A 111,801-nucleotide genomic window follows, 5' to 3' on the forward strand; every position below is an offset into this window, starting at 1 on the left:
CTCTCCTCTCCGAACCGGACGTGCACCTTTCAGCGCATCCGGCTCTCCGCTTAAACGCTGGCGAAGGCCATAGCAACTTCGGGAAAGCGAGAGGTCCAGGTGTTTCTGGACTCTGTCCTCAGGTAGGGATTACCCTCTGCAAGAGGCCAACGGAATCGCTTTTTCCCGTGACGGACGAGTCGGTACAGGATGGCGCCACTGAATAGCCCCTGTTTGGTTTTGCCATACAGCACCCAAGTCTTACTTTGACCTGAAGCCGGGGCTTTGAACCAATGACGCATCAGCGGTTTGAGGCGGGAGCGATATTTGCGGCCCAGCCAATGGGCCAGTTTCCAGAACACGACACCATCGATGTAGCTGAAGACTTTCGCTTTGTAATCGACGAACTGGTAGAACGCCGCCCAGCCTTTCAGCTTTCGGTTGATGGATTCGACCATGTCGATTTTGCTTTCACTATAATTGCCTGACAGCTTGGCGGTTAAAGATGCTGCAAAGTTACGTGCCTTATCCCGGGGGATTGTCGTCACCACCCGCATGTCGCCATAGCGGCTCCGCTTGCGGATGATGCGATGCCCCAGGAACACGAAGCCGTCATTCACATGGGTAATCTTGGTCTTATCCATGTTCAGTGTCAGCTTGAGAGTTCCTTCCAGCATCTCCCGGCATTCTTCTCTAATCGCCTCTGCCTGGGCTTTGGTGCCCTTGACGATAACCACAAAGTCATCGGCATAGCGGCAGTAGGCGACGGCTGGCTTCCATTGTCGGTTCTCTCGGATGGCTGAGCTTCGACCGATTCGGATACTGTGGTTCCAGTACCATCGATCCTTTCGGGCCTTTTTGCCGAGGTAGCGCCTATTCAGGTACTGATCGAACTCATGCAACATGATATTCGATAGCAGTGGCGATATAACACCGCCCTGAGGTACGCCCTCACTTGCTGCCCGGAAAAGACCTGCATCAATATGACCGGCTTTTATGAATCGCCAGAGAAGGTTCAGGAACCGTCGGTCCCTGATTCTGCGACGTACAGCTTTCATCAGAAGCCGGTGATGCACGGTATCAAAGTAGCTGGACAGATCCCCTTCAATGACCCAGCGTCCGCGCGTTTCCTTATTGTCCGTCAGTTGCAGTTTCACTGTACGGATCGCGTGATGAACGCTCCGCTCCGGTCGGAACCCGTAGGAGAGCGTATGGAAGTCGCTCTCCCACATGGGCTCCATCGCCATTAACATGGCCCGTTGAACGATGCGGTCGCGTAGGGTCGGGATACCCAGTGGTCGTTGCTTGCCGTTGGCCTTTGGGATATACACCCTTCGGGCCGGTAACGGCTGGTAAACATCGGAGAGTAAATCACTCCTGATCTGTTGAAGAATAGCCGGCAGCCTGTCCTGCACAGTCAGCTTGATCTCTCCGTCTATCCCGGGCGTGTTTGCCCCTTTGGAAGACAGAGTGACCCGAGCCGCTTCTGCGAGCCAGTCAGGCTGTGCTATCAGGCGCAACAACCTGTCCACCCGGCGGGTGGGGTCGGTTGTTGTCCAGGTCGCTAGCTTGCGTTGCATTTCGCTGATTATCAAAGGTCTTCACCTTGTTTGGTCAGGTAGTTTGCTTGGCAAACACGTTTAAACTGCTCCCCTTCGCCATGTAATGGGCTTTCCCCATCGCGGACTACTACGGGAGCTCCGCCAGTCAACTTGGCATCGGGGTCATGCCCCCTTGGCATCCAATATTGACCTTCCCCGGTTTACCTATCTGGACTCCAGCATGCTGAGGAGGCTGCCCATCGCACTCTTTACCCTTGCTTGCCGCAAGTTGACAGGAAGCAGCAGTCCAATCTGTGATGGATACTGCTGAACCGAAGCCCGAGCTACCAATTTGGACTTCTTCGTTTGGCAGCGCCTATGCGTCATGCTGCCCAACCTTCCCGTACGGCTTATCAGGTCACGTAAGCCGTGGTGACATTTCAACCCACAGAGGCGGATGAATGGGTTCATGTTCTTCAGCCTTTCAGTACTCAGCCTTGAGGATCATCTTGGCTTAGTGACCTCGCCTCAATCCCCGTTGTCAGCGGGTTACATCACCCTGCGGGCATACCGCAGGTCACTGCCGCTCAGGCTCACCACCCTCACAGTGGGTGGGATTGATTGGTTACTTCCTCCTGAATTACCGGTTCAATATTCCAGATAGACTCGTGGTCCATTTGAGCTTCCATGCTCGCCCTGGACTCCGGGCACACGGTAACCTTCATCGCTCCGCTTGCCGGGAAGATGACCGAGTTCACCATTCGCAGACTTCACTGACTGCGTACAGATGTAAGCTTAAATGTTAAAAGATGCAAATCCGTTCTTTCTGACTCCCCGTACATGCATTGACGCATGATTCAAGGACTGAATTTGTGCAGGTTCGAACCACTCAAATCCTGGTAAACAACCTCTACAAGTGGGGAGTTGAAACAATGAATACAAAATACGCTTTACCGATGGTTTTGGCGGGCAGTGTTATGCTGTCCGGGTGTTGGCTTGATGACGATGATAACGACTCAGCAGATGCTGCAACGCAAACTATTCTGGAAATCGCCGTTGAAAATGAAAACACGACGATCCTTGAAGAGGCCGTTCTTGCAGCAGACCCGACTATCGCTGAACTACTTGGTGGAGATGACGAGTTAACCGTGTTCGCGCCGACAGACGCTGCCTTTCAAGCTCTGTTAGATGACTTGGGTATCACGGCTGAAGAGTTGTTGGCCAACACAGCGTTATTAAACGCGGTTCTGCCTTACCACGTGCTCGCAACGTCAGTAGGTGAAGTGAAGGCAGACTCTGCTATTAGCGTCGCTCAAAACGCTCCTGCAGAAAGTCTCGTTCCAACAGTGAACGGTAAAGACGTCGCGCTTTCAATTTCTGAGGAAAGTGGTGAAAACGTATTATACGTAAACACCTCTCGAGTAACGGTAACTGATGTCGATGCGACTAATGGTGTTATTCACCTAATCGACAAAGTACTTCTTCCCCCACCGAGCGATCTCAGTGATACAGATTCAACGATTGCGGAGATCGTAACGGCGCTCGCAAACGCTGAACAAGATGCTGAGTTCACAATTCTGCTAGATGCACTCCTAGAAGCAAGCGGAAGAATGGGCGCTACCGATCTGGTCGCTGCAGCCTCGGACCCGGATGCGGCCTTGACTGTGTTCGCGCCAACAGATGCCGCCTTTGCAACGTTGTTAGCTGATCAGGGTCTTACGGCAGAGCAATTGCTTGCCAGCCCAGATCTGCCAGGCATTCTCGAGCAACATATTCTCGGAACAACGATAGACTCTCTCACGGCATACGCTTCGAATGGCGGTACGGTAGCGAACCTGGCTGGCACCACTTTGAACGTTGATATACAAAACAACGCTCTGGTTATCGAGGGCAGCAACGTCACCGAAGCCCAAGTTGAGGCGTCCAACGGCGTGATTCATGTGATCGACAAAGTGATTTTTGCAGTCGACTAGTAGTCGAAGCATTGTTTCGTTGCTCAAAGCATGACTGCTGGGCCGGCTGTTTCAGCCGGCTTTTTTATTGAATACTGGTATCAGAAGTGCCGGAAGATGCATGTGAAATCGCAGTCCCGGTCGGCGGCCGGAAATGCAGCGAATACAGAATCCGGTCCAGCACGGCCTGGCCATTCCAGGCCGGATCATTATTGACCATGCCTACGACGGCCCAGGTGGTGTTATTTGAGTCGCGGGTGAATCCGGCGATCGACCTTACGTTTTCCAGATAACCCGTCTTTATGCGCCCTTCGCCGTCCATGCCGGTATTGCGCAGGCGGCGTGCCATGGTTCCATCCATCGCAATAATGGGCATGGAGGCCATCAGGTCTGCCGAGTAAGAGCTGTTCCAGGCATGTTGCAGGATCTGTGCGCCCTGGCGGGCGGTAATGCGGCCGTGTCGGGTGAGACCGGCGCCGTTGTCGATCACCATGCCGGCGGTGTTAATGCCTTTGTCTTCGAGCCAGTCATAGATCACACGAATGCCGGCAACCCGGTCATCGTTCTCATCTTCCAGGCGGTTCTCGGCGCCAATGGTGAGCAGCAGCTGGCGCGCCATGACGTTGCTGCTCCACTTGTTGATGTCTCTCACCATGGTTACCAGGTCTGGCGAGGTGGTTTTCATCACCAGCCGTGCATCTTCCGGCGTGACTCCGTTCAGATCGCCGCCCGAGACCACGACCCCGAGGTCTGCCAGCAAGGAACGGATCAACGAGGCGCTGTACTGCTCATGGGGCAGCAGCGACAGGTAGGTGGTGCTCCGGCAGCCCTGGGGCAGCTCGCCGGTTACCCGCACAGTCACCCGATGGTCTTCATGAATTATGGGCTCCCATTCGAAGTTTCGTCGCGACGGGCAGGGGCCCTCGGCGGTGGCAACCACGCGGTTGTCGATGACCACTTCGCCCAGGGAAGGCGTGCTCCAGGCCTGGGTGCCGCGCTCGTCGGCGCGCACCTGGAAGTGCATCAGGTTCAGATTGGTCAGGTAGGCGGAAGGTTCTACCAGGAAGGGCGCGTGGGGGTTATCGCCGTTGTCTTCGAACGCAGGAAAACCACCGTCTACCTGAAAGTAGGTGCCATCAAGAATCAGGTCGCCCTCAATTCTGGTAATTCCCATGCTGCGAAGCTCACCCAGTGTGGTCCAGAGGCGTTCAATAGTGAGCTTGGGATCGCCTCCGAAGCGGACGTAGAGATTACCCTTGAGAGTGTCGCCGACCATGACACCGTCGGTCAGGAAATCGGTATCCCAATGGTGGTTGGGCCCGAGAACCTCCAGCGCCGCAAAGGTTGTCACCAGCTTCATGATGGAACCGGGGCTCATCAGCGCATCGGCATTGATGTACTGATTGATGCCGGGCCCATTCAGCGGAATGGCGGCCATGCTCATGGCGTCTTCATTTTGGAGGGACTTGAGCGCGTAATCCTGAAGCTGGTTCGTCCAGAGGCGATTTCCCGAGAAACCGGAATTATCGTCTTCGGCGACCACAACGGACGGGGTGGTAATCACGGCAAGGGCCGTGAGGGATGCCAAAAGAGACCGTCTGAATCCAGAACCTGTTTTTTCTCTACTTTCAGAACGCCGCATACCCGGGGCTACCATGATCGCTATCCAGTGAGTTCCTATAGTCCAACAATAGCCCATCCTGCCGGTTTGTACTATGCAGAAAAGCTCTACATGACGTTAAAAAATGGCAGTAGTGTCGTTGTTTGTATTGAACTTTTGTGACGCGATGTAAGTGCCCTTGCGAATCATGGAGTTAGGTGGATAAAAATTAACCTTCGGGTTGTCAATGACTTTTCTATCGGATTTATGGGTGCTTTTTCCGGCGTTTGAGTCATGGAACTCGCGGCCAAAAAGGCGTTTCCTGATGAATGTGTAACCAAGTGTTCCGAAAACAATAAAAGGAGGACACCATGATTGGTATTCCACTGGGTCTTTTGACCGCCAATGGCGTGGAATGGGTATTCCATAAACACGTTCTTCATGAGCTGGGCCGGAACCGGGCAAGTTTCTGGTCGTTTCACTGGCACGATCATCACCGAAATGTCCGGCGAAATGGCTTCCTGGATGACGACTATCGCAGACCGCCCCTGACCTGGAATGCCCAAACCAAGGAGGTGGCTGCCCTCGTTGCGGGGGCTGCAGCAGTCACCCCGCTGCTGCCATTCGCACCCTTTTTTGTGGGTACTCTCTACTACAGCGCCTGGAATTACTACCGGGTACATAAGCGCTCACATCTGGACCCGGAATGGGCGAGAAAGAACTTGCCCTGGCACTATGATCATCATATGGGACCCAACCCCAATGCCAACTGGTGCGTGACCAAACCCTGGTTTGATCACATCATGGGTACCCGGGAGCCAATGGAAAATCGTCAGATTGCGTGATAATGGCGTGGTCTCCAAAAAAAGGTTTGTTTATGTCGAATATGCTTTCTCATAACGTCCACGTGCTGGGCTCGGTCGCCACATCGTCGCTCACTGCCTGGCGTGGTTGCCTGGTGGTAAAAAATGTTCCCCAGCCGGAAAAGCCGATCGTGCTCTATGACATGGAAGGCTGTCCGTACTGCCGTCGCGTTCGTGAAGCCCTGACTGCCCTTAATCTGGATGTGGAAATCCGGCCCTGCCCGAAGGGCGGGTCGGTTTTCCGGGCCCAGGCGGAAGCGCTGGGAGGCCGCCAACAGTTCCCTTTGCTGGCGGACCAGAACACGGGCACGGTCATGTACGAATCCGAGGAGATCATCGAGTATCTGTTCCGGCAATATGCCGGCCGGTCGGTACCGTCCTACTATCGTGGTCGGGTCTGGCAGCCGGTCCTGGGCTCTGTAGCCTCGGTAACCAGCGCCATGCGGGGGCTGAGGGTCAGCCAGGGCAAGCGGCCGGAGCAGCCGTTGCACCTCTGGAGTTTCGAGGGGAGCCCGTTTTCACGTTTGGTGCGTGAGCGGCTGTGCGAGCTGGAAATTCCGTATACCTTGCACAACCTCGGGAAGGAGCACTGGACAGAGATCGGGCCAGCGAAGCAGCGCATCAAGCCGGGGCCTTATACGCCGATTCCCGGTGGCAAGCGGGATGCGTTTTTCCAGGTGCACAAGCGGGTTCAGGTGCCCTATCTTGAAGACCCCAATACCGGGGAAGGCCTGTTCGAGTCTGCCCGTATTCTGAAATATCTTGATGCCCACTACGGGAACTGAGTTGTTGGTAAGACTGTCAGCCATGTAGCTGCCGCCCGGGTGGGTCATCCCTTCTCCAGACACGCCGTAAATACTTCCATGTAGGCTCGGTCGGGCCATCCGTGGCCCTCCACGGTCTGGAGAAGGGATGACCCACCCGCGCTGTTTGAGCATCATGCTATTCGCACTGAAATTTCTGTCAGTGGGGGCGCTATGGCGAATCAGATTACTCGAAGGAAGTTCCTGATCAGTTCCGGCCTCGCCGGAATTGCTCTCAAAGCCCCGATGCTGTTCGCAAACACATCGGGAAGCACTGCATTATCTCCCACCATGCGCCGGATTCCCGGCACAGACGAATCCATCCCTGCAATCGGTATGGGCACCTGGATCACCTTCAACGTTGGTGGTGACGAACAATTAATCACCCAGCGCACTGAGGTTTTGAAAACCTTTTTCGAGCTCGGCGGCACGGTGGTCGATGGCTCGCCGATGTATGGCAGCGCTGCAGATGTAATGGGCGAGGCGCTGAACGCTCTGGACGGCCACGACCGGATTTTTGCAGCTACCAAGATCTGGACCGGCGATGAATCAGCAACCCGGGCGGAGGCGGCGCGTTCGAGCAGGCGTTGGGGCGTTGACCGGTTCGATTTGTTGCAGGTGCACAATCTGTTGGGGTGGCAGGGGCATCTTGAAACGCTCAAGCAGATGAGGGCGAACGGTGAGGTTCGGTATATCGGCATCACCACATCCCATGGTCGCCGGCATCGGGAATTCGCGCAGATTATGGAGCGGGAGCCTCTGGATTTTGTGCAGCTGACCTACAACGTTCTGGACCGGGAGGTTGAGGACCGGCTGCTGCCATTGGCCCAGGAGCGCGGAATCGGGGTGATCGTCAATCGTCCATTCCAGGGCGGTTCGCTGTTTCGGCGATTCCAGTCGGAGCCACTGCCCGATTGGGCCGGGGAGGCCGGTGTTGGCAACTGGGCGGAGTTTTTCCTCAAGTACATTATTTCCCACCCGGCGGTGACCTGTGCCATTCCGGCGACCAGTAAGGTCGAGCACATGAAGGAAAACATGGGGGCGATGTACGGTACATTGCCTGATGCCAGCCAGCGCCAGCGGATGGCGGGTTACGTGAGGTCGCTGTGAGTGGGGCTGATTGGCTGAGCTACTCGCTACAGGATTTTGTGATGTTCGGGCCGCAGGTGTTTCTGCGGCTGTTTGTCCGGATCAACCAGGATCTATGGCCCTGGCAGTTGCTGGCGGTAGTGATCGCTATTTTTATACCGGTGCTGATCTCCAGACAGAACAGGGCGGCACGGCGTTTGGCCGTCGGCCTGATGTCGCTTGCCTGGATAGTCAGCGGTTACGGGTTTCTGGTGGGCTATTTCGGCCCCATTAACTGGCCGGCGGCGTGGTTTGGGTGGGCCTTCGTGGCCCAGGGCGCGTTGCTTGCGGCTGCCGTGTTTTCAGGCGGCGTTCATGACAGCAGGCTAGCGATCGGAAGACTTGCCGTACTCTGGCTGCTTGCTGTCTGTGTCTTGCCCTGGTTGGCAATGGCTGATTCCGGCCAGTGGGAGGCCGTCGGATTGTTTGGCGTAGCACCCGGCACCACCGCAGCTGCCGGCGCGCTCGCTCTGGCACTCGTGACCAGGACCTGGCGCTGGGTCTACCTGCCGCTGCTGGTGTTGTGGAGTCTGTTCAGTGCCGCCCTCTTATGGGTGCTTCAGACCTGGTGGTTGCTTGTCGCCCCGGTGACTACGCTCTTGCTGGTTGGAGCCGGGTTCTGGCTCAGTCCCACGACGGCGCAAAGTCCGGATTAGCGATGCGTTCGTTACGGTCCAGTTCGTCAATCGCGTGGATTTCCTCCTCGCTCAATTCAACCTCCAGCGCCTCCAGGTTAGCCTTCTGGTGGCCGGGCCGTGTTGAGGAGGGGATCGGCACAACGCCTCTCGATGCCACCCAGGCAATAGCCACCTGGGCCGGCGTCAGGTTTCTCTCAGCGGCAATGCGCTGCAGAGTTTCGTCCTCCATCACCTTTCCGACTGCCAGCGGCATATAGCCGGTCACGGTAATGCCAAGCTTCCTGGAATGGTCCACCACCTTGCGGTTGGCCAGGAACGGATGCACTTCTACCTGGTTGGTGAAGATGGGCGTGTCGCCAAGTATGGCTTTTGCCTCATCCATCTGGGCACAGGTAAAGTTCGAAATGCCGATGTGTTCTGCCAGACCCTCGCGCTGGGCATCCCTCAAGGCACCCAGATACTCCTTCATGGGCACTTCGTCACCGGGCGATGGCCAGTGGATCAGCGCCAGATCCACATGGTCGGTTTTGAGCCGTGCGAGGCTGTCATGGAGGCTGTTGATCAGGTCACTCGCGTGCAGCTGGTCGTGCCAGATTTTGGTGGTCAGGAAAATTTCCCGGCGCGGAATACCACTGGAGGTAATGCCATCACCAACTTCAGCTTCGTTTCCATACATCTGGGCAGTATCGATATGGCGGTAGCCCAGGGACAGGGCGCTCTTGACGGCATCACGGGCGTCGTTGCCCTTGAGCCGGAACGTTCCCATGCCGATCTTCGGAAGTGCGCTGAATGACATAATGTCCTCCTTAGCGAGTAGTGTGTTCTTAAAGTGGTGCCGGCAGACTGGTTCTTCAAGTGGTCGCCGGGTATCATCGCGCCTGAATCAACCTCTGAGCCGAACCAGTGAGGCCCGCACCATGTACACCGGTCGTTGCCTGTGTGGCGATATCTGTTTTGAATACGATGGCCCTATCGGCCCGGTTGCCCTGTGCCACTGCAGCCAGTGCCGGCGCGCCCACGGTAGCGCGTTCTCGGCCAGCGCGCCGGTGCAGAAGGTGAGGTTCCGGTTCGTAACCGGCGAAGACAGGATTACCGAGTTCGAATCGCGTCCCGGCAAGTACCGGGGCTTCTGCAGCCGTTGCGGCAGCCAGCTTTACAGCCGTGTTGACGCCATCCCCGGCATACTGCGTCTGCGGGTTGGCTGTATCAACGAACCCCTGGGCAAGGGGCCGGCCCAACATGTGTTTGTGGGCTCAAAATCCGACTGGTTCGATATTACCGACGAGCTGCCACAGTTCGAAAAGACTGAACGAACCAACGATCCTCACTGAAGCGGTACCATCCGATAGACCTTGCCCCTTGGTGAATCTGTCAGTAACCACAGGGCGCCGTCAGGGCCCATGCGTACGTCACGAATACGCTCGCCGAGATCGGTCAGCAGATCTTCCTCTTCTGTCACTTTGCCATCCTGAATGCGCAGGCGAACCAGCTTGCGCATTTTGAGTGCTCCCACGAACAGATCCCCCTGCCATTCCGGGAACAGGTCACCGGTATAAAACGCCATGCCAGATGGCGCAATGGACGGATCCCAGTAATGAAGTGGCTGGGCCATGCCTTCCTTTTCGGTCTCGTCAGTGATGGGCAGGCCAGAATAGTCGATGCCGAAGGTAATTGTCGGCCATCCGTAATCGGTTCCTGCCCGGATGATGTTGATTTCGTCGCCACCTCGGGGACCATGTTCGTGGCTCCATATTTCGCCCGTTTCCGGGTGGATCGTCATGCCCTGGATATTGCGGTTACCGGTTGTATAGAAGGTATCGTTAACGCCGCTGGTGTCGAGGAAAGGATTGCCGGGCGCGGGACCGCCGTCAGTCGTAATTCGGTGAACGCCACCGGCATCATCACCATTGTCCTGGGCCCGGTCCATCTCGCCGCGGTCTCCAACGGAGATGTAAAGATTGCCTTCCCGATCAAATTCCATCCGACCTGCAAAGTGCCTGCTGGTGTTCGAGCGGGGTAGCGCTTCAAAGATGACGTCAACGCCGGTAAGGCGCTCTCTGTCCAGTCGGGCGCGTGCCACGCGGGTGGTCATGCCGTCCCGGTTTCGATGGGCATAGCTCAGGAACAGAATCTGATTCTGTTCGAAATCCGGGTGCAGAATCACGTCCAGCAGCCCGCCCTGGCCGGATACCACGAGCTCTGGTAGCCCGCTGATAGGGGTGCTCAACAGCGCACCGTTACGGATCATTCGCAGCTGTCCTTCCCGCTCCGTCACCAGCATGGAGCCATCCGGCAGGAACGCCAGGCTCCAGGGATGCTCGAGGCCTTGTGCAATGGTCTCGAGCCGGAAATCGGTTTTGTCGGAGGAAAAGGTCGGGTTTGCCATGCTGGTAACGGCAACCAGCATTAAACTTCCTGTCAGTACAAGGTGTTTGAGTATACCCATTGGAGCCTCCGTTCCTACCGGTGCCGTGTGAACATTGAGAGTAGCAGTTAAAGCGGGCTTCGCCGAAGCGTGTCCCATTACCCAGAGTATAGGGCTTCCTTTGGATTACAGATCAGTGGCCTTCTATTGAAAATAATAATGATTCGCAATAAAGTAAGGGCCACTGGCTTCACCTCAAACGGGAGAAAAAGGAATGGCACCCGAACAGGAAATGATCGAAGGGTTGAAACTGGCGGCAGTGGCCGGTGTGCTTATTGGCCTGGCTGCCATCGGCCTGGTGTTGTCGTCCGCTCTTGGGGCATGAGAGCGGCGAATCGTTCCTTGCGATGTACGCCACAGGTACCGCAGTAACCGCCCTCCGGCAGCAGGTATTTCAGGCAACACCCCTTTCGCTGGGGGATTGCCGTGGCCTGCTCACCGAACACCGCAGGAATCCAGTCAATAAACTGGTTTGCATCGTTTTGAAATTGCTCCAGCCAGCCTTGCGCCAATTGGCAAAGCGCTTGCGGTTCGACCCGGTTCCACACGGCTGAAAACGGCGCCCCCAGTCCAAGACCTGTACTGCTCCAGTAGGCGCCCGGGCTGACTCCCAACTGGCGCCGGAAGACAGGGTACCACTCAGCTGTCAGAGCTCCTGCTGACCTGACAAACGTTTCTTCATTAACACCCTCGCCACCCGGCAGCTGAAACCAACGGGATACGGTTTGTTTCGGATGGTCGGCCGGAGCCAGGAATATTCGTTTGGCGTCCGGTAAAGGCGCGTGGCCGTCGCGGAACAGCCTCAGGGTCAGCGGCGCAATCACGCTGAGCGCCAGATCCTGCTGAAGCACAGAAACAAACGCGCGCACGGCCCGGGGCCCGGCGTTGTCAGGGTATTCGATGCCAACCTGGCTGAGCAGTAGCGACGGTTGCTCCAGGCACTGGGCCAGAGAAAAGAGGCCGCTTCGCGCACCAGCTTGCGTTTGGAGAGCCTCGGCAAGAACTGTTTCACCATCCAGCCCTGACTGACTCAGCAGACGGTAGTATTCCCGACCCCGGGGACCGACTCCCGGGTTACGCTCAGGCTCTGCCATGGCGACTCAGCCCCCAGAGGAAATACAGGCCACCGACCAGAGCTGCCAGAAGTCCCGCCGGAAGCTGGTTGGGGTAAACCACAATCCTGGACAGGTAGTCTGCCATGCCGAGCAGAAGACCGCCGGCAAGGGCAGCAACAACGAGCTGCCGCCCAACGGTCTGCTGGCCCAGAACACGGGCCAGGTGGGGTGCAATAAGGCCCACAAAACTCAGTGGGCCGATCACGACCGTCGCCGAAGCGGTCAGCAGCGCTGCCAACAGAAGCAACATCAGACGGACTTTCGTCACCGGCAAGCCCAATGAACTGGCCGATGTTTCTCCCAGGGGAAGAATGCTCAGGGGCCGGATAATCACCAGGAGGCCGGCCGAAATCAGCACAATGAGTGCCAAAAGCCCCAGGGCTTCGACTTCTGAAACCAGCCAGGTGGACCCGTACATCCAGTTGAGAAGCTGCGAGGCGACCGTGCCACCGGAAGCCATGACCAGGCGAAGGCCCGCGTCCATGAACACGTATAACGCGAGCCCGCCAAGCAGGAGCTGGTTGCCGGCAAACCGGTGCTTGCGGGCAAGCATGATCAGCAAACCCAGGGCAGCCGCAGCGCCCAGGGTAGCTGCGCCCAGCTGTCCTGCGCGGCCAATATCGGCACCGAACAGAACGATCAAGACCATGACCACCGCCGCGCCGCCGCTGATGCCGAGCATTTCCGGGCTGGCCATGGGATTGCCGGTCATACGCTGGATCAGTGTGCCCGCAAGGCCGAGGGCCAAGCCGGCAAGAATGGCGGCCAGTAATCTGGGGCCGCGCCAGACCCACGCCTCGTGCCACTGGGCGGTCGGAGTCCAGCTCCATTCGTCCAGTCCCGGAGACCACCCCATGGAGATTACGATGGTGGCCAGCAGAAGAGCCGCTATGACCCCAGCAGTCAGGAAAATAGAGCGCCTCTTTGGCAGGAAACCGGCGGGGCTGTCATCCTGCCCTGGCATATGATGGGTGTTCTTCAAACCCTGCAGGGCCAGCAGGATAATCGGCCCGCCGATCAGGGCGGTGGTCGTGCCGGTTGGCACCAGCGATCCGTCGCCCCAGGTGGATGCCCAATGGGCGAGGGTATCTGCCAGCAACAGCAGACCCGCGCCCAGGAGACTGCTCCAGATCAGGCGCTCAGAGAGGGTGCGAGCGCCCAGGAGCCTTGCCAGCACCGGTGCCGCAAGACCGATAAAGGCCACGACACCGACCCGGCTGACGACGGTAGCACTCATCAGGACCACCAGAAATAGCGCCAGCACCCGAATCAGACCGACCTTGGCACCGAGGGACCGGGCGGAGGTTTGCCCCAGTTGCATGACCTGCAGCGGGCGCATCAACAGGACCATGAATACGCCCAGCACCAGCACCCGGGGCCAGAGTTCCATAAACGGTTGCCAGTTGTTCTGGACCAGCGAACCCGCGCCCCAGATAAACAGGTTCCCCAGCCATTCGCCTTTGAGTAACAAGAACGCCATGTTTACGGCGCCCAGGAAAAAGGTGACAACAAGCCCGGCCAGTATCACGGTGACCGGTGAAAAGCCCAGGCGCCAGGTGAGCGCGATGACCAGCCCGATGGCCAGTAGCCCGCCGGAAACCGCCACAAGGTCTGGACTGAAGGCGAGCAGGCCGGGAAAGAACATGGTCGCCACCGTTATACCGAACTGGCCGCCTGCCTCCACGCCCAGGGTTGTGGGGGAGGCGAGAGGGTTACCAAGGATCTGTTGGGTAACCGCGCCGGCGAGACCAAGACCAAAGCCAATGAGGACCGCAATGGCGACCCGGGGGGCCCAGCTGTAATGGGCCAGTACCGAAGCGTAATCGCTGCCCTCAAACGTCCAGAAGGCGGCGATGAGAGCGCCCGGGTTGAGCTGACCAAGCCAGGGTGCCGCGCTCGCGAGAAATGCGCCACACCAGATCAGTGCTGCCGCCGCAGGTAGCCTTGCTGGCAAGGAAGGTTTTGCGACCGGGTGGTTGGCGGTTTCAGCGTACATTGTCTGATCCTCCTGCCAGCAGGCCTTCGGCAAGTAGTGTCGCCAGTCGCTTGACCGGGAATACCCCGCCAAACGGCCAGACCGGATCAATCTGGTACACCTGATTGCGTTGAACCGGTGGCAGATAAGTCCAGAAAGGGCTGTTGGCCAGGGTGTCAGACAACCCGGGCAGGGTCGGAGAAATCACCACAATCCGGCTGTCCTGATAGGGCGCAATTGCTTCAAGCCCGACGACCGAGAACCCCCAGTAATTCCCGGTATGCGGCCAGGCGTTCTCAAGGCCAAGGGCGTCCAGGGCACTCTGGAAAAGGCCGTTGGGTGCGTATACGCGAACGTGGCGGTCGTCCAGAAAGTTTACGAGTGCTACCGGTCGTTCGGTGAGGCCGGCATTTTCAAGACGACGGCGTTGGGTCTGAAGCGTCTGGTCAATGTCGTTAAGAACTGACTTTGCGCGTTCCTCCCGGTTCAGCATCTCACCGAGAGTTGTAAGCATACCGCTGGCCTTTTCGAACGGTCGGGAGCCCTGCTTGTAAACGCTGACAACATAGGTGGGCGCAATGCGCTCTAACAGGTTGGATGCGGGCGCCATCTCGGAGCTGGTGACGATCAAATCCGGTTTGAGCTCGGCAATGGCTTCCAGACTTGGCGCGACGCGGGTGCCGATGTTGGCGACTCCCTCTGGCAGTTCTGGTTCCCTGACCCAGACGTTATAGCCATCCCGATCGGCAACGCCGATGGGCGTGACACCGAGTAACAAAAGCGCCTCGGTGGCGGCCCAGTTGAGAGCGATCACGCGTTCCGGAGTCTTGTTCAGGGTCAGGGTGCCCTGTTCGTGGTGCCAGCTTGCAGCGCCGGCAAAGACCGGCAGCAGACTCAGCAGCAGCGCCGCGCCGTATCGCCAGCAGCGTTCAGACCTAGTGAACATAGGAGACCCACTGTCCGGGCGCGCGCTCCATCACGCCCATGGGCACGCCATATATGGATTCCAGGGTGCCGGAATCCATGATGTCCCGGGGGCTGCCATCGGCAACCAGTTGCCCGGATTTCAGAGCGACCAGACGGTCGCAGAACCGGGCCGCCAGATCCACGTCGTGCAGCACCACGATAACCGTAAGATCCCGCTGCTCGGCGAGACGATGCACCAGACGCAGGGTTTCCACCTGATGTTTCACATCCAGGGCGGATATGGGCTCATCCAGCAGCAGGCATCGTGTTTGCTGGGCCAGCAGCATGGCAATCCACGCGCGCTGGCGTTCACCACCGGAGAGCGTGTCGACAGAGCGATGCTGGAACTGGCCGAGTCCGGTGTCCTCAATGGCCCGGGTGATCAGCCGGTGGTCTTCCTCGTTATAGCGTCCCAGCGGTCCGCGCCAGGGGTAGCGCCCCAGGGCAACCAGCTCGCGAACCGTCAAACCGTCGGTTCCCGGCGGATGCTGGGGCAGGTAGCCCACATTGCGGGCAAATTCCCGTGCACCCGTGTTCCGGAAGGATTTGCCCAGAAGCCGGACATTGCCGGTTGAGGGTGCAAGCTGGCGGGCAAGCACCTTGAGCAGAGTGGACTTGCCGGAGCCGTTGTGCCCGAGCAGGGCTGTTACCTCACCCTCACCGAAACCGAGGTTCAGGTTCTGAAGTATGGTGGTGTCGCCAATGCGGACATCAAGATTGGAAACGTCGAAGAAAACAGGCATGCAGGCTCCCGAAATGCTGAGGGCCTGCAGAATAATTTAAATGCGAATCACTATCAATATATATTGCGTTAAATGGCTGCCTGTATTTGCCCGGTCTGCACACGCCATTGGTTGGCGTAAGCGCCGTCCTGGTCGAGCAGCTCCCGATGGGTTCCCTGTTCCAGCACTTTGCCGCCTTCGATGACCGCGATGGAGTCAGCATCAACGATGGTGGAGAGCCGATGGGCAATCATGATCACGGTCCGGTTATGTCCGATACGCTTCAGTGACCGCTGGATGGCGGCTTCTGTTTCGTTGTCCACCGCGCTGGTGGCTTCATCAAGCACCAGTATCGGCGGATTTTTCAGCAGTGCACGGGCGAGGGACAGTCGCTGGCGCTGTCCCCCGGACAGACGAACGCCCCGTTCACCCACCGGTGTGTTCAGGCCGTCGGGCAGCGCTTCAATAAACGACCAGGCTTCCGCGGTTTTCGCTGCATCTATGATCTCGGTATCGGAGGCCGCCGGATTTCCATAGGCAAGGTTTTCCCGAATGGTGCCCTCGAACAGGTAAACATCCTGACTCACCAGCCCAATTGCGCCGCGCAGGGATTGCAGGCTGAGATCCCGAATGGGTTGTCCATCGATTCGGATTTGGCCGTTGCTCGGATCGTAGAACCGCAGCAACAACTTGATGAGAGTGGATTTGCCGGAACCGGTTGCGCCGACCAGCGCAAGGGTATTGCCAGCTGGTACGGTCAGGCTGATATCCCGGATTCCTGCGCCGCTGGAGGGATAGTGAAAGCTTACTTTGTCCAGCTCAACATCGCCTTTCACCGGCTCTGCCAGTGCCTTGCCACCCTCGTCACGCACGTGCACGGGCTCGGCCAGAAGATCCAGAATCCGACGGGTGCTGGCCATGGCCCGTTCGAACAAATCAATCACTTCGGCAAGCCCGGTCAGGGGCCACAGCAAGCGCTGGGTAAGAAAGACCAGAACGCCATAGGCACCCACGTTCAGGTTTCCTTCAAGGGCCATCATGCCCCCCACCGTGAAGGTGGCCAGGAAGCCGGCCAGAATGGCCATCCGGATCACCGGAATAAACGCAGAGCTGATGCGGATGGCCCGGCGGTTGGCCTCCACGTAGGCTTCGCTGCTTTCTTTCAGACGCTTTGCCTCTCGCTGTTCAGCGGTAAAGCTCTTGATGGTGGCGATGCCGCCCAGATTGTTGGCCAGCCGGCTGGACAGGTCACCCACTTTTTCACGAACGTCGGCGTAGAGCGGCCCCGCTTTGCGCTGGAAGTAGAAGGCGCCCCAGATAATCAGGGGAATGGGGGTGAATGCGAGCAGGGCAATGAGCGGCGAGAGCACGAAGAATACGGCGCCGACGGCGACCACGGTTACCAGCACCTGAATCATGGCGTTGGCGCCGCCGTCGAGGAAGCGCTCGAGCTGGTTCACGTCGTCGTTCATGGTGGCCACCAGCTGGCCGGAGCTGCGGGCCTCGAAGAAGCTCATGTCGAGGCGCTGGGCATGTTCGTAGGCATCCTGCCGGAGGTCCGACTGCAAACGCTGGGCGAGGTTGCGCCACAGGATCTGGAACAGGTATTCGAACAGGGATTCGCCGGCCCAGATGAAAAAGGTGAGTACGGCCAGAATGGTGATTTGCTCCTGGGCCGTTTCAAAGCCGAGGCCAGCCACAAAGCTCTCTTCCTGGTTGACGACCACATCAATGGCGACACCGATCAGGATTTCCGGGGCAATATCAAAGAGTTTGTTGATGATCGAGCAGGTGGTGGCAGCGATGATCTGTCGGCGATATCCCCGGGCGTATCTCAGCAGGCGGGCCAGCGCAGCAAAGCTGCTGGTGGTTTGGTGGCTGTGTGAGGACATACTCCGCTTCTCTCCCTTGAATCAGGCAGGCCCGCGTTGAGCCTGAAAATAATAAGGCGGGAAGGGTAGCGGATCTGCCCGGGTTTTAAAATAGAATCATTATCAACTGCGTTTGTTTCTTTGCAGCCAGCGGTCAAGCTTGTCGGCAAATTCCTTGCGGTCGGTCTGGCTGAAGGGGGCAGGGCCGCCGGTGACCTGGCCGGCATTGCGCATTTCTTCCATAAAGTTGCGCATGGCCAGGCGCTGGCGAATATTCTCTTTGGTGAAGGCCTGGCCGCGGGGATTGAATACGTCGGCGCCTTTTTCAATGGCTTCGGCGGCCAGGGGTATGTCCTGCGTGATCACGAGATCGCCTTCGTGCATCTGGTCCATGATTTCGTTGTCGGCCACATCAAAGCCCTGGGGGACCTGTCGGCGCTTGATGTAAGGGCTCGGTGGCAGGGTGATGGCGTGGTTGGCGATGAAGGTGGTGTCGATTTGCCAGCGGGTGGCGGCGCGGCAGAGGATTTCCCGGATTGGAACGGGGCAGGCGTCGGCGTCGACCCAGATTGGCATGATGGTTCCTTCTGTTTGCGTGGTTCTGTGCAGAGTTTACCTTTTGTTGATATGAGCCTGATAGATATTGCTCGCGTATCTCTTGCAAGGCTGCGGACATTGGTGCTGGAGGCATTGGGAGCCCCCTTCCAAAAACCGCTACGAGCACGTCCATGTGCGCTTGTTTCAGGCCATCCTTGGCCTTCAACATTTTTGGAAGGGCTCTCCCAATGCCTCAATCGGACATCGTCAGTTCATCCGCGCATTGCACAGCTGCATAGGATTTTTTTCAGGAGGTAACAATTATGCTTGCCAGATCTATCCTAACCGCATTTCTGGCGGTCGCCATGTGTTTCAGCGTTTCCGCCGCCGATAACAACGAAGAAGCCTGGGAGGCTCTGAGAGACGGACGGGCTGTTCTGATGCTTCGCCATGCCTTGGCCCCGGGGACCGGAGATCCTGGCAACTTTGATATCAACGATTGCAGCACCCAGCGGAATCTGAACGACGTCGGTCGTGAGCAGGCGCGGGCGTGGAAGCCGTTTCTGGCGGACCATGGTATTACGGACGCGCGGGTGTTCAGCAGTCAGTGGTGCCGTTGCATGGATACCGCAACCGGGATGGACATGGGGAAGGTAACGGAGTGGCCGTCGCTGAATTCTTTCTTTCGCAACCGTGGCGATGGTCCGGCGCAGACGCGGCAGACGATTGCTCTGGTGAATGAGTTGGAGGACGGGGCACCGGTGATCATGGTGTCGCATCAGGTGAACATTACGGGCCTGACCGGGATTTTCCCTTCGTCGAACGAGGGCGCGATTATCGCCCTGCCTCTTTCGGAAGATCCGACGGTGCTGGCGAGGGTCTCGCCCGGGCGTTGATGGTATAATCCTGCGCCCATTCAATTAACAGGAAATGATAATGTCGCAGCTTCCGCCATGCCCGCAGTGCAGTTCCGAGTACACCTATGAGGACGGCGTTCAACTGGTTTGTCGCGAATGCGGGCATGAGTGGTCTGAGGCGGAGGCTGCGGCGGCTGACGCCGCGAAGATGATTCGCGACGCCAACGGCAATGAGCTTCAGGATGGTGATACGGTTACGGTCATTAAGGATCTGAAGGTAAAGGGCTCCAGTTCCGTGGTTAAAGTTGGCACCAAGGTGAAGAATATCCGCCTGGTAGACGGCGATCATGATATCGACTGCAAGATCGACGGTATTGGTGCCATGAAACTGAAATCGGAGTTCGTCAAGAAAGCCTGACGACTACCCTGCTGTTGCACTCTGGATCTGTTGTTCCAGTTCCCTGGCAAGACCCGGGTCGAGCTGGAGGGCGCTGGCGAGTTGATCCAGCCAGGCCCGCTCCATGGGGTTCTGTTCGTCGATCATGACCGCACTGACGATGTAGATTTCCCGGCTGGCCTGGGGTGAGTCGGCATTGCGTGCCAGGGCAGTGGCGTCCAGAGGGGCGTCGAACTGCTGCTGAATCCAGGCGTGAAGTTCGTCATCTGGCCCCAGTTTTTCAATCTCCTGGGTAAGCAGCGCGCGTTCGTTGGCGTCTATGTGGCCGTCAGCGCGGGCTGCCATGATCATGGCCTGGAGTATTTCAAGTCCCCGTTGTTCCTGCGCCTGGCCCTGCAGTTGCTCCAGTGGCTGGCCCTGCTGTGCCAATGCCGGTTTCGCCGGGCTCTGACTGTTGGTCTGATAGTTCTGATAGGCTTTCCAGGCCAGGACACCCACGCCTGCCAGGGCACCGTATTTGAGGGCTTTGCCGCCCATCTTTCGGCCGCGCTTGGAACCCAGCATCATGCCGAGGGCTCCGCCGCCCAGCAGGCTCTTTACGTCGATGCCTGAACCGGATCCCTGGCTGCCCTTGAGTTGACTGCCAAGGCTGTTCATCATTTTGTTGACGTCCATGCCACTACCCTGGGACTGGCCACCCTGAGCCTGCTTCATTACCTGGTTCAGTACAGACATCACGTTCATAAACACACTCCTTTAAGATCGACTGCCGTTCAGCTTTTCAGAATAGTACACCCGATACCCTGATCGGTGATGGACGCGGAATTACTCTGTTGTCACGAATCGACGCATTTAGTTCCATGGGAATTAACAGCCTACAAATTAGCGGTAAATAGTAATGCGCTTTTCAGGCTCTCCCGTATACTGACGCAAAGCCGTTGTTCAACCTCCCGAATTTCTGGAACTGCTTTTGGCAATTCTCAAACGCAATCTTTGGACACTCTTCGCTCTTATCCTCCTCGGTGGTGTGTTGCTCCTCAGTGTCGTTCTGTTCTTTCGTTGGCAGGGCCTTATTTCGGACGAGAAGCTTTACCAGACCGCCCGTGTCGAGCTGGTTGCTCAGTCTGTCGACAGTATCCTGCGAACCCAGGAGCTGGTTCTCGATGTAATTGGCCGCGAGTTGCTCAATCAGGACAACCTCCTGTCAGGCAGTCGACAGATCCCCTTGCTCGACAGCATCCTCGCCGCCAACCCCATGCTCGTGGGCTTTGGGTTGGCCAGGCCGGACGGCACGCTGGTTCGTGTCAGCACCAACCTCGATCTGTCGACTCTTCCAAATCTGAGAACCGATCCCGAGACCCGTGGCAGTTTCCTGGGAGCACTGTCTTCCGATGCGATGGTCGTGGGCCGGACCTATTTCGTAGACGCCCTGGGCGCGTGGGTTATACCGATCCGAAAAGCGATACGTTCCCCGAGTGGGGAAGTCGTTGCAGTCATGACAGCCGGCATGCGGCTTGATGGCAGTGGTTCGGTTTTCGGCAAGACACTGCATGACGGCGACTCTGACACCGTAATGTTGTTCCGGGAAACCGATGGCTATGTTCAGTTCATGTCGGCTGACGGCATTGGCCCGCAACAGTATTCGCAAATCCGGGTGCCGATGGACCAGAGGGAGATAAATCGGGCAGCGTTTGAAAAGGAGCTCGGCAAGAGCGTAGAGGAGGTCATGCAGGGCAGTGATTCAGTGGTTATCCGAACCCGACGCCAGGGTGAGGATTATCTGACGGCTGCTGTCTTCAACGCCCGTTACCAGTTGTGGTCCATCTCGGAAACCCGGTTCGCTCCGCTTTACCGGGAATTTCTCCAATCCCTGTTGCAGTATCTGCTGACTTTCCTGGTTTTCGGGATTGTTTTCTACAAGGGGTTCCGGATTATCGACAACGCCGAGAAGAAGCGGCGTCTGGAGCTTTCTTACCTCTCACGGCACGATGATTTGACCGGGCTGTTGAATCGCAATGGGCTGCTGGACCGCCTCGACAACCTGGTTCCGGATAGAAAACCGTTCTGCCTCATTGTGATCAACATTGATAACTTTAAAGGCATCAATGACCGGTTTGGGCTGGAGACCGGCGATGAAACCCTTCTGGAATTCGGTCGTCGGCTCGCCGAACTGGTTGAAAGCCGGGACGATCTTGCCCGGCTCGGTGGCGACGAGTACGCCATTGTGACCCCGAACACCAATCTCGACGATGTTGAAAAAGCCTGTGTGTCGCTGGCCGGCAACCTGTCCCGCACCTTCGAGGTGGGCCGACTGAGGTTGCAGGTAACGGCGAGTATTGGTGTGGCCTGCTTTCCGAATGACGGAGATTCCCTCAGCAAGCTGATTCGAAGTGCCCATCTTGCGCTGTACGAGGCGAAACAGAGCCGGAACGACGTCTGCATTTACCGCAGCGAGATGGAAATGGCCTATCTTCGCAGGCTGTCGGTCGAGCAGCGTCTCAGGTATGGCCTGGCATCGGGCTCACTGTACATGGTCTACCAGCCTCAGGTAGATCAGACCGGAAAAGCGGTCGGGCTGGAAGCGCTTGTTCGCTGGCAGGATGAGGAACTCGGCTTTGTTTCGCCCGCGGAATTTGTCGAGGTCGCTGAAAAAAGCGGGCTGATGGTTCCACTCGGGCGCTTTGTGCTTGAAACCAGTATCCGTGAATACAGCCTGTTTCGTAACGAGGTCGGCGGTTCCGTGGACCTGTCTATCAACATCTCTGTTATCCAGTTTCGCCAGCCAGACTTTGTTGAAACAGTGCTTGAGGTTCTGGCAATGCACCGTGTGTCGCCTGGAGAGCTGGTTCTTGAGATCACCGAGAGCCTGTTCATGAGTGACTTTGAGAGAGTGCTGAAAACGATCGAACGATTGCGAGAGAAAGGGATACGGATCTCGATGGACGATTTCGGAACGGGTTACTCCTCGCTCAGTCTTTTGCGTAAGCTGCCGCTTGACGAGTTGAAAATCGACAAGAGCTTTGTCGACACCATTCTGGAAGACGAAAAAGCCGCGAACATGATCCGGAGTATTATTGCCATTGCCCGGAGCCATAACATGGAGCTGGTTGCCGAGGGTGTTGAAGAGGAGGCCCAGGCCAGCGCCCTGGTCGAGATGGGCTGTCGACGTTTTCAGGGTTATTACTTCAGTCGTCCGGAGACCCTGGACAGACTGAAAGCGAACCCGGCTCTCGCCATCGGGCATTGACCCGGTCTGCGACCATTCGTCGCACTGAAAAGCTTGGATCCGGGACCTACCCTTTCTATCCTTTGGTTTTGAACCATCGACAAGGAACACTGGACATGAAGTATTGCCTGAGCGTGTTTGTGCTGGCACTGGCCCTGGTTGCCCCGACAGCATTTGCCCATGATTACAGCCATGGCCCGGTCACGGTCGATCATCCCTGGAGTCGGCCTACACCGCCTGGCACGCCCATGGGCGTGGGTTACATGAGTATCTCCAACAGCGGCAGCAGTGATATCACCCTGGTTGGGGCCGCAACCCCGAGGGCAGGTAACGTATCGATCCATGAGACCAGCATGCACGATGGTGTAATGCGAATGGCACCGGTCAAGGGCGGGCTCGCCATACCGGCAGGTACCACCGTGGAGTTGAAGCCCCACAGCTTTCACCTGATGCTGGAGAAACTGAAAAGTCCGTTGCGCGAGGGTGAGAGCATTCCATTGACCTTGACTTTTGAGGGTGCCGACGAAATGCAGGTTGAGCTGAATGTCGAGTCGCTGGATGGCGAGATGATGAAAAGCGAGAGCGTGGATCACTCGGGCAAAAGTATGGACCACAGCGGACACTGATCGAACGTGCCCAGGGCAGTCTTTGCGGCTGCCCCCAAACCTACCACTCTCTGTCTTCGGCGCTCTCCTCGGCCTCGATCTCCGCCTTCCGGGCCTGGATTTTCTTCATCTTTTCATCGGAGATTTTCATGCTGTGGGCATTGTCACGCAGTATCATCAGGCTGCCCACGATCAAGGCAAGGGCAACAACTATGAATATCCATCCTATGGCTGGCATGTAAACCTCCACCAACTGATCCGCTTTCCTACATAGTGGACCACGCATTGATTTGCCACAACTGTCATGCATCCTCCCAGAAAGCCGTTGGATCGAGCCGGTAATACCCTTGCAGGGCCTTGTAGACCTCGGGCTGTTCTCGCTTGAGATGGCGCGGCTGCTGGAAAAATGCCTCGGTCAGCACTGCGAAAAATTCTGCCGGTTCGGTAGCGCCGTACGGATCAAGCCAGGATCTATGGTGGTGCCGGAGGGAATGCCTGAGGTCTTCGTAGGCCGTCGTCATGGAACTTTGCCAGTGCCGGGCCTGCTCTCCACTCAGCGGCGGTGCCCCGTCTGCGGTGCCGTCCAGGTAGTCCAGCTGGTGTGCAAACTCATGGAGCATGACGTTATGGCCGCTGTGCGGGTTCCGGGCGGCCTCCTGACATTCTCGCCAGGCCAGCACCACCTGGCCCCTGCTTGAGGCCTCGCCGGCCCGTATTTCATTACTTTCGCTGACAATCATGCCATCGCTTTCAATGTCTCTGACGTGATAGGCATCGGGATAGACCAGAATGCTGCTTACCTCGTCAAAATCTGAATAGGGGCGGGCAAGAATCAGCAAACAAGCGTGGCCGGCAATGGTCACTCTCACCGCGTCGTCCACCTCAAAGCCGTCACAGCCATAGAATTCTTTCTCGGAGAGAAAAAGCTGGACCCGTTGCTCCAAGGTTTGCTTGAGGGCTTCAGGAAGCCGTCGGTAAAGCGGAACGTTCGCATCAAGATGCTCGCGCCAGGATGTTGGAAAGGGGGCTCTCAGTTCCCGTTCCCTCCGCCAGGCGCGGTAGAAGAAGAGGTAGAATACGGTTGCCGCGATCAGGGTCACTGCGAAGACTGCGAAAACAAGTGCTGCTGACATGCTGCTCCCGGCGACCATTGATTGAATTACCCCGTATCTTACAGAAAAATTGGATCTGCACGCAGTCAGGGCCCGTATTGCTGGTTGTTCTACAGTGCAGGGGATGTGAAGCTGCATGAACCGTATTGATCGTTGAGGAGGCTGATATGTCCGATGATTCCACTGTTGTAATCACCGGGGCAAACCGGGGCATTGGTCTGGAGCTCGCCCGGCTCTATGCAGGCCGCGGCTGCTCGGTGATCGGCGTGTGCCGGGAGGCCTCGCCGGAGCTGGAAGAGGTTGCGGCGAGGATCATCGACAGTGTCGACGTGACGACCAATGAGGGTGTGGCAAGGCTCGTGGCCGGTCTTGAGGGCCAGTCCATTGATCTGCTGATCAACAATGCCGGTCTGCTGCAGGACGAGAAACTGGGCAGTATCGATTTTGATTCCATTCGTACGCAGATGGAAATCAACGCCTACGCTCCACTGAAAATTGCTGAAGCCCTGTTTGAAAAAATCCCCTCCGGAGGCAAAATCGCCAACATCACCAGCCGCATGGGCTCTATCGCCGACAACGACTCTGGCGGCCGCTATGGGTACCGTGCTTCAAAGGCGGCGTTGAATGCCTTTGGCAAGTCCCTCGCGATGGATCTGAAACCGAGGGGTATCGCGGTGGCCCAGCTGCACCCGGGTTATGTTCAGACCCGAATGGTGAATTTTGGTGGGTTGATTACTCCGGAAGAATCGGCAAAAGGCCTGGCAGAGCGGATTGATGGCCTCACCTTGGAGAATACCGGGTCGTTCTGGCACAGCAACGGCGACGAGCTGCCGTGGTGATCCTGAAAACATTTTCATTTGTTTGCATTGGAGTGAGGCAGGATTCTGTTTTAACGAGTACTCTTGTTACCTAAAAAGGAATTCTGCTGTCTATGAAAAGTGCGAGTGCTCCAATGAATTATGAGCCTGAGCGGGAGCGCAGGCCCCAGTTCTGGCGTTTGGCCATGCGATGTGCCCAGATCGCCGGAACTGTAGATGTCATCTTTTTCTTTCTTTTTCATGCATTGGGTTCGCCGGTTCTGGCATGGATCAACGTGGTTAGCGTGGCCATGTATGCCGGCGCCTACTACGCACTCAAATACCATAAAAACAAGATTGCGGTCGTACTGATCTGGGCGGAAGTGCTCGGACACGCCGGCCTCGGTACCGTTCTCATCGGCTGGGAGAGCGGTTTCCATTACTACCTTCTGATGTTCATACCGGCGATCTGCGTTTCCGCGTCCCGAAGATGGGCGGTTTATGCGCTACTCACTCTCTGGGGATACTACGTCGCGCTCGATGCCTTGATGTGGTACATCGAACCGTTGCAGCCAATCCCGCAGACAGCCCTGAACATAGTCCATCTGTTCAATCTGAGCGTGGTCTTTGCAATGTTCAGTTACCTGGCTTCCTATTACCTCAGCATGGTTGTTTCGGCACAGCGCAAGCTTCGCGAAATGGCAACAACGGACTCATTAACCGGGCTTTTCAATCGCCGTCATATGACCTACCTGGCTGAAAAAGAGGTATCGCGGTTCCGGCGCAGCGGACACCCGGTCGGTTTCCTCCTGCTGGATGTCGATCATTTCAAGTCGATTAATGACGCCTTCGGACATGAAGCCGGTGACAGGGTACTCGGCTGTGTTGCCGATGTGATCCGGGAAGAGTTAAGGGCTCAGGATCTGATAGGTCGATGGGGTGGTGAGGAGTTTCTGGTCATTCTTCCGGATACGAATGCTGATAAAGCGCAAGCAAGCGCGGAGCGGATACGAAAGGCGTTTTTGGCAAGAGACTGGCGCGCAGTTATCGGCGGTGATATCGATGTTACGATCAGCATCGGGGTAAGTGAGCTGCGAACTGGCGAAGACCTGAGTGCCGCGGTCAGCAGGGCTGATGAAGCTCTTTACCGCGGTAAAACGGGCGGCCGTAACCGGGTAGAACTGGAAACCATCTGAAGCCAAAGCAAGGGGTAGGTTTATGAGTCTGGCAATTGCACTGCATGTTCTGTCCGCGGTTATCTGGGTTGGCGGTATGTTCTTCGCCTACATGGCGATGCGTCCGGCCGTGGTTGAGGTGGTAGAGGCCTCCCAGCGTGGCCATCTTTGGTCGAAGACGCTTGAATGGTTCTTCCGCTGGGTCTGGCTCGCGGTTGTGCTGCTCCTGGTTACCGGCTACTGGATGATTTTCAGTGTGTTTGGCGGAATGGCCGGTGCTGGCTGGCACATTCATGCCATGCAGACGCTCGGGCTGGTGATGATGCTGCTCTACTTTCACGTGTATTTTGCGCCTTTCCGACGGCTCAAGCAGGCGGTTGCAGACAAGGATCCGCAGGCTGGTGGTGTTCAGGTGGGAAAGATTCGCCGTCTGGTCGGTATCAATCTGATTCTCGGCCTGATTGTGGTCGCCATAGGGTCTGGCGGTCGGTACCTGTAAGGCTGAGCGATCGGGGACCGATACCATGTCTGATATTCGAAAGAGAGCCATTGCAGGCCTGAAAGCCGGCGATTCGTTTACCCTGGTGCGTACGTTCACCGAGGATGAGACTCTGTCCTTTGGCGAAATCAGCCGAGATCAGAATCCGGTTCACTACAGCGATGAGTTTGCCCAGGCCAAGAACCTGCAGGGAAAGATCTGCCATGGCTTGCTGGTTGGCGGGATGATCACGGAAGTGGGTGGGCAGATTGGCTGGCTGGCGTCCGGGATGAATTTTCGCTTCCGCCGGCCAGTGTATTTCGGGGATACCGTCACCTGTGTATTCACCATCACCGAAGTCGATGCAAGGAATAGGGCCAGGGCCGAAGCGGTGCTCTCGAATCAGCATGGTGAGCCGGTTATCGAAGCCACGTTAACGGGTGTTCTACCCGGGCCGAAGGAACAGCAGTTGATGTCAGCAATGATCAGCGAAGAGAGAACCACGTCTGCCGGCTGACCAGCACCGGCTAAGGCGTCAGTCCTCCTCGGCGTCCCTCATCCGTTCCTGTCGCTCCCACTCTTCCTCTTTTGCCGCATCGATGATTTCCATCAGTTCGTCGACGTTGGCAGCGGTGTCATCGTGCTGGAAGCAGCCCGTGAGCTTGCTGTCCGGGTGCAGGTCGCCTGACTCGTAGAGCGCCCAGATCTCCTTGCCATAATCGGTGTTCAGCAGTTCCGGCGCGAAGCGTCCGAAATAGCGGCGCATATTGTCGACGTCGCGCTCCAACATGCGTTCCGCGTTGTTATTGCCGGACGCATTGACGGCCTGGGGAAGATCAATAATGACAGGACCGCGGGCATCGACCAGCACGTTGAATTCCGACAGATCCCCATGGATCAGACCGGCGCTCAACATACGGACAACCTCTCGGATGACCTGGCCGTGGAAGTCGCGGGCCTGTTCCGGGGACAGGGTGACATCATCCAGCCTGGGCGCGGCCTTGCCATCTTCATCCGCCACCAGCTCCATCAGCAGTACACCGTCCACGAAGCCCAGAGGTTCGGGAACCCGGACACCGGCGGCGGCAAGCCGGTAGAGGGCATCCACCTCGGCGTTGAGCCAGGCATCTTCCTGTTCCTTCTGGCCGTACTTTGTCTTCTTGCTCATGGCCCGGGCTCGACGACTGTTCCGGACCTTTCGTCCTTCCTGGTATTCCACCGCCTGCTTGAAACTCCGCTTTGTCGCTTCCTTGAAGACCTTGGCACAGCGCGTCTGGTCTCCGCAGCGCACAACATAAACCTGGGCTTCCTTGCCGCTCATGAGCTGGTAGAGCACTTCGTCCACCATGCCGTCATCGACAAGTGGTTGTAATCTTTTTGGTACTTTCATAAAACCTTTCAGGCTGACAGTGAGTCGGGCAGCCACGTTCGTTGATCTGGAACAAGGCCGGATTCGGGCAGGGCAGGGACAATGACTGCTACGGAGCATAGCTTACATGAAAATCTTTTTCCTGATCCTGTTGATTCTGGTGGTTGCAGTCACCGTCGCCCTCTGGTTTTGGCGTCAGTCTGACCACACCGCAGACCGGGCTGTCATTACCGGATTGGCAACGCTGCAGCCGGCTGCCCCGGAGCGCTTTGATCTTGCTCTTCTTGAGGGTTTGCCGGAGCCAGCCCAGCGGTATTTCCGTTACACCATTCAGCCTGGTACCCCGCTCTATACCGTGGCCCGTATCTCTATGAACGGAAAATTCGGTATGGGCAATCGGGAGTCGCCCGACTACGTGCACATGCAGGCCACCCAGGTGCTGGCCATGCCGGAAGGGTTTATCTGGAAAATGAGCGCCCACAGAGGCCTGCTCGGGATTTCCGGCTCGGACACTGACCAGTGGACGCGGTTCTGGCTGATGGGCCTATTCCCTGTTGCCCGGGCGGGTGGTGATGCGGATCATGCCCGTTCGGCATTCGGCCGTTATGTGGCAGAGGCGGTTTTCTGGACGCCGGCTGCCCTGCTGCCGGGGCCCGGCGTTTCCTGGAAGCTGGTCGATATAAACACGGCCAGGGTGGTTGTTCGTCATGAGGGCATGGAACAGGCAGTGGATGTTGTCGTTGCCGGCGACGGCCGGCCGCTCCAGGTGAGTTTTGACCGGTGGACCAATGCGAATGCGGAAAAAGTCCATCGCTTGCAGCCCTTTGGCGGCTACCTGTCAGAGTTTCGGGAGTTCGAAGGCTTTGTATTGCCGACCCAGGTGGAAGCCGGGAACTTCTTTGCCACGGAGGATTACTTTCCCTTTTTCATTGCCAGGGTAACGGGAATTGAATTTCCAAAGCATGACGCAACAGGGCATCCGGAATAGTGTCTCGGATGCCCTGTTATCTTTACCGAACGACTAAAACCGAAATATCGCTGTGTTTAACGATATTGGCGCCGTTCGAATGGAGAATGTGTAGCCGGTCGCCAATCCCCGGCGGATGTGAAGCCATCACTACCAGATCTGTCCCGGTTGTTTTGATCGCCTCAAGCAACTTGTCTTCAAGCTCCACGGCGGTATCAGCAGATTCAATCACCATGCTGTCGGTATTGATCCCGTGGGATTTTCCCTGCTCCTCCGCAAACACCCTCAGTTTCTCTGCGAGTTCTTTCGGGTTGTGCGCGGCCGCTCCCGGGGTGCTGTTGGTGACGGTGACGTAGCACAGGGTGGCGTTGTAATGCTTGGCAATATCAATGGAGGTATTGAGCGCCTTCACCATTTTATCGGTATGGGCGAGGTCGACCGGAACGAGGATCTTGCTGTACATAAGAGTTCTCCTTTTCCGCATGCGATACAGACTTGGGTCTGTTGTCCTGAATTCAGATTGGCAGTGCCCTGTTGGGTATGTCAAAAAAAGCCCGGTGAAGTTCACCGGGCTTTTGCGGTTGGAGAGGCCGGATTCGTTTTACAACAGGTTGTACAGGAAAACCACGGCGATACCGGCGGGCGTCAGATACCGGAGTACGAACATGAATGCCTTATAGCTGCTTCCTTGCAGACCAATATCGGCCGGCAGACCCTCACGTTTCATCGCCCATCCGGCAAACAGCGCAATGGCGAGTCCGCCGAGAGGCATCATCAGGTTGGAGACGAGGAAGTCGAGCAGGTCGAAGACCGTCTTGCCCTCGAAGAACGGAATAAAGCCAAGCGGGTGCACACTTTCCCAGACGTTGAAGGACAACACGGTACCGATACCGATAAACCAGATGGCGAGCCCGCCACCAATGGCGCTTTTCGCTCGACTCACGCCTTTGTGTTCTTCCAGCCATTCGACTACCGGTTCCAGCATGGAAATGGCCGAGGTGATGGCTGCTACCAGTAGCAGGGCGAAGAAAATGGTGCCGAACAGCGCACCACCACTCATCTGGCCAAAGGCCAGTGGCAGGGTCACGAAGATCAGGCCGGGCCCTGCCCCTGGCTCAAGGCCATTGGCAAATACCAGGGGAAAGATGGCCAGCCCCGCGAGAAGCGCAACGCTGGTGTCCACGACGGCAATGGTCATGGCGGTCCGCGCAATGTTTACGGTTTTTGGCAGGTAGGAGCCATAGGCCATCAGAACACCAATACCGATACTGAGCGTAAAGGCGGCGTGCCCCAGGGCAGTCAGAACCCCCGCCGTTGTCAGTTTGCTGAAATCCGGCGAGAACATGAAACTCACGGCCCGGCCAAAGCTGCCGCTGTTCATGGCATAGATCACCATGGCAACCAACAGCACGAACAACAGAGGCATCAGCATATTCACAGCTTTCTCAAGCCCCGAGCGAATGCCCCTGCCAACGATGAACACCACAATCACCATGAACACCGAGTGCCACATCAGCAGTTCCCAGGGGTTGGCAAGGAGCCCGCCGAACTGGCCGCCGATGGCTTCGGTATCTGCTCCGGTAAACAGCCCGGTTGCGGCCTTGCCGATATAGACCAGGGCCCAGCCGCCAATCACGGCGTAAAAAGAAAGCACCAGGAAGGATGCAATTACCCCGTTCCAGCCGATGGCTCTCCAGCCCCTGGCTGTGCCTTCACTTTTGGTCAGGGTGCGCATGGTGGCCACAGGGCTCTGACCGCCGCGCCGACCAATCATGGTTTCGGCAATCAGTACCGGCACGCCGATCAGGAAGATACAGGCCAGGTAGATCAGAACGAAGGCGCCGCCGCCGTTCTCGCCAGTAATGTACGGAAACTTCCAGATGTTCCCGAGGCCAACGGCTGAACCAGCCGCAGCCAGGATAAAGGCCATCCGTGAGGACCAGAGGTTATTGGCCTGCTGGTGTGGTTGGGTACTCTCACTCATTCTTCTCTCCGGCTAATTGTTTTTGTCGGATTGATTGGTTGTTGTCGAAAAAGTATTTACTTGCCGAGCACCTCGCGCAGGGCGGAAGCGACTTGTGGCAAGACGTGGTCGTTCAAACCGGCAACGTTTACGCGGCTGCTTTCCAGCATGTAGATGCCGTGTTCCTTCCGTAACCGGCCCACCTGCTCCGGACTGATTCCGAGGAACGAGAACATGCCTCGCTGACGGGCGATGAATTCGAAGTCGCCGAACGATGAAAGCGCGCCGGCAAAAGCGTGGCGCAGATGCAGGATGCGCTCACACATACCGTTTAGCTCCTGTTGCCACTGGGCTCGCAGGTCGTCATCGCCAAGGATGGTCTCCACTATTGAGGCGCCGTGGGCCGGTGGCATTGAGTAATGCGACCGGATGACGCTCAGCAGCTGGCTTGTGGCGGCGGCATTCACGGTTGCGGTTTCCGAAACCAGGGCGAGGGCGCCGGTGCGCTCCCGGTAGAGGCCAAAGTTCTTGGAGCACGAGGCTGCGATCAGCATTTCAGGTACCGCACTGGCCAGGTGCCTCAGACCAGCTGCATCCGCGTCCAGGCCTTCGCCAAGGCCCTGATAGGCCATGTCCACGAAGGGCAGCAGGCCTTTGCGCTGGATCAGGCTGGTCACTTCCTGCCACTGGGCTAGGCTCAGGTCCGCGCCCGAGGGGTTGTGGCAGCACCCGTGCAGCAACACCACGTCGCCCGCATCCGCCCGTTCCAGGGTTTCCAGCATGGCGCCGAAGTCTACCTGCAGGGTCTCTGGATTGAGGTACGGATATTCGCGAATAGTCAGGCCGGCGCCACCGAGCAACGGCAAGTGGTTGGCCCAGGTGGGCGTGCTGACCCAGACTTTTGTATCGGCTTTGCACAGACGCAGAAACTCGGCCGCCATACGCAGGGCGCCGCAGCCGCCCGGTGTCTGGATGACCGATACGCGACCGTCGCGGACCAGTGGGCTGTTGCTGCCCAGGATCAGCTCCGCCATGGCGCTGTTGAAGCCGGTGGAACCGGCAGGGCCCACGTAGCTCTTGGTGGTTTCGCCCTCAAGAAGGCGACGCTCGGCTTCATGCACGGCGGCCATGATAGGCGTATTGCCGGCGTCATCCTTATAGACACCGATGCCCAGATCCACTTTGTCCGGTCGATCGTCTTCACGGAAGGTCTGCATCAACTGCAGGATCGGATCCTGGGGCAGGGGCTGGAGTGCTTCAAACATGATTGGCCTCCTCGTTAGCCTGTTGGGTGCGAATCAACGTCGGGCGACCGGTATCCAGCGCCTTGATCAGTTGCGTCTGCTTTTCACGAATGCTTTCTGCCGCTTGCTCCCGCACAGGGCCGTACCCGCGGACATCGGCAGGCAACTCGGCAAGCTGCAGGAGGGTTTCGTAGTTGCTGGCGTTGAGCTCACGACCGATCCGGTCTACCAGGCTCTGATAATCCTTCAGCATGGCCCGATCCAGCTTGCGGTCGGCGGAATAGCGGAACGGATCGATTGCGGTTCCGCGCAGGCCGCGAAGTTTCGCCAGCAGCCGGAAGGCCCGGAACATCCAGGGGCCGAACCGGCGTTTTTTCGGGCGGCCCTGGGCATCGGTCTCGCCGCTGAGCAGGGGCGGGGCCAGATGGAAGTGGACTTTGAAGTCACCCTCGAAGGTTTCATTCACCTCTTTCATGAAGTCGGTTTCGGCAAACAGTCGCGCGACTTCGTATTCGTCCTTGTAGGCCATGAACCGGTACAGCTGCTGGGCTACTGCACGAGTCAGCAGCAGGTTGGTTTCACCGAGGGACTCCTCAGCCTTCCGGACCCCTGCAACTGCGTCCCGGTATTGGTCGGCCCAACGCTGGTTCTGGTAATTGACCAGGTGCTTATGCCGGGTATTGATGAGTTCGTCCAGGGTTGGTTCGGGTTTGACCTCAACCACCTGGGCATTACTGTCATCCAGCAGATCCGTGACTGCGCTCGGATCCACGGCCGCCAGCCGTCCCCAGCCGAAGGCTTCCTTGTTCCGGTCGATGGCGACGCCGTTCAGCTCAATCGCCTTCATCAAAGCCGCCTCGGACAGGGGCAGCAGGCCTTTCTGCCAGGCAAAACCGAGCATCATCACGTTGGAGAATACGGTATCGCCCATCAGCTTTTCGGCGATGCCATTGGCGTCCAGCTGATCAAAGTGATCCTCGCCCACGGCGTTCTTCAGTAGCCCAAGGCGCTTGTCGGCCTTCATATCGGCGTCGCGGAAGAGCACATAGTCGGCAGTAGGCAGTTCCGCTTCGTTGGCAACGATCCGGGTGTGGTTTGGCCGGAGAACGCTCAGGGCCTTCTGGGAAGACGCTACGACCAGATCGCAGGCGATGACCGCATCGGCCTGGCCATTGCTGATCCGTACCTGATGGAGCTTGTCCGGAGACGGTGCCATACGAACGTAGCTCAGCACCGTGCCGCCTTTCTGGGCGAAGCCCATGAAATCCAGTACAGAGGCGCCGCGCGACTCCAGGTGGGCCGCCATGGTGATCAGTTGGCCAACCGTCACCACGCCCGTACCGCCAACGCCGCCCACCAGCAGATCATAGGAGCCGGTCATTTCCGGCAATTTGGGAGCTGGAATATCAGCCAGCTTGCGGGTGAGTACGGAGCCGGTGTCAACGCCGCGGGATTTGCGCAGCTGGCCGCCTTCGATGGTCACGAAGCTTGGGCAGAAACCGTTAACGCAGGAAAAGTCCTTGTTGCAGGATGACTGGTCGATCTTCCGCTTGCGTCCCAGCTCCGTCTTGCGGGGAACCACCGAGAGGCAGTTGGACTGCACCGAGCAGTCGCCACAGCCTTCACACACGTGATGGTTGATAAAGGCCCGCTTGGCCGGATCCGGGAACTGCTTGCGCTTGCGACGGCGGCGTTTCTCGGCGGCACAGGTCTGGTCGTAGATCAGTACGGTACAGCCGGGGATATCACGCAATTCCCGCTGCACCTGGTCGAGCTCGGACCGATCGTGGAAGGTGACGTCCTTGGGAAACAGGTCATGATGGCCATCGTATTTCTCGGGCTCGTCGCTGAGAACAACAACCCGATTGACCCCTTCTGCGGCCATTTGCTGGGCAATCCTGTCGACGGTGATCTGCCCGTCGACGGGCTGACCGCCGGTCATGGCGACGGCGTCATTGAACAGAATCTTGTAGGTAATATTGATGCCGGCAGCTACCGCCTGACGGATAGCCATGGAACCGGAGTGGAAATACGTGCCTTCACCCAGGTTCTGGAACACGTGGGGGTTGCCGGTGTAGCGGCTCTTGCCAATCCAGTTGACGCCTTCGCCACCCATCTGGATGAGGGATTCGGTGTTCCGGCCCATCCAGGACGCCATGAAGTGACAGCCAATGCCGGCCAGGGCCTTGCTCCCCTCCGGGACCTTGGTGGAGGTGTTGTGTGGGCAGCCCGAGCAGAAATAGGGCATACGCTTGACGCCGCCCGGATCCTGGGCGTTGGTCATGGCACTGATTTCAGCCATGCGCTCGCTGAAGTCCACCTCGAAGAAGCGACCAAGACGGGCTGCGAGGAAGCCGGCAACCAGTTTGGGGCTCAATTCGCCAACGTACGGGATCAGCGGGCGGCCCAGCTCATCCTGTTTGCCGATAATCAGAACCTCGCCGGGACGGTCCGGCTCGGACATGTACTCCTTGATCTGGCTCTCGATAATGCCGCGCTTTTCCTCGATCACGAGGACTTCTTCCTTGCCGTGCACGAAGTCCAGGATGCCGCGGCGCTCCAGGGGCCAGACCATGCCCACCTTGTAGATATCCAGACCCATGTCCCGGGCCTTGTCTTCGTCAATACCGAGCAGATCGAGGGCTTCCAGCAGGTCAAGGTGCCCCTTGCCGGTGGTGACAATACCAAAGCGGGCTTCCTTATTGTCGAACAGGCACCGGTCAATGCGGTTGGCCCGGGCAAAGGCCTGAACGGCCGCGAGCTTGTGTTCGATGCGGGTTTCCAGCTGGGGGCCGGGCAGATCCGGCCAGCGGTAATGAAGGCCGCTTTCCGGCGCGGTGAAATCGTCCGGAGTGACAAAATCCGGTGCTGGCGGAATTTCCACAGAAGCCGCGCTTTCCACGGTTTCCGAGATGGCCTTGAAGCCGACCCAGCAGCCACTGTAGCGGGAAAGGGCATAACCCCAGAGACCGAATTCCAGGTATTCCGCGATGTTGGCCGGGTTGATGGTGGGCATGAAGAAGCTCATGAACGCCACATCGGACTGGTGGGGCATGGACGATGACACGCAGCCATGGTCGTCGCCCGCCACCACCAGCACACCGCCATGGGGGGAGGATCCGTAAGTGGTGCCATGTTTCAGGGCGTCGCCGGCTCGGTCCACGCCCGGGCCCTTGCCATACCAGAGGCCGAATACGCCCTCTACCTGACGGTCTTCATCGGTTTCTACCTGCTGGGTACCCAGCATGATCGTCGCGGCAAGATCCTCGTTGATGGCGGGAACAAAATCGATCCGGTTCTCGTCCAGCAGGTCTTTCGCCTGCCAGAGTGCCTGGTCGACCGCACCGAGGGGGGAACCACGGTAGCCACTGACCAGGCCGGCGGTATTCAGGCCTTGCTTGCGATCCAGGGCAGCCTGCATCAACGGAATTCGGACCAGGGCCTGTGTGCCGGTCAGGAACACCCGACCGGATTCCCGCAGGTAGCGGTCTTCGAGTTTGTAATCGTCGAGTTGTGGGGTATCGGCGGACATGGCGCCCTCCTTTTTGTCGATTTTATGACCAAAATTCTAGAGGTAAGTCCGCAAAAGGTGCTTGCTTATTGGAAGGAGGTTTTCAGGATTTGCGAAAGAATGTTTGATAAAAGACAATAAAGAGAAAGAACCTTTGATAAAAATCAGGTGTTACCAAATGAAACAGGTGGAGCTGGACAAGCTGGATCGGAAAATTCTATCAGCACTGCAGCAGGATGGGCGCATCAGTAACCAGTTACTGGCCGAACAGGTGGGTTTGTCACCGGCTGCTTGCTGGCGCCGGGTGCGCACACTTGAGGAAAGCGGTGTGATTCAGGGATACAGCGCAAGAGTGGATCCGGAACGCATTGGTCAGGGGCTGTGCGTGCTCGTCAATCTGTCACTGCAGCGGCACAACATCGACAGCACGGCGGAGATTGAGCAGCAGGTGAGCAGTTATCCGGAGGTGCTTCAGTGCTTTGCGGTGACCGGTAATGCCGATTTCGTGCTCAGGGTAATCGTGCCGGATATGGCCAGTTACGACAGGTTCCTGAACGAAAAAATCTTTACCCTGCAGGGCATTGCCCAGGTGAATTCGAACTTTGCGTTGCGGGAGATAAAAAATACCGAGACGATCCCGGTGGAAGGTATTCTGTAGTTTCGGCAGGTAGCAACAACGAAAAAAGGCAGCCGAAGCTGCCTTTTTCTGAACGTGTCGTCTGTTATTTACAGAGCGACAACGTTTTCCGCCTGAGGACCTTTCTGGCCCTGGGTAACGGTGAACTCGACCTGCTGGCCTTCAGCCAGAGTCTTGAAACCGCCGCCCTGAATAGCGCTGTAGTGAACAAAAACGTCCGGGCCGCTTTCGCGAGTGATAAAGCCAAAACCTTTTGCTTCGTTGAAAAACTTAACGTTGCCGGTAACTGTAGACATAGTATTCTTCCTGATTTCAATCATTTAATGTGCCGTCACGTCATCTTATTGATGGCTGATCGGCGGTATGCGGAAACAAAAAACTGGCGTGATCAAAAACAGGACGTGCTACTTATTACAGCTGAGCGGTCTTATTGATGAAATGCTTTGCTAAATCTTTCCAACGAGGCCCACTGTACTCCTGCCAGGGGGAAAAGCAAAGCTATTTCTTGTAGGCATAAACCGGGGTAGTGGAATTCACGGTTCCAAGGCTGTCCAGCCTGCGCGGCTTGGCAATGGCGAAGCCCTGGGCGTAGTCCACCTGGATCTCTTTCAGGGTGTCCATGATTTCCATGTCTTCCACATATTCGGCGATGGTCTGAAGATCCAGAAAATGACAGAGCTCGTTGATCGACCTCACCATGGCGTAGTTCGTGAGGTTGGTCGCCATGTCCTTTACAAATATGCCGTCAATTTTCACGAAGTCCACTGGCAGTTTCTGGAGGTACGCATAGGAAGACAGGCCGGTGCCGAAATCATCCAGTGCGAACCGGCAGTTCAGCCGCTTCATCTCGCGCATGAAATCCGAGGCAAAATGGAGGTTGGCGACGGCAGAGGTCTCGGTTACTTCAAAGCAGAGCTTGTGGGCCAGCTCCGGATTCGCCCTGAGATTGGATTCCAGGCCGAGCATGAAGCTGTCATCGCTCAACGACGAGCCTGACAGGTTAACGTTCAGAGTGGCAATCCTGGCGAGCGCCTCGGGATTATTACGCATCCATGTCAGCACCTCGGAAATGACCCACAAATCAACCCGCGTACTGCGTTTGAATTGTTCGGCCGCCTCGATATAGCCCTGGGGCGAGATCTCCTTACCAGCACTGTCTTTCAGGCCGAGCAAGAGTTCATACATCGTGCCTTCGCCGTCTTCCGGTTCAAGGGCAACGATGGGCTGGGCCCGAAGGTAGAGGCTGCCATCACGGATGGTCCGGTCTATTTCGGTGACCCATTGGGGGGTGCCGAGCCGGGACTGGTCCCGGTTTTCCCTGGCCAGTTCAATCCGGTTCCCGCCCAGCTTCTTGGCTGCTTTAAGCGAGAGGCTCGCAAGATTGAGAAGGTCGCCAGGTGACTGTCCCGCCCCGGTTACCGGCCGGATACTGATGCTGACGGTTGCCCGATATTCCGCCTGCCCATGCCGGAACACATGTTGCTCGAAGTTGCGCCGCAGGGACTCTGCAAAATCCAGGCAGTCTTCTGTACTGATGTTATTGATGAGCACCGCAAACTCATTGCCGCTGATCCGGCCAACGTGGGACTCCGCGAATCGGGATTCGCTCTGCTTACGGAGTGTGTCGGCGACATGCCTCAACAGGGCGTCGCCGGCGTCCGCGCCATAGGAGGCGTTGATGACACTGAACTCGTCTATATCCAGAACCATCAGGGCGGCGGCATGGTCTTCAGCAGATGACGGCAGGATGCTGATCAGCTGAGAAACCTGTTTCTCGAAGTCATGGCGGTGCATACACCCCGTCAGGGCATCGTGGGTTGCCTGAAAATTGAGCTTCCGGTAAACATCTTCAACGATGCTGAACAGGCTTTGGTCGAGGAATGGGACGTCTCCGCTCTCAACCAGCCAGGCTTTGTCTTCAGCGAGTTTCTGCACAAACTCGGGAAATCCGTAACTGACCTCGCTCATGCCTTTGGGCGAAAGAAAAACAAACCTGAGTGAATCCTCGCTGCCCCACACCAGCCGCAACCGGCGGGTCTCGCCGGTATCCAGACGAACCTCAACCCAGTCGCCTACGGAAATCTCCTTTGCCCTTGAGGCCCAACGACTGTCTTCAAGCTCCGGTGGCAGCGGGGCTGGCGCTTCATCGGCGTCACCGTACTCATCAACCCATGTGGTTTCTGCTTCCCCGTTGCCCTAGAGAATTCCGGATAGCTCGTCAATAACCGGCCTTACGCGCGAGACTTCCCCGGCGGTCTTCAGCTCCCGCTCGATGAACTGCAGCATGACGCTGCTCTCCAGCTCCCGTTCAAATGCCAGCTCTTCGGAGGTGTCGGCAGGCGAAAGCCAGGCCTGGAGCTGTGCAACCACATCAAACAGTTCCTCACAATGCCGGCTTTCCGGACCTTCTCTCAGCATGGTCAGGACGATCAACTGCTCCCAGCCCGCCTGAAGAATGCGGATCAGAATCTTCGGAACCTGTCTGTTGCTCAAGAGCGAGTTCAGCCTCTGCCTTGCCTCCTTGCGGGTAAGGCGCAGGCGCTCCTTGCCCTCCAGGGTTTTTGCCAGCCGTTCCGAGTTGCGGAGAAACGATTGGTCCTGACGCTCGACAAGCTGTTTCAGGCGTTCACCCAGGCTTCCCATCAGGTCCGGATCCGATACCTCGATCTCTGTCAGCTCCTCGACGATATCGGCAACCGTTGCTTCCAGCTTCTTGCTTGAGGCTCTCTCGGCAAGACAGATGTGCATCAGGTTATTGATGATATCCCGGGCCGGGTGGTCGCCGGCATTCAGAAAATCCGGTGTTTCAACCAGCGTTTCGAATACGGGTAGTCGAAGCTTTTGCAGTTGGTGGCGAAGCGAGCCCGAGAGTTCATCGTGGGTTTTCAGAGGCTCGAACAGTCGGTCCACCAGATTGGCCTTCTCAACGGCCGTGTGATCCAGGGAACTGGCAAGGTCGGAGTCCGAGTTGGCCAGTTCCCGAAGCAGTCCCGCCATATCGGGCTCGTCGCCGTGCAACCGGTCCAGCAGTTCCCGGCGCCGGGAGCGGAGGTTTTCCGAAAGCCTTGGATTGGGCTCCTCCCAGTCAGAAACTTCAGACGAGGGGTTTGACTCCAGGGCCATCAATTGAAAAAGGGAACGACCGACCGAAGGCGACCCGGACGCCTCGGGCCTGGCGTGATTGGTTTCCGGAGTTTCTTCGGATGAGTCTTCTGTGGCTGCCGTCGCTGAACCCGCGTCGTCCGTTGCGTGCTCCCGATCGCGGAGTGACCAGTTTGCGGGCAGCTCGGTGATATCTATGGCCTCAAGACCAGCTCGTCGGCAGTCATTGATCAGGGACCGGATGGCCGCGGGCCAGACCCGGACCAGAGCATTTTCCCAGGCGCGATAGATGGTCAGGCGGTGCTCCCGCGCAATGCCCAGATGATCGACCATATACTGCAGGCAGACGCACAGGGCCCGAGGCGTCAGAGGATTGTTGTCATCGTTGACGTCCTGTCGGAAAATCTGGTTGAGAAACTGGTTGAGCAGGAAGTTGGCCCCGGTATTTGCTTTGTTTACGCGGGTAGCGATGGCCTGCAGGTCCAGCCAGTCCTCGAACTCGTGCTGTTGCAGCAGGTGCAACTCCTTGTTGCCGGCCCGGGACTCGGCGGCGGGCTCAAGGGTTGCCTGATTGGCCTGGAACTGGGCCTGGAAATCCTGGAGCATTCGTTGCTGGCGACTCTGGAAAATGAAGCGCATGTCCTTGAGCCGGGTAATCTCACGCAGCTCTGCAGCCTCTTCCAGGTCGGCTTCAATGCCCTCGAAGGTGCCTTCCATAAATTCCGGAAGCAACTGTTCCAGAAGCCGACGGCAATGCTGGTGGTAGAGCTGTTTCAGTGAAGGATCCGGAGTCGCGGCTTCGGGCCGATTCGTTCCAGTGTGCTGTAACAAACGCTCAATGTCGTTGCTGAGTTCCTCGGTGTTCCCCGCTATGTCCAGCGAAATGCCGCTACTGCGGCCAACCTGAACCGTGCCTCTGTAATGGATATGCTGTTTTTCATGGTCATTATCGAGGAAAACATGAAGATCGGTCTGTGCAGCGGCAGACGATGACAGCTGGTCGAGTACCGCGGGCGACGAAAAGTGCTTCAGGGTGAGGCGCAGCCCTTCTTTACCCAGAGCCACGCTGTCAATGACACAGCCACAGGGAATGAGGCCGGGCGCGACGACAACCGCATCCTTGCTGAGTCTGGAGTGTTTTGCGTTGAGCCGGGTCATTGACCGCCTTCCTGAGCAGTGAAAAATGAATCGTTGTTCAATTTATTGTGGGTTCAGTTTAATTTGAACTTCAGCAAACGCAAAGTGAATCTATAAAAGCGACACATATAAGCCTGGGCGGCTCGTTTAATCCACGCCTGTATTATAGACGCTCGATGGGCTTCAGCATCAGATCCCTGTTGAGCTCATAACAGGCAAAATCCTTTGCCAGATAAAGGTTTCCCCGATAAATACTTTTGGCTTCGGATTCGATTTCACCGATGTGCGGATAGGCATCCGGGTTGAACTGGTAACGGGAACTGAAGTGGGTAAGGACGAGATTGGGAACGCCTGCGGCCTCGGCGAAGCGGGCTACCTGGGCAGCGGAGCTGTGTTGCGGCCAGGGTCCGACCCGGTCAGAGACTTCCTGGGTGTAGGTCGCTTCGTGGATGACCACCTGAACACCCGTGCACGCTGCCAGAAGCAGGTCGGGCTGGTCGTTGTCGCCGGCTACGATAACCTTGCGAGGTTTTCTGGCAATTCGGGTGTAATCATCACAACGGGCGAGGCGCCCATCTTCCAGTACCACGTCGTCGCCCTGTTGCAGGCGGCCCCAGGCGGGACCGGCCTCAATACCATCCGCTTCGAGCCTGTCCCGGACCAGCTGGCGTTCCAGATTCTTTTCCGTGAACACAAAGGCCCTGCAGGAGACACGATGGGACAGGGGGACTGCAGTTACCGACAGGGAGTCGTCTTCCCAGTGGAAGTTCTCTGCTTCGGAATCGACAAATCTCAATTCAAAACTCAGGCTGGAGTCACTATTAACGATGGCGGCCTCTATGAAGGTTTTTACCGGTCTTGGCGCAACAAGGTACAAAGGAGCGGTGCGGCCGAGCATGGAGGCGCTGGTCAGCAGTCCCGGCAGCCCGAACGTATGGTCGCCATGGATGTGGGTGATAAATATGGCCTGCAATTGCATCACGGAATGATGGGTTCTCAGCAACTGGTGCTGGGTGCCTTCACCGCAGTCAATCAGGTACCAGTGTTTTGGTCCGCCGTGGCTCAGCGCCAGACCGGTTACGTTGCGCGATTTTGTCGGCGTTCCGGCTGACGTGCCGAGGAAGGTGAATTCCATACCAGGCCTTTTCGGGTTAACGTGTCGTGTCTCTGTTCGCCATAATACGAAGGTAGCAGAATTGACGATACATTAGCCGGGGCGACCGCTAATGAGCCGGTTAGCGACATTTATATAAGGAGTGCTGTCTTGTCTGAGTTGTCCAGTTACGAGAGTTTTTCGATTGAGGTTAAAGACCACATCGCCCACGTTCAGTTCAGTCGTCCGGAGGCCCTGAACACCATGAACAAGGCGTTCTGGCTCGAGTTGCCCCGGTGCATGCAGGATATTGAGGCCAACACCGATGCCCGCGTTATCGTCATTTCCTCCACCGGCAAACACTTCTCTGCGGGCATGGATCTGGGTGTATTCAGTGATCCCAAAGCCGTGCCCATGAACGGTGACCCCGGGCGCATGGCGGAAAACCTTCGCAGGGTTGTGCTGCAGTTGCAGGATACTCTCACCTCTCTGGAAAAAATCCGGCTTCCCGTGCTGGCAGCCATCCACGGTGGCTGTATCGGTGGCGCGCTGGATCTGGTGTGTGCCGCCGATAGCCGTTATTGCACGGAAGATGCCTACTTCACCATCAAGGAAACCGAGCTGGGCATGACCGCCGACGTCGGCACGCTCCAGCGCCTGCCCAAACTGATGCCCGAGGGCGTGGTTCGTGAATTGGCCTACACCGGCCGAAAATTCTCCGCCACTGAAGCGCAGAATCTGGGCTTCGTGAACGCCGTTTACGCCGACCAGGAATCCATGCTGGCAGGCGTTATGGCCATTGCCGGCCAGATTGCGGCGAACTCTCCTCTGGCCGTCACTGGCTGCAAGGAAATGCTCAATTACAGTCGCGACCACAGTGTGGAAGACAGCCTCAAGTATATGGCCACCTGGCAGGCCGGCATGTTCCGCCCGACGGACATGATGAAATCGTTCCAGGCCAAAGCCCAGAAGCAGGCGCCAAAATACGATGCGCTGTTTCCAGTGAAGCCCTTGTTCGACCAGTAAATGGCGTTGGGTAAACGACGAAACTCGGGTATGTCCTCCAATGCCGCTCTGTTATTCCAGGGCGCCATTGGCGTTATCGGATTAGTGGCGATACTGCTATTCGGAATTCCGGTGCTGCATGTTGGGCCAGGCCTGTGGCCCAGCATCTTCCTGGGGGCGGTTGGAGCCGCTCTTACCTACGCCGTTTTGCTGTTGCTTACGCGGGTGCCCGGCTTGTTCCCGGAAAACCTTGAGCGGCAGATGCAAGGTTTGTATGACTTTGCCTCCAGCTACTCCCCGGCTGTACTCATTCTGCTATCCCTCCTGGCCGGAGTCGGTGAGGAACTGTTATTCCGGGGCGCAATCCAGGGCTGGCTGATCACAAAGACGGACCCTGTAACGGCCGTGCTTGCGGCATCGGTGTTGTTCGGGCTGGTGCACTACGTTTCATTTACCTATTTTCTGGTGGCTACCGGCCTTGGCATGGTTCTGGGGGCGGCCTACCTGTTATCCGAAAGCCTTGCTCTGGTCATGGTCTGGCACGCCCTTTACGACATGATTGCCCTGTTTTGTCTGCTCCGGTTTCCGCGCTGGTTTGGTGTCCGGGTCGTGAATTCCGGCGCAAACAGGCCTCACGAATAGTCGACATCTTCCCGGCCGGCACTCTTGCGGGCCTCAAAGCTGGCCAGCTCGACATTGATGGCATTGGTTGAGATCTGGATTTCGTACAGCGAGTACAGCAGCGAGAAAGACAGCAGTACCAGGCTGGCGCCAAACGCGATCACCCCTGGCAGATCGGCACCCAGGAAAAGCAGGAACATGGAAACCGTACACAGGAAGAAACTGAGTACGCCGAACGCCTGCATGCGTTTGGTCAGCACAATCCGTTTGCGCAGCATGCCGATCTGTCGGGCAATCAGGGCGTGGTCTTCCTCGGTGTCCATCTGCTTGAGTTGGCGGATCAGCTGCGCCAACACCAGAAACCGGTTGGTGAAGGCCAGCAACAGCAGTGAAATCGCCGGGAAGAGCAGGGCAGGCGTTGTCAGGTCCAATCTGTTGTCCTTATGGTGAAGGTGTGTGGGCTATGGTCTACCAGCTCCCGGAGCGCAGCCGCTGGATCGTTTTAACCGGCCGATTGTAAATGTACACCCAGGCAGACCCGTGGCGAGTGTCCATGGTCTGGCGGATATACAGGCTGCTTTGCGGGCGTTCAGGAAAGAAGTCTTCCAGTTCGTCCAGTGTTTTCAGCATCGTATCGGTAACCGCATAGACTTCCACGCGGACGCCCGGGGAAGGTTCCTCTATGGCACCCGGGTAGGGGCCCAGGTGATACAGGCTCAGTTCGGGCATCCAGTCTGTCCCGACAAAACGGGCGCCTCGCAGAATATGGCTGTTGTTCCGGCCACGTTTCAACGTGCCGTAAACCGCCACAAGGTGCTTCATTCTGATCGTTGCTCCCCCTGTTTACATGTTTGGATTCAACGTGGCCGCAGACCGCAAGGCGTTGGTCAGGCGGTCCATCACGCCGCCGCCATGGCGCCAGAAGTGCCAGTATAGCTGCACTTCCAGGGTTTGTTCAGGCGCGATGCTCACCAGGCGCTCGGCAGATATTTCCGGGCGGGCCTGCATTTCCGGAATCATGCCATACCCCATGCCGGCCAGCGCCAGTTTCACAAAACCTTCCGAGGATGGGCAAAGGTGGTGAGGGAAGGTGCCGTGATACCCGCACTGGGCCAGGAACCGGTGTTGCAGCTGGTCATTCGGCCCGAAAACAATGGCCGGGGCATTCTTCAGGCTGGTTTCGCTCAGGCCTTTCCCGAAGTATCGGTGCACATAGTCCGGAGTTGCCAGTGGCATGTAGGTCATGGTGCCAATGGGCACGCAGCGGGCACCGGCAACAGGCTGGGGGCTACTGCACAGGCAGGCAGCCACATCCCCTTCGCGCATCCTGCGAAGGCCAATGTCCTGGTCCTCGACCACAAGATCCAGCAGCAGGGTCTCCTCCGCGCAGAAGTTGCCTACCGCGGCCGCCCACCAGGTGGCGAGGCTGTCGGCATTCAGCGCGATGCGCAGTCTCGCTGTGGGTTCCGAGAGTGCCGGGATGGACTTGGTCAGGTCGCGCTCCAGCAATTGCACCTGCTGAACGTGGTTGAGCAGACGCTGTCCGGCCGGTGTGGCCTTGAGTGCCGGGCTTCGCACCAGAACCGGCTGTCCGAGCCGGATTTCAAGGGTGCGAATTCGCTGCGAAATGGCCGACTGGCTCAGCCCGAGCGCCAGGCCGGCACGTTCGAATCCTCCGCACTCAATGACCGTCGCCAGGGCTTCAAGCAATTTGTAGTCAATCATAAGTAAAACTGATGCAGCATTATGAGTATGAATTTCAAGTATAGCTGGGAAGCGGTAACCTTGCGCCATTCATTAAGGAGAGATTCACGTGCTTGAGAGTTACCTGACCGGTCTGATTGTGTGTGGCGGCATTATCGTGGCGATTGGTGCGCAGAACGCCTACCTGCTGAGCCAGGCAATACGCCGGGAACATCATTGGTGGTCAGCCGGGTTGTGCATAGTGGCCGATATCACCCTGTTTACCCTGGGCATGTTCGGCATCAGTGCTGCCCTGATGGCCATGCCAGAGGCCCTGGAGATTCTCCGGTGGCTGGGTGTGGCCTTCCTTGGCTGGCTTGCGATTCAGTCCTTCGTTCGCGCCAGCCGCGGCAGAGCGGTTCTTGAAGCGGGTGAGGTAACCAAACGAAGCCTCAAAGCCGTGGTGTTCACGACCCTGGCAGTCACTCTGCTCAACCCTCAGGTTTATCTGGATACGCTGCTGTTGATTCCTGCCATCGGAGCCCAGCAAGAGGACGCGACCACCTTTGTGGCCGGTGCGAGCAGTGCCTCGATTCTCTGGTTCGGCCTGCTTGCCTGGGGCGGCTCGGCGCTGGCGTCCATTCTCTCCCGGCCGCTGGCCTGGCGGATTATTGATGGTGTCATTGGAATCATGATGGCCGCTATCGCCCTGCATCTCACGTTCAGTGGTCTTTAATATTCAAACGATCGTATGAATTTCTTGCATCGGCGCGCGTCGGGTTGGAAGATAGCGTGCTACTGAATTTGCAGTCATTTATACCATCGAGGATGTTTGATGAACGCCACTCTACGTCGCTGGCTTGCCAGTGCCGGGGCCATGCGCCGTGTTCTTTCCACGTTTGCTCCCTATATCGGTGCTGGAATCCGGGTGACCCACATTGCTGAGGATTTCAGCTCGGCCCGGGTGGAGATGGGCCAGCACTGGTACAACACCAATTACGTGGGCACGCACTTTGGCGGTTCGCTCTACAGCATGGTTGATCCCATGTACATGCTGCTGCTGATGCGACGGCTGGGCAATGAATACATCGTGTGGGATAAATCGGCGAGTATTGATTTTATCCGTCCCGGCAAGGGCAAGGTGATGGCACGCTTTGAATTGACCGATGAGCGTGTTGAAGAGATCCGCGCCGCAACGGCAAACGGAGACAAAATGCTGCCAGAGTGGGACGTGGATATTGTTGATGAATCCGGTGAGCTCGTCGCGCGCGTCCTCAAAGTACTAAAGTACTCTATGTGCGCCGGAAAAAGCGTTGAAGCGGGCTATTCAGCTTGGCTCAGTCAAAGCGTCTCGCTTCGGTCAGGCGGCCTTTCCAGTAGTAGCCGCTGATCGAGGACTGGATTACGCCGGCCGATGTTGATGCGTGGATAAAGCGGTCCCCGCCCATATAGATACCGGCGTGTTGTTCCTTTCCGCCAATCCGGAAGAACACCACATCGCCCGGTCGAATCTCGCCGGGATGAACCACGTCACCACTGGCAAGCATTTGGGTCGTTGTCCTGGGCAATTGTTTGCCCAGACCTTCCTGGTAGGCGGTAAGAATGAATCCTGAGCAATCGAAGCCATTGCCGGAGGTGCCACCGTATTCATAGGGGGTGCCCCGGTAACGCTCGAACACCTGCCAGAGTTTTTGGGCCTTTTCCGAACTGGATGCCTCGACAGGAACGGTCTGTAGTCCAGGCGTAGAACCCGGCTGCAGCTTTCCGCTACTGGCGCAACCGCCGAGCGCAAGCGCCACGAATGCCAGAAATAAGATGTTTCTGAAGGAATAACGCATCTCAGACCCTGTGCAAGTTTTCACTGTCTTCACTTTAATTGTCGCGCCCGGGAATGTCAGGTTACGGAGCGTGAGATTTTGTTGATGCGGCTCCACTAAGTCGCCGGGCATCACCGGCTATCTTTTCCTTTCACGCAGGAATAGTCTGTCACGAGACCATTCGGGAGAGCTGCAATGAGCGAAGGAACACGCAACACCCCCATACCGCGAGACACCCTGGCGGCCATCCTCGAGAGCGCAACATTGGCGCCATCAAGCCACAACACCCAGCCCTGGCGATTTGAACTCGGCGAAACCGGGATTTCCCTGTTTGCAGACCGGCTACGGGCCTTACCGGTCAACGACCCCGACGACCGGGAACTGACCATCAGTTGCGGGTGTGCCCTGTTTAATCTTCGGATTGCCGCCGCTCATGCAGGATTCAATACCGAATGCCAGCTTTTGCCGGACCCGGGCGACGAGGATCTGCTGGCGACCGTCTCGTTCACACCGGTATCCGGGGAGGAGGGCCGTCAAACGGAACTGTTCCGGGCGATTGCCAGGCGACGCACCTATCGCAAGCGGTTTGAGTCAAAGCAGGTGCCTTCCGAGGTGCTGGGCATCCTTGAAGAGTCGGCGGAGACCGAAGGAGCATGGTTCCAGGTTCTGGAATCGGAGCATGCGCGTCATCAGGTGGCCGAGCTGGTGGCGGAGGGCGACGCTGCCCAATGGTCCAACCCGAGTTGGCGACGGGAGTTGGCTGCCTGGATGCATCCCCGCCGCAAGGGAGACGGTTTGACGGTTCCCGGCATGGTTGCGCCCGTGGCCCAATTGGTGGTGCGCACATTTGATATGGGCAACGGCGTTGGCGCCAAGGACCGTCAACTGGCGGATGAATCACCCGTGATTGCTGCGTTGGGAACGGCCGGGGATGGCGTAGAAGACTGGCTGAAGGCCGGGCAGGCGCTGGAGCGGGTTTTGCTCCGGTCCCTGGGGCAGGGGCTGCAGGCTTCCTATCTGAACCAGCCCATTCAGGTCGCCGTGCTTCGCCCGAAACTTCAGCACCTCCTTGGGCGTTCGGGTTTCCCGCAGATTCTGCTCAGGTTGGGTTACCCGGCGACAGATTTGCCGGCGGCTCCGAGGCGGAATCTTCAGGAGGTTGTGGAAACCGCAGACACCCGGGATATCAAGGCAAAACAGGCGGGTCAGGGACGCCAGCGCTGACTGACCTCCTCTTATCAGTGCCTGGCCTTGGTTACCACCTCCGGTGTTGCCGGCTCACCGGATTTGCTGGCAAGAATGCGGTCTGCATCCAGCGAGGCAATCGGAACCCGGGTATCCCGGGGAACGTCGCCGCTCAGCTGGAGCTCCAGATAGCGGAGCGCACACACCCGAAGGAAGGACGTGAAGTTACCGAGGTCGTGGCCGGCATCAATGGATTCGTGGTAAAGCCGTGTGATCATCTGGGGCAGGTTCATGCCATCCCGTTCGGCCAGCTCGGCCAGTGCCTGCCAGAAGGCGTTTTCCATTCGCACACTGGTCACCATGCCATCGATTCGCAGGGAGTGGGTCCGGCTGACCCAAAGCTCCGGATCGGCGTTGATAAAGAGCTTGCACATGCGGGCCTCCCTGAGAGCGTGGCGGGGCCGGTGGGCCGGCCCCGTTTGCATTACTGATCCAGCAGCTTGAAAAACTGCGCCAGCCAGGCCGGATGAGCGGGCCATGCAGGCGCTGTTACCAGATTAGCATCGGTAACCGCCTGATCAACCTCGATACCGGCGAACGTGCCGCCGGCCAGTTCCACCTCCGGCTGGCAGGCAGGATAGGCCGAGCATTTGCGCCCCTCCAGAACCCCGGCTGCGGCCAACAACTGGGCACCATGGCAAATCGCTGCCACTGGCTTGTCAGTCTCGAAAAAATGGCGAACCAGATTCTGTACATCCTTGTTAAGCCGCAGGTACTCAGGAGCGCGACCGCCGGGCACCACCAATGCGTCGTAGTTCGCGGGGTCCAGCCCGTCAAAATCCGCGTTCAGGGCGAACCGGTGCCCCGGTTTTTCGGTGTAGGTCTGGTCACCCTCGAAATCATGGATAGCGGTGGCAACCGTGTCGCCGGCTTTCTTGTCGGGGCAGACAGCGTGAACCGTGTGCCCGACGGCCTGCAGTGCCTGGAACGGCACCATGGTTTCGTAATCTTCGGTGAAGTCACCCGTAATCATCAGAATCTTCTTCCCGCTCATGGCTGTCTCCTTGTGATTGTCTTGCCAAGTCTGGAAACAGTATCAGCGTCGGTGAAGAAGCGGGTATTAGAGGATTACTACAGGCCTCAGGCCTCCCGGATCAGGTCCGGCGAGTTATGCCTCGGATTATTCACCTCCGGCGAAACGGGAATGGCTTTCAGCTGTTCAGGATCCAGGCGATGGGTCACTGCTCGCAATTGTGTCCGGTCGGTGATTTCCGGATTCAGCCAGTCCCTCAGGCAGGCCGGATCAAGCACCACGGGCTGACGTTCATGGATATGCTTCAGGTGTTCGCTGGCCGGTTCGGTGATGATGGCGCAGGCGGTGGTCTCGTCGCCTTCTCTCGGGGTCCAGAGGCCGGCGAAGAAAATCGCCGGATACTTCCCGGAATTCGCTGGCGTTATGTAGTGAGGTTCTTTCCCATGTTCCGTTTGTTGCCATTCGTACCAGCCATTGGCCGGTATCAGGCAACGGTGATGGGCAAAGGCGTCCCGGAAGTATTTTGATGTGGCTGCTGTTTCTGCGCGGGCATTGATCGGAGCCGGCGCTTTCTGATCCGCCCAGGCCGGCCGGAAGCCCCAGTGGGAGTGAGCCATGATCAGGCTGCCGTTCATGCTCATCCGGATCATTGGAATACCTGTGCCGGGAGGGATGTTGTAGCCGGGGTCAAAATGCCCGTCCACCTCCATGCCCTCGGGAAAAAACTCGAGGATCAGGGTGTCCGGTGGGGTATAGAAGGTGAATCGTCCGCACATGATAACTGGTTGTTCCTCACACAAATCCCGGTGCTGAAAGCCCACGGTTCTGGATTCTGTTAACCTTAGCAGATGCTGAAACTATCCAACGCTGTTGAACTTGCTGACTGGGAAATCGAAATCACCCAGATCCGGGCCCAGGGTGCCGGCGGCCAGAACGTGAATAAAGTCGCCTCCGCGGTGCACCTGCGCTTCGATATTCCCAACTCCTCTCTGCCACCGTTCTACAAGGAGCGACTGATGTCGCTCAATGATCAGCGAATCAGTAAAGAGGGTGTGCTGATCATCAAGGCGCAATCTTTCCGAACCCTGGAGTTAAACAAGGAGGATGCGCTGGAGCGGCTGAAAGAGCTGATCCAGGAGGCCGTCAAACCCCGCAAGGCCCGACGTCCCACCAAACCGACCCGGTCCTCACAGCGCAAGCGTGTGGACAAGAAGACCAAAAAAGGTAAAACCAAGGCCCTGCGGGGCAAGGTCCAGGTTTAGGCCGAAGCCTGTTCGCTACCCCGGGACTCCAGCTGCTCTAGGAAAGCCCTGATGTCATCGAAGGCCTCCTCCGCTTCCGGGAGTAAGGGCACAAAGATCTGCCATACGTGCACCATTCCCGGCCAGGTATGAAGGGTAACCGGAGAACCTGCCGCTTCTGCCCGCGCGGCGTAACGCCGGGCGTTGTCCAGCAGCATCTCGGTGTCGCTGGCCTGTATGAGCGTTGGGGGCAGGTCCTTCAGATTCCCGCGTAATGGTGAGGCGACAGGGCTGGTTGGGGAGACCCGGAATGCCGCCAGTGTGGCCCACCAGATAACCGGCAGTGGGATTTTCGACAGGCCACCAAACACAGGCCCGAGCAGTGGATCGGTACCGATGTTGTTGCGGTTGCTCGGCGCGGTCAGGGTCAGATCGGTGGATGGTGAGAACGCGATGGCGGCATCCGCCTGGCGCAGGCCATTGTCACGAATCCACGCAATCAGCCCGAGAGTATGGCTACCGCCGGCAGAATCCCCGGCGACCACCATGAAATCAGCCGGTTCGGCGCCATCAGGGCCGTGTTTCAGGAGCCATGTATAGGCTTCGCGGCAATCCCTTACACCGTCCATAAACCGGTTCTCCGGCATTAAACGGTAGTCCAGTGCGAACACTGCGGCTCTGGTTATCTGCGATAAACGGTCGGTAATGGCCCGATGGCTTCTGGGGCTGCCAGCGGCCCAGGCGCCACCATGAATGTACAGGATGCGGCGGCGGGTATCACATCCCGGGGCGAGAACCCATTCGCCACGGGGTGACTCGCAATGGCGCAGCTCCGAGGCTAGTTCAATGCCTTCACTCAGCCCGTCCATGTGTTTTCGGAGCGCCATCAGCCGCGCCTTGCCGCGCAGGCCTTTTGAAGATTGCCCAAGCTCGCGGATGCGTCCCAGCACCTCCCGGTTGGCTTCGCTGGGTGTTGCGTCTTTGATCGGGTAATCATCCCGGTCCAGATGAGACAGATCCTCAAGCCGGAACAGAAGCAGGGTTGCGGCAACGATGAACACGATGATGGCGAGAATAATCCAGAGCATGGTCGATCCGTATGTTATTGGCCCCACCGGGCAGGTCGAACTATCCTTCAAATGATACTCGCAGATTTGTCCCGGTTCTGCCCGGAACGGTCACAGAAGGAGTCGCGTGTTGCAAATAGCCTATCGGGCCAGAGACATAACCGAAGCCCACATTGTGGCTGGTCTGTTGGAAGCCAACGGTATTGAGGCCCATGTCGGAGGCCATTACCTTCAGGGTGCCATGGGTGATATTGGTGCCGCGGGCTTCAGCAACGTGCATGTCGATGATGAGGATCTCTACCGGGCGCGGCAACTGGTGTCCGAGTATGAGCAGACGTCAGGCAGCAGTCCCAGCCGGGCTGCCAGCGATCAAGAGGACCGCCCCGACCACTACGCCCGCTGGTTTCTGTTGGCCCTGGCCATCGTCGCTCTCATCCTGCTGCAGATCTACTGACTGATCGGTCTGGGGTCACCGGGCGTAGCCCTACCCACACTTCCCAAGCAACAGGAGAAAAAGCTTATGACAGATCAACCTGTAATGCTGATTACCGGCGCGTCGTCAGGCATCGGCGCGGAAACAGCGCGAGCGGCCGCGAAACAGGGCTATCGGCTGGTTCTGGCCGCGCGCTCTGAAGACAAACTCAAAGGCCTGCAGCAGGAGCTGGGTGGCGAGGAAAAGGTGTTGACGGTCCAGTGCGACGTCCAGAGCGGTGATGACCAGAAAAACATGGTCGACCAGGCCCTGAAAACCTTTGGCCGCATTGATGCGGTGTTTGCCAACGCCGGCCGCGGTGGTGAGCCGGGTGGATTCAGCGGTGCTGACCCGGACGTCTGGAAGGATATGATCCTCACCAATATCTACGGTGTGGGCCTGACCCTCCAGCATTGCATGCCGGCGCTCAAAGAGAGCAAGGGCCACTTGCTGTTAACCGGCTCTGCGGCAGGCCGTGCCACCATTCCCGGTTCCATGTACAGTGCGACCAAGTGGGCGGTAACCGCCATTGGCTATGGTGTTCGTGAGGAGCTTCGAGGCTCTGGTATCCGCGTTACCCTGATCGAACCGGGCATGGTGGACACGCCCTTCTTTGATGAACGTCCTGGCCATGCATTGAAGCCGGAGGACATTGCCAATGCGGTCATGTATGCCGTGGCTCAGCCGGCACATGTCGATGTAAATGAAATTCTTGTCCGGCCCACTCCCAAGGTTGAGTAACCGGTAGGGGCGGTCGTAACGGAGGTTGTTTTGAGTCAAACCGATCGCGTCGCATTGGTAACCGGCGGCGCTAAAGGCATTGGCCGGGGCATTGTGCTTCACCTGGCCGCTGCTGGCTGGAAGGTGGCGTTCTGTGACACCGACAGTGCCGTCGGTGAGCGGTTGGCCGCCGGTGCAGATCATGAACTGCACTTTCTGCCCGGCGATGTGGCTTCGGAAACCGATGTGGAGCGCATCGTTGCCGAAGCCCTTCGCTGGGGCGGCCGTCTGGACGCCGTTATCAATAATGCCGGAATCGCCAACCCCGAGACGGGGCCGATTGAGGAGCTGAGCCTGGATCAGTGGCAGCGCCGCCTGGACGTGAACCTGACCGGGCCGTTCCTGGTCACCAAGCATGCGGTGCCGCACCTTCGAAAAACGAAAGGCGCTATCGTTAACATGGCCTCCACAAGGGCGCTTCAGTCCGAGCCGGACACCGAGGCATACGCCGCTACCAAGGGTGGCATTGTGGCACTCACTCATGCCCTTGCTGTGAGCCTGGGGCCCTATGTCCGCGTTAACTGCATCAGTCCCGGCTGGATCGATACCCGGGCCTGGCAGGGCGGCGCAGAGCCGGTTGAACCGCTTTCCGAAAACGACCACCTGCAGCACCCGGCGGGCAGGGTAGGGCAACCTGGGGATATTGCCTCCTTGGTGGCCTACCTCATTTCGCCGGAGGCCTCGTTTATCACTGGCCAGAATTTTGTGGCCGATGGCGGCATGGTGCGCAAGATGATCTACGAGGAATAGGGCGTTGCCACGGCTTTTTTTCGGGCTGGAGCTTCCGGCTGAAATCAAGGCCCGGTTGTTGAAGGTCAGATCACCGGTGACAGGCGCCAGATGGCAGAGTGCTGAGCAATTGCACATCACCCTCCTGTTTCTGGGGAAGGTGAGCGCGGAAGGTCTCGAAGCCGTAGCCATTTCAGCCCGTGAGATAGATTCGGAATCCTTCCCGCTTGAGGTTGCCGGCGTTGGTTGTTTCGGCCAGCCCGAAAGTCCGAAGAATCTATGGGCCGGTGTTCAGCCGGCGGCACCGGTGGCTGCGCTGCACCAGACTCTCGGGCGGCGACTGGAGAATCTGGGCTTTGTGGCTGAACGTCGGGTATTTCGCCCGCACATTACGCTGGCCCGTTTCAAACGCCATCCGGGTTCTGTTGAACCGTTGTTGGTTGAATATGGTGACCATGGATTCGGCCAGTTCCAGGTGACTGAATTTGTGCTTTTTGAAAGCAAACCTGGCCCGGCCGGTTCCGTGTATTCAGTGGTCGATCGCTTCTCCCTGCGCAACGCCGGATAGCCGATTTGTCTTGACGAATCCCTGTCGTCCCACCAAAGATGAGGGGAAATCAACGCCTTTCCTGAGGTGTCTATGTGCCCCCCGTTTTCCGATCCTGATCAGCGTCTGTACGTCCGCAATGCCACGCTTGCAGATATCCCAGGCATCATCCAGCTCAGTCGCCGGGTTTATGAAGGCACGGGCATGTACGGCTATACCAAGGGGCCGTTGACCGGGCAGATCAATACCTTTCCCGACGGCCAGTTTGTTGCCATGCTCGGAGACACCGTGGTCGGCTACTGCGCCACGTTCCGGATCGCGGAAGAGATCGCACTCGCTGCCCACGACTGGATCTCCATCACCGGTAACGGTTATGCCTCGCGGCATGACCCGGAGGGGGACTGGTTGTACGGGATGGAAGTCTGTGTTGATCCGGAATGCCGGGGTTACCGCATTGGGGAGCGGCTCTACAACGAGCGCAAGCAGTTATGCCAGGCCCTGAACCTGCAGGGAGTGGTGTTTGCCGGCCGTTTGCCGAGCCTGCGCCAGCGGCTGAAGAAGTTCACGAGCGTCGAGGAATATGTGGAGGCCATTCGAAGCAAGGAACAGAAGGATCCGGTGCTCTCCTTCCAGCTTCATCAGGGCTTCGAAGTGCACGGAATTATTCCGCATTATCTCGATGCCGACCACGATTCCATGGGCTATGGTATTCATCTGGTCTGGCGTAACCCGAAAGTACCCCAGTCGGAGAACAACGGCCGTCGGAAGCGCTACGGTCAACGCATGCGCGATACCGTGCGCATAGGCACGGTTCAGTACCAGCAACGCCCGGTCGGATCGTTCGACGAATTCAGCGAGATTGTCCGCTATTTTGTCGATGTTGTTTCCACCTACAAGGGCGACTTTGTGGTGTTCCCCGAGCTGTTCACCCTGCAGCTGCTTTCCATCGAAGCCCGCAAGGGCAGCCCCGCCGAGACCTTTGCCGCAGTCACCCATTACGCAGAGCGTTATCGTGAACTGATGCGGGATCTGGCTCTGCGCCACAACATCAATGTTGTCGCCGGCTCAACGCCAGTCCGTGAGGAAGACGGCACCATCCGGAACATGGCGTACGTGTTTCTCAGGGATGGTCAGGTGTTCAGCCAGCCCAAGATTCATCCGACGCCGAACGAGGCGTTCTGGTGGAACGTTCAGGGCGGCAACCGGGTCAGCGCCATCGAGACGGACTGCGGCACCATCGGTGTGCTGATCTGCTACGACGCGGAGTTCCCGGAATTGACCCGCCACCTGGTGGACCAGGGCGTGCATATCATCTTTGTGCCTTTCTGTACCGATGAGCGGCAGAGCTACCTGCGGGTTCGCTATTGTTGCCAGGCCAGAGCTGTGGAGAATCAGGTCTACGTGGTGATGTCCGGCAACGTCGGAAACCTGCCGAACGTACCGAACATGGAAATCCAGTATGGCCAGAGCTGCATCCTGACGCCCTGCGACTTTCCCTTCGCCCGGGATGGCATCGCCGCTGACACCGAGCCCAACGTGGAGACGGTTGCCTTTGCGGATCTGCGCCCGGAAGTACTGATCACTGCCCGCAACAGTGGTACCGTTAAAAACCTTCAGGACCGCCGGCACGATCTTTACAGCGTGACCTGGCGTGGTGAGTAAACCGAGCCGACAGGAGCGTCGTTTTGCCCAGTAGAGGGTCTGTAAAGCCTGAACGCATCGGCCGCGGGCTTCTTTGGGCCGGTGGTATGGCTCTGGTGGCCTGGCCCCTGGCGGTTGCAGGCTGGTCCTTTGCCATTGAACAGAGCTCGGTGGGTATGGCATTGCCGGATATACGGTCCGGCGGATGGGAAGTAACAGGCAGCCGTGCAGATGTCCGGCCTTCTGTGACCGCCAACGGTGATGTCGCAACCATCGATTTTGCTCCTTCGTCTCTTGTTCTGACCAAACATCTCACGTTTGTCGGTGCAGACCAGCCGCTGACGCTCAACAACCTGCGCACGGATCTCAGCAATACAACGGTAACCCTGGACTATGGCGCAAATGGCCCCTGGGCGCAGCGCATTTCCATTGATGGCGACATCAGGGTCGATGCCGCGCGCGTCGAACATCCGCAATTACTGCCGCAAACGTGGAACTTTCAGGGAAGGGCAAAGGGCCGCCTGGCAGATCTCAGGGTGCAGGGCACCTTGGCTTCCGAGTCCGGCTTTACGGCTGATCTCGATATCCAGCTCAATCCCGAAGGCGGCGTATCCGTCGCCATCGACTCTGTTATCGACGGTAAACAGGGCGTTCAGGCCCTGGCAGAAACCCTGGTCGGATGGCCGGATCTGCTGACAGTGGATTCTGGCAATGCCCGGTTGTCGATGGAGGTTTCGACCGGCCAGGGTGGTGAACTTGCAGCCAGTGGCAGCGTTGAACTGCAGGATGTTGGCGGGGTATTTAACCGGACCGCGGTATCAGGGCTCACCGGCCAGGTGCGGGGATCGCTGGAAAATTCCCGGATTACGACCCGTTTCAGGGACATGACCGTTGGCGAGATCAATGCCGGCATTCCCGTCACCTCGGTTCTTTTTTCAGGGAATTACAGCGCGCCGGTCACGGAACTGCTGGCCGGCACTCTGGAGGTTCAGCAGGCCAGGGCCCGGTTCCTCGAAGGTACCCTGAGAGTGCCTCCTGCCAGGTACGATTTAGGCGGTGGGTCTGGTCGCATCCCTGTGGAGGTTGAGGACGTCTCCCTCAGCCGTCTGATGGCCGTGTATCCAGCCGAAGGACTGTCTGGAAGCGGGTTGCTTCGAGGGCGAGTTCCTCTGGGCATCAGTGGCGACGGGGTGCAGGTGAGTGCAGGCAGTATTTCCGCAATAGATCCTGGCGGCCGTTTGCAGTTGCCGGCGGACAAGCTCCAGGCGATGCTCGGTGGCAACCAGGCCATGGACATCGTGGTCCAGGCGTTGCAAAACTTTCACTATTCAGTCCTCAACAGCACGATAGACTACGATGAACAGGGTAAGTTGAGCCTTGGCCTTCGCCTCGAAGGTAAGAATCCGGACCTGAGGGGTGGGCAGCCGGTGGTACTCAATGTCAATCTTGAGGAAGACATTCCCGCGCTGCTCACCAGTCTGCAGTTGAGTGGCAGGGTCAATGAAGCTGTTACCAGGCGCGTCCGGAAATTGCTGCAGGAATCCGGTGAGGAGAAAGCACCATGATAAAACCCGTGCGGCCCTGGTGGCCTGAAAGGTCGCCCATGGCAAGAACACTGATGATACTGATGCTTCCTCTGGCGATGGCTGCCTGCACGCCGACAGTGCAGATGGCGGCGCCAAAGGAGCCGATTACGGTCAACCTGAACGTGAAAATCCAGCACGAAATCTACGTGAAAGTGGATAAGGAAGTGGATGATCTGTTCAGCGAACAGGGCTTGTTCTGACTGTGTCCGGAAAGTTTGAGGGGTTGAAGATGAAACGATTGATACAGATGTTTGCGCTGGTTCTGGCGTTCGGTATCAGCGCCTCCGTGCTTGCCATGGGGCTGGATGAAGCCAAACAGAAACTGGACTCGGTCAAGCAGCAGGGGCTGGTTGGAGAAACACCGACGGGTTATCTGGAAGTGGTGCGCGCCGAAGGGCAGGCGAAGGAAGTGGTGGAAGCCATTAACAGCGCCCGTCGGGATGAGTACAAGCGCATTGCCGAAAAACACAACATTCCGGTAACCCAGGTGGAGACGGTTGCAGGCAAGAAGGCGATTGAGAAGACTCCGTCCGGCCAGTATGTGCAAATGGGCGGTAAGTGGGTGAAAAAGTAGCCCGGCGCGGCCAGGTGCGAGCCTCGCTTACCGTTTAACGCTCTTTTGCCTTGGCTTGCCGCCTTTTGGCCGTTTGCCCGATGCCGGCTTTTTGCCAGGTGCGGGCTTGCCTTTCGGGCCGGGGCGCCTGGCGCCACCGGGCTTACCTGGTGCGGATGCAGAGCCAGGCTTGCGATCAGGCTTTGGTTTGGCCTTCGTTCCGGACTTCTTTTTTGCTGGCTTGCCAGCGCCGGGCGGGGCTTCGGAAGACGAATCCCGGATGGCATCGAACAGCCCGGCCAGCTCTTTCTCGCTCAGGTCCCGCCACTGGCCCACCGCAAGCCCTTTCAGGCTCACGTTCATGATCCGGATCCGTTCCAGTTTGGTAACCTCGTAGCCAAAATACTCGCACATGCGACGGATCTGGCGATTGAGGCCCTGAACCAGGGTGATCCGGAAGACAAATCGTGACTCCCGCGACACCTTGCACTTTTTCGTCATGGTTCCGAGGATCGGCACACCATTGGCCATACCCTCCACGAATTCCCGGGTGACCGGCTTGTCGACGGTAACCAGGTATTCCTTTTCGTGGTTGTTGCCCGCCCGCAGTATCTTGTTGACCAGGTCGCCGTTGCTGGTCATAAAGATGAGGCCCTGGGAGTCCTTGTCCAGACGTCCGATCGGGAAGATGCGTTCGCTGTGACCCACAAAGCGCTGGATATTGTGTTTCTCCGCGCTGTCCGTGGTGCTGACAATCCCTACCGGCTTGTTCAGTGCAATGAACACGAGATCTTCTTCAGCCCGTGGCTCGATCACCTGGCCGTTCACCTTGACCGTGTCACCCGGAAGCACCTGGTCGCCCACGGTTGCTCGTTTGCCGTTGATGTAGACGTTGCCTTGCTCGATATAGCGATCGGCCTCCCGGCGGGAGCACATGCCGCTTTCGCTGATGTATTTGTTGAGCCGGGTGGAATTGCCAGTGGTCATCGGGTGTCCGGTTGCCAGTGAGAATGACGGGCATCATATCAGTCTGGAACCCCGGTCGCAGCAGGGGTGGTTCTTTCCCGGCGTCTCTGCCATTCTTTGCGCCTATCCTTAAAACCAACAAACCCTGAGCCGCCATGGAAAAGACACGCATCACCATTGTTGCCGTTACCTGCATTGCCCTGTTTTTCCTGACCAACTACCTGTTCCGGTATCTGATCGGATTTACCGGGTTGCTGGCCTCATTGGTCATTGCGGCCCTGATTGCCGTCTACATGAGCTTCTCAATCGCACGGACCCTTGAGCGTTTGCCGATGCCTGAGGAGCGCTCACGGGCGCTGTGGATCTATGGCGGTTTTCTGGGCGCCCTGTTCGTCGCCTTCGGGGCCTGGATGTTCCTGGATGCCGGCATGGATGCAGTCACCCTCGCCACGCTGTTTGTTCACTATCTGCCCTATCCGGCACTTGCTCATGCCCTGCTATCAGACAAGGCCGTCGGACTGTTCCTGAAAGAGGATCGTCCTGGCGGATAAATTGTTATAATATAACATTTTGATTCTTAGAGGAGTGCCTCCGGCGCCATGGCTCAACCTATTCCTACCAGCCTGATACTTGGTTTTCTGGGTGTCGGTAAAACCACCGCCATTCTGGATCTTCTGAAAAGCAAACCGGAAAACGAGGTCTGGGCGGTTCTGGTCAACGAGTTCGGCGAGGTGGGCATCGATGGCGCCATGCTGAAGACCGAAGGCGCCTTCATCAAGGAAATACCCGGCGGATGCATGTGCTGTGTTGCCGGCCTGCCGATGCAGATAGGGCTCAACCAGCTGATTCACAAGGCAAAGCCCGATCGTCTGTTGATTGAGCCGACCGGGCTCGGTCACCCCTCTCAGATTCTGGACACCCTGACCAGCGAGCACTACCAGGATGTACTCGCCATGGGCCCTGTAATCTGCCTGGTGGACCCCCGAAGGCTCGAAGAACCGAAGGTGCTCGGCAATGTGCAGTTCCGGGATCAGGTGGCTGCGGCGGATATTCTCGTTGCCAACAAGACTGATCTTTGCACCCCGGAGCAACTGACTCATTTTGATGAGTGGGCCGCACAACTGGAACCCGCCAAGCGGGCGATTCACCACACGCGGTTCGGGCATCTGGCACCGGGCTGGCTGGACGGCCAATCGGATGCCCTGCCGGTGACCGATCCGGAAGCTCACCATCACCACCATCATAAGACTGCATCGCCGGCCCCCACTATTGATGACGAGCCCTGGCAACAGATTACCAATCAGGGACAGGGGCATTTCAGTGTTGGCTGGCGCATACATCCGGAACTGATACTCGATGAGAACGCATTGCTGGTGATGGCCATGGACTCGGCCTTTGTGCGCTTCAAGGCTGTCGTTCAGACCGTGGACGGCTGGCGGGCGATCAATGTGGTTGATGGAGCCCTGACCGTTATTCAGGGTGAACCGCAAGCCTACAGCCGGGCAGAGATCATAGCGTCCGATCAGATTGACGCCCGGGAACTCGATGCCCGCATGAGGGCGGCCGCGGGACTTGATCCGAGGTGAGGGCGTGAGTCATTGTCCGGTGTGCGAGCAGGGCAGTCTCTCGGATTTCCGTTCAGTGAAGGCCCAGCGTTACCTTCGATGTGATGTCTGCGAGGCGACGGTGATGGATGCGTCCTGCCGGTTATCGCCTGAGCAGGAGCGGGAAATTTACCAACTGCATGATAATGACCCGTCTCATCCGGGGTACCGGACATTTCTCTCGAAACTGACAGAACCTCTGCTTGAGCGCCTGCCATCGGGCGCCAGCGGCCTGGATTTCGGCTGCGGCCCCGGCCCTGCACTGGCGCAGATGCTTGAGGCGGAAGGCATGGCAGTCAGTCTCTACGATCCCTATTTTTATCCCTCAGCAGTGGCTCTCGATCAGACCTACGATTTCATAACCTGTACCGAAGTGGTAGAGCATCTTTACGCCCCCGCTGGCGTTTTCAGGGAACTCGACCGGATGCTGAAGCCCGGTGGTTGGCTGGGTGTGATGACCTGCTTCCAGACCGACGATGACCGGTTCGACAACTGGCATTATCGCCGTGACCCGACCCATGTGGTCTTCTACCGGGAATTCACCTTCAAGCTGCTCGCCAACCGGTTTGGCTGGCGCCTGGAAATACCGAGAAAGGATGTGGCTCTGTTCCGGAAGCCAGCCTAGGGGGCTTCCCTTGGGCACTCGGGAAGTGCAGGACACTGTTCCGCGGATGTGGTGCCTTCTTGTTTGAGCAATTCTGATTCACCGAAGCGGTCCGGTGTCAGTGCGGCGGCGCATCTCGCCGCCTGGGTCGCAACGTTTGTGCAGCCGCTCGCCTGCAGCGCGAAAGCGAGGTTGTTCCAGCCTTCGGCGAATTTCGGAAAACGTTTCACCGCGCGCAAGAAATGCTCCTGTGCTTCGCCTCGGTGGCCCAACTGCCAGGCAAGGTTGCCTCTGGCCATAGTGGCCGTCGGTTGGTCCGGCCAGGTCGTCTCGGCTGTCTTATAGGCCATGCCAGCGGCTGTGGTTCGGCCGGTTGTCTCGAGGTCGTGGGCCGATTGGAGAAAGCGGAGTGGTTTTGCCGTGGCAGGCACCCGGTCGGGCGGAAGGATGGTTACTGCCCAGTTATCGGCCCGCCCCCAGGTATTGGCGAAAACTTCCAGATCGATCGCTTCATGCTTGCGGGTATCGGTGTGGAGTATCAGGTCGCGCTCACCGGCGTCATAGCCGATCACAACCGCAAAGTGCCATTGGGGCCACCAGCCAAACCTCAGATTTTGCATCACCAGGACTGGATTGCCTGCTGCGATCTCGGTCAGGACACTTTCTAATCTACCGTCCAGCGGGTAAACCAACATGCCATGGGCGCGTGCGCCGGCGATCATTTCGACCTGAAGGGAGCCTTCCCGGCCCGGAATATAAACCAGCTCCTTGAGAATATCGGGATTGGATGAAAGGCCCTGGCTGTTCAGCATCATTGCCAGCGACGCAGGCCCGCACTGATACCTTTCCTGGGGGTAGAAAGGTACGTCGTCCAGCACAACCCTGTCGGGCAGCATGGCCTGGTGAGTTTCGGGCGCTGGCCATTTGGGAGCACTGGCGCAACCGGCCAGCAGGCTGACCAGTAACATCAGGATCAGCCTGCTGGATGTCGCTTCTAGAGAGGGAAAAATGACAGCCACTGATCCCGCTATCGAATGCAGTTCACGAACGGGAAGACATTCGTAGCACAGAGCATATCGGTGATAATGAATACCAGCAGGAACAACACAATGATGCCGACCACATCCTGCCCTGCAGGGGCCTCGGCGAGCTGACGTTCAAAATCCGCCAGTTCCGCGGGCGTGAGGTTCTGGATGCGTTCCTTGACCTGGTCCTGGCTGACCCCAAGGTCTGCCAACTTGGCCTGCACATCCTGTCTGTCGAGCATGCTGATCAGCTCCTGCCGGTCCAGCTGAACCTGTTGTTGCCCGATCATTTCGCCGGTTCCAACCATGCCGGCGGTAGCGGTGGCCGACCAGACGGAACCAAGAGCCATCATCATGGCCATAAAAAAGGAAACGTACCTCAAGTGCTTGCGAATGCCTGACATGGGTCACTCCTGCTCGTTGGCTACTTCCGGTGTAGCGGTTTGTTAGTCATCTTGCACTAACCGGACGATAAAACAGTCGGTTGCGTTCCCTCAACATACGAATCGTTCAGGATTCACAAACCTGCAGCTTTCGTTCCGGCCAATGGAGTATAGCCGAGCGTGCGACCATTCGGCTGGCGAGGTCTGGGTACGCCTGGCGGATAACGTTGGCACCGAACTCTGCCAGGAACGCCGATTTCAGTTCTGCCCGGGCCTTCTGGGTGCCCGGTTCCTGGTAGGGCGCGGAGCAGAGCAGCAGGAAACCATCATCCGGAACACGTCCATTATCCATGTTGCTCTTTATGATCCCGGCGGCCTGGCGGATGGGATGGGACAGATCCGGGCTGTAAGGGCCGATGATCAGGGCTACGTTGGGTGCGTGCAGGAAATCGAACCCCCTGCCAAGGCAGATGACCCACTCCCGGTGCTCTATGTTCAGTTCCCGGTCAAAACGCCGAATCTCGTTCACGTGCCGGATATTGCCCTCAACCAGGGGCAGCAGATCACGCTGAACCGGTTCCGGCATATCCGGACAAAGGGAGGCGATTTCGGAGGCCATATCGGCAAGTCGCGTTACAGGAATGGTAGACAGATCCAGCGTTCGCTCCTGGCTACCGTGCAGAACCAGTGCATCCTCGTCGCTCTCGAAACCACATACCAGGGGATAGACCGTTCGGTGGCCGTTTCCGAACAGCTTTTCGACCTGGCTTCGGATCTGGAACGCATGGCGCATGGCGGCCTCACGATCGCAGTCAAAGCCGGCGCAGCCCCGTTCCCGTGAACCTTTTGAATAGTGGTAGGTAATGATGATCAGCACCCGTCGTCCCTGGGTTACGGCTTGCTGGACCGTGTCCGCCAGCATGTCGCCAAGGTAGGGCCAGCCCAGCTCAAAGATCCCGCCAAGGTTCCGGAACGGGTGAATGACACCAAGAGGCGTCTGGGTCACGTAGGGCAGGTGGATGCGGCCATCCATGCACTTCATCGCAATGATCTGGGTATTGTGCTCTGCCAGGTAGCGCTGCCTGGCCAGATGGTTTTCCGGGCTACAGAAGCTGGCCGAATGGGCCCGGCTGAGCTCCATCAGCCAGTCGATACGCTCTGCGATAGGGCGCGCATGCACGGGTGTTGTCATGGCTTTTGTCCTGTTCTGTTCAGAAGGTCGACAGGCCGGTCGCCTCCATAATCCGGTAGCGCCAATAGCGAAGTCTGGATTCGTCGGCCCAACGCTCGTAGGGCAGGCTCATCACCGGATCGTCGCCAGGGCCTTTTTGCCATTGCTCGTCAAAGAATCGCCGGGCTCCGCTCGCAACCTGTGACTGCTCCACCACCGATACCCAGACATCGGTCTCGAGATTCAGATCGTCGAGATTGCGCCGGGTAAAATTGGCCGAACCCAGGAGCAGTTCTGTTGCGCCGTTTTCTCTGGCCAACATCAACAGTTTAGTGTGGCATTGCTCACCCAGGGTATTACACCAACGTACCGGAACGCCCGCGCGAACCAGTTCCATGGCGACCTGCCTGTTGGGAATGCCACTCTTCTGGTGGCCGAAGGCCTCGTTGTTGGCATCAAGCAGAACTCGCAGTGCAACGCCCCGTCTGGCGGCGTCGACCAGGGCTGTGACAATATCGCGATGTGAGAGGTAAAACATGGCCATGTCCAGCTGATCACCGGCCGAGGCCTCTTGAATCATGGACAGAGCCTGATCCCGGATTTCCGATTCGGTCAGCACTGCCACCAGGGGGATTTCGGATTTCTGCGGTTCTCCAGTGACTTCGGGAGCCATGCTGATTCGCTCATCAATGGGCGTGGTGTCCGCTCCCGACATGGCGAGAACCGCCCGCTCGCTTTTCAGCAGATCAAAGACCGCCGGCCCCGTGAAGCTAAGCCCCAGGTTGCTATGCCGGCTGCTGCCGTCGTGGGGGTTGGCCGAGGTAACGATGGCCCTCAGGGAGCCCGCCTCATCCGCGACCATAAGCTTGCGATGGTTGGCCTTGAAGTTCAGTAGGGCGAGATAGCTTCGAAGGGTAACAGGCCTGGTGCCCAGGGCGTTGTCCAGCCAGCCTCCATCGGGGTTGTTGCCGAACCACTGACAACACAGCCGCCAGATTGAAGACCAGGTGGGATTACTGTCCCGTAGCGGCCGGAGTGCCGTCTCCACAACCGGAATGCCACCATCGCGCAGGGCTTGAAACCAGGGTGAGGTCGTGCCGCCATACATGGTGTTCAGGGGGTCGGAGATAACCGTAATGGATAGCTCCGGTTTTTCCGCTTTTCTCGCCAGCAGGGCCTCTGTGAGCTGTTGAGCCAGAGGCCGGTGGGCTACATCCTCCGGCTTGGTGCTGTTGAACAGAAACATGTCGATGAGAATGAACTCGTTGGCTTGTCCCACAAGCCGGAACACCTCGTCGAAGATTTCATGGTCTCGCTCCTCACGGCCGTTCTGATAGTGACGGGTGACGTCTGTCAGCAGGACGGGTTCCTCCAATGGCACCGCGGTTCCACGATAGCTGATGCCTGGCGGCAGTGGCTTTTGGGTGTGGTAAAGGCCGATGCCGGCCAGGGTGAGCAACAGCAGGAGAATCAGTAACTTCAGTGTCATGTGTGTATTTCCATCATCCCTGAGGTAAACGACGGCATAACTATACGTGACCTCTCTCTCAGGTAAACAAACACTTACAAAAAACACCCCGGTCGTTGTATCGAAGTTCCGCCACGCTTTCTAAACTAGTCAGATCAACCATTTATAACAAAGTTGCCTGTGAACGCCATACTCTCTTTCATACCGCGCCTGTTCAGTCTGCGGGCCGTTATTCTCGTTCTGGCTGTTGTGTTTGCCCTCATGGGGGACCAGCTTGCCCTCGTTGGCTGGGCTGACCGTGCGCTATTCAGCATTCTCGGCGTGCCAGAGGGCGCGACCCCGGCCACGATTCTCCCGCAGGAGGCATTCGGGCCGGCTATGGCTGATCGGGGGCTTTCGGAACCACTCTGGTCCGACATGGCGGTGACCGCCGGGCTGGCAATTGCGGCACTGTATCTGGTGCTTGCAATTCCGGCGATGGGCGCGGCCGTTTCCCTGCCGGTCACTCTTTTGCTTGGTGGCTCGCTCGTGGTGATCCAGGCGGCTTTGATGTTCTACCGCAATGCCTGGGTGCCGTTTGGCGTGGTGCTCACGTTGCTGGTGGTCGGTTACGTGGTGATGCTGTTCTGGCTGCAGCCCCGCAAACACATCCGTGCACTGACAGATAATGTGCGGGATGCGCGGCTGAAGCTGGCCAAGGTATTTCTGCAACAAGGTCATACAGACGAGGCCCTCGAAGCGCTGGATCGCTGCCCCGACTGTGAAAGCGAGATCGAGCTGCGCTACGACGCCGCCATCCAGCAGGAGCGCAAGCGCCAGTACGACAAGGCGGTCAGCACCTACCGCAGTATTCAGGAGCGAAAGAAAGGTTTTCGGGATACCGCCGCGAGGCTGTCGGCATTGGAAAAGCTCGCGCCGGATAACTCGTTGATGCAGGGAGGGAGTTTCGACAATACCCGCACCCTGTTGATGCCCGAGCCCGCCGTTAGTCGCCCGACCCTCGGAAGGTACGAAATCGAGCGGGAGATTGGCCGAGGGGCCATGGGTGTGGTTTATCTGGGCAAGGATCCGAAGATTGCCCGTACCGTTGCCATCAAGACTCTCAGCTACCAGGCGTTTGATGATGGACAGCTTCAGGATCTCAAGGAGCGATTCTTCCGGGAGGCAGAAGCCGCTGGCCGCCTGAGCCACCCGGCTATCGTCACCGTGTATGACGTTGGCGAGGAGGCAGACCTCGCCTATATCGCCATGGACTATGCGAAAGGACGTCCGCTCAGTGAATTCGGCAGAACCGGACGGTTACTGCCCCTGCCCAGGGTTCTGGATATCGTTGCCCGCGTGGCGGACGCTCTGGCCTACGCTCACAGCCAGAAAATCGTCCACCGCGACATCAAGCCCGGGAATATCATCTTCAATCCCGACAATGGCGATATAAAGATCACCGATTTCGGCATTGCCAAGATCTCCGATGACTCGCGAACCCGCACCGGCGCGGTAATGGGCAGCCCATTGTATATGTCGCCGGAGCAGTTGAAGGGTCAGAAGGTAACCGGTGCCTCCGATATCTACAGCCTGGGCGTAACGCTTTATAAGCTGGTGAGCGGCGAAACGCCCTATCAGGGCGATACCCTGGCCAACCTGACCTACCAGATTCTTAACAAGCGCCCACGCAGCGTCCGCGAGTTCAACGCGGATCTGCCAAACGGGGTGGTCCGTCTGATCAACAAGGCTATCCAGCGCGAGCCGGACAAGCGCTTTGCCAGTGCCGCCACCATGGCCGAGGCCGTGCGTCGTCTGGCCGTTCGTGAGGCTGGCCAGGAGGTGTCGTCCTGATGCGATATCACGTTGCCGGCCAGAGTCATCGCGGGGCCGTCCGGGAATCAAACCAGGATGTGGTGGACTGGCGGATCAATGATGCGGGTGACCAGGCGTTGTTGGTGGTTGCTGACGGTATGGGCGGTCACCAGGGAGGCGAGGTTGCCAGTCGCCTTGCGGTTGATGCCATCATCGAATCCCTTGAGCCTGAAATCGCCGGTGCCTCGAGCGGCACCACGGATGCGGATATCCGGGGAAAACTGGATCGGGCCTTCAGGTTGGCCAATGAGCGCATAGTGAGCCGCCGTTCCGGGGATCCAAGACTTGAAAAAATGGGCACGACACTGGTGGTGGCCTGGTTGAGTGGCAATCAGGCGCATATTGCTCACATTGGCGATTCCCGTTGCTACAGCCTGCGTGGCAGCCAGGCGCTGTGTCTCACGCGGGACGATACCGTGGTCCAGAACATGCTGGAAGACGGCAGCATTACCAGGGCCGACGTGCCCAATGTGCCGTTCCGGAATGTCCTGACCAGGGCCGTGGGAACGGTGGAGCAGGCGGCCCCCAGTTATCGGCGTGAAACGCTTGATGAAGGAGATGTGCTGCTGCTGTGTTCCGATGGGTTAACTGATTCGGTTCCGGAATACCGGTGGCTTGAAATCCATAAGGAAAGTGACGGCATGGAGCGCACGGTTCAGGCAATGATTGATGCCGGCCTGGCAAACGAGGCGGGTGACAATGTGTCTGTGGTATTACTGACGTTGGAGTATTGAGGAAACTGACATGGCTTCGCTTTCGCAACTGGTGGATAACGTTGTTGTTAACACCTTTGAACTCGGTCAACCGGAAACGCGCATCGGTCGGCGCCCGGACAACGATATCCAGATTGATGAAATTTCTGTGAGCGGCCAGCACGCCCTGATAGAAGCGGTGCCCAATGCCTATCTGGAAGGTACGGTGGATTACTACATTACCGACAGCAACAGCACCAATGGCACTTTTGTGAACGAATTGCGGGTTGCTGACCGCCAGCGTCTCAACAGCAACGACATGGTGCGCATTGGCTGGAATGAGTTCCGTTTCATCGATGAAGAAGAGCAGGCAATGGAAAAAACCGCCTATATCCTCGACTGACCCTAACGGTTGGCCCGCGAATTACCGGATCCGATCCTGAACAAATCTGCTGAAACGGGAAAGCAGCGAGGACGCATCCGGCGCTGGCTTTACGCCGGCGATCAGGGCCTCCGCATCAAGCCCCTCCCGTGTCAGGTCGGGCGCCTGGACCTTCAGGTAGGCGCTCATAATGGCGTCCGTGAACTCTGGATGGAACTGCACGCCCCAGGCGCAGGGACCAATTCTGAAAGCCTGATGAGGCTCGAACTGGTTGCGTCCCAGCAACACCGCGCCTTCAGGCAGGCGCAGCACGGACTGCCGGTGTGTCAGCTGGGCCGGAAATTTTTCCGGTAGCTCCCGGAACAGGACATCGGAAGCTGCCTCGGGAAGGAGTTCAACCTCGTGGGTGCCGGTTTCCCGGCCATTCGGATGGTAACCAGCTTCCCCGCCCAGCGCGTGGGCCAGTAACTGGTGGCCATAGCAGACACCAAGCACCGGCACTTCGCTTCTGACGGCTTTTACCAGCCAACGCCCCGCGTTCTCGCTCCACTCGGCCCGGTCGCTCACCATGGCAGGGGAGCCCGTCACCACGATGCCGTCCCAGTCTTCAGGATTCCCCGGCAGTTCACCGGCCTCGGCATTGGCAACGGTGATATCCAGCTCGTCTGACAACCCGCGCAGGAACCACTCGTCAAAATCGCCAAACCTTGCCCGAATGTCCGGGTAGGTGGTGCCTGTTTTAAGGACCACCACGCGCGCCTTGCGGTTTGTGGGAGCGTTCTGTTGCATGGTGCTATCTTCCTGCGAGGCCAGCGGGCCGGGTTGTTTACTGCTCTGGCAGTTCGGCGTTGTGGAACACGTTCTGCACGTCGTCCAGTTCGTTCAGCATGTCGAGGAATTTCTCGAACATGGGGATGTCGTCGCCTTCCACCATTGTGGTGGTTTTGGGCAGGAACTGGATTTCATCCACTTCAAAATCGATGTCTTCGATTGCGTCCACGAGTGCCTGGCGAGCCTTGGCGTATTCGGTGTTCGGTGTGAACACGGTAATCAGGCCATCTTCGTTCTCGATGTCGGTTACATCGACATCCGCTTCCATCAGCGCCTCGAGTACGGCTTCTTCATCCTCGCCCTTGAACGCAAAAATAGCGCTGTGGTCGAACATGTGAGACACGGCTCCGGGCGTGCCGATCTTGCACTTGGTCTTGGTGAAGGCCAGGCGCACGTCGCCAAAGGTGCGGTTCGGGTTATCGGTCAGGCAGTCCACGATCACCATGCAGTTGCCCGGTCCGTAGCCTTCGTAGCGAGCTGCAGCATAGTCTTCGCCGGCGCCACCCTTGGCCTTGTCGATGGCCTTTTCAATGACGTGCGAAGGCACCTGGTCTTTCTTGGCCCGCTCGATCAGTCCGCGCAGGGACAGGTTGGCCTGGGGATCGGGGCCTCCGGACTTGGCGCTCATGTAAATCTCGCGGCCGTACTTGCTGTAGACCTTGGTTTTTGCCGCAGCCGTCTTGGCCATGGATTCTTTGCGGTTCTGGTAGGCTCTGCCCATCTGCGCTGCCTCTTGGTTCTCTGGAAAAGGCCGGATTTTACTCAACATTGCCGGTTTGGGACAGGCTTATTTGGCCCCTGTTCCGGGATGGTTTTCACGATCCGCCAATACCAAGGTGCCAGCAGGACAGCACTTTTGATGCACAGACCTATAGGCAAGCCACTGCTAGCGTGAGAGGACAACTGGCAGGCGTCGGGGAACAGAATGCAAAGACAAAGCGCAACGCAGACAATGGTTCGGATGCTGTTTCTGTGCCTGGTCTTTTCATGCTCGTTGGCGAGTGCCGGGGGTAACGAGAACGGCGATCAGGACCAGGTGGCACGGGACATGATCCGGGTTCTCAACGCTTATGTCGTCTACAAGATGGGGCAATATGAATCGGCCTTCGAGCAGTATCTGGAGCTGGCAGAGGAGGGCAGCCGCCAGGGCATGCTGAATGTGGCCAACATGTATGCCCAGGGGCAGGGCGTTGAACAAAACCAGGAGAAAGCCTTCCAGTGGTACCTGCGGGCAGCCGACAGTGGTGATTCCATCAGTATGGTCGAAGTGGCCATGGCCTATGAAGAGGGCAGGGGAACGGTCCTGGATAAAGACGAAGCACTCAGTTGGTATCGCCGAGCTGCGGAAGCGGGAAACAGTGATGCCCGCTGGCGGCTGGGCAAAAGCCTTTTTGACGAAGGCCGCATGGCTGAAGGCTTGTGTCTGATCCGGCTGGCGGCAGTTGACGGCGGCCAGCCCTCAGCACAGCAGTTCCTGTCAGCGCTGGGGCCGAGTGCCGGACCGGAGAATAAATTGCCCCGGTCTCGGTGCTCGCCTTCCGGCAGTTAAACGTAATCGACCGGGCGCCGGTAGTTTTCCTGGGTCATCAGGTCGATGCCGCACTCCATATCGCTGACCCAGTTCAGAAAGCGATCGACCATCACCGGTCCTTCGAAGCGTTTGCCGTGCTGGGGCACAATCATCGAAACATCCATGTCGCGGACCATATTCGCCCAGAGTTGGCAAACCTTCCGGGAGGCAATGTAGCGCCGATGGAAGCCGATCATGCTCGGTATGTGCTTGTCGAAGTCCTTCACAGGCAGGTGATCGTCTTCGCCCCCCATGGAGGCGCCCAGGTCGCCCGAGAACAGAATCTTCGAGACCGGGTCATAGAACTGCAGGTTGCCGACCGAATGCATGAAGTGGGCTGGCAGACATTGCAGATAGGATTCCCCGAATTTCACATTGGCGCCGGCATCCGGAACGCTAACGATGCGGTCGTACACGCTGCCGCTGAGCTGGTTGGTCACGTAGCTGGAAACCAGGTGCGGAAGGAACCGGGCCCAGAGTTTCGAAGTTACGATCTTCGCGCGGGTATGAACGATCCAGCGGTCGATGGCACCGATGATGTCCGGGTCCTGGTGAGAGGCGAACACGTAATCCATGTCGCGGATGTTCATGTAGCGTGATGCCGCCACCGACAGCGGGGTGTAGGTGAGGTCACCACCCGGGTCGATCAGTGCTTCATGTTTACCGTCGACAATCAGGAACTGGTTGGACTGGACGCCCTCTCCGGTTACCAGGGAATCGAACATCAGGCATTTGTGGTGTCCGTTATCGAACAGGACAATGGGTTCGGCTGCCATTTCGGTCTCCCGCAAAATACAGTTTGATCCGGCCGGAATGGCCGGATATTGCAAGCTGCGCGGAGATTACAAAATTGACAAAAGCCAACTCTTGCCTCAGGTCAATTCTCTGATATTCCTCAAGTAACGATTTGTTGTTGCCGGCTCTCAGGCCAGCTGTGGTACCCGTTTGATCCCGCGGCGAATGCCCTGTTCAAGAGCGCTGCTGACGACCTTCCCGGTGAACGGTACGATGTCTTCGAAGGTGATGGTGTAGTTCACCCGGGTGTGGCCTTCCGGTGTGTCCTCAAAACGGATTCTTCCCAGATGGTTGCGGATCGGGCTCATGCTGGTGATGGTGTATTCGATCAATGAATCCGGCTCGAAGCTGGTCACCGTTTCTTCCAGGCCGACCGGCCCGATGCCAATCTTGCGAACGGAGCCGATGCCGTTGGGATCAGCCTGATCGCTGTCCTTGATTCGTTTGACCGGTGCTCCCAGCAGTTTTCCGAAACGGTAGTGGTCGGCGAACAGGGCGAAAACCCGTCGTCGGGGTACGTCAAAGGTTTCGTCAATTTCAATGGTGTACATGGCCATGGGCTCACTCTTTTTGTCATTCGATGCCCCCAGCCTAACCCCTTGGCTCCTACAACAAAAGTCGTAGAAGGCGGCAGGTTTCAATCTGGCCCGGGTTGACCGTTCAGTGTCGTGCGGTATGCCGGTAGTCCCGGGGTGACTGACCCATTACCTTTTTGAAAAGCCGCGAAAAATAGTAAGCATCGTCATAGCCCAGGCGTCGGCTTATGTCTGCGAAGCTCAGGCTGCTGGTATCCAGCATCTGGCAGGCGCGTTCCACCTTCAGGTGCAGGAAGTGCTGGATCGGGGAGGTGCCGGTCTGTTCCCGATAGCGGGTGGCAAAATGAGCCGGTGAGAGGCCGGCAAGATCGGCCAGTTGCTCCAGGCTGATACGCTCATCCAGATGCTCCCGCATATAGTTGTGAATGGTTTCCAGTTCGGCCTGCCGCTCGTGCCCGGTTTCGTCGGCGTTGATCGGAACCGCAGCCAACAGTTGCCGAAGCCGGTTGGCAGCGTGGATCAGGCCGCGGGCCCGGAAACCGGTCTGTCGCACCGATAGCAGGCCATTGAAGTCAACCAGAAGCCGGGGTTGCCGGCCCAAATGACGAATCCGGGTCGGGCCGTCGAACCCCATGTAGTGTTGAAAATCCGCTGCCAGTGGTCCGGTGTAGTGCACCCAGTGAATGGTCCAGGGATTGTCCGGATCGGCGGTATACCGATGGTTGGCACCGGCCGGCAAAAGCAGCAGATCGCCAGCCTCCACCGTGTACGGCTCTCCGCCTACGTTCAGGAACGCACGGCCTTCCGTGCAGTAGATCAAAAGATTGTCGTGATGGTGTTCCCGATGCATGTGATGGCCGACGGCGCGCCGGTAGTGGCCGAACGCCAGCGGATAGAGATCCCGGGTAAGTGGATGGCTCGCGAGTAGTCGAATGATCGGCTCAGGCACCACGTAGCGAATGCTGTCTTTGGGCACCGGCCACTGTGAGGTTTGGGTCATTTCTGGTCTTGTTTGTTTGAGCTTTATCGAAAGATAGTCCATTACGGGCGAAATTTAGTCAATCACCCATTGGTCAATCCCGTGCTAGCCTTTGGGTAAACGTGGCAAGGAACCATCAGGTTCCGGCCGGCTTCCCGCACAACAACAAACAGGGACATCAACATGAAAAATGTACCGCTGTATATTGCAGGTGAATTCATCCAGAGCCAGACCAAGGACTGGATTGAAGTTACCAACCCCGCCACCAACGAAGTGATCGCCAAGGCTCCGAACACGACTCATGCGGAAATGGAGCAGGCCATCAAGTATGCCGGTGAAGTATTCAAGACCTGGAAGGAAGTGCCGGTTTCCGAGCGCGCCCGGGTTATGCTCCGCTATCAGGCACTTCTGAAAAAACATCATGACGAGATTGCTGAAATCCTTTCGCAGGAAACCGGCAAAACGTTCGAAGACGCCAAAGGGGATGTCTGGCGCGGTATTGAAGTAGTTGAGCACGCTGGAAACGTCGCTTCTCTGATGATGGGCGAGACGGTTGAGAACGTTGCCCGTGAAGTGGATACCCACTCCTGGATCCAGCCGCTGGGTGTGTGCGCCGGTATTACGCCGTTCAACTTCCCGGCCATGATCCCGCTGTGGATGTTCCCAATGGCGATTGCCTGCGGTAACACCTTTATCCTCAAGCCTTCCGAGCAGGATCCGTTGACACCCATGCGCCTTGCCGAGCTGTTTGAAGAAGCCGGTGCGCCCAAGGGCGTTCTGCAGGTGGTTCACGGTGGCAAGGAGCAGGTTGACGTACTGCTGACTGATCCCGCTATCAAGGCCGTTTCTTTCGTAGGTTCTGTGCCTGTTGGCCGTTACATCTACGAGACCGGCACCCGCAACATGAAACGTGTGCAGAGTTTCGCCGGTGCCAAGAACCACATGGTGATCCTGCCGGACGCTGACAAACAGCAAGTGATCAATGCCCTGGTTGGCGCCTCGGTTGGTGCTGCCGGCCAGCGCTGCATGGCAATTTCGGTCGCGGTCTTTGTGGGCGAAGCCCAGCAGTGGATTCCGGAGCTGAAAGAAGCCATGGCGAAAGTTCGTCCAGGCGCGTGGAACGATTCCGGTGCCAGCTATGGCCCGATCATCTCCGCGAAAGCGAAAGACCGTATCGAGTCTCTGATCGCGACCGGTGAAGCGCAGGGCGCTAACCTTCTGCTGGATGGTCGCGGCTGCACCGTAGACGGACTGCCCGATGGCAACTGGGTTGGCCCGACTCTGTTCTCCGGTGTTACCACCGAGATGGATATCTACAACGAGGAAATCTTCGGTCCCGTGCTCTCCTGCATGGAAACCGACACCCTCGGTGATGCCATCGAGCTGGTAAATAACAGCCCGTACGGCAACGGCGTCTCCATCTTTACCAGTTCCGGTGGTGCCGCGCGTCGCTTCCAGCATGAGATCGACGTAGGCCAGGTGGGCGTGAACATCCCCATTCCTGTGCCCCTGCCGTTCTTCTCGTTCACCGGCTGGAAGGGTTCCTTCTACGGTGACCAGCATGCCTACGGCAAGCAGGCGGTTCGCTTCTACACCGAAACCAAAACGGTTACCTCCCGCTGGTTCTCCAGTGAAGCGACCAGCTCGGAAGCCAACTTCTCTATCCAGTTGCGTTAATTGCGTTGAAGGTGGGGTATTTGGGCCGGAACCTGTTTCCGGCCCCTTGTTTTCCCCGCTCAATGCCAAGCCCTTTCTATCTGGAGCGTAACGATGGACTTTAACCTCACCGAAGATCAGCTGGCGTTTCGCGAGGCCGCGCGAGCGTTCGCGGAAAAATCCATGGCGCCCCACGCTGCGAAGTGGGACAGCGAGCATATTTTCCCGGTCGATGTGATGAAGGAAGCCGGCGAAATGGGCTTCATGGGTATGTACACGCCCGAAGCGCTTGGCGGCATGGGGCTGTCCCGGCTGGACACCTCGGTCATCGTGGAAGAGCTCGCTGCTGCGTGCCCTTCAACCGCCGCGTTTATCACCATCCACAACATGGCCACCTGGATGGTCGCCAGCTTTGCGTCGGATGATCTCAAGCAGGAAATCGTGCCTAAACTCGCCAGCGGCGAATGGCTCGCCTCCTACTGCCTGACCGAGCCGGGTGCCGGCTCAGACGCGGCCAGTCTTCGCACCAAGGCCGTGCGCGATGGCGACAGCTACGTAATCAACGGCAGTAAAGTATTCATTTCCGGCGCTGGGGCCACCGATATTCTGGTCTTGATGGCCCGAACCGGAGCGCCGGATTCCGGCTATAAAGGCATTTCCACCTTCGTGATTCCCGCAGATGCCGACGGCATTTCCTACGGCAAGAACGAAGAAAAAATGGGCTGGCACAGTCAGCCTACCAGGATGATCAGCCTGGAGAATGTCCGCATTCCGGCCAGCAACCGAGTTGGTGACGAGGGCGACGGGTTTGCCATCGCCATGAAGGGGCTCGATGGCGGGCGTCTGAATATCGCCACCTGTTCCCTTGGTGGTGCCCAGGCGGCTCTTCTGCGTGCCCGTAACTACATGCACGAGCGGGAACAGTTCGGTAAGCCGCTGGCGGCTTTCCAGGCTCTGCAGTTCAAGCTGGCTGACATGGCCACCAACCTGGTTGCCGCGAGGCAGATGGTTCGTCTGGGCGCGTTCAAGCTTGATAACGCCGATCCGGAAGCGACACTGCATTGTGCCATGGCCAAACGGTTCGCCACCGATGCCTGTTTCGAAGTGGTCAATGAGGCCCTGCAGCTTCACGGCGGTTATGGCTACATTCGTGAATACCCGCTTGAGCGCTATCTGCGTGACCTGCGTGTGCACCAGATCCTGGAAGGCACCAACGAAATCATGCGTCTGATTGTTGCCCGTCGCCTGCTCGATGACGGCGTGGCTGAGGCAATTCAATAAGCATAGAAATGGGGTCTGATGACATCGTCATCCGACCCCATTTTCAGTATGAGGAATAGCAAATGAGTGACCTGATTCAGCTCGAAAAACGCGGACATATCGCGGTACTGACCATCAACAATCCACCGGCCAACACCTGGACGAAGGATTCCCTCATTGCCCTGACGAACATCGTCAAGGAACTGAACGAAGACCGGGACATCTTTGCCCTGGTAATGACCGGGCAGGGCGAGAAGTTCTATTCTGCCGGCGCCGATCTGAAAACCTTCGCCGATGGCGACAAGGCCCGGGCGAACGAGATGGGCCAGCTTTTTGGCGAGGCCTTCTCCACGCTGCAGCGGTTCCGCGGTGTTTCTATCGCGGCGGTGAACGGTTACGCCATGGGTGGCGGCCTGGAGTGCGCCATGGCCTGTGACATCCGCATTGCCGAAGAGCATGCCCAGATGGCACTGCCCGAAGCAGGCGTTGGCCTTTTGCCCTGTGCCGGCGGCACCCAGAACCTGCCCTGGCTGGTGGGTGAGGGCTGGGCCAAGCGGATGATTCTGTGCGGTGAGAGGGTAAAGGCCGATACGGCACTGCGAATCGGCCTGGTTGAGGAAGTGGTGCCGAGCGGACAGAGCCTTGATAAGGCGCTGGAGCTGGCGGAAATGGCGTGCCAGCAGAGCCCGTCGTCAACGGCTCGTTGCAAGACCCTGGTGATGAGCGCCCGCGATGGCCGCAGCCACGACGACGGCTGGCGCATGGAGCGGGAACTGTTTGTTGAGCTGTTCTCTACCGAAGACCAGAAAGAAGGCGTAAACGCGTTTCTCGAAAAGCGCAAGCCGGAATGGAAAAACCGCTGAAGCCGGCTTTGAAGGCTGTCTCAAGGACCTGTTATGAGTGATCAACCCATTATCTTCGAAGAATGGAAGACGGGCGATGGCGCGCTGATCGCCGTGGCCCGGCTGAATACGCCCAAAGCGCTGAACTCGCTGTCTCTGGAAATGATCCGGTTGCTGACTCCGCAACTGAAGCGTTGGGCGGAGGACCCCGTAATCCAGGCCGTCTGGCTGGAATCCGAGGGCGACAAGGCGTTCTGTGCCGGTGGCGACATCGTTGCCCTGTATCGCAGCATGACCGAGCCACAGGGTGCCAGTGAGGGTGAGGCATTCTTCACCGAGGAATATGAGCTGGATTACCTGATCCATACCTTCCCGAAACCGCTCGTTTGCTGGGGACACGGCATCGTAATGGGTGGCGGTATGGGCATTATGGAGGGCGCGTCTCACCGGGTGGTGACAGAAGGATCGAAGCTTGCCATGCCCGAGATCACCATCGGCCTCTACCCCGATGTTGCGGCGGGCTGGTTCCTGAACCGCACCCCCGGGCGCACCGGCTTGTTCCTGGGGCTGACCGGTGCTCGCCTGAACGGCGCTGACGCAATCTTCACTGGCCTTGCCGACCGCTTCATCCGGCATGATCTGAAGGCCGATGTTGTTGCCGAGCTGTGCAAGCGTAACTGGCAGGGCGAAGATGCTCATGCAGTGGTCGGTAGTGTGTTGCGTCAATACGAGCGTGAGAGCGCCGACGCCATGCCGGAGTCACCGGTTCGCACTCATTTCGATGAGATCAATCGGGTTACCGATGCTGACTCCCTGGAAGCGACCGTTAACCAATTGAAAGAACTGTCTGGTGGCGACGGCTGGGTGGCGAAAGCGACCCGCTCCCTGGCTGGTGCGTCACCCACATCCCTGGCTTTGGTCTGGCGGCACCTGCACGGCTGCAAACACGACAGCCTGAAAGAGGTGCTCGACAAGGAACTGGTGCTTTCCACCAAGTGCCTGACCAAGGGCGAGTTTGCCGAAGGCATCCGCGCGCTTCTGATCGACAAGGACCAGCAGCCCCGCTGGCGCTATGCGTCCCTTGCCGAAATGGACAGCGCCTGGATCGACGATTTTTTTAGCTGATCTATTACAAGAACAAGGAGAAAAGACATGGCAAAGATTACCTTTATCGGTCTCGGTAACATGGGCGGCCCAATGGCCGGGAACCTGGTAAAAGCCGGCCACGAGGTCACCGTATTCGACCTGTCCAAAGACGCTGTTGCTGCCCTGGTGTCCGAAGGCGCGAAAACAGCAGGCACCGCCCACGAAGCAGCCAGTGGCGCGGAGTGTGTCATCACCATGCTGCCTGCCGGCCAGCATGTAGAAGCGGTATACCTGGGTGACGATGGTCTGCTGGCAAAACTGCCGGCCGGCACCCTGGTGATTGATTCTTCCACCATCGCTCCGGAAACAGCCCGGGGCGTTGCCGAAGTTGCACGAGCCAAGGATATCCCGTTCCTCGATGCGCCCGTCTCCGGCGGTGTTGGCGGTGCCAAGGCCGGCACCTTGACCTTCATTTGCGGCGGCTCGGAAGAGGCCTTCAACAAGGCCAAGCCGATTCTTGACGCCATGGGCAAGAACATCTTCCATGCCGGTGATCATGGGTCCGGCCAGGTGGCCAAGATCTGCAACAACATGCTGCTGGCCATCCTGATGTCCGGCACCAGTGAGGCACTTGCGCTCGGCGTGAAGAACGGTCTGGATCCGGCGGTTCTCTCGGAAATCATGAAGCAGAGCTCTGGCGGCAACTGGGCGTTGAACGTCTACAACCCCTGGCCTGGTGTGATGGAGGGCGTACCCGCGTCACGTAACTACGAGGGCGGCTTCCTGGTCAATCTGATGACAAAGGATCTGGGGCTGGCGTTCGACAACGCCGTGAAGAACCAGGCTTCCATTCCTATGGGCTCTCTGGCCCGTAACCTCTTCCAGCTGCACGCCGGGCAGGGTAATGGTGGCCTGGATTTCTCCAGCATTCAGCGGCTTTACAAGCCTGAATAAAGGTTGACCAAGGAAACGATTAAAACGCCAGACGAGCGCTACCTTGTGATCAAGGGGCGCCTTTGGCGTTGTTCGGATCCCAGTCTCCCGGAATCGGTGTATCAGGAACAGGTCAAGCGCCTGATGGCTGTTCGCCGGAAGGTGCGTGATGCGAAAGCGTCCGGCGATGAGAGCCAGGAGCGTGATGCCCGGCAACAGGTGGATCACGCCAAGCGCGCCCTGGGTGAGCGCGGGCCGGTCTGGTGGTCTGATGACGAACCGGACTATACCCAGTGCAAGATCGAGAACACGCCGTACGCCGAATGGTATCGTTCGCTCCAGGAGGCGAGTGAGTAACGTTCGGTCTTTTCGTTGAATAACCGCGACTACGCTGTTAATGTTTCACCCGCTACGATGGAAGAACTGCCAGGGATAGTGCAGTTTTTGTAGCAGAATCATCCGGATTGATGACTTCAAAGGATTGAAGACATGCCCCAGGCAAATGGATTGCAGTTCACCGTCCGCGTTGGCGGTCTCCCCTCTGATATTTTTTCACTCGTCGGTTTTACCCTGACCGAATGCCTGTCCGAGGTGTTTCACGGTCGGCTTGAGCTGGCCAGTACCGATCCCTCAATTCAGGCAGCGGAAATTCTTGAGCAACCGGTGTATCTTGTGGTCTGGCAGGATGGCGAGCCGCTAAGGCGCTTCACCGGTGTGGTCAACGAATTTGTTCGGGGCGATGCCGGTCACCGGCGCACCCGCTATGAACTGAATATTCAGTCGCCGCTCTGGCGTCTGGGACTGATGCACAACAGCCGGATATTCCAGACCCAAAGCAGCGATACCATCGTAGGTACCTTGCTGGAAGAGCGCGGCATTATCGACTCGGTTTTCGATCTGAAACGCACTCCCGAGCAGCGGGAGTATTGTGTTCAGCATCGAGAAAGCGACCTGGCCTTCCTCGAACGTCTCGCGGCTGAAGAGGGCTGGCATTACAGGTATGAACACGGGAGCGTGGACGCAGACACACAGCCGGCGCTTGTAATCGCCGACCATCATGGCGATGCGCCGAAGCTGGAGCCGGCAGAATATAACGCCAAAGCCGGCAGCAGCAGGCGCCCGGTCGTGTGCCGATTTCGATATGAAGAGCGGGTGCGGGTGGCCTCTGTGGCCATGAAGGATTATACCTTTAAGAATCCCGCCTATGCTTTGATGCATCAGCATGCTTCCGGCGACTTGAACCACCGTGAAGATTACCAGCACTACGATTACCCCGGCCGCTTTAAGGCCGATGCCAGTGGCCAGCCGTTTACCGAAGCCAGACTGCAATCCCTCCGCAATGATGCCAGTACCGCATCCGGTGAGAGCAATCGCCCGGACTTCAGCGCCGGCGCCAAGGTTGAGCTGAAGGAGCACGACAGCGACGCCCTGAATCGGGAATGGCTGCTGACCGCCGTCACTCACACCGGCACCCAGCCCCAGGCCCTGGAAGAGGAGGGCGGCAGCGAACCCACCACCTATCACAACCGGTTCAATGCCATACCTGCAGACCTGACCTGGCGTCCCCGAACGCCCCATCGTCCTCTGATGGACGGCCCGCAAATTGCGATTGTCACCGGCCCGGAAGGCGAAGAGATCCACTGCGACGAATATGGTCGGGTGAAAGTGCGGTTTCCGTGGGATCGATACAGCAGGAACGACGAACACAGCAGCGCCTGGCTCCGAGTCAGTCAGGGCTGGGCCGGCGGCCAGTATGGCTTCATGGCCTTGCCACGAATCGGCCACGAAGTAATTGTCTCCTTCCTGGACGGCGACCCGGACCAGCCCATCATCACCGGGCGAACCCATCACATCACCAACACGCCACCCTATGGGCTGCCGGAGCACAAAACCCGCACCACCCTGAAAACCAAGACCCACAAGGGCGAGGGCAGCAACGAACTGCGGTTTGAGGATGAGGCGGACCAGGAACAGATCTACGTCCACGCCCAGAAAGACCTGGACCTGCTCACCGAGAACAACCGCACGGAGGTGATTCGGAACGACAGTCACCGCATGGTCGAAAACAACGATTTCAGTCACGTCAAAGGCAATGAGCACCGCACTGTCGATGGCGAACAGCGTGAGTCGGTCGGGAGTGATTACAGCCTGTCCATCGGTGGCACTCTTCACAGCAAACAGGGCAAAAACCAGCTCGTTGAAGCTGGCACCGAGATCCACCACAAAGCGGGTATGAAAGTCGTAATCGAGGCGGGCGCCGAACTCACGCTCAAGGCGGGTGGCAGCTTTCTGAAGCTTGATCCCAGCGGGGTGACTGTATCTGGGCCTTCGGTGCGTATGAACTCTGGCGGTGGGCCTGGGAGTGGGAGTGGGGTGTCGGCCCAAGACCCGGCGCTTCCGGCCAGCCTGAGTGAAATTGCCGATACGAATAAACCGGCACAGCTTGCTGAAACCGACACCCGGGCTTTAGCAGGTCCGACTCCAAGTTCGGTGCAGGCCCTGAAAGCGGCGGCCAGGAATGATGTTGCACTGGTCAAGCAATGCGGGCGCAAGTCGGATGGCACCTGCGCCCTCTCATCCTGTTCATGCGAGGATGTGACTGCATGATAGGGCTGGATGAAACAACCAGGGTGAAGGCCTACATTCTTTTTGACGGTGCATTGTTTGATGCACCGCGCTTCACCTACGAGCATGATGATCAGCCCCAACTGGAATATCTGTTCTTGGGCACACCACATGAAGCGGCTATGGAAGTAACCCCTTGCCTGGTCAAACCCTCCGAGGGTACACGGCTTTGGCGTGCCCAGCCGGAGTGGCAGGATAAAGCCATTATCCTTCTATCGGATCAAAGCCTCCCCCTTGTGGCGGGCCATTTGCGCAGTTTGCTCAGTGTGCAGATGCCGAATGGGGGATTCTCCTACCTGCGCTATTACGCACCCAAGCAGCTCACGCGGCTGATGTCTGCACTGAATGAGCAGGAACGCGCTCGCTTTAGTGGGCCAGTCAGAGAGTGGCTGGCCTTCCAGCCGAACGGAGAGCTATCCCGGTTCGATTCAGATGGCTCGCAACACTTCAGGAAAGCGGCTGAGGAAGGCTGGTTTCTCCTCACTGAAAATCATGTGGCAGTGCTGTCACAGAGCGCCAGGCATGAATTCGTCGAGAAGTTGGGCCGTTTTCTCGACATCACGGATCGAGCACGGTTGGAGCAACTCATCAATGAGGCAACCGCGCTGGGTTTTCGAACCGAAAAGGAGGTTAGCCGTTACTCAGAGCTGGCCGTGGTTCACGGGGAGCGGATCAAGCTTGCCGAAATCCGCACCATTCTGTCTGACTCTCAGCTCTCGGCTAGCGCACGTCTGAAAGCAGTGGATAACCATTTGGCATACGGAGTTGCCTGATGAATTCTGAATACACCGTTCGCTCCGGCGACACCCTCAGTGCGATTGCACAAAGGCATCAAACAACCCTGAGCAGCCTGATGCGGCTGAATCCTGCAATTGAGAACCCGGATCGTATCTTCCCCGGACAGCTGCTCAAGCTGCCAGCGGCCAACGAGGCTGATTTCTCCAACTGCGAAGTGGGATCTATTGCTCTGGAGCCTCCCTGTTCCGAAGAAATCGTGGAAGTTGTTCATGTAACCGGGTCTGACGAACTGATTCTTCTGACTGAGGCAGAGTTGGCGGATTGGGTCGAAGAAGAGGAGTTTGTTTGTGGTCCCATCACTGAATTTTACGGAAAGCTTGACGGGCTTGATGAGGGTGAAACCGACTCTGAACTGGGCGTGAGTGAGGGCGAAGGGCGCTTGCTGTCGGAAGTACAGGAGGAGAAAGAACGGCTGATAGACGAACTTGAGGCGCGCTCAGTCCTGACCAACGACATGCAATCCATTCCACCGATTACTGAAATAAAGCGGTTGGCCGGCAATAAGCACGTCACATTTGTTCGCTCTGACAAGATCGCGAACCACCCTCGCCGGTATTCGATGGCATCGCGAGACAGGGAGCGCAGTAAGGGTTGGCTAACCGAGAACGGCGTTGATCCGGCTAAGCTACGAGATGCTATCCGAAGCGAACTTAACATCAAGTTCACAGCAACCCTCTGGGAGCCGGATAAAAATGGCGCGCTGATGACGACGTTGAACAAGTTTTACGATGAGGCATCCTGGTCCATCTGGGGAGACGCGGAAGCCAGGCGGGAAGCGGTCGATGAAACCGGGTTTGATGCCTCTGCGGAGGCACAGTTCATGCGCTTTGCTGCCGGTGCGGCAGCTTCGGGTGAATTTGATCCGCGCAAGGGGAAAGTGCATTTCCAGGCGAAAGCGGAAGCGCAGTATGCCCTGGCGCAGGGCAAGGTTGGTGTTGAGCAGGCGTTTCCGGTGAATAACCGGTCCGAAATCCGGATTCCTTATCGGGTTGGAGGCTGGGATGGCGAGCGCAAGATCGCGTCGCTCGGCCATTTCCAGGCAGCGATCAACGCCTCGCTGACCGGATTTGCCGGCGCCTCGGCTCTTATTGCTGGAAATGTTCACGTGTCCACCAAGGACGGCCTCCCCACTCTGAAGGGCATTGCTTCGAGGAATAACGGGCAGAAGGCGGGTGCTGAGGCTGGGGTATTCGCAGGCATTCGTGGCGGATGTGAGGTGGCAGGTGAGCTGCGTTGGAAAGACGTACTGACCGAGAAGCGAGAGTGGGAAAGGCTTTGTAGGGTAGGTAAGAAGGTCGAGGCAGCGTTGGGGGCTGGGGCAGAGGCCGAACTCAGGCTGTTATTCAGCCCGGAGACTGGCAAATTTTATTTAAACGCACACGCTGGGCTTGTGCTAGGCGTGGGGCCATCCGGAAGCTTTCTCTTGGAGATCGAGACTCAGAAAGTCATTCGGATGCTCCATTTCGTCTACAACGCACTAATGGACGTGGACTTCAGATATTTAGAACTCTTTGATTCGAATAGCTCCGCCTTTAAGTGGTACCAGCGACTTAGTCTGTATGCCCTTGGTAGGGGACTGTCTGCCGCTGGGGCAGCGGAAGAATTTGCCAACTCCATGGCGACTGAGATCGTTCGATTTGTCGAGTCGTTTTTCGTAAACCGTGCTCGTGAGGAGCGTGGCCATGAATTGGCTTACAACGTGGTCGTCGATTTAGCGTTGGCCGAGGACTCTGTGTTCAGGCATTCCCCTCCTGAAGTAAAAGGGGCTGTATTGGACAATATTCTTTATGACTGGTGGGTGACCCCTAATTTGTGGGGTGCAGATGACATCAAAATTATGGCTGTTAAGCAGATAATGGAAACCTTTCAGGGTTGGCGCGATTTCGAGGAAACCGTTATGCGAATGAACCCTGAAGGTTTTGCGAGGCATGAGGAGTTTGAGTCGAATGTTGATCGACTTTTTGCATTCATTGGAAAAAACAAAGCGGATCAGCGCATGTTCATACTTGGGCTTCAAGGCCAAAGGGCAATTGCGGGAAGGCCCGTGAAAATGGATCCTTTCGACGTCTGCCGTATTTGTAGGATTGGCTAGGGAAAACCGCATATGGTTCTGAATAAAGGTTTGCAGCTGGGGTTGGTGGTGCTTGCAACCTCATTAACTGCTTGTGAGAGGTTTGGTAATGGCTCGGCCGATGCGGTTTCACGAGTCAAGCAAAAAGCGATTGAAAATCTGGTCTTTGTTGAGGGAGGTACTTTTAAGTTGGGTGATGTAGGACACCCGAATGGTTCGCCTTATGTAGTTTTAACGGATCACGCTCGGCCTGCTGTCGATGTCAGCGTCGACAGCTACTCCATATCCAAGTACGAGACAACTTGGGGAGAAATGCGCGTCTATTATGAGAAAGTTGGACACATCTCCTTGTATGAGGGGTCTGGGTATGACGAGAAATTTATCGCCCCACCAAGTGAAGATCCCTTGTCTCCTTATTTTCATCTTAAACCTGCCAGAACACCAAATTACTATGAGGCAGAAGGGTACTGCGCCTGGTTAAGCGATCAAACCGGTTTACCCTTTGCTTTGCCAACGGAAGCTCAATGGGAATACGCTGCCCGAAGCCGTGGCAAGGAAGTGCCTTATGCAACTGGTACTGGGGAAGCGAATCCTGATACGTACTTGCAGAGACCCGTGCAATACATTGATCCGAGCATACCTCCGTCTGGAAACATGCTCAGCCACGATTTTAATGTGATGGAGCGTCGTCCCGTAGGCTCCTATCCGCCGAATTCAATTGGTATTCATGATATGACTGGCAACGTCGCTGAATGGACTCAGGATTGGTTTAAACCGGATTTTTATACGGAGGCCAGCTTTGATAACCCAAGAGGGCCAAAGAACCCTCTCGACCCAGCAAAACCTCAGAAGACTGTTCGAGACTGGGCTGGAATGGGGGGGAGCTTTGGCGGGGGCGATACTGTTTTTGCGAGAAGCGGAGGATCTGTTGACTCGGGGAGTATAGGCTTCCGCTGCGTCGTCAATCATCCCGAGCCGATAAACTAGGGAATGACAGGAATCCGTCAAAAAAATCGAAGTGCCGAGCTTACATTTCGTTTTCGAAACTTCGGTTTTTGCTTCAAGTGAACCCCGCGTAACCCTCTCCCGGGTGCGCTCGCGCCATGGTGAAGGTAGACTGACCGTTTTTAACACTGGCCTGGATTTTCCGGGCCAGCTTTTTTTCACGGTATACAGGCTTCATCATGGAAGACCAATCCACAAATAAGGAACCGCCGGGTGAGAACAAGCGCCTGCTGATTTCATCGGATCTTGCCACGCCGATATACGGCTTGTTCGGCTTGGGAATCCTGTACACCCTGTACGTTGCTCATCAGATTGTCCTGCCCATTATTCTTGCGGTGATGACGAGCCTGTTGCTCTCGCCCCTGGTCAAGAAGGCATACGTTAAGTGGCGGGTTCCCCGGATGATCAGCTCCCTGGTGTTTGTGCTCCTGGTGCTCGCCGGCATCGTCGGCATTACACTGGCCGTCGCGACGCCTGCCCTCAAGTGGGTTGAGGAAGTGCCCCAGGGGATATCGAGGCTGCTGGTGGGCGAGAGCGAAATCAGTCGCCAGATCGCCAGAGTCTCCGAGTCTGCGGAACAGGTTGAAAAGTCCGTTGAGGAGCTCTCGGAGTCAGAAAGGCAGCAGCCAACGACGGTTGTTCTGCAGACGGATTCCTGGCGCAACCAGTTGATGACCAAAGCCCGGAACGGCATCGCTGGCCTGGCTTTGGCACTGGCATTGACCTATTTCCTGTTGGTGAGCGGTGATCGTCTGATCAAGAACTTTGTTCGTCAGTTGCCTATTGATCAGCGGAAAACCGTGCTTCGGATTACCCACGATTCTCAGCATCAGATTGCCCAGTACCTGGGCGTTCTCGGCCTGAGTAACCTGGCCGTCGGCACCACAACTGGTCTGATCTGCTGGGCCGTCGGGCTGCCGGATCCGGCTGTGTGGGGACTGGTCGCCGGGCTTGCCCGGTTCATTCCCTACCTGGGGGTTATTCTCTCTATCTCCATGCTGACGATTGTCTCTGCCATTAGCCTTGATGAGTTCTGGATGATGGCCATTGCGCCACTTGGCTTCCTGGGTTTGACCACGCTGGTCGGGTTCTTTATCGAACCCTGGATTCACGGCTTTCGGATGGCGATCAATCCGGTGATCATCTTCGTCTCGATCTTCTTCTGGGGCTGGCTCTGGGGGCCGGTGGGCGTGCTACTGGCGGTGCCTCTGATGACGGTCATCCAGGTGGTACTCAAACAGATTCCCAAGCTGCGTCCTATCTATAAAGTGATTGCCCGGTAGTCTGATAATGGATACCCGCAACACGCACTGACACGCCCGGTAAACTCACCTATCCTCTTTGAATACCCGAAATTCAGCAAACAGGGAGGATCGTCAGCCCATGATCCCGAACACCATGAAAGCCATGGTTCTTACCGGTCACGGTGATGTCGATAAACTGGAGTACCAAGATGTGCCTGTTCCTGCGCCCGGAGCCGGCCAGGTGCTTGTTCAGGTTACGGCAACGGCGAAGAACAACACCGACCGCAAGGCACGGGAAGGGCTGTATCCCACCAAAAAAGGCGAAATGACATCCTTCCAGATGGGCGGCAAGCCCACGCTGGTTTTTCCGCGGATTCAGGGGGCCGACATCGCCGGGCGTGTCGTGGCTGTTGGTGACGGTGTGGATGAGTCCCGCATTGGAGAACGGGGCCTTCTGGATTTCAACATCTACGCCAATGACCGCCGAGACATCAATCTCACGCCCGATTACTACGGCCACGGTGCCGACGGCGGTTACGCGGAATACGTAGCGCTGCCGGCTGACCAGTTCCATCACATACCCAATGCCGAACTGGCGGATGCCGAAGTGGCGTCCATGGGCATGTGTTCCTACCAGACCGCCATGCACATGCTTACCTCGGCCAACATCAAGGCCGGAGAGCGGGTCCTGGTGACCGGCGCGAGCGGGGGCGTTGGCACGGCCCTGATCCAGCTTTGCCGAATTATGGGGGCTATTCCCTATGCTCTCAGTAAACAGGACAAAGCGGCAGCGCTGTTGGAACTGGGCGCCGAGGCGGTGCTGGATCGCTCCGATATGGACAGCTTTGTAGATCGGGTGAAAGCGGAAACCGGAGGCAAGCCCATTAATGCGGTGATGGATCTGGTGGGCGGAGAGATGACCGATGTGTTCATCGATACCATGATCTTCGATATGAACGCCCGCAGCACCTACCCGCGCCTGAGTATTGCAGGGGCCAGTGGCGGCAACATCAGCGAAATCCTGTGGACCCGGATCTACCTCTACCAGGTACAGATTTTCGGGGTATCTCATGGCACCCGCGAAGAGGCAGAACAACTGATGGCCTGGATCCGGGGAGGGCAACTGAAACCGGTTCTGCACGGTGCGTTTCGGCTCTCTGACCTGCACCGGGCAGAAGAATATTTTGTGAACCGGGGTAGCAATTATCTCGGCAAGATCGTGATCGTTCCCGACTCACAATGGGAAGAACACGGCCAACCCTGGTCACTGGAGAGCGCTTGATGAAACCGGAACTGACCATTCAGTTGATGGATACCCATGCCGGCGGTGATGTCAGCCGGATCGTGACCGGTGGCATTGATCTGTTGCCCGGCGATACCGTGCGAGCGCAGATGGAGTACCTGCGGGATGACGCCGACGGTCTACGCCGGCTTTTGCTGGAAGAGCCCTACGGGATACCGGAAATGTCTGTGGATCTGTTGGTGCCGCCCACGGATCCGCGAGCTGCCGCCGGTTACATCATCATGGAAGTCATGGGCTACCCTATCTACTCGGGCTCCAACACCATCTGCACGGCTACTGCGGTGCTGGAAGCGGGCATTGTGCCCAAACAGGAAGGCCAGCAGAGTTTTATACTGGAATCGCCCGCCGGACTGGTCCAGATTGAGGCGACGGTGCACGACGGAGTGGTAGAAGCCATCACCTGTGAGGGTCTGCCCAGCTATATCCACACCTACAAGGCCACCATCGACGTGCCTTCGCTGGGCGAGATTACCTACAGTGTTGCATACAGCGGCGGCTTTTATGCGCTGGTGGATGCAGCCAGCATGGGCTTCGATCTGACCCTGGACGAAGAACGCAAACTCGCAGAAACCGCCCACGCCATTGTCGAGGCGATTCAGGCAGAGCGGGGCTTTTCCCATTATACGCTTGGCGACGTAGGGCCACTGCCGTTCCTGCACTTCATGGGCCCTGTGGAACATGTGGCAGAGGGCTATTACCGGTCCCGCTCGGCAACCTATGTGCATCCCGGGGTGATCTGTCGGAGCACAACGGGCACTGGCACGTCCGCCCGTCTGGCGTTGATGAACTACGAAGGCAGTATCAAGCCGGGCGACAAGCTGGAAACCGTTTCCCTCAGAGAGACGGGTTTTATCGGTGAATTCACTTCGGTTGAGGAAGAGGGTGAGTACCAGGTGATCAAAAACAGCATCACCGGCAAGGGTTATGTCATTGCCCGCTCCGACATCGTGGTCAATTGCGATGATCCCATGGTGGAATGCGACTCCCTGCACCACATACTTTCAAGCCGCCATCCCGGGAAGATTACGCCGAAATCCTGATTTTCGTGTTTGATCCCTTCAAGGGTGCGGCAGGCCTGTCGCACCCGCTTTTCCTGCTCATAAAGCCACACAGATTTCTTCCTTTTTGGTCTAAAGTTTACCTTTACGTAAAGTGAAGCCTGTGCTAAACCTTGACCCGTGCTTTCAATGATAAAAACAACAGGAGTTGAGAATGAGCCTTCCGGAATATACCGACGTTTACAACAACTTCGATCCTGCTGCTCTGGAAGCGGACATCCTGGATGGACGTCTGGATAGCGGGCTCAATGTCTGTCACGAAATCTGCGACAAATGGGCAGATGACCCGAGTCGGGTTGCGCTTTACTACGAAACCGAAGATGGCGGTGACGGCACTCTGACTTTCGCCGAGCTGAAAGAGGCCTCTGCGCGTTTTGCCAATTATCTGAAATCCCAGGGCATCGGAAAGGGCGACCGGGTGGCTGCACTCCTGCCGCGCACTCCGGAGCTGCTGATCGTTATCGCCGGAACCCTGCGTGCTGGTGCCGTGTATCAGCCGCTGTTCACGGCCTTTGGTTCCGGGGCCATTGAGTACCGGTTCGAGCGAGCCAGCACCAAGCTGGTGGTGACCAACCCGGAGAACTATCCCAAGCTGAACGACGTCAAGGTCTGCCCGCCGATTGTGGGTGTAAACGCCAGTGAGATTGGCGCGGACATCCCTGACTTCGAAGAGACCCTGGCGGCCCAGTCGAGCGATTTCGAGCCTGTCATGATCAAGGGCGACGATCCATTCCTGCAGATGTTCACTTCTGGCACCGTGGGTAAGTCCAAGGGGGTTGCGGTACCGGCCAAAGCGCTGTTGGCGTTCTACGTTTACATGAAATACGCCATTGATCTGCAGGATGGTGACAGGTTCTGGAACGTGGCCGATCCCGGTTGGGCCTACGGTCTTTACTATGCCGTGGTTGGGCCGCTGCTGATGGGCCACGCCACGCACTTCAACCCGGGTGGTTTTACCCCGGAATCCACCTACGACATGATCCGCAAGTACAAGATCACCAACCTGGCTGCGGCGCCTACGGCTTACCGTTTGCTCAAGGCAAACGATCACGTGCTGCCGGAAGGCGAGAACCTGGGCCTTCGGGTTGCCAGCAGTGCCGGCGAGCCTCTGAACCCGGAAGTGGTGAACTGGATTCGCAACCGTCACTACTGCCCGGTTAAAGATCATTACGGCCAGACCGAGACTGGCATGACCTGCTGCAACTTCCACGGTCTGGCGCATCCGGTCCGTGAAGGCTCCATGGGCTATGCTTCTCCTGGCCACAAGGTGGTCGCGCTGAACGAGAAAAACGAGGTTGTAGGCGAGGGTGAAGTTGGTCAGCTGGCGGTTGACGTAAAAGCGTCCCCGCTTTTTCACTTCGACGGTTACACCTGGGGTGAAAAGGACCCGTTCGTTAACGGCTACTACCTCACCGGTGACATGGTCATCAACCACGGCAATGGCAACTTCTCCTTCAGTGGCAGGGATGATGACATCATCACCACGGCCGGCTACCGGGTGGGACCGGCAGACGTCGAGAGCACGCTGCTTGAGCACGCCGCTGTGGCGGAGTCCGGCGTTGTCGGCAAGCCGGACGAAAAGCGCGGTTCCATCATCAAGGCTTATGTGGTGATCAAGGGCGATTACGCTCTTGGAGACGAACAGGCCCTGAAAGACGAACTGCAGGAGTTGGTTCGTCGCAGGCTCTCGACCCACGCCTTCCCCCGGGAGATTGAGTTTGTCGATGAGCTGCCGAAGACTCCCAGCGGCAAGATCCAGCGGTTTGTCCTGCGTAATCAGGCCAAGGAAGAAATCGGCGCATGATCATTACGTTCGAAGAGCTGCAGGCCTTCCTTGACGAGCAGTTTCCGCAGGGGGAGGCCTACGGCACCCTGCAGAAGCTCGGGGATGGCTGGGCAGAAATGAAACTGGAAGTGGATGAGGCGCATCTCAGGCCCGGGGGCACCGTCTCCGGGCCGGCCATGATGGGGCTGGCGGATGTCACCCTTTATGCGGCGCTGTTGAGCAAGATTGGCCTGGTTCCCCTGGCGGTGACCACCAATCTGAACATTAATTTTCTGCGCAAGCCGGTGGCGCATCAGCCCATCTGGGCCCGTGCCACCATGCTGAAAGTCGGCCGTACCATGGGCGTGGGCGAAGTGTTCGTTTACTCGGAAGGTGCCGAAGAGCCGGTTGCTCACTCCACCATGACCTATTCAATTCCGCCAAACCGGTAATCCCATGCAGATTCGTGACATGATGGTGCCGATAGGCGACGGTATTGAGCTGGAAGTCAGGCGAATCCAGCACGCGGAACCGAAAGGGCCGGTGCTGGTTTTTCTCCACGAGTCCCTGGGCAGCATCGCCTTGTGGCGTAAGTTTCCGGAAAAGCTCGCGAAAGCAACCGGCTGCGACGCGCTGATCTACAATCGTCAGGGCTATGGCCATTCTTCCGATGAAGAGCTCCCGCGCCCACACGATTACCTTGAGACAGCTGGCGAACAGTGGTTGCCCCGTCTCCTGGACAAGCTCGAAATCAGGGATGTGGTGCTGATAGGGCACAGCGACGGTGGTTCCATTGCCCTCGTGACTGCCGGCACCATGGGGGGCCGTGTAAAGGCGCTGGCGACCATGGCGGCGCACATCTATGCCGATCACCTGACCCTCGCTGGTATCGAGGAAATGGCTGTACGTTACCGGGAGACGGATATCCGGGATCGTTTGGCGCGCTATCACGGCAACCGGACTGACGATCTTTTCAACGCCTGGCAGACAGTCTGGCGTGACGAAGGGTTTCAGGCGGCGATGGATTTCAGTCGCTGGCTGGCGGCAATTGAATGTCCGGCTATTATCATTCAGGGAGAAAACGACGAATACGGAGTGCCGGAGCAGGTCACGGATATCGTTGCCGGCATCGGACCAAAGGCCCGCGGCGTTCTTCTCGAGGATGCGGGGCACTCGCCACACCTGGAAAAGCAGGACCAGGTAGTAGAACTCCTATACGACTTTTTGCGTAGCGAGAGTGTACTTAAAAACTGCAATTAAGTGTTGACGTTTACGTATACGTCAATCTAATCTGGTAGTCAGATAAAACGCACAACAATAACAAAGGTAGATTGGCTCATGAGTGAACAGTACGTTCTGGAGACCCGTAACCTTGTCAAAGAATTCAAGGGCTTTGTTGCGGTCGACGACGTGAACCTGAAGGTCCAGAAAGGCCACATTCACGCCCTGATCGGCCCCAATGGTGCCGGCAAGACCACGGTCTTCAATCTGCTCACCAAATTCCTGATCCCGACCCGGGGCCAGATCCTGTTCAAGGATCAGGACATCACCACCATGAAGTCCGCCGCCATCGCCCGCCAGGGCATTGTTCGCTCGTTTCAGATCTCAGCCGTATTTCCACACATGACCGCGCTGGAGAACATCCGGGTAGCCTTGCAGACGTTCGAGGGCACCTCCTTCAGTTTCTGGAAATCCGGTAACTCCCTGCACAAGCTCAACCAGCGTTGCATGGAGCTCCTGGACGCCGTGGGCCTGGCTGAATTCGCCAACACCACCACGGTTGAGTTGGCGTACGGGCGCAAACGGGCGTTGGAACTGGCCACCACGCTTGCCATGGAGCCCCAACTTTTGTTGCTGGACGAGCCAACCCAGGGCATGGGTTCGGAAGACGTTGATCGCGTTGTGGAACTGGTACGCAAGGCTGCCGAAGGACGAACTGTCCTGATGGTTGAGCACAACCTCAGCGTAGTCAGCAAACTCTGTGATCGCATCACCGTACTGGCTCAGGGCGCTGTTCTGACCGAAGGCGATTACGCGACGGTTTCCGGCGATCCACGGGTTCGCGAGGTGTATATGGGCAGTGATGGTAGCGGCGAGCGCGGCACCACCGCCGACAATGATCAGGCGGAGGCAGCGCAATGACCACGAAATCCGACCGCGAGTACGAACAGCTGCGACTGTCCGGATTGCACGCCTTTTACGGCGAATCTCACATCCTCCACGGCATCGACATGGTGGTGAACCGCGGGGAACTGGTGACGTTGTTGGGTCGCAATGGCGCGGGCCGTAGCACAACGCTCAAAGCCATCATGAATATGGTTGGCCGGCGCACCGGCTCCATTATGATCAATGGTGAGGAGACAATGTCCTGTGCACCTCATCATATTGCCAGGTTGGGTGTCGGGTATTGCCCCGAACATCGGGGCATTTTTTCCTCACTCAGTGTCCAGGAAAACCTGACACTACCGCCAGTTGTGCGTAGCGGCGGCATGAGCCTGGAAGAAATCTACAACATGTTCCCCAACCTTTATGAACGTCGCTTCAGCCAGGGCACCAAGCTGTCCGGAGGCGAACAGCAGATGCTGGCCATGGCGCGTATTCTGCGCACCGGCGCCAACATGCTGTTGCTGGACGAGATCACAGAGGGCCTGGCCCCGGTTATTGTAGAAAAGCTGGGAGAGGTCCTGATTGCCCTGAAAAACAAGGGCCTGACCATTGTCCTGGTTGAACAGAATTTCCACTTCGCAGCACCGTTAGCCGACCGTCACTACGTTGTTGAGCACGGTCAGATTGTGGAAGAAGTCAGCGCCAACGAACTGAGTGCAAAACAGTCGGTGCTGGATGGCTATTTGGGGGTCTGATCCCGGATAGGACGAGAGCAAGAAAAGTAACAACAACCCGAACCAACGCAAGACAGTAGCGGAGATACAACAATGACAATGATGAAAAAGCTTCTGACATCAGCCGTTGCATCAGCCATGATGGTAGGCGGAGCCCAGGCGGCCATTTCCAACGACACGGTCAAGATCGGTTATCTGGCGGACATGTCCGGCACTTACCGTGATCTGGCAGGCCCCAACGGGCTGAAAGCCCTGGAAATGGCGATTGCCGATTTTGGTGGCCAGGTAAATGGCGCCAAGATTGAAGTGGTGAGCGCCGATGACCGTAACAGCCCGGATACCTCATCCAGCACCGTACGTCGCTGGGTTGAGAACGAGGATGTCGATCTCGTAGCCGGTATGGTGGCTTCCTCTGTTTCCATCGCCGTGAGCAAGATTCTGGAAGAGCACGATCGCCTCGGTATCATTTCCGGTTCAGCGGCTTCCAGCATCACCAACGAGCACTGTACCCCGAACCACATCCACTACGTTTACGACACCTATCCGCTGGCCAACGGCACCGCCAGTGCGGTCGTTAAAGAAGGTGGCAAAACCTGGTACATGCTGACTGCCGATTACGCTTTCGGTCATGCTTTGGAAGGCGACGTGACTCGCGTGGTCGAAGCCAACGGTGGTGAAATCATCGGTTCAGTGCGTCATCCGTTCCCCACTCAGGACTTCTCATCGTTCATCCTGCAGGCTCAGGCATCCGGTGCTGATGTTATCGGTCTGGCAAACGCCGGCGCCGACACAACCAACGCCATCACCACCGCCAGTGAGTTCGGCGTAACCCAGTCCGGCCAGACTCTGGCGGCACTGCTGCTGTTCCTGACTGACGTACATGCGCTTGGCGCTCAGACGGCCCAGGGTATCCAGCTCACCACCGGTTGGTACTGGGACATGAACGATGAAACCCGTGAGTGGTCTGATCGCTTCATGGAAGAAACCGGCGTGCGTCCGACCATGGTTCACGCTGGCATCTACTCCAGCGCCATGCAGTACCTGAAAGCCGTAGAGGCCACCGGTTCTGACGATGCCCAGACTGTGCGCAAGCAGATGATGGACACTCCGATCAACGACATGTTTGCCAAGAACGGCAAGATCCGCGTTGACGGCCGCATGGTGCACGATATGTACCTGGCGGAAGTGAAGACCCCGGCCGAGTCCAAGAACGAGTGGGATCTGTACAAGATTCTGCGGACCATCCCGGCCGAAGAGTCCTACCGTCCGCTCTCCGAGAGCAAGTGCAAGCTGGTCAATAACTAAAAGCGACCGTTATGGGTTCGTCCTGCAACAGGGCAGGGCGAACCCATGAAAACGGAAAAGAATAAAGCCAAAAAACAATCCCTGTGCTGCTTCTGGAGTTAGCCCAATGTCCATGATTTTCGGCGTCCCTTTAGCTGTGCTATCCGGCCAGCTCCTGATCGGAATAATCAACGGCGCCTTTTACGCCCTTCTGAGCCTTGGGCTCGCGGTCATCTTCGGTCTGCTGAAGATCATCAATTTTGCCCATGGCGCAATGTATATGCTCGGCGCTTTGACCACCGTCCTGATGTTCGACTATCTGGGCGTGAATTACTGGGTCGCCTTATTGCTGGCGCCACTTCTGGTTGGTGCCTTCGGTGTCGCCATTGAATATTTTCTGCTGCGTCGCATTGCGGGGCAGGATCACATCTACAGTCTGCTGCTGACGTTCGGCGTCGCGCTGATCATCTCGGGTGTACTGGTGAACTGGTTCGGGGTTTCCGGGCTTCGCTACACCATGCCGGACATGTTCAAGGGTGGCGTAAACCTCGGCTTCATGTTCATGCCGTACTACCGGGCCTGGGTCATCGTAGCGGCACTGGTCGTCTGCTTTGCAACCTGGTTCGTGATTGAGAAAACCAAGCTGGGCGCCTACCTGCGGGCCGGCACGGAAGACTCTCAATTGATGCAGGGTTTTGGCATTAACGTGCCGCTTCTGATTAGCCTCACCTACGGGTTTGGTGTTGCGCTGGCAGCCTTTGCAGGTGTTCTGGCCGCGCCCATCTACTCGGTGACACCGGTCATGGGGTCGGCCACACTGATTACGGTCTTCGCCGTGGTGGTTATCGGCGGTATGGGCTCCATCGGCGGCGCCATCATCACCGGTATTCTGATGGGCGTGATTGAAGGGCTCACCAAAACCTTCTACCCGCCGGCATCCTCGGCGATCATCTTCCTGGTCATGGTTCTGGTTCTTATGTTCCGGCCCAGTGGCTTGTTCGGTAAGGAGGCATAACCATGAATCAGCCAGTCAATTCCGCCGACATTCACAAGGCTATCGTTCAGGAACAGGCCGCTCAGGATCGCAAAAAGATGATGCTGAACGGTGTCCTGCTGCTCCTCCTGCTGGCGGCACCGTTCATGATCTATCCGGTCTTCCTCATGAAGATCCTGTGCTTCGCGCTGTTTGCGGTGGCGTTCAACCTTCTGTTCGGCTTCACCGGCCTGTTGTCATTTGGCCACGCAGCCTTCCTGGCCACAGGGGGCTACACCACCGGTTACCTGCTCAGTAATTACAGCGGGCTAAGCACCGAGATGGGCATCATCGCCGGTACGCTGGCGGCCACAGTGCTCGGTACTGGCTTTGCGTTGCTGTCGATTCGTCGCCAGGGTATCTATTTCGCGATGGTAACCCTCGCGCTTGCCCAGCTTGTGTTCTTCTTCTTCGTCCAGTCTGAATTCACGGGTGGTGAGGACGGTATGCACGGCATTCCTCGTGGCGAGTTGTTGGGCTTCATCAATCTTGAAGACAACCTGAACATGTATTACTTCGTCCTGGCGGTGTTCATCGCCTGCTACCTGTTGGTACAGCGTATCGTCGGTAGTCCGTTCGGCCAGGTGCTGAAGGCGATCAAGCAGAACGAACCCCGTGCCGTCTCCCTGGGCTACAACGTCGATCGCTACAAGGTGCTCGCGTTCGTCATCTCGGCGGCCCTGGCCGGTCTGGCCGGTTCCATGAAGTCTGTGGTGTTCCAGCTTGCCTCCCTCAACGATGCCCACTGGCATATGTCGGGCGAGGTCATCCTGATGACTCTGGTTGGTGGTATGGGAACACTGTTGGGCCCGGTGGTTGGTGCCACCTTCGTGGTGAACATCGAGTACCAGTTGTCCCAGGGTGCCCTGCGTGACTGGGTGGACCCAATCCTCGGCGGGATTTTCGTCCTGACGGTACTGGCATTCCGTAGCGGTATCGTGGGAGAGATCCAGAAGTTCGTGAAAAAGAACCTGGGCTGACGCCTGCTTTAGCTCGGAAAACAAAAAGGGCCACCTCTGGGGGTGGCCCTTTTTGTTGTTCAACTGGCAGGGTTTCTCGGGTTAGAACTCCGCCAAACGACTGGGTGTACCCACATACACATAAACCGCTGAATCGCCGCGGAAGGCCACCTTGTGAACCGATACATTCGGTTTCCCAGCCTCAGCCGCGCTGAACCGGGTGACCATTCCTGCATTCATCCCATCCCTCGTTCTTTCCCCTTCCGTGCTTGACCAGCTATCACCCAGGCACTGCCCCATCCAGTTTACAGCCGTGTTGTACCTGGTGGTCGCCACCTCGTCGTTGGGAGTATTGCCGGAGCAGACGTAGGCGCTGTCGTTATTGGCCCAGCTCCAGACTTCGCAGTGTCCGCGGATTATCTGTTCTTTGGCATTGTAGACAGTTACCGAGCTAAAACTATTGGAGCTGCCACGGTAAGCCTCAAAACCAGAGGGGTAATCAGCAACGATGCCTTTAAGTGAGGCGCAGGGATCGTCAACGCCCAGTGACAGCGTGTTCTGAGCCTCAGGAGCCAAAGCAAATCAATCCCGTTGCCGTTTCTGTGGTGGTGCTTGAGGCCAGTGAAATCCGGCCTTCCCGGGAGTTTGTTGCCAGAACGGCCGCTTCCGCCAAAGCGGATATCACGCCGCGTATAGAAGCGGAAATCCGGGAAATTCTTTTTACCGAGGGCGCGAAAGTCAGCCAGGGCGAGCTCCTGATCCGGCTTGAGGACACTCGCGCAAGCGCTGATCTCCAACAGGCTGATGCTGAACTGGCTGCGGCCCGCGCCGAAGTGGATTCTGCGAGCCGAAATCTGAAACGAGGGGAAGAAGTGTCGGAGAAAGGCTTCCTGTCGGCTGCAGACCTGGACAAACTCAAAGACCGCTTCAGCGCAGCTGAAAGCCGCCTTCAGGCTGCCCAGGCGGCCGTTCAGAAGGCAGGAAGTAACCTCGAGTACGCTGAAATACGAGCACCCTTTGATGGCTGGATCGGCCGCCTGAACTATGACGTAGGAGCCGTGGTCAGTCCCTCTTCTGGAGCAATAACCTCTATCCAGGTGACCGACCCTGTCTACGTCGAATTCCAGATCAATGAGGCTGACTTTATTAACTTCCGCCGCCGGGGAGCGGAATCTGCTCAAGCGCTATCCAGATCCCTGGGGCTCTATCTTACCCTACCAGATGGCGAACGCTATGAGCAGGCTGGTGTGCTGGATTTCGCCGACGTGCAGACGGACGCCAGCACCGGCACCGTTGCGATGCGAGCGGTCTTTCCCAATCCCGACGCGGTGCTCGTGCCGGGCCTGTACGTAACGCTCCGGGTTGAGGGGCAGTCCGGAGAACCGCAGGTGCTCGTTCCTCAAGTGGCGGTTCAGGAAACCATTGAAGGCAAGTTTGTTCTGGTGGTTGATGACCAGAACCAGGTTGCCCAGCATTTTATCCAGACCGGCTCCCGGGAGGGCGCGCTGCTGGTCGTTAGTTCAGGGCTCGAAGCCGGTGACCGGGTGATTGTCGAGGGTCTGCAGAAAGTGCGACCCGGGGTTACGGTCAGTCCCGTTGAAAAACAGATTGATCAGCAAACCGGAGCGCTCATCCAGATGGGTGGGGCTGGCCAATGATCAGCCGGATTTTTATTCATCGACCGAAGTTTGCGTTTGTTATTTCCATCCTGATCACCCTGGCCGGGTTGCTGGCGTTACGCATTCTGCCGGTCAACATGTATCCGGACATGGCCCCGCCCCAGATCCAGGTGAACGCCTCGCTTCCCGGCGCCAGTTCCCAAGTGGTGGAGGAGGCGGTTATCCGGCCGGTCGAGCAGCAGCTGAACGGCGTGGAGGGCATGATCTATATTGAATCCACCGCGTCCAGCGATGGCACGGCCAAAATCACCCTTACCTTCGAGAGCGGCACCGATACAGACATTGCCCAGGTAAACGTCCAGAACCGCGTTGCCCTGGCGGAACCGTTTTTGCCCGATGAAGTCCGTCGACAGGGCGTGGTGGTCAGCAAGCAGGCTGGCAACATGCTGATGGGTATTAACCTGACCTCCGAGCGACCGGATCTCGACGGCGTCTTCCTCAGCAACTACGCCTCCAATAACCTTGTCGAAGCCCTTGGTCGGGTGCCAGGGGTAGGGTCGGCGGAAGTGATGGGCGCGAAAGACTACAGCATGCGAGTCTGGCTGGATCCCCGCCGGATGGCCTCGCTGGATGTGACCGTTGCGGAGGTTGCCGCTGCGCTCCGGGAGCAGAACCAGATTGTCGCGGCCGGCAAACTCGGCCAGCCGCCCGTGCCTGCGGGCCAGCAGTTTGTCTACAGTATCCAGACCCGGGAACGCCTGTCAGATCCCGACGAGTTCGCCCAGACCATTCTCCGCTCCAGGCCTGATGGCGGCTTTGTGCGCCTCAGGGACGTCGGGCGTATCGAACTGGGCTCCCGTTCCTATACCTCCACCGCGAAACTTAACAATCAGGACACGGCATTCCTGGTGATCTACCAGCTGCCCGATGCCAATGCTCTGGAGGTCGCGGAACGGGTAAAAGCACTGGTTGATGAGGCGTCCGCGAGTTTTCCGGAGGGTGTGAATCACACCGTACTTTACGACACCACGGAGTTTATCAGCCGCTCCATCAGCGAAGTCATCGTTACCCTGTTCCAGGCCGTCGGCCTGGTGATCCTGGTGGTGTTCCTGTTCCTGCAGAACTGGCGGGCCACGCTGATTCCCAGTATCGCGATCCCGGTCTCTCTGATCGGCACCTTTGCGGTTATGTCGGTGCTTGGCTATTCCATCAACACCATCACGCTGTTCGGACTGGTTCTGGCGATTGGCATTGTGGTGGATGACGCCATTGTGGTTATCGAGAACGTGGAACGCATTCTTGCTGAGGAGAAGCTGCCAATACGCGAGGCGGTCACCAAGGCGATGGCGGAGGTCACAGGGCCGGTGATTGCCACCACGCTGGTTTTGTTGGCCGTGTTCGTGCCTGTTGCCTTCATGCCCGGGATCACCGGCAAGCTCTACCAGCAGTTCTCGGTCACCATTTCGGTGGCCGTGATCATTTCCTCAATCAATGCGCTGACACTGAGCCCGGCCTTGTGCGTTGCGCTGCTTGGCAGGAGCGGGGACAAAGCCATTGGCTGGCTCCGGCCTTTCGAGGTACTGATTACGCGGACCACCAGCGGCTACTCGAAGCTGGTGGTGCAGCTCCTGCGCAAAGGGGCGCTCGTTGGCGTTGCCCTGGTGGTGATTCTGGTTGCCGGTGCCGGCCTGTTCAAATCAGTGCCTTCGGCGTTCGTCCCGCCGGAAGATCAGGGCTTCCTGTTCGTGGATGTGCAGTTGCCCGATGCTGCTTCCCTGGAGCGCACGGAAGCCGTGCTAACCAAAGTAACGGACATGGTTCTGGAAGACCCGGCAGTAACTGACTTCATTACGGTATCCGGCTTCTCGCTGCTGGGTGGCGCATCCTCAAACAATGGCCTTGGCATTGTAATGCTGAAAGACTGGGAAGAAAGGGAAGATGCCAGTCTGGGTCTGGGGGCGGTCATTCCCAGACTGTATTCCAGGCTCTGGACAATCCCCGAGGCACAGGTGATGGTCTTCAATCCGCCTCCGATCCCCGGGTTGGGAACCTCATCCGGCTTCGATTTCCGTCTGCAGGACAATCAGGGCAGGGACGTCTCCGAACTGGCGCAGGTTATGAATGGCCTTATCTATGAGGCCAACCAGAGGGAAGAACTATCCCGGGTATACAGCACCTATCGCGCGAACATTCCGCAATATCTGCTGGAGGTTGAGAGGAATAAAGCCAAGGCCCTGGGTATTGAGCTCTCCGATATCTTCTCAACCCTGCAGACCCAGCTCGGCTCGCTCTACGTGAATGACTTCACCCGTTTCGGCAAGAACTACCGCGTACTTCTTCAGGCCGAAGGCGAGTTCCGGCAGCGTCCGGAGGACCTGTCCCATTACTTTGTCCGCAACCGGGATGGCGACATGGTGCCACTGACCACGCTGGCTTCGCTCCAGCCTGTGCTCGGGCCCTCAAGCATCCAGCATTTCAACTTGAAGCGCTCGGTAACCATCTCCGGGGAGGCGGCAGCGGGCTTTGCCAGTGGCGCCGGGGCTGCAAGCCGGGTAAGCCTCGGTATTACGGTTCTCAGTGGCATGGTTGCCGCCACCGTTCTGGGCACATTGCTGGTCCCGGTATTTTACAAATGGATCCAGTCTGTTCGGGACCGCCGCCAACCGGCAGCGTAGTTCGCTGACCGTTCAGGCTGGGTGCTGAAAAACGAAAGCATCCATGGCCAGAACACCGTGTTCGATCCCGCCATCAATCAGCCCGCCGGGTTGCTGCTCCCCGGCTGCACCGGCGGCCACCAGCAAAGGTAGAAAATGCTCGGTGGTTGGGTGCGCCCGCTTGGCATGGGGGGCCTCCTCCAACGCTGCTATCAGTTGCTGATGGTCGCCGTCCTGCACTTTGGCACGGACCCAATCCGTGAATTCCCTCGCATACCCGGATGCGTTCGGGTCACCCCAGCGAACCTCATACAGATTGTGGGTAAGGCTGCCTGATCCGATGATGAGCACACCATCATGCTCGAGCGGCTGCAGGGCCTGGCCCAACCGCCAGGCAGACGCAGGCCCAAGATCCGTTGGCATCGAAACCTGGAATACCGGAACCGAATGATCAGGGAACAGGTGCATCATTGGCACCCAGGCCCCGTGATCCAGCCCCCGGGTCTCGTCAGCACTGGCCTTCCAGCCCCCTGCCTCCAACAACGCCAGAGCAGTTCGCGCAAGTTTCGGATGGCCTGGTGCCGGATAGTCGAGGTTATAGAGTTCGGGTGGAAAACCCCGAAAATCGTGAATCGTCTCGGGTGTTTCCGAGACGCCTACCCGGATTTCTTCCGTCATCCAGTGTGGTGAAACCACCAGCACAGCTGCGGGCCGGGTCAGGCGTTTGCCCAGCTCTGTCAGGGCCGGGCCAGCAAGGCCCGGCTCCAGCGCAAAGGTGGGAGCGCCGTGGGAAACAAACAGACTCATGATTTGCTCCTCCGGGTTGCGGTGGTTATCGGGCTGCAATCGCGCGGTCAATGGACGCGCGGCCTGCGCCGCTGAATACCAGGGATACCGATACGGCCAGCAAGGCCAGGCCAAACTCGTAACCATTGTTACTCATGAACAGGCCGTTGCCGATATGAACGCTGAAAATGGCGATCAGCATGGCGAATGCCAGTACCGCGCTGGCGGGGCGAACCAGCAGGCCGATGATCAGAGCCAGGCCACCAAAGAATTCCGCACCGCCGGCCAACAAGGCCATCAGGTAGCCGGGACTCAGCCCGATGGAATCCATCCATTGTCCTGTGCCTTCCAGGCCATAGCCGCCAAACCAGGCAAACAGTTTCTGGGCGCCATGAGCGGCGAAAATGATACCGACGGGAATTCGAAGGGCCAGAGCGCCCCAGCCTGCGTCAGTGGCGATCAGTTTGTTCAGGAATGCGTTGTTCATGATGAATCTCCTTGGGTGTGTTGTGAGCATGTGGGTACTTTACAAATATCAATAAAAGGGATAAACGTGGCTTTAATGAATTAACTGTTCCGGAAAATGAAACAATGGATCGATTGCTGGAGATGCAGACGTTCTGCACCGTGGTTGAGGCGGGGAGCTTTGTGGCTGCGTCGGAGAATCTGGGGATGTCCAAGGCCGCTGTCTCGCGTTATGTCAGCGAGCTGGAAACCCGTCTAGGGGTTCGGCTGTTGCAGCGGACCACCCGCCGGCTGTCGCTGACGGGAGAAGGGGAGGTGTTCTATGTCCGATGCCGGGAGTTACTGGCTGGCGTTGAGGAGGCCGAAGCGGAAATCACCTCCCGCAATGATGTCGCACGGGGCACGTTACGAGTGAATGCGCCGGTCAGCTTCGGAATCAGCCACCTGGCGCCTTTGTGGGGAGAGTTTCACGCCCGCTACCCGGATGTGGAGCTGTCCATCGACCTTTCAGACCGGCTGGTGGACATCGTCGAGGAAGGCTTTGATCTGGCCATCCGGATTGCCACACTGCAAAGCTCTACACTGGTCAGCCGACGGATAACCTCCACCCGGCTGATGGCTTGCGCCTCGCCGGATTACATTGCCACTCACGGCTCCCCAGCGAAACCGGCAGACCTGTTCAGCCACAGAGTTATCGGCTACAGCAACTTCACGACCGGCAATGACTGGCCTTTTGAAGGCCCCGATGGCGCAATAAGCGTGCGGGTAAGACCATGGATGTACGCCAATAATGGCGAAACCTGCTGCGGCGCTGCCGTGGCCGGCCAGGGCATCGTGCTGCAGCCCGGCTTTCTGGTTCATAAAGACCTGGAAGCCGGGCGGCTGGTGGAGCTGATGCCAGAGTATCGCTCCACCGAGCTGGGCGTTTACGCCGTCTATCCCACCCGCAAGTTCGTTACGCCCAAAGTCCGTGCGCTGGTTGACTACCTTGTCTCTGCCTTTCCCGATGCCCTGTGAGGGCGCGAGCGGGGCTTCCGGACGCTAGGCGTCCGGTGTCTGCAGCCGTTTGCGTTCCGCCCGGCGCATCAGATACCAGGCGATAAATGCAATCAGCGATACAGCCACGATGATCAGGGTGGCCAGCGCGTTGATCTTCGGCGAAACCCCCATCCGCACGGAGGAAAACACCACCATCGGCAGTGTTGTTGCACCCGGCCCGGAAACGAAGCTGGCAATCACCAGATCATCCAGCGACAGAGTGAACGCCAGCAGCCAGCCAGATACGAGCGCTGGAGCAATCACTGGCAGTGTAATCACGAAGAAGGTCTTCAGTGGCGTACAGCCCAGGTCCATGGCCGCCTCCTCAATGGAGCGGTCCACTTCCTGCAACCGGGCCGACACCACCACCGCCACATAGGCACTACAGAAGGTGGTGTGGGCAATCCAGATGGTGGCCATGCCACGGTCCACCGGCCAGCCGATGGTCTGGGCCATCTGCACGAACAACAGCAGCAGCGACAGGCCCGTGATGACCTCTGGCATAACCAGCGGCGCGGTAATCATGCTGGACAGCAGTGTGCGTCCGCGCATCTTCTTGAACCGGGTGATCACGAACGCACACAGCGTGCCCAGGCACACCGCCATGCTGGCGGAGTAGAAGGCAATCCGCAGGCTCATCCACACCGCCGACAGAATCTGCTCATCCCGGAACAGCTCGCCGTACCACTGGGTTGAGAAGCCGGCCCACACCGACACCAGCCGGGACGCATTGAACGAATACACGATCAGCACGAACATTGGCAGGTACAGGAACAGCAGGCCGAGAACCAGCATCACTTTGGAGAAACTGAAGGAGCGGGACTTAACCATGCTTTTCCATCTCCCGGGCCTGGAACCGATGGAACAGCACAATCGGCACCAGCAGCAACAACAGCATCACGATCGCCAGGGCAGACGCCACCGGCCAGTCGCGGTTGTTGAAGAACTCCTCCCACAACACCTTGCCGATCATCAGCGTATCCGGCCCGCCCAGCAGTTCCGGGATAACGAACTCGCCCACCGCGGGAATAAACACCAGCATGGAACCGGCCAGAATGCCGGCCTTCGACAGGGGCAGGGTAATGGCCCAGAAGGTGGTCAGGCTGCGGCAGCCCATGTCTGATGCCGCCTCCAGCAGGCGCACATCCAACTTCACCAAGTTGGTGTAAATGGGCAGCACCATGAATGGCAGATAGGCGTAGACAATGCCCAGCACCACCGCGAAGTTGGTGTTCAGCATCTTGAGCGGCTGATCGATAAAACCCAACCACATCAGAAAACTGTTCAGAAGCCCCTGATTGCCGAGGATGCCCATCCACGCATAAACCCGGATCAGGAACGAGGTCCAGGAGGGCAGCATTACCATCAACAGCAACACCAGTTGCCAATGTTTTGGAGCACGGGCCATGGCGTAGGCCATGGGGTAGCCAATGAGCAGGCACACCACCGTTGCCAGGAATGCTGTCTTCACCGACCCCCAATAGGCGGCGACATACAGGCTGTCCGAAAGCAGGAACAGGTAGTTGCCAATGTTCACCACCACCGAGAGGGTGTTGTCCACCCACCGGAATACAGGCTCGTAAGGGGGGATGGCCATCACCGCCGAGGTCAGGCTGATCTTCAGCACCAGCGCAAAAGGCAGGAGGAAGAACAGCAGCAGCCACAGGAACGGGATACCGAACACCACCCGGCGATTAAACAGCACTGCACGCACCCGCTCGGTCAGAGGGGTGGGTAAAAGTTTCCGTCTCATTGGCTCAGTTCCAGAGCAGGATGGGGCTGGAGGCTTCCCAGGATACGAATACCCTGTCACCCCAGGTTGGCCGCTCGCCACGGCGTTCCACATTCGCCATGGTGGCTTGAACGCGTTTGCCGCTGGCCAGTTTCACGTAGTAGGACGTGATGTCGCCCAGGTAGGCAATATTGTCCACCGTGCCGCAGCTCCAGTTGTGCTCTTCGTCCGGTTTGTCAGAGGTGAGGTAGATCTTCTCCGGACGCAGGGCCACCAGTGTTGCGGTGCTTTCCGCCGGGGTGGTTACGCCGCGATCGATAAATATCGGGGCGTCCAGCAGGTCGCTGGTCAGCGTAACGCTGTCGGCTTCGTCTTCCCGGATATGAGCCTCGAAGATATTCACCGAGCCAATGAATTCCGCTGTCATGCGGCTGTTCGGACTCTCGTAGATGTCGATCGGCGAGCCGATCTGGGCAATCCGGCCCTGGGCCATGATGGCTATCCGGCTGGCCATGGTCATGGCTTCTTCCTGATCGTGGGTCACCATCAGGCAGGTGGCACCCACGTTCTCCAGAATTTCCACCAGTTCCAGCTGCATTTCGGTACGCAGCTTCTTGTCCAGGGCACCCATGGGCTCGTCCAGCAACAGCAGTTTTGGACGTTTGGCCAGTGAGCGGGCCAGAGCAACCCGTTGCTGCTGACCACCGGAAAGCTGCTGGGGTTTGCGCCGGGCATAGGGTTCCATCTTGACCAGCTTCAGCATGGCGGCCACCCGGTCGCGAATTTCGCTTTTCGGCAGCTTGTCCTGTTTCAGGCCCATGGCAATGTTCTGCTCCACCGTCATATGGGGGAACAGGGCATAGGACTGGAACATCATGTTGGTCGGCCGCAGGAACGGGGGCAGAGCTGTAACGTCCTGGCCGTCGAGCACGATGGTGCCGGCGTTGGGCGTTTCAAAACCTGCGAGCATGCGCAGCAGGGTGGATTTGCCGGAACCGGAACCACCCAGCAGGGCGAAAATCTCGCCCTTGTGGATGTCCAGGTTCACATTGTCCACGGCCAGCGTGCCATCAAAGCTTTTGGAAATGCCCCGAATGCTGAGTAACACCTCCGCTTGCGCGGAGGTGTTGTTGCCGTTTTCCACCGCTTAGCGACCAGACTTCACGTTGGTCCAGGTGCGGGTCATCAGACGCTGTGCGTCCTGAGGCCGACCTTCCATGATGTACAGCTTCTTCATCACTTCATCGGTGGGGTAGATGCTGTTGTCGCCCAGAATCTCCGGATCAACAAACTCGTTGGCCGGCTTGTTCGGGTTGGCGTACCACACGTAGTTGGTCACGTCCGCAATGATCTCCGGGCGCATCAGGAAGTTCATCAGCTTGTGGGCGTTCTCCACGTTCGGCGCGCCGGCCGGGATGGTCATCATGTCGAACCACAGCACCGCACCCTCTTTGGGAATGGTGTAGCGGATCACGTTGCCGTTCCCGGCTTCCTCGGCGCGGGCAGCGGCCTGCAGGATGTCGCCGGAGTAACCGGCAGCCACACACAGATCACCGTTGGCCAGATCGCCAATGTAACGGGACGAGTGGAAGTAGGTGACGTTCGGGCGAATGGCCTTGATCACCTCACCGCCTTTTTTGATGTCGTCGGCGTTGTTGCTGTTCGGGTCCAGGCCGATGTAGGCCATTGCCGCACGGACCATCTCTTCACCCGAATCCAGCATGGCAATACCGCAGCCGCCGGCGGCAAGTTTGCCGGTGACTTCAGGATCGAATACCAGGGCCCATGAATCGGTGGGGGCGCTGTCACCCAGGATTTCCTGGATACGGCCTTCGTTATAGCCATAGCCATTGGTGCCCCAGAGATAGGGCAGGGCGAACTGGCTACCCGGGTCCACCTTTTCCAGATCGTCCATCAGGTCCGGGTTCAGGTTGCCCATGTTCGACAGTTTGCTGTGGTCCAGGGCCACAAACGCGTTGGCAGAAATCTGTTTGGCCACATAGTGGTTGGACGGCACAACAAGATCGTAGCCGGAACGACCGGAAAGCAGGGCGGCTTCGAGGATCTCGTTACTGTCGTAAACGTCGTAGATCACCTTGATGCCGGTTTCTTCCGTGAACTTCGCCAGGGTATCCTCGGCGATGTAATCGGACCAGTTGTAGACACGCACTTCCTCGGCGGCAAACGCGGAAGAGGCACACAGAGACAACGCAACAGAGGCGGCCAGCGCCTGTGGCTTACACAACTTCAACATTGGATGATGTCCCTCACTCAAAAGGGATAAATACAAAACGTGCAGGACGCACGCGGTGTTGTGCAGGTCTGCTGAGGGTGGCCGCAGGTGGCTGTTGTCCCGGGAAGAACCGGTCGCCGCCTTTTGACTCCTTTAAGGCTTGTCCTGGAAACGGCGGTGGGGAACCTGCCGAATTCTCGCGATATTTATCATGAGATGCGGGGTTGCGCTATAAAAATTTTACTCCGGGATTTGTGGTATGTCCCTATCTTGCCAAACACCCCGGAAAGCGGGATAAAGGAGTGTTGAAACCCCTGCGCCGGCTCCTCGGCACCAGGCCTGTTTGCGTTGTGGATGGCTTCCCTTATGGCTTCTGGTTCTTCGAGTGCCGACTCGTTCCTTCAGGCACACCCCGAACTGCAGTTTGTTGATCTGCTGATCCCGGATATGAATGGCATTGTTCGCGGCAAGCGGGTAGACCCGTCTGCTTTGGCGAAGGTGTTTGAGCGCGGTGTGGCTATGCCGGCGTCCATCTTTGCCCTGAACATTCAGGGCACTACGGTGGAAGAAACCGGCCTCGGCCTGGATATTGGCGAGGCAGACCGCGTCTGTCTGCCCATTGAAAATACCCTCACTATGGAACCCTGGCAGAAGCGGCCCACTGCGCAACTTCTGTTGACCATGTATGAGCTGGATCGCGAGACACCGTTTTTCGCAGATCCGCGGGTGGTCTTGCAGAACATCATTAAGCGCTTCGAGGAACTGGGTCTGACTCCTGTGGCGGCCTTTGAGCTGGAGTTTTACCTGATTGACCAGGAAAACCTCGCCGGTCGCCCTCAGCCACCCAAATCACCCCTCTCTGGCAAACGCCCGGCGGGCACGCAAGCCTATTCCATTGATGATCTGGACGAATACGCAGAATTCCTGGCGGACGTGCTGGATGCCGCCCATGAGCAGGAATTGCCGGCGGATGCGCTGGTAGCCGAGTCCGCGCCCGGGCAGTTTGAGGTCAACCTGCACTACGTCGATGACGCGGTGCAGGCGTGCGACCACGCCACTCTGCTGAAGCGTCTGATCAAGAACATGGCCTACGACCATGAAATGGACACCACGTTCATGGCCAAGCCTTATCATAACCAGGCCGGCAGTGGCATGCACCTGCACGTGAGCCTGGTGGATGGCGAAGGCCGTAACGTGTTTGCCGGCGACGCCGAGCAGCCAAACGACATGCTGCGCTGGGCCGTGGGTGGATTGGTCGCCACCATGAACGACGCCATGGCCTTGTTCTGCCCCAATATCAATTCCTACCGCCGGTTCAGTCCGGAGTACTACGTGCCCAGCGCCGCCACCTGGGGCGTGGACAACCGCACTGCATCGCTGCGTCTGCCGGGCGGTGATCCGGAGGCCCTGCGGATTGAGCATCGGGTCGCCGGTGCCGATGCCAACCCGTATCTGCTGATGGCTGCGGTGCTGGCGGGTATTCACTACGGCATCTCCAACAGGATAGAGCCACCACCGGTCACCGTGGGTAATGCCCATGAACAGCACGAAGCCTCATTGGTGAATAACCTGCGGGATGCCTTGCGGGAGCTGGGGCAATCGAAAGTGATGGCCGATTATCTCGGCAGCCAGTTTCTGGATGTGTTCGTCGCCTGCAAGGAGCATGAACTGAACGAATTCGAGATGACCATCTCCGATCTCGAATATCTCTGGTACCTGCACACGGTCTGATCAATTCCGGGATAAAAAAACGGCGCCTTGAAGGCGCCGTTTGCATCTGCGAAGTGGCTCTTTTCCCTTTACTCCAGAACCAGCCAGGTCGATTTCAATTCGGTGTACTTGTCGAAGGCGTGGACCGACTTGTCGCGGCCGTTACCAGACTGCTTGAAGCCACCGAAGGGTGCTGTCATGTCGCCACCGTCATAGTGGTTGATCCACACGCTGCCGGCCCGCAGGGCCTTGGCCACCTTGTGAGCGGTATTGATATTGGAGGTCCACACCGCCGCGGCCAGGCCATAAATGGAATCGTTGGCAATGCGGATGGCCTCATCAGCGGTATCGAACCCGATCACCGAAAGCACCGGCCCGAAGATCTCCTCGGAGGCAATGCGCATCTGGTTATTCACCCCGTCAAACACCGTGGGCTGAACAAACAGGCCGCCGGTGTCCTCCATGATCCTCTGGCCACCTTCCACCAGGCGTGCGCCTTCCGACTGGCCAATGCCAATGTAGTCGATAATGCGATCCAGCTGCCCCTGATCCACAATGGCGCCGCAAGTCGTTGCCGGGTCCAGCGGGTGGCCGGGGCGCCAGGTTTTCAGGGCTTCGCGAATCAGCTCGATAAACTCTGCGCGAATGCTGTTCTCAACCAGCAGGCGACTGCCGGCGGTGCACACCTCGCCCTGGTTGAAGGCAATGGCGCTGGCTGCCTCGGCGGCGGCTTTTTTCAGGTCTGGCGCATCGGCAAAGACAATGTTGGGGCTCTTGCCACCGGCCTCCAGCCATACCCGTTTCATGTTGGACTGGCCGGCGTAGATCATCAGCTGTTTGGCCACATTCGTGGACCCGGTAAACACCAGGCAGTCCACGTCCATGTGCAGCGCCAGGGCCTTGCCCACGGTGTGACCATAGCCTGGAAGCACATTGAAAACGCCGGCGGGAACGCCCGCTTCCCCGGCCAGGGCGGCCAGGCGAATGGCGCTCAGGGGCGATTTCTCGGAGGGTTTCAGTATGACGGAATTACCAGTGGCCAGGGCCGGGGCAATTTTCCAGGCCGCCATAATCATCGGAAAGTTCCAGGGCACGATGGCCGCCACCACACCCATCGGCTCACGGGAGATCATGCCGATCTGGTTGTGAGGCGTGGGGGCAAGTTCACCGTAGACCTTGTCGATGGCCTCGGCGGTCCAGCGGATTGCCCGGGCGGTGGCCGGCACATCCACGTTTCTGGCGTGGTTGATGGGTTTACCCATATCCAGTGTTTCCAGCAGGGCAAGCTCGTCGCCGTGGGCTTCGATAAGCTCAGCGAACCGGAGCAGCACCGCCTTGCGTTTTGCCGGTGCCAGCTGGCTCCAGATGCCCGCATCAAAGGCTGAGCGGGCAGCCATAACGGCCTGGTCGGCATCGCTCTGATCGCAACTGGCAATAGAGGCCAGCTCGCGCCCGTCAATCGGGCTGACCGAGGTAAACGTCTCGCCGTTGGCCGCCCATTGATAGGCGCCGTTCAGATAGGCGCGGCCCTCCAGAGTGAGGTTTGTGGCCAGGGCCTGCCATTCGGCCTGGCTGGTCGGTGTGGAAGAGCTGACGGGTTGATTCATGGACGCCTCGCAGGCTGTAGAGTTGAGCAATCATAGCAGCACTTTTATCCCCAGGCGCCGCCCGCGATATAGGTATAAGAACGTGTCTTTCCGAACGCGCGGCGCTGGCATAGACTTCCTGCGGCGCGCATCGTTGCAGCCTGATCCTGAACGTCTCTATCACCTTTTCTGGCGTCACATAATGATCGAGTATCCCCCGGTTCCCTCGTATTACGCAGCTTCCGCCAATCCGGCCCCTGTGCGCCCGGCGCTGCGAGGAGCTTGCGAGGCCGATGTTTGCGTCGTCGGTGCCGGCTACACCGGCCTTTCGACAGCGTTGTTCCTGGCGGAAGCCGGCTTCAGGGTGGTGGTTCTGGAGGCAGCGACGGTCGGCTGGGGTGCTTCGGGGCGCAATGGCGGCCAGATCGTTAACAGCTTCAGCCGGGATCTGGACAGCATCGAACGACAGACCTCTCAAGACCACCTGAAACTGCTGTCCGAGATGGCCTTTGAGGGCAGCCAGATCATTCGCCAGCGGGTGAAGAGTTACGGCATTCGGTGCGACCTGAAAGAAGGCGGTATTTTCGCAGCGCTCAATCCAAAGCAGCTCAGTCACCTGGAATCTCAGCAAGCGCTGTGGCGCCGGTTCGGTTACGACCAACTGGAACTGTTGGATAGGAGTGCCATCCGTTCCCGGGTTGGCACGGAACAGTATGTCGGCGGCGCCATTGATCACACCGGCGGCCACATTCATCCGCTCAATCTGGCTCTCGGCGAAGCCGCGGCCCTCGAGTCGCGCGGCGGCGTGATTCACGAGCACTCCACGGTAGCGAGCATCGCCCCCGGTAAAACCGTAACCGTTAAAACCGACATGGGCGAGGTGAGGGCGCAAACGGTTGTCCTGGCGGGCAACGCCTATCTTGGCGGCCTGGTGCCGGAGCTTGGGGCCAAATCCATGCCCTGCGGCTCGCAGATTATTGCTACCGAGCCGTTGGAGGAGGCCGTTGCCAGGCAGTTGCTGCCGAACGACAACTGCGTCGAAGACTGCAACTACCTCCTGGACTACTTCCGGCTGTCGGGTGACAACCGCCTGATCTACGGCGGTGGCGTGGTCTACGGCGCCCGCGACCCGGCTAACATCGAACGGCTGATTCGCCCGAATATGCTGAAAACCTTCCCGCAACTGGCGAATGTGAAGATCGATTACGCCTGGACCGGCAATTTCCTGCTGACCCTGTCGCGCCTGCCACAGCTCGGGCGCTTGCACGAGAACGTGTTCTACTCCCAGGGTTGCTCCGGCCATGGGGTTACCTTCACACACGTGGCAGGCAAGGCATTGGCACTGGCAATCCAGGATCAGGCGGAACGGTTTGATGCGTTCGCCAGCCTGCCGCATTACCCGTTCCCGGGTGGGCGCGCCTTCCGGGTGCCGTTGACGGCGATTGGAGCCTGGTACTATGCGCTGCGGGACAGGTTGGGCGTTTGAGTCCCCGGAAAACTGTGAAACAGTACCCGTTTCATCAACGTTTAAATTTGTAATCAGTCGGCCCGCTATTCGCTCCCGGCCCACAGCCGGGATTTAAGCGAATTGTGAAAAGCGGATCTAAAACA

112 protein-coding genes and 1 pseudogene are annotated in these 111,801 nt (G+C 57.8%); 63 read left to right on the forward strand and 50 right to left on the reverse strand.

Translation table 11 applies throughout. From position 1 onward, the window contains the following. Positions 1-50: 50 nt before the first annotated feature. Positions 51-1,574, reverse strand: coding sequence for a group II intron reverse transcriptase/maturase (gene ltrA, locus AC13DD_RS12920; protein ID WP_482931252.1), 1,524 nt, complete (start codon positions 1,572-1,574; stop codon positions 51-53). 818 nt (positions 1,575-2,392) lie between these two features. Here ltrA and AC13DD_RS12925 point away from each other — a divergent pair. Continuing rightward, positions 2,393-3,493 (forward strand): fasciclin domain-containing protein, encoded by a 1,101-nt coding sequence (locus AC13DD_RS12925; protein WP_227497873.1) that lies wholly within the window; start codon positions 2,393-2,395, stop codon positions 3,491-3,493. A 64-nt stretch (positions 3,494-3,557) separates the two neighbouring features. On the opposite strand, the gene dacB is transcribed toward AC13DD_RS12925, so the two are convergent. Then, entirely contained in the window at positions 3,558-5,114 is a 1,557-nt protein-coding gene (gene dacB, locus AC13DD_RS12930) for a D-alanyl-D-alanine carboxypeptidase/D-alanyl-D-alanine endopeptidase (protein WP_405418835.1), read from the reverse strand. A 329-nt stretch (positions 5,115-5,443) separates the two neighbouring features. Between dacB and AC13DD_RS12935 the strand changes: the two genes are divergently transcribed. From AC13DD_RS12935 to AC13DD_RS12950, 4 genes are all read left to right on the forward strand, one after another. Beyond that, positions 5,444-5,917 (forward strand): sterol desaturase family protein, encoded by a 474-nt coding sequence (locus AC13DD_RS12935; RefSeq protein WP_041645015.1) that lies wholly within the window; start codon positions 5,444-5,446, stop codon positions 5,915-5,917. A gap of 32 nt (positions 5,918-5,949) precedes the next feature. Beyond that, positions 5,950-6,720, forward strand: coding sequence for a glutathione S-transferase N-terminal domain-containing protein (locus AC13DD_RS12940; protein ID WP_053115543.1), 771 nt, complete (start codon positions 5,950-5,952; stop codon positions 6,718-6,720). 192 nt (positions 6,721-6,912) lie between these two features. After that, positions 6,913-7,848, forward strand: a complete 936-nt coding sequence (locus tag AC13DD_RS12945) for an aldo/keto reductase (RefSeq protein WP_104270196.1) — start codon at positions 6,913-6,915, stop codon at positions 7,846-7,848. Continuing rightward, the gene (locus AC13DD_RS12950) at positions 7,845-8,522 is read left to right on the forward strand and encodes a hypothetical protein (RefSeq protein ID WP_405418838.1); all 678 of its coding nucleotides are present in this window, start codon (positions 7,845-7,847) and stop codon (positions 8,520-8,522) included. Before AC13DD_RS12945 ends, AC13DD_RS12950 begins: the two co-directional genes overlap by 4 nt. On the opposite strand, the gene dkgB is transcribed toward AC13DD_RS12950, so the two are convergent. Then, on the reverse strand, positions 8,491-9,300 hold the full coding sequence (gene dkgB / locus AC13DD_RS12955; protein ID WP_405418840.1) for a 2,5-didehydrogluconate reductase DkgB: 810 nt from the start codon (positions 9,298-9,300) through the stop codon (positions 8,491-8,493). The two genes, AC13DD_RS12950 and dkgB, sit on opposite strands and share 32 nt — an antisense overlap. A 121-nt stretch (positions 9,301-9,421) precedes the next feature. Between dkgB and AC13DD_RS12960 the strand changes: the two genes are divergently transcribed. Beyond that, positions 9,422-9,835, forward strand: a complete 414-nt coding sequence (locus AC13DD_RS12960) for a GFA family protein (protein ID WP_405418841.1) — start codon at positions 9,422-9,424, stop codon at positions 9,833-9,835. Here the strand turns inward: AC13DD_RS12960 and AC13DD_RS12965 are convergent. From AC13DD_RS12965 to AC13DD_RS12995, 7 genes are all read right to left on the reverse strand, one after another. After that, on the reverse strand, positions 9,829-10,950 hold the full coding sequence (locus AC13DD_RS12965) for a PQQ-dependent sugar dehydrogenase (protein ID WP_062785473.1): 1,122 nt from the start codon (positions 10,948-10,950) through the stop codon (positions 9,829-9,831). The genes AC13DD_RS12960 and AC13DD_RS12965 overlap by 7 nt on opposite strands. A 251-nt stretch (positions 10,951-11,201) precedes the next feature. Further along, entirely contained in the window at positions 11,202-12,023 is an 822-nt protein-coding gene (locus tag AC13DD_RS12970; protein ID WP_062785471.1) for a (2Fe-2S)-binding protein, read from the reverse strand. After that, positions 12,010-14,040: a Fe(3+)-hydroxamate ABC transporter permease FhuB gene (fhuB, locus tag AC13DD_RS12975; protein WP_482931253.1), complete on the reverse strand. Its 2,031-nt coding sequence runs from the start codon at positions 14,038-14,040 to the stop codon at positions 12,010-12,012. The genes AC13DD_RS12970 and fhuB overlap by 14 nt, the downstream gene beginning before the upstream one ends. Then, positions 14,030-14,965, reverse strand: coding sequence for an ABC transporter substrate-binding protein (locus tag AC13DD_RS12980; RefSeq protein ID WP_482931254.1), 936 nt, complete (start codon positions 14,963-14,965; stop codon positions 14,030-14,032). The genes fhuB and AC13DD_RS12980 overlap by 11 nt, the downstream gene beginning before the upstream one ends. Then, entirely contained in the window at positions 14,955-15,728 is a 774-nt protein-coding gene (locus AC13DD_RS12985) for an ABC transporter ATP-binding protein (RefSeq protein WP_482931255.1), read from the reverse strand. The genes AC13DD_RS12980 and AC13DD_RS12985 overlap by 11 nt, the downstream gene beginning before the upstream one ends. Before the next feature lie 68 nt (positions 15,729-15,796). Beyond that, positions 15,797-17,599, reverse strand: coding sequence for an ABC transporter ATP-binding protein (locus AC13DD_RS12990; RefSeq protein ID WP_482931256.1), 1,803 nt, complete (start codon positions 17,597-17,599; stop codon positions 15,797-15,799). A gap of 102 nt (positions 17,600-17,701) precedes the next feature. Further along, complete coding sequence (locus tag AC13DD_RS12995) at positions 17,702-18,154, reverse strand: YaiI/YqxD family protein (protein WP_062785464.1); 453 nt, start codon at positions 18,152-18,154, stop codon at positions 17,702-17,704. A gap of 284 nt (positions 18,155-18,438) precedes the next feature. On the opposite strand from AC13DD_RS12995, the gene AC13DD_RS13000 reads away from it, so the two are divergent. Further along, positions 18,439-19,011, forward strand: coding sequence for a histidine phosphatase family protein (locus AC13DD_RS13000; RefSeq protein WP_273071173.1), 573 nt, complete (start codon positions 18,439-18,441; stop codon positions 19,009-19,011). Between the two features lie 40 nt (positions 19,012-19,051). Continuing rightward, on the forward strand, positions 19,052-19,390 hold the full coding sequence (locus tag AC13DD_RS13005; protein WP_405418850.1) for a zinc ribbon domain-containing protein YjdM: 339 nt from the start codon (positions 19,052-19,054) through the stop codon (positions 19,388-19,390). Positions 19,391-19,393: 3 nt separating this feature from the next. Here the strand turns inward: AC13DD_RS13005 and AC13DD_RS13010 are convergent, their stop codons facing one another. After that, complete coding sequence (locus AC13DD_RS13010) at positions 19,394-20,113, reverse strand: tellurite resistance TerB family protein (protein WP_092030228.1); 720 nt, start codon at positions 20,111-20,113, stop codon at positions 19,394-19,396. Between the two features lie 226 nt (positions 20,114-20,339). Between AC13DD_RS13010 and AC13DD_RS13015 the strand changes: the two genes are divergently transcribed. Both AC13DD_RS13015 and AC13DD_RS13020 read left to right on the forward strand, forming a co-directional pair. Next, positions 20,340-22,616, forward strand: coding sequence for a putative bifunctional diguanylate cyclase/phosphodiesterase (locus tag AC13DD_RS13015; protein WP_405418852.1), 2,277 nt, complete (start codon positions 20,340-20,342; stop codon positions 22,614-22,616). Positions 22,617-22,711: 95 nt separating this feature from the next. Beyond that, on the forward strand, positions 22,712-23,221 hold the full coding sequence (locus AC13DD_RS13020; RefSeq protein WP_405418854.1) for a copper chaperone PCu(A)C: 510 nt from the start codon (positions 22,712-22,714) through the stop codon (positions 23,219-23,221). 40 nt (positions 23,222-23,261) lie between these two features. On the opposite strand, the gene AC13DD_RS13025 is transcribed toward AC13DD_RS13020, so the two are convergent. Then, positions 23,262-23,438 carry a DUF2897 family protein gene (locus AC13DD_RS13025; RefSeq protein WP_075267673.1) on the reverse strand — a complete coding sequence of 59 codons (177 nt, stop codon included), beginning with the start codon at positions 23,436-23,438 and terminating at the stop codon, positions 23,262-23,264. Between the two features lie 64 nt (positions 23,439-23,502). Next, entirely contained in the window at positions 23,503-24,333 is an 831-nt protein-coding gene (locus tag AC13DD_RS13030; protein WP_273082365.1) for a M90 family metallopeptidase, read from the reverse strand. Positions 24,334-24,479: 146 nt separating this feature from the next. On the opposite strand from AC13DD_RS13030, the gene AC13DD_RS13035 reads away from it, so the two are divergent. The 4 genes from AC13DD_RS13035 (at position 24,480) to AC13DD_RS13050 (ending at position 27,279) form a co-directional block, all read left to right on the forward strand. Then, positions 24,480-25,151: an SDR family oxidoreductase gene (locus tag AC13DD_RS13035; RefSeq protein WP_405418856.1), complete on the forward strand. Its 672-nt coding sequence runs from the start codon at positions 24,480-24,482 to the stop codon at positions 25,149-25,151. 92 nt (positions 25,152-25,243) lie between these two features. Next, on the forward strand, positions 25,244-26,305 hold the full coding sequence (locus AC13DD_RS13040; protein ID WP_041645020.1) for a GGDEF domain-containing protein: 1,062 nt from the start codon (positions 25,244-25,246) through the stop codon (positions 26,303-26,305). A gap of 22 nt (positions 26,306-26,327) precedes the next feature. Beyond that, positions 26,328-26,783 (forward strand): CopD family protein, encoded by a 456-nt coding sequence (locus tag AC13DD_RS13045; RefSeq protein WP_405418859.1) that lies wholly within the window; start codon positions 26,328-26,330, stop codon positions 26,781-26,783. 25 nt (positions 26,784-26,808) lie between these two features. Then, a complete protein-coding gene (locus AC13DD_RS13050) occupies positions 26,809-27,279 on the forward strand; it encodes a MaoC family dehydratase (protein WP_092030219.1) in 471 nt (156 codons plus the stop codon). Between the two features lie 18 nt (positions 27,280-27,297). Here the strand turns inward: AC13DD_RS13050 and AC13DD_RS13055 are convergent, their stop codons facing one another. Continuing rightward, positions 27,298-28,152 carry a PA4780 family RIO1-like protein kinase gene (locus AC13DD_RS13055; protein ID WP_053114677.1) on the reverse strand — a complete coding sequence of 285 codons (855 nt, stop codon included), beginning with the start codon at positions 28,150-28,152 and terminating at the stop codon, positions 27,298-27,300. 106 nt (positions 28,153-28,258) lie between these two features. On the opposite strand from AC13DD_RS13055, the gene AC13DD_RS13060 reads away from it, so the two are divergent. After that, positions 28,259-29,119 (forward strand): DUF6544 family protein, encoded by an 861-nt coding sequence (locus AC13DD_RS13060; RefSeq protein WP_092030217.1) that lies wholly within the window; start codon positions 28,259-28,261, stop codon positions 29,117-29,119. 22 nt (positions 29,120-29,141) lie between these two features. Here AC13DD_RS13060 and AC13DD_RS13065 read toward each other — a convergent pair whose 3' ends face one another. From AC13DD_RS13065 to AC13DD_RS13080, 4 genes are all read right to left on the reverse strand, one after another. Continuing rightward, the gene (locus tag AC13DD_RS13065; RefSeq protein WP_104270206.1) at positions 29,142-29,561 is read right to left on the reverse strand and encodes a universal stress protein; all 420 of its coding nucleotides are present in this window, start codon (positions 29,559-29,561) and stop codon (positions 29,142-29,144) included. A gap of 138 nt (positions 29,562-29,699) precedes the next feature. Next, positions 29,700-31,082, reverse strand: coding sequence for a sodium-dependent transporter (locus tag AC13DD_RS13070; protein ID WP_104270207.1), 1,383 nt, complete (start codon positions 31,080-31,082; stop codon positions 29,700-29,702). 56 nt (positions 31,083-31,138) lie between these two features. Beyond that, positions 31,139-32,326 carry an amino acid aminotransferase gene (locus tag AC13DD_RS13075; protein ID WP_104270208.1) on the reverse strand — a complete coding sequence of 396 codons (1,188 nt, stop codon included), beginning with the start codon at positions 32,324-32,326 and terminating at the stop codon, positions 31,139-31,141. Continuing rightward, positions 32,319-35,837 (reverse strand): indolepyruvate ferredoxin oxidoreductase family protein, encoded by a 3,519-nt coding sequence (locus AC13DD_RS13080; protein WP_104270209.1) that lies wholly within the window; start codon positions 35,835-35,837, stop codon positions 32,319-32,321. The genes AC13DD_RS13075 and AC13DD_RS13080 overlap by 8 nt, the downstream gene beginning before the upstream one ends. A gap of 157 nt (positions 35,838-35,994) precedes the next feature. On the opposite strand from AC13DD_RS13080, the gene AC13DD_RS13085 reads away from it, so the two are divergent. Continuing rightward, entirely contained in the window at positions 35,995-36,474 is a 480-nt protein-coding gene (locus tag AC13DD_RS13085; RefSeq protein ID WP_104270210.1) for an Lrp/AsnC family transcriptional regulator, read from the forward strand. Between the two features lie 68 nt (positions 36,475-36,542). Here AC13DD_RS13085 and AC13DD_RS13090 read toward each other — a convergent pair whose 3' ends face one another. The 5 genes and pseudogenes from AC13DD_RS13090 to AC13DD_RS13110 all read right to left on the reverse strand — a co-directional run bounded on the left by AC13DD_RS13090 (position 36,543) and on the right by AC13DD_RS13110 (position 41,827). Further along, positions 36,543-36,749, reverse strand: coding sequence for a cold-shock protein (locus tag AC13DD_RS13090; protein WP_008176018.1), 207 nt, complete (start codon positions 36,747-36,749; stop codon positions 36,543-36,545). Positions 36,750-36,951: 202 nt separating this feature from the next. Next, positions 36,952-38,319: an EAL domain-containing protein gene (locus tag AC13DD_RS13095; protein ID WP_482931272.1), complete on the reverse strand. Its 1,368-nt coding sequence runs from the start codon at positions 38,317-38,319 to the stop codon at positions 36,952-36,954. Further along, positions 38,314-38,589: pseudogene (locus AC13DD_RS13100) on the reverse strand (DUF1631 family protein); the annotation flags it as partial. The pseudogene AC13DD_RS13100 and the gene AC13DD_RS13095, both read right to left, overlap by 6 nt. A gap of 60 nt (positions 38,590-38,649) precedes the next feature. Continuing rightward, positions 38,650-40,713: a DUF1631 family protein gene (locus AC13DD_RS13105; RefSeq protein ID WP_482931257.1), complete on the reverse strand. Its 2,064-nt coding sequence runs from the start codon at positions 40,711-40,713 to the stop codon at positions 38,650-38,652. Between the two features lie 142 nt (positions 40,714-40,855). After that, positions 40,856-41,827, reverse strand: a complete 972-nt coding sequence (locus AC13DD_RS13110; protein WP_339621030.1) for a ribonuclease Z — start codon at positions 41,825-41,827, stop codon at positions 40,856-40,858. 138 nt (positions 41,828-41,965) lie between these two features. Between AC13DD_RS13110 and AC13DD_RS13115 the strand changes: the two genes are divergently transcribed. Continuing rightward, positions 41,966-42,811: a crotonase/enoyl-CoA hydratase family protein gene (locus AC13DD_RS13115; protein ID WP_227507898.1), complete on the forward strand. Its 846-nt coding sequence runs from the start codon at positions 41,966-41,968 to the stop codon at positions 42,809-42,811. A 30-nt stretch (positions 42,812-42,841) separates the two neighbouring features. After that, positions 42,842-43,432: a CPBP family intramembrane glutamic endopeptidase gene (locus AC13DD_RS13120; protein WP_482931258.1), complete on the forward strand. Its 591-nt coding sequence runs from the start codon at positions 42,842-42,844 to the stop codon at positions 43,430-43,432. Here the strand turns inward: AC13DD_RS13120 and AC13DD_RS13125 are convergent. From AC13DD_RS13125 to AC13DD_RS13135, 3 genes are read right to left on the reverse strand one after another with little or no spacing between them, the layout of a single operon-like run. Then, complete coding sequence (locus tag AC13DD_RS13125; protein ID WP_008176008.1) at positions 43,423-43,842, reverse strand: DUF2721 domain-containing protein; 420 nt, start codon at positions 43,840-43,842, stop codon at positions 43,423-43,425. The genes AC13DD_RS13120 and AC13DD_RS13125 overlap by 10 nt on opposite strands. A gap of 37 nt (positions 43,843-43,879) precedes the next feature. Further along, positions 43,880-44,233: a gamma-glutamylcyclotransferase family protein gene (locus AC13DD_RS13130; protein ID WP_008176007.1), complete on the reverse strand. Its 354-nt coding sequence runs from the start codon at positions 44,231-44,233 to the stop codon at positions 43,880-43,882. A 21-nt stretch (positions 44,234-44,254) separates the two neighbouring features. After that, on the reverse strand, positions 44,255-45,136 hold the full coding sequence (locus tag AC13DD_RS13135; protein ID WP_482931259.1) for a LysR family transcriptional regulator ArgP: 882 nt from the start codon (positions 45,134-45,136) through the stop codon (positions 44,255-44,257). 88 nt (positions 45,137-45,224) lie between these two features. Here AC13DD_RS13135 and AC13DD_RS13140 point away from each other — a divergent pair, with 88 nt between their 5' ends. Both AC13DD_RS13140 and AC13DD_RS13145 read left to right on the forward strand, forming a co-directional pair. Then, positions 45,225-45,830, forward strand: a complete 606-nt coding sequence (locus tag AC13DD_RS13140; protein WP_104270215.1) for a LysE/ArgO family amino acid transporter — start codon at positions 45,225-45,227, stop codon at positions 45,828-45,830. A gap of 99 nt (positions 45,831-45,929) precedes the next feature. Continuing rightward, entirely contained in the window at positions 45,930-46,484 is a 555-nt protein-coding gene (locus tag AC13DD_RS13145; RefSeq protein WP_104270216.1) for a DUF4442 domain-containing protein, read from the forward strand. Here the strand turns inward: AC13DD_RS13145 and AC13DD_RS13150 are convergent. Beyond that, positions 46,432-46,932 carry a C40 family peptidase gene (locus AC13DD_RS13150; protein WP_008176003.1) on the reverse strand — a complete coding sequence of 167 codons (501 nt, stop codon included), beginning with the start codon at positions 46,930-46,932 and terminating at the stop codon, positions 46,432-46,434. The genes AC13DD_RS13145 and AC13DD_RS13150 overlap by 53 nt on opposite strands. A 174-nt stretch (positions 46,933-47,106) precedes the next feature. On the opposite strand from AC13DD_RS13150, the gene AC13DD_RS13155 reads away from it, so the two are divergent. Beyond that, a complete protein-coding gene (locus tag AC13DD_RS13155; RefSeq protein ID WP_008176002.1) occupies positions 47,107-48,135 on the forward strand; it encodes an Acg family FMN-binding oxidoreductase in 1,029 nt (342 codons plus the stop codon). 14 nt (positions 48,136-48,149) lie between these two features. Here the strand turns inward: AC13DD_RS13155 and AC13DD_RS13160 are convergent, their stop codons facing one another. The 3 genes from AC13DD_RS13160 to AC13DD_RS13170 form a co-directional block, all read right to left on the reverse strand. Then, positions 48,150-48,530: a ribbon-helix-helix domain-containing protein gene (locus AC13DD_RS13160; RefSeq protein ID WP_104270356.1), complete on the reverse strand. Its 381-nt coding sequence runs from the start codon at positions 48,528-48,530 to the stop codon at positions 48,150-48,152. Between the two features lie 50 nt (positions 48,531-48,580). Continuing rightward, entirely contained in the window at positions 48,581-49,150 is a 570-nt protein-coding gene (locus AC13DD_RS13165; protein ID WP_008176000.1) for a DJ-1/PfpI family protein, read from the reverse strand. An 86-nt stretch (positions 49,151-49,236) separates the two neighbouring features. Continuing rightward, entirely contained in the window at positions 49,237-49,905 is a 669-nt protein-coding gene (locus tag AC13DD_RS13170; RefSeq protein WP_008175999.1) for an SOS response-associated peptidase, read from the reverse strand. Between the two features lie 72 nt (positions 49,906-49,977). Here AC13DD_RS13170 and arfB point away from each other — a divergent pair, with 72 nt between their 5' ends. Further along, positions 49,978-50,391, forward strand: coding sequence for an alternative ribosome rescue aminoacyl-tRNA hydrolase ArfB (gene arfB, locus AC13DD_RS13175; protein ID WP_014576363.1), 414 nt, complete (start codon positions 49,978-49,980; stop codon positions 50,389-50,391). Here arfB and AC13DD_RS13180 read toward each other — a convergent pair. Next, positions 50,388-51,458 carry an alpha/beta hydrolase gene (locus AC13DD_RS13180; protein WP_104270217.1) on the reverse strand — a complete coding sequence of 357 codons (1,071 nt, stop codon included), beginning with the start codon at positions 51,456-51,458 and terminating at the stop codon, positions 50,388-50,390. The two genes, arfB and AC13DD_RS13180, sit on opposite strands and share 4 nt — an antisense overlap. Before the next feature lie 106 nt (positions 51,459-51,564). Between AC13DD_RS13180 and AC13DD_RS13185 the strand changes: the two genes are divergently transcribed. The 8 genes from AC13DD_RS13185 (at position 51,565) to AC13DD_RS13220 (ending at position 57,766) form a co-directional block, all read left to right on the forward strand. After that, positions 51,565-51,891: a putative signal transducing protein gene (locus AC13DD_RS13185; RefSeq protein WP_286803487.1), complete on the forward strand. Its 327-nt coding sequence runs from the start codon at positions 51,565-51,567 to the stop codon at positions 51,889-51,891. Between the two features lie 66 nt (positions 51,892-51,957). Beyond that, positions 51,958-52,650 (forward strand): SDR family oxidoreductase, encoded by a 693-nt coding sequence (locus AC13DD_RS13190; RefSeq protein WP_286803485.1) that lies wholly within the window; start codon positions 51,958-51,960, stop codon positions 52,648-52,650. A gap of 30 nt (positions 52,651-52,680) precedes the next feature. Beyond that, on the forward strand, positions 52,681-53,439 hold the full coding sequence (locus AC13DD_RS13195) for an SDR family oxidoreductase (protein ID WP_482931260.1): 759 nt from the start codon (positions 52,681-52,683) through the stop codon (positions 53,437-53,439). A gap of 4 nt (positions 53,440-53,443) precedes the next feature. Then, entirely contained in the window at positions 53,444-53,986 is a 543-nt protein-coding gene (gene thpR / locus AC13DD_RS13200; RefSeq protein WP_104270219.1) for an RNA 2',3'-cyclic phosphodiesterase, read from the forward strand. Between the two features lie 72 nt (positions 53,987-54,058). Further along, positions 54,059-55,627, forward strand: coding sequence for a bifunctional GNAT family N-acetyltransferase/carbon-nitrogen hydrolase family protein (locus tag AC13DD_RS13205; RefSeq protein WP_104270220.1), 1,569 nt, complete (start codon positions 54,059-54,061; stop codon positions 55,625-55,627). Between the two features lie 23 nt (positions 55,628-55,650). After that, entirely contained in the window at positions 55,651-57,171 is a 1,521-nt protein-coding gene (locus AC13DD_RS13210) for an intermembrane phospholipid transport YdbH family protein (protein ID WP_241956175.1), read from the forward strand. A 38-nt stretch (positions 57,172-57,209) separates the two neighbouring features. After that, positions 57,210-57,392: a YnbE family lipoprotein gene (locus AC13DD_RS13215; protein WP_014576371.1), complete on the forward strand. Its 183-nt coding sequence runs from the start codon at positions 57,210-57,212 to the stop codon at positions 57,390-57,392. Positions 57,393-57,421: 29 nt separating this feature from the next. Further along, positions 57,422-57,766 carry a YdbL family probable chaperone protein gene (locus tag AC13DD_RS13220; protein ID WP_008175984.1) on the forward strand — a complete coding sequence of 115 codons (345 nt, stop codon included), beginning with the start codon at positions 57,422-57,424 and terminating at the stop codon, positions 57,764-57,766. Positions 57,767-57,793: 27 nt separating this feature from the next. On the opposite strand, the gene rluF is transcribed toward AC13DD_RS13220, so the two are convergent. Continuing rightward, positions 57,794-58,732, reverse strand: coding sequence for a 23S rRNA pseudouridine(2604) synthase RluF (rluF, locus tag AC13DD_RS13225; protein WP_053114693.1), 939 nt, complete (start codon positions 58,730-58,732; stop codon positions 57,794-57,796). A 134-nt stretch (positions 58,733-58,866) separates the two neighbouring features. Here rluF and AC13DD_RS13230 point away from each other — a divergent pair, with 134 nt between their 5' ends. From AC13DD_RS13230 to AC13DD_RS13240, 3 genes are all read left to right on the forward strand, one after another. Further along, positions 58,867-59,262 carry a hypothetical protein gene (locus AC13DD_RS13230; protein WP_008175980.1) on the forward strand — a complete coding sequence of 132 codons (396 nt, stop codon included), beginning with the start codon at positions 58,867-58,869 and terminating at the stop codon, positions 59,260-59,262. 48 nt (positions 59,263-59,310) lie between these two features. After that, positions 59,311-60,297, forward strand: a complete 987-nt coding sequence (locus tag AC13DD_RS13235) for a CobW family GTP-binding protein (RefSeq protein ID WP_053114694.1) — start codon at positions 59,311-59,313, stop codon at positions 60,295-60,297. A gap of 103 nt (positions 60,298-60,400) precedes the next feature. Next, positions 60,401-60,940 (forward strand): class I SAM-dependent methyltransferase, encoded by a 540-nt coding sequence (locus AC13DD_RS13240; protein WP_241956182.1) that lies wholly within the window; start codon positions 60,401-60,403, stop codon positions 60,938-60,940. On the opposite strand, the gene AC13DD_RS13245 is transcribed toward AC13DD_RS13240, so the two are convergent. From AC13DD_RS13245 to AC13DD_RS13260, 4 genes are all read right to left on the reverse strand, one after another. After that, positions 60,937-61,887, reverse strand: coding sequence for a PA2778 family cysteine peptidase (locus tag AC13DD_RS13245; protein WP_219122916.1), 951 nt, complete (start codon positions 61,885-61,887; stop codon positions 60,937-60,939). The two genes, AC13DD_RS13240 and AC13DD_RS13245, sit on opposite strands and share 4 nt — an antisense overlap. Before the next feature lie 59 nt (positions 61,888-61,946). Beyond that, positions 61,947-62,348, reverse strand: a complete 402-nt coding sequence (locus AC13DD_RS13250) for a PA2779 family protein (RefSeq protein WP_041645035.1) — start codon at positions 62,346-62,348, stop codon at positions 61,947-61,949. Positions 62,349-62,454: 106 nt separating this feature from the next. Next, a complete protein-coding gene (locus tag AC13DD_RS13255) occupies positions 62,455-63,519 on the reverse strand; it encodes a carboxysome shell carbonic anhydrase domain-containg protein (RefSeq protein ID WP_053114696.1) in 1,065 nt (354 codons plus the stop codon). A gap of 19 nt (positions 63,520-63,538) precedes the next feature. Beyond that, a complete protein-coding gene (locus AC13DD_RS13260) occupies positions 63,539-64,987 on the reverse strand; it encodes a phospholipase D family protein (RefSeq protein WP_008175968.1) in 1,449 nt (482 codons plus the stop codon). Between the two features lie 159 nt (positions 64,988-65,146). On the opposite strand from AC13DD_RS13260, the gene AC13DD_RS13265 reads away from it, so the two are divergent. Genes AC13DD_RS13265 through AC13DD_RS13275 form a run of 3 tightly spaced genes read left to right on the forward strand, consistent with a single transcriptional unit; the run spans position 65,147 to position 67,915 of the window. Continuing rightward, positions 65,147-66,799: a serine/threonine-protein kinase gene (locus AC13DD_RS13265; RefSeq protein ID WP_053114697.1), complete on the forward strand. Its 1,653-nt coding sequence runs from the start codon at positions 65,147-65,149 to the stop codon at positions 66,797-66,799. Next, on the forward strand, positions 66,799-67,554 hold the full coding sequence (locus tag AC13DD_RS13270; protein WP_008175964.1) for a protein phosphatase 2C domain-containing protein: 756 nt from the start codon (positions 66,799-66,801) through the stop codon (positions 67,552-67,554). The genes AC13DD_RS13265 and AC13DD_RS13270 overlap by 1 nt, the downstream gene beginning before the upstream one ends. Positions 67,555-67,564: 10 nt before the next feature. Continuing rightward, positions 67,565-67,915 (forward strand): FHA domain-containing protein, encoded by a 351-nt coding sequence (locus tag AC13DD_RS13275; protein WP_008175962.1) that lies wholly within the window; start codon positions 67,565-67,567, stop codon positions 67,913-67,915. 21 nt (positions 67,916-67,936) lie between these two features. Here AC13DD_RS13275 and AC13DD_RS13280 read toward each other — a convergent pair whose 3' ends face one another. Together AC13DD_RS13280 and AC13DD_RS13285 are read right to left on the reverse strand one after the other, a co-directional pair. Continuing rightward, positions 67,937-68,683, reverse strand: a complete 747-nt coding sequence (locus tag AC13DD_RS13280; RefSeq protein WP_008175960.1) for a glutamine amidotransferase — start codon at positions 68,681-68,683, stop codon at positions 67,937-67,939. Between the two features lie 37 nt (positions 68,684-68,720). Continuing rightward, the gene (locus AC13DD_RS13285) at positions 68,721-69,446 is read right to left on the reverse strand and encodes a YebC/PmpR family DNA-binding transcriptional regulator (RefSeq protein WP_008175958.1); all 726 of its coding nucleotides are present in this window, start codon (positions 69,444-69,446) and stop codon (positions 68,721-68,723) included. A gap of 204 nt (positions 69,447-69,650) precedes the next feature. Between AC13DD_RS13285 and AC13DD_RS13290 the strand changes: the two genes are divergently transcribed. Beyond that, positions 69,651-70,274 (forward strand): tetratricopeptide repeat protein, encoded by a 624-nt coding sequence (locus AC13DD_RS13290; RefSeq protein WP_227497869.1) that lies wholly within the window; start codon positions 69,651-69,653, stop codon positions 70,272-70,274. Here the strand turns inward: AC13DD_RS13290 and AC13DD_RS13295 are convergent. The 3 genes from AC13DD_RS13295 to AC13DD_RS13305 form a co-directional block, all read right to left on the reverse strand. Next, positions 70,271-71,071, reverse strand: coding sequence for an oxygen-binding di-iron domain-containing protein (locus AC13DD_RS13295; RefSeq protein WP_008175954.1), 801 nt, complete (start codon positions 71,069-71,071; stop codon positions 70,271-70,273). The genes AC13DD_RS13290 and AC13DD_RS13295 overlap by 4 nt on opposite strands. Before the next feature lie 147 nt (positions 71,072-71,218). After that, positions 71,219-71,647 carry an SRPBCC family protein gene (locus AC13DD_RS13300; RefSeq protein ID WP_008175952.1) on the reverse strand — a complete coding sequence of 143 codons (429 nt, stop codon included), beginning with the start codon at positions 71,645-71,647 and terminating at the stop codon, positions 71,219-71,221. A gap of 103 nt (positions 71,648-71,750) precedes the next feature. Then, positions 71,751-72,626, reverse strand: a complete 876-nt coding sequence (locus tag AC13DD_RS13305; protein ID WP_008175950.1) for an AraC family transcriptional regulator — start codon at positions 72,624-72,626, stop codon at positions 71,751-71,753. A 162-nt stretch (positions 72,627-72,788) separates the two neighbouring features. On the opposite strand from AC13DD_RS13305, the gene AC13DD_RS13310 reads away from it, so the two are divergent. The 10 genes from AC13DD_RS13310 to AC13DD_RS13355 all read left to right on the forward strand — a co-directional run bounded on the left by AC13DD_RS13310 (position 72,789) and on the right by AC13DD_RS13355 (position 84,863). Continuing rightward, entirely contained in the window at positions 72,789-74,282 is a 1,494-nt protein-coding gene (locus AC13DD_RS13310) for a CoA-acylating methylmalonate-semialdehyde dehydrogenase (protein ID WP_008175948.1), read from the forward strand. A gap of 93 nt (positions 74,283-74,375) precedes the next feature. Then, a complete protein-coding gene (locus AC13DD_RS13315; protein WP_008175947.1) occupies positions 74,376-75,542 on the forward strand; it encodes an acyl-CoA dehydrogenase family protein in 1,167 nt (388 codons plus the stop codon). 62 nt (positions 75,543-75,604) lie between these two features. Next, entirely contained in the window at positions 75,605-76,384 is a 780-nt protein-coding gene (locus AC13DD_RS13320) for an enoyl-CoA hydratase (protein WP_008175944.1), read from the forward strand. Between the two features lie 33 nt (positions 76,385-76,417). Then, on the forward strand, positions 76,418-77,488 hold the full coding sequence (locus AC13DD_RS13325; protein WP_062785397.1) for an enoyl-CoA hydratase/isomerase family protein: 1,071 nt from the start codon (positions 76,418-76,420) through the stop codon (positions 77,486-77,488). Positions 77,489-77,515: 27 nt separating this feature from the next. Continuing rightward, positions 77,516-78,403 carry a 3-hydroxyisobutyrate dehydrogenase gene (gene mmsB, locus AC13DD_RS13330; RefSeq protein ID WP_053114702.1) on the forward strand — a complete coding sequence of 296 codons (888 nt, stop codon included), beginning with the start codon at positions 77,516-77,518 and terminating at the stop codon, positions 78,401-78,403. A 3-nt stretch (positions 78,404-78,406) separates the two neighbouring features. Then, on the forward strand, positions 78,407-78,739 hold the full coding sequence (locus tag AC13DD_RS13335; protein ID WP_273071253.1) for a hypothetical protein: 333 nt from the start codon (positions 78,407-78,409) through the stop codon (positions 78,737-78,739). Positions 78,740-78,871: 132 nt separating this feature from the next. After that, positions 78,872-80,989, forward strand: coding sequence for a type VI secretion system Vgr family protein (locus AC13DD_RS13340; protein WP_482931261.1), 2,118 nt, complete (start codon positions 78,872-78,874; stop codon positions 80,987-80,989). Then, positions 80,986-81,780, forward strand: coding sequence for a DUF4123 domain-containing protein (locus AC13DD_RS13345; protein ID WP_273157996.1), 795 nt, complete (start codon positions 80,986-80,988; stop codon positions 81,778-81,780). The genes AC13DD_RS13340 and AC13DD_RS13345 overlap by 4 nt, the downstream gene beginning before the upstream one ends. Beyond that, complete coding sequence (locus tag AC13DD_RS13350) at positions 81,780-83,897, forward strand: LysM peptidoglycan-binding domain-containing protein (RefSeq protein WP_482931262.1); 2,118 nt, start codon at positions 81,780-81,782, stop codon at positions 83,895-83,897. The genes AC13DD_RS13345 and AC13DD_RS13350 overlap by 1 nt, the downstream gene beginning before the upstream one ends. Before the next feature lie 12 nt (positions 83,898-83,909). Then, entirely contained in the window at positions 83,910-84,863 is a 954-nt protein-coding gene (locus tag AC13DD_RS13355; protein WP_092030161.1) for a formylglycine-generating enzyme family protein, read from the forward strand. Between the two features lie 73 nt (positions 84,864-84,936). Here AC13DD_RS13355 and AC13DD_RS13360 read toward each other — a convergent pair whose 3' ends face one another. After that, positions 84,937-85,062, reverse strand: a complete 126-nt coding sequence (locus tag AC13DD_RS13360; protein WP_264752422.1) for a hypothetical protein — start codon at positions 85,060-85,062, stop codon at positions 84,937-84,939. Here AC13DD_RS13360 and AC13DD_RS13365 point away from each other — a divergent pair. From AC13DD_RS13365 to AC13DD_RS13415, 11 genes are all read left to right on the forward strand, one after another. Next, positions 85,061-86,164: an AI-2E family transporter gene (locus tag AC13DD_RS13365; protein ID WP_482931263.1), complete on the forward strand. Its 1,104-nt coding sequence runs from the start codon at positions 85,061-85,063 to the stop codon at positions 86,162-86,164. The two genes, AC13DD_RS13360 and AC13DD_RS13365, sit on opposite strands and share 2 nt — an antisense overlap. Before the next feature lie 100 nt (positions 86,165-86,264). Continuing rightward, positions 86,265-87,407: a zinc-binding dehydrogenase gene (locus tag AC13DD_RS13370; protein WP_092030159.1), complete on the forward strand. Its 1,143-nt coding sequence runs from the start codon at positions 86,265-86,267 to the stop codon at positions 87,405-87,407. Then, entirely contained in the window at positions 87,407-88,468 is a 1,062-nt protein-coding gene (locus AC13DD_RS13375) for a proline racemase family protein (protein ID WP_008175927.1), read from the forward strand. Before AC13DD_RS13370 ends, AC13DD_RS13375 begins: the two co-directional genes overlap by 1 nt. A 172-nt stretch (positions 88,469-88,640) precedes the next feature. Then, positions 88,641-90,290: an AMP-binding protein gene (locus tag AC13DD_RS13380; protein WP_008175924.1), complete on the forward strand. Its 1,650-nt coding sequence runs from the start codon at positions 88,641-88,643 to the stop codon at positions 90,288-90,290. Continuing rightward, positions 90,287-90,703: a PaaI family thioesterase gene (locus AC13DD_RS13385; RefSeq protein WP_008175922.1), complete on the forward strand. Its 417-nt coding sequence runs from the start codon at positions 90,287-90,289 to the stop codon at positions 90,701-90,703. The genes AC13DD_RS13380 and AC13DD_RS13385 overlap by 4 nt, the downstream gene beginning before the upstream one ends. Positions 90,704-90,707: 4 nt before the next feature. After that, positions 90,708-91,511: an alpha/beta fold hydrolase gene (locus tag AC13DD_RS13390; protein ID WP_008175921.1), complete on the forward strand. Its 804-nt coding sequence runs from the start codon at positions 90,708-90,710 to the stop codon at positions 91,509-91,511. Positions 91,512-91,589: 78 nt separating this feature from the next. Beyond that, positions 91,590-92,393, forward strand: a complete 804-nt coding sequence (locus tag AC13DD_RS13395) for an ABC transporter ATP-binding protein (protein WP_008175919.1) — start codon at positions 91,590-91,592, stop codon at positions 92,391-92,393. Continuing rightward, positions 92,390-93,112: an ABC transporter ATP-binding protein gene (locus tag AC13DD_RS13400; protein WP_008175916.1), complete on the forward strand. Its 723-nt coding sequence runs from the start codon at positions 92,390-92,392 to the stop codon at positions 93,110-93,112. The genes AC13DD_RS13395 and AC13DD_RS13400 overlap by 4 nt, the downstream gene beginning before the upstream one ends. 72 nt (positions 93,113-93,184) lie before the next feature. After that, positions 93,185-94,396 (forward strand): ABC transporter substrate-binding protein, encoded by a 1,212-nt coding sequence (locus tag AC13DD_RS13405; RefSeq protein ID WP_008175914.1) that lies wholly within the window; start codon positions 93,185-93,187, stop codon positions 94,394-94,396. Between the two features lie 106 nt (positions 94,397-94,502). Next, a complete protein-coding gene (locus AC13DD_RS13410) occupies positions 94,503-95,390 on the forward strand; it encodes a branched-chain amino acid ABC transporter permease (protein WP_008175912.1) in 888 nt (295 codons plus the stop codon). 2 nt (positions 95,391-95,392) lie between these two features. Then, complete coding sequence (locus tag AC13DD_RS13415; protein WP_008175909.1) at positions 95,393-96,388, forward strand: branched-chain amino acid ABC transporter permease; 996 nt, start codon at positions 95,393-95,395, stop codon at positions 96,386-96,388. An 81-nt stretch (positions 96,389-96,469) separates the two neighbouring features. Here the strand turns inward: AC13DD_RS13415 and AC13DD_RS13420 are convergent, their stop codons facing one another. Next, positions 96,470-96,943 (reverse strand): hypothetical protein, encoded by a 474-nt coding sequence (locus tag AC13DD_RS13420; RefSeq protein WP_482931264.1) that lies wholly within the window; start codon positions 96,941-96,943, stop codon positions 96,470-96,472. On the opposite strand from AC13DD_RS13420, the gene AC13DD_RS13425 reads away from it, so the two are divergent. Together AC13DD_RS13425 and AC13DD_RS13430 are read left to right on the forward strand one after the other, a co-directional pair. After that, the gene (locus tag AC13DD_RS13425; RefSeq protein WP_482931265.1) at positions 96,913-98,025 is read left to right on the forward strand and encodes an efflux RND transporter periplasmic adaptor subunit; all 1,113 of its coding nucleotides are present in this window, start codon (positions 96,913-96,915) and stop codon (positions 98,023-98,025) included. The genes AC13DD_RS13420 and AC13DD_RS13425 overlap by 31 nt on opposite strands. Further along, the gene (locus tag AC13DD_RS13430) at positions 98,022-100,661 is read left to right on the forward strand and encodes an efflux RND transporter permease subunit (RefSeq protein WP_482931266.1); all 2,640 of its coding nucleotides are present in this window, start codon (positions 98,022-98,024) and stop codon (positions 100,659-100,661) included. The genes AC13DD_RS13425 and AC13DD_RS13430 overlap by 4 nt, the downstream gene beginning before the upstream one ends. A 12-nt stretch (positions 100,662-100,673) precedes the next feature. On the opposite strand, the gene AC13DD_RS13435 is transcribed toward AC13DD_RS13430, so the two are convergent. Next, a complete protein-coding gene (locus AC13DD_RS13435; protein WP_104270236.1) occupies positions 100,674-101,447 on the reverse strand; it encodes a DODA-type extradiol aromatic ring-opening family dioxygenase in 774 nt (257 codons plus the stop codon). A gap of 25 nt (positions 101,448-101,472) precedes the next feature. Then, on the reverse strand, positions 101,473-101,913 hold the full coding sequence (locus tag AC13DD_RS13440; RefSeq protein ID WP_008175901.1) for a DoxX family protein: 441 nt from the start codon (positions 101,911-101,913) through the stop codon (positions 101,473-101,475). A gap of 104 nt (positions 101,914-102,017) precedes the next feature. Here AC13DD_RS13440 and AC13DD_RS13445 point away from each other — a divergent pair, with 104 nt between their 5' ends. Further along, on the forward strand, positions 102,018-102,908 hold the full coding sequence (locus AC13DD_RS13445; RefSeq protein WP_459420232.1) for a LysR family transcriptional regulator: 891 nt from the start codon (positions 102,018-102,020) through the stop codon (positions 102,906-102,908). Between the two features lie 24 nt (positions 102,909-102,932). On the opposite strand, the gene AC13DD_RS13450 is transcribed toward AC13DD_RS13445, so the two are convergent. From AC13DD_RS13450 to AC13DD_RS13465, 4 genes are read right to left on the reverse strand one after another with little or no spacing between them, the layout of a single operon-like run. Further along, the gene (locus tag AC13DD_RS13450; RefSeq protein ID WP_104270238.1) at positions 102,933-103,760 is read right to left on the reverse strand and encodes an ABC transporter permease subunit; all 828 of its coding nucleotides are present in this window, start codon (positions 103,758-103,760) and stop codon (positions 102,933-102,935) included. Continuing rightward, on the reverse strand, positions 103,753-104,682 hold the full coding sequence (locus AC13DD_RS13455; RefSeq protein WP_482931267.1) for an ABC transporter permease subunit: 930 nt from the start codon (positions 104,680-104,682) through the stop codon (positions 103,753-103,755). The genes AC13DD_RS13450 and AC13DD_RS13455 overlap by 8 nt, the downstream gene beginning before the upstream one ends. Positions 104,683-104,686: 4 nt before the next feature. Next, a complete protein-coding gene (gene potA, locus AC13DD_RS13460) occupies positions 104,687-105,805 on the reverse strand; it encodes a polyamine ABC transporter ATP-binding protein (RefSeq protein ID WP_482931268.1) in 1,119 nt (372 codons plus the stop codon). Positions 105,806-105,808: 3 nt separating this feature from the next. Next, a complete protein-coding gene (locus tag AC13DD_RS13465) occupies positions 105,809-106,915 on the reverse strand; it encodes a polyamine ABC transporter substrate-binding protein (protein ID WP_482931269.1) in 1,107 nt (368 codons plus the stop codon). A gap of 345 nt (positions 106,916-107,260) precedes the next feature. On the opposite strand from AC13DD_RS13465, the gene AC13DD_RS13470 reads away from it, so the two are divergent. After that, the gene (locus tag AC13DD_RS13470) at positions 107,261-108,625 is read left to right on the forward strand and encodes a glutamine synthetase family protein (RefSeq protein ID WP_412537272.1); all 1,365 of its coding nucleotides are present in this window, start codon (positions 107,261-107,263) and stop codon (positions 108,623-108,625) included. 68 nt (positions 108,626-108,693) lie between these two features. Here AC13DD_RS13470 and AC13DD_RS13475 read toward each other — a convergent pair whose 3' ends face one another. Then, positions 108,694-110,211 carry an aldehyde dehydrogenase gene (locus tag AC13DD_RS13475; protein ID WP_482931270.1) on the reverse strand — a complete coding sequence of 506 codons (1,518 nt, stop codon included), beginning with the start codon at positions 110,209-110,211 and terminating at the stop codon, positions 108,694-108,696. Between the two features lie 184 nt (positions 110,212-110,395). Here AC13DD_RS13475 and AC13DD_RS13480 point away from each other — a divergent pair, with 184 nt between their 5' ends. Next, the gene (locus AC13DD_RS13480; protein WP_482931273.1) at positions 110,396-111,676 is read left to right on the forward strand and encodes an NAD(P)/FAD-dependent oxidoreductase; all 1,281 of its coding nucleotides are present in this window, start codon (positions 110,396-110,398) and stop codon (positions 111,674-111,676) included. Positions 111,677-111,801 lie beyond the last annotated feature (125 nt).

The organism is Marinobacter sp. L-13, assembly GCF_056857715.1.

Excerpts from the sequence above, each read along its gene's own strand:
- dacB (WP_405418835.1), bottom strand. The coding sequence starts at position 5,114 with ATGCGGCGTTCTGAAAGTAGAGAAAAAACAGGTTCTGGATTCAGACGG.
- AC13DD_RS12935 (WP_041645015.1), top strand. The coding sequence starts at position 5,444 with ATGATTGGTATTCCACTGGGTCTTTTGACCGCCAATGGCGTGGAATGG.
- AC13DD_RS12940 (WP_053115543.1), top strand. The coding sequence starts at position 5,950 with ATGTCGAATATGCTTTCTCATAACGTCCACGTGCTGGGCTCGGTCGCC.
- AC13DD_RS12945 (WP_104270196.1), top strand. The coding sequence starts at position 6,913 with ATGGCGAATCAGATTACTCGAAGGAAGTTCCTGATCAGTTCCGGCCTC.
- dkgB (WP_405418840.1), bottom strand. The coding sequence starts at position 9,300 with ATGTCATTCAGCGCACTTCCGAAGATCGGCATGGGAACGTTCCGGCTC.
- AC13DD_RS12960 (WP_405418841.1), top strand. The coding sequence starts at position 9,422 with ATGTACACCGGTCGTTGCCTGTGTGGCGATATCTGTTTTGAATACGAT.
- AC13DD_RS12965 (WP_062785473.1), bottom strand. The coding sequence starts at position 10,950 with ATGGGTATACTCAAACACCTTGTACTGACAGGAAGTTTAATGCTGGTT.
- AC13DD_RS12970 (WP_062785471.1), bottom strand. The coding sequence starts at position 12,023 with ATGGCAGAGCCTGAGCGTAACCCGGGAGTCGGTCCCCGGGGTCGGGAA.
- fhuB (WP_482931253.1), bottom strand. The coding sequence starts at position 14,040 with ATGTACGCTGAAACCGCCAACCACCCGGTCGCAAAACCTTCCTTGCCA.
- AC13DD_RS12980 (WP_482931254.1), bottom strand. The coding sequence starts at position 14,965 with ATGTTCACTAGGTCTGAACGCTGCTGGCGATACGGCGCGGCGCTGCTG.
- AC13DD_RS12985 (WP_482931255.1), bottom strand. The coding sequence starts at position 15,728 with ATGCCTGTTTTCTTCGACGTTTCCAATCTTGATGTCCGCATTGGCGAC.
- AC13DD_RS12990 (WP_482931256.1), bottom strand. The coding sequence starts at position 17,599 with ATGTCCTCACACAGCCACCAAACCACCAGCAGCTTTGCTGCGCTGGCC.
- AC13DD_RS12995 (WP_062785464.1), bottom strand. The coding sequence starts at position 18,154 with ATGCCAATCTGGGTCGACGCCGACGCCTGCCCCGTTCCAATCCGGGAA.
- AC13DD_RS13000 (WP_273071173.1), top strand. The coding sequence starts at position 18,439 with ATGCTTGCCAGATCTATCCTAACCGCATTTCTGGCGGTCGCCATGTGT.
- AC13DD_RS13005 (WP_405418850.1), top strand. The coding sequence starts at position 19,052 with ATGTCGCAGCTTCCGCCATGCCCGCAGTGCAGTTCCGAGTACACCTAT.
- AC13DD_RS13010 (WP_092030228.1), bottom strand. The coding sequence starts at position 20,113 with ATGAACGTGATGTCTGTACTGAACCAGGTAATGAAGCAGGCTCAGGGT.
- AC13DD_RS13020 (WP_405418854.1), top strand. The coding sequence starts at position 22,712 with ATGAAGTATTGCCTGAGCGTGTTTGTGCTGGCACTGGCCCTGGTTGCC.
- AC13DD_RS13025 (WP_075267673.1), bottom strand. The coding sequence starts at position 23,438 with ATGCCAGCCATAGGATGGATATTCATAGTTGTTGCCCTTGCCTTGATC.
- AC13DD_RS13030 (WP_273082365.1), bottom strand. The coding sequence starts at position 24,333 with ATGTCAGCAGCACTTGTTTTCGCAGTCTTCGCAGTGACCCTGATCGCG.
- AC13DD_RS13035 (WP_405418856.1), top strand. The coding sequence starts at position 24,480 with ATGTCCGATGATTCCACTGTTGTAATCACCGGGGCAAACCGGGGCATT.
- AC13DD_RS13040 (WP_041645020.1), top strand. The coding sequence starts at position 25,244 with ATGAAAAGTGCGAGTGCTCCAATGAATTATGAGCCTGAGCGGGAGCGC.
- AC13DD_RS13045 (WP_405418859.1), top strand. The coding sequence starts at position 26,328 with ATGAGTCTGGCAATTGCACTGCATGTTCTGTCCGCGGTTATCTGGGTT.
- AC13DD_RS13050 (WP_092030219.1), top strand. The coding sequence starts at position 26,809 with ATGTCTGATATTCGAAAGAGAGCCATTGCAGGCCTGAAAGCCGGCGAT.
- AC13DD_RS13055 (WP_053114677.1), bottom strand. The coding sequence starts at position 28,152 with ATGAAAGTACCAAAAAGATTACAACCACTTGTCGATGACGGCATGGTG.
- AC13DD_RS13060 (WP_092030217.1), top strand. The coding sequence starts at position 28,259 with ATGAAAATCTTTTTCCTGATCCTGTTGATTCTGGTGGTTGCAGTCACC.
- AC13DD_RS13065 (WP_104270206.1), bottom strand. The coding sequence starts at position 29,561 with ATGTACAGCAAGATCCTCGTTCCGGTCGACCTCGCCCATACCGATAAA.
- AC13DD_RS13070 (WP_104270207.1), bottom strand. The coding sequence starts at position 31,082 with ATGAGTGAGAGTACCCAACCACACCAGCAGGCCAATAACCTCTGGTCC.
- AC13DD_RS13075 (WP_104270208.1), bottom strand. The coding sequence starts at position 32,326 with ATGTTTGAAGCACTCCAGCCCCTGCCCCAGGATCCGATCCTGCAGTTG.
- AC13DD_RS13080 (WP_104270209.1), bottom strand. The coding sequence starts at position 35,837 with ATGTCCGCCGATACCCCACAACTCGACGATTACAAACTCGAAGACCGC.
- AC13DD_RS13085 (WP_104270210.1), top strand. The coding sequence starts at position 35,995 with ATGAAACAGGTGGAGCTGGACAAGCTGGATCGGAAAATTCTATCAGCA.
- AC13DD_RS13090 (WP_008176018.1), bottom strand. The coding sequence starts at position 36,749 with ATGTCTACAGTTACCGGCAACGTTAAGTTTTTCAACGAAGCAAAAGGT.
- AC13DD_RS13105 (WP_482931257.1), bottom strand. The coding sequence starts at position 40,713 with ATGACCCGGCTCAACGCAAAACACTCCAGACTCAGCAAGGATGCGGTT.
- AC13DD_RS13110 (WP_339621030.1), bottom strand. The coding sequence starts at position 41,827 with ATGGAATTCACCTTCCTCGGCACGTCAGCCGGAACGCCGACAAAATCG.
- AC13DD_RS13120 (WP_482931258.1), top strand. The coding sequence starts at position 42,842 with ATGTCCTCCAATGCCGCTCTGTTATTCCAGGGCGCCATTGGCGTTATC.
- AC13DD_RS13130 (WP_008176007.1), bottom strand. The coding sequence starts at position 44,233 with ATGAAGCACCTTGTGGCGGTTTACGGCACGTTGAAACGTGGCCGGAAC.
- AC13DD_RS13135 (WP_482931259.1), bottom strand. The coding sequence starts at position 45,136 with ATGATTGACTACAAATTGCTTGAAGCCCTGGCGACGGTCATTGAGTGC.
- AC13DD_RS13145 (WP_104270216.1), top strand. The coding sequence starts at position 45,930 with ATGAACGCCACTCTACGTCGCTGGCTTGCCAGTGCCGGGGCCATGCGC.
- AC13DD_RS13150 (WP_008176003.1), bottom strand. The coding sequence starts at position 46,932 with ATGCGTTATTCCTTCAGAAACATCTTATTTCTGGCATTCGTGGCGCTT.
- AC13DD_RS13155 (WP_008176002.1), top strand. The coding sequence starts at position 47,107 with ATGAGCGAAGGAACACGCAACACCCCCATACCGCGAGACACCCTGGCG.
- AC13DD_RS13160 (WP_104270356.1), bottom strand. The coding sequence starts at position 48,530 with ATGTGCAAGCTCTTTATCAACGCCGATCCGGAGCTTTGGGTCAGCCGG.
- AC13DD_RS13165 (WP_008176000.1), bottom strand. The coding sequence starts at position 49,150 with ATGAGCGGGAAGAAGATTCTGATGATTACGGGTGACTTCACCGAAGAT.
- AC13DD_RS13170 (WP_008175999.1), bottom strand. The coding sequence starts at position 49,905 with ATGTGCGGACGATTCACCTTCTATACCCCACCGGACACCCTGATCCTC.
- arfB (WP_014576363.1), top strand. The coding sequence starts at position 49,978 with ATGCTGAAACTATCCAACGCTGTTGAACTTGCTGACTGGGAAATCGAA.
- AC13DD_RS13180 (WP_104270217.1), bottom strand. The coding sequence starts at position 51,458 with ATGCTCTGGATTATTCTCGCCATCATCGTGTTCATCGTTGCCGCAACC.
- AC13DD_RS13190 (WP_286803485.1), top strand. The coding sequence starts at position 51,958 with ATGACAGATCAACCTGTAATGCTGATTACCGGCGCGTCGTCAGGCATC.
- AC13DD_RS13205 (WP_104270220.1), top strand. The coding sequence starts at position 54,059 with ATGTGCCCCCCGTTTTCCGATCCTGATCAGCGTCTGTACGTCCGCAAT.
- AC13DD_RS13215 (WP_014576371.1), top strand. The coding sequence starts at position 57,210 with ATGGCAAGAACACTGATGATACTGATGCTTCCTCTGGCGATGGCTGCC.
- AC13DD_RS13220 (WP_008175984.1), top strand. The coding sequence starts at position 57,422 with ATGAAACGATTGATACAGATGTTTGCGCTGGTTCTGGCGTTCGGTATC.
- rluF (WP_053114693.1), bottom strand. The coding sequence starts at position 58,732 with ATGACCACTGGCAATTCCACCCGGCTCAACAAATACATCAGCGAAAGC.
- AC13DD_RS13230 (WP_008175980.1), top strand. The coding sequence starts at position 58,867 with ATGGAAAAGACACGCATCACCATTGTTGCCGTTACCTGCATTGCCCTG.
- AC13DD_RS13235 (WP_053114694.1), top strand. The coding sequence starts at position 59,311 with ATGGCTCAACCTATTCCTACCAGCCTGATACTTGGTTTTCTGGGTGTC.
- AC13DD_RS13240 (WP_241956182.1), top strand. The coding sequence starts at position 60,401 with ATGGATGCGTCCTGCCGGTTATCGCCTGAGCAGGAGCGGGAAATTTAC.
- AC13DD_RS13245 (WP_219122916.1), bottom strand. The coding sequence starts at position 61,887 with ATGTTACTGGTCAGCCTGCTGGCCGGTTGCGCCAGTGCTCCCAAATGG.
- AC13DD_RS13250 (WP_041645035.1), bottom strand. The coding sequence starts at position 62,348 with ATGTCAGGCATTCGCAAGCACTTGAGGTACGTTTCCTTTTTTATGGCC.
- AC13DD_RS13255 (WP_053114696.1), bottom strand. The coding sequence starts at position 63,519 with ATGACAACACCCGTGCATGCGCGCCCTATCGCAGAGCGTATCGACTGG.
- AC13DD_RS13260 (WP_008175968.1), bottom strand. The coding sequence starts at position 64,987 with ATGACACTGAAGTTACTGATTCTCCTGCTGTTGCTCACCCTGGCCGGC.
- AC13DD_RS13270 (WP_008175964.1), top strand. The coding sequence starts at position 66,799 with ATGCGATATCACGTTGCCGGCCAGAGTCATCGCGGGGCCGTCCGGGAA.
- AC13DD_RS13275 (WP_008175962.1), top strand. The coding sequence starts at position 67,565 with ATGGCTTCGCTTTCGCAACTGGTGGATAACGTTGTTGTTAACACCTTT.
- AC13DD_RS13280 (WP_008175960.1), bottom strand. The coding sequence starts at position 68,683 with ATGCAACAGAACGCTCCCACAAACCGCAAGGCGCGCGTGGTGGTCCTT.
- AC13DD_RS13285 (WP_008175958.1), bottom strand. The coding sequence starts at position 69,446 with ATGGGCAGAGCCTACCAGAACCGCAAAGAATCCATGGCCAAGACGGCT.
- AC13DD_RS13290 (WP_227497869.1), top strand. The coding sequence starts at position 69,651 with ATGCAAAGACAAAGCGCAACGCAGACAATGGTTCGGATGCTGTTTCTG.
- AC13DD_RS13295 (WP_008175954.1), bottom strand. The coding sequence starts at position 71,071 with ATGGCAGCCGAACCCATTGTCCTGTTCGATAACGGACACCACAAATGC.
- AC13DD_RS13300 (WP_008175952.1), bottom strand. The coding sequence starts at position 71,647 with ATGGCCATGTACACCATTGAAATTGACGAAACCTTTGACGTACCCCGA.
- AC13DD_RS13305 (WP_008175950.1), bottom strand. The coding sequence starts at position 72,626 with ATGACCCAAACCTCACAGTGGCCGGTGCCCAAAGACAGCATTCGCTAC.
- AC13DD_RS13310 (WP_008175948.1), top strand. The coding sequence starts at position 72,789 with ATGAAAAATGTACCGCTGTATATTGCAGGTGAATTCATCCAGAGCCAG.
- AC13DD_RS13315 (WP_008175947.1), top strand. The coding sequence starts at position 74,376 with ATGGACTTTAACCTCACCGAAGATCAGCTGGCGTTTCGCGAGGCCGCG.
- AC13DD_RS13320 (WP_008175944.1), top strand. The coding sequence starts at position 75,605 with ATGAGTGACCTGATTCAGCTCGAAAAACGCGGACATATCGCGGTACTG.
- AC13DD_RS13325 (WP_062785397.1), top strand. The coding sequence starts at position 76,418 with ATGAGTGATCAACCCATTATCTTCGAAGAATGGAAGACGGGCGATGGC.
- mmsB (WP_053114702.1), top strand. The coding sequence starts at position 77,516 with ATGGCAAAGATTACCTTTATCGGTCTCGGTAACATGGGCGGCCCAATG.
- AC13DD_RS13340 (WP_482931261.1), top strand. The coding sequence starts at position 78,872 with ATGCCCCAGGCAAATGGATTGCAGTTCACCGTCCGCGTTGGCGGTCTC.
- AC13DD_RS13345 (WP_273157996.1), top strand. The coding sequence starts at position 80,986 with ATGATAGGGCTGGATGAAACAACCAGGGTGAAGGCCTACATTCTTTTT.
- AC13DD_RS13350 (WP_482931262.1), top strand. The coding sequence starts at position 81,780 with ATGAATTCTGAATACACCGTTCGCTCCGGCGACACCCTCAGTGCGATT.
- AC13DD_RS13355 (WP_092030161.1), top strand. The coding sequence starts at position 83,910 with ATGGTTCTGAATAAAGGTTTGCAGCTGGGGTTGGTGGTGCTTGCAACC.
- AC13DD_RS13365 (WP_482931263.1), top strand. The coding sequence starts at position 85,061 with ATGGAAGACCAATCCACAAATAAGGAACCGCCGGGTGAGAACAAGCGC.
- AC13DD_RS13360 (WP_264752422.1), bottom strand. The coding sequence starts at position 85,062 with ATGATGAAGCCTGTATACCGTGAAAAAAAGCTGGCCCGGAAAATCCAG.
- AC13DD_RS13370 (WP_092030159.1), top strand. The coding sequence starts at position 86,265 with ATGATCCCGAACACCATGAAAGCCATGGTTCTTACCGGTCACGGTGAT.
- AC13DD_RS13375 (WP_008175927.1), top strand. The coding sequence starts at position 87,407 with ATGAAACCGGAACTGACCATTCAGTTGATGGATACCCATGCCGGCGGT.
- AC13DD_RS13380 (WP_008175924.1), top strand. The coding sequence starts at position 88,641 with ATGAGCCTTCCGGAATATACCGACGTTTACAACAACTTCGATCCTGCT.
- AC13DD_RS13385 (WP_008175922.1), top strand. The coding sequence starts at position 90,287 with ATGATCATTACGTTCGAAGAGCTGCAGGCCTTCCTTGACGAGCAGTTT.
- AC13DD_RS13390 (WP_008175921.1), top strand. The coding sequence starts at position 90,708 with ATGCAGATTCGTGACATGATGGTGCCGATAGGCGACGGTATTGAGCTG.
- AC13DD_RS13395 (WP_008175919.1), top strand. The coding sequence starts at position 91,590 with ATGAGTGAACAGTACGTTCTGGAGACCCGTAACCTTGTCAAAGAATTC.
- AC13DD_RS13400 (WP_008175916.1), top strand. The coding sequence starts at position 92,390 with ATGACCACGAAATCCGACCGCGAGTACGAACAGCTGCGACTGTCCGGA.
- AC13DD_RS13405 (WP_008175914.1), top strand. The coding sequence starts at position 93,185 with ATGACAATGATGAAAAAGCTTCTGACATCAGCCGTTGCATCAGCCATG.
- AC13DD_RS13410 (WP_008175912.1), top strand. The coding sequence starts at position 94,503 with ATGTCCATGATTTTCGGCGTCCCTTTAGCTGTGCTATCCGGCCAGCTC.
- AC13DD_RS13415 (WP_008175909.1), top strand. The coding sequence starts at position 95,393 with ATGAATCAGCCAGTCAATTCCGCCGACATTCACAAGGCTATCGTTCAG.
- AC13DD_RS13430 (WP_482931266.1), top strand. The coding sequence starts at position 98,022 with ATGATCAGCCGGATTTTTATTCATCGACCGAAGTTTGCGTTTGTTATT.
- AC13DD_RS13435 (WP_104270236.1), bottom strand. The coding sequence starts at position 101,447 with ATGAGTCTGTTTGTTTCCCACGGCGCTCCCACCTTTGCGCTGGAGCCG.
- AC13DD_RS13440 (WP_008175901.1), bottom strand. The coding sequence starts at position 101,913 with ATGAACAACGCATTCCTGAACAAACTGATCGCCACTGACGCAGGCTGG.
- AC13DD_RS13445 (WP_459420232.1), top strand. The coding sequence starts at position 102,018 with ATGGATCGATTGCTGGAGATGCAGACGTTCTGCACCGTGGTTGAGGCG.
- AC13DD_RS13450 (WP_104270238.1), bottom strand. The coding sequence starts at position 103,760 with ATGGTTAAGTCCCGCTCCTTCAGTTTCTCCAAAGTGATGCTGGTTCTC.
- AC13DD_RS13455 (WP_482931267.1), bottom strand. The coding sequence starts at position 104,682 with ATGAGACGGAAACTTTTACCCACCCCTCTGACCGAGCGGGTGCGTGCA.
- AC13DD_RS13465 (WP_482931269.1), bottom strand. The coding sequence starts at position 106,915 with ATGTTGAAGTTGTGTAAGCCACAGGCGCTGGCCGCCTCTGTTGCGTTG.
- AC13DD_RS13470 (WP_412537272.1), top strand. The coding sequence starts at position 107,261 with ATGGCTTCTGGTTCTTCGAGTGCCGACTCGTTCCTTCAGGCACACCCC.
- AC13DD_RS13475 (WP_482931270.1), bottom strand. The coding sequence starts at position 110,211 with ATGAATCAACCCGTCAGCTCTTCCACACCGACCAGCCAGGCCGAATGG.